General features: G+C 63.2%; 103 protein-coding genes, 3 tRNA genes and 1 pseudogene (1 of these 107 running past the window's edge). 37 read left to right on the top strand and 70 right to left on the bottom strand.

Going from position 1 to position 114404, the window contains the following annotated elements; all coding sequences use genetic code 11:
- Positions 1-801, top strand: the 3' portion of a protein-coding gene (locus tag IRZ56_RS10675; RefSeq protein WP_084854501.1) for a M48 family metalloprotease. The gene continues 636 nt to the left of window position 1, outside the view; 801 of the gene's 1437 nt are visible here — the last part of the coding sequence; the start codon falls outside the window, past its left edge; its stop codon occupies positions 799-801.
- Between the two features lie 98 nt (positions 802-899).
- Here the strand turns inward: IRZ56_RS10675 and nadA are convergent, their stop codons facing one another.
- Both nadA and IRZ56_RS10665 read right to left on the bottom strand, forming a co-directional pair.
- Positions 900-1958: a quinolinate synthase NadA gene (gene nadA / locus IRZ56_RS10670; RefSeq protein WP_196144911.1), complete on the bottom strand. Its 1059-nt coding sequence runs from the start codon at positions 1956-1958 to the stop codon at positions 900-902.
- Positions 1959-2267: 309 nt separating this feature from the next.
- Complete coding sequence (locus tag IRZ56_RS10665) at positions 2268-3776, bottom strand: YdgA family protein (RefSeq protein ID WP_196144910.1); 1509 nt, start codon at positions 3774-3776, stop codon at positions 2268-2270.
- 505 nt (positions 3777-4281) lie between these two features.
- On the opposite strand from IRZ56_RS10665, the gene IRZ56_RS10660 reads away from it, so the two are divergent.
- The 7 genes and pseudogenes from IRZ56_RS10660 to IRZ56_RS10635 all read left to right on the top strand — a co-directional run bounded on the left by IRZ56_RS10660 (position 4282) and on the right by IRZ56_RS10635 (position 14137).
- Entirely contained in the window at positions 4282-5634 is a 1353-nt protein-coding gene (locus IRZ56_RS10660) for an APC family permease (protein ID WP_196144909.1), read from the top strand.
- A 64-nt stretch (positions 5635-5698) separates the two neighbouring features.
- A pseudogene (locus IRZ56_RS23485) lies at positions 5699-6967 on the top strand (HAMP domain-containing protein); the annotation flags it as partial.
- 102 nt (positions 6968-7069) lie between these two features.
- Positions 7070-7825 (top strand): methyl-accepting chemotaxis protein, encoded by a 756-nt coding sequence (locus tag IRZ56_RS23480; protein ID WP_419183257.1) that lies wholly within the window; start codon positions 7070-7072, stop codon positions 7823-7825.
- A gap of 69 nt (positions 7826-7894) precedes the next feature.
- Positions 7895-8842 (top strand): cation diffusion facilitator family transporter, encoded by a 948-nt coding sequence (locus tag IRZ56_RS10650; protein ID WP_196144907.1) that lies wholly within the window; start codon positions 7895-7897, stop codon positions 8840-8842.
- A 120-nt stretch (positions 8843-8962) separates the two neighbouring features.
- The gene (locus IRZ56_RS10645; protein ID WP_196144906.1) at positions 8963-10732 is read left to right on the top strand and encodes a phosphoethanolamine transferase CptA; all 1770 of its coding nucleotides are present in this window, start codon (positions 8963-8965) and stop codon (positions 10730-10732) included.
- Between the two features lie 483 nt (positions 10733-11215).
- On the top strand, positions 11216-12766 hold the full coding sequence (locus IRZ56_RS10640; protein WP_196144905.1) for an amino acid permease: 1551 nt from the start codon (positions 11216-11218) through the stop codon (positions 12764-12766).
- A gap of 75 nt (positions 12767-12841) precedes the next feature.
- Positions 12842-14137, top strand: a complete 1296-nt coding sequence (locus IRZ56_RS10635; protein WP_196144904.1) for an NAD(P)/FAD-dependent oxidoreductase — start codon at positions 12842-12844, stop codon at positions 14135-14137.
- 195 nt (positions 14138-14332) lie between these two features.
- Here IRZ56_RS10635 and IRZ56_RS10630 read toward each other — a convergent pair.
- The 18 genes from IRZ56_RS10630 to IRZ56_RS10545 all read right to left on the bottom strand — a co-directional run bounded on the left by IRZ56_RS10630 (position 14333) and on the right by IRZ56_RS10545 (position 27968).
- Positions 14333-14408, bottom strand: a tRNA-Lys gene (locus tag IRZ56_RS10630).
- Between the two features lie 63 nt (positions 14409-14471).
- Positions 14472-15146 (bottom strand): 7-cyano-7-deazaguanine synthase QueC, encoded by a 675-nt coding sequence (gene queC, locus IRZ56_RS10625; protein ID WP_196144903.1) that lies wholly within the window; start codon positions 15144-15146, stop codon positions 14472-14474.
- A gap of 15 nt (positions 15147-15161) precedes the next feature.
- The gene (gene queE / locus IRZ56_RS10620; protein ID WP_196144902.1) at positions 15162-15809 is read right to left on the bottom strand and encodes a 7-carboxy-7-deazaguanine synthase QueE; all 648 of its coding nucleotides are present in this window, start codon (positions 15807-15809) and stop codon (positions 15162-15164) included.
- Positions 15810-15969: 160 nt separating this feature from the next.
- Positions 15970-16776: a tol-pal system protein YbgF gene (gene ybgF / locus IRZ56_RS10615; RefSeq protein ID WP_196144901.1), complete on the bottom strand. Its 807-nt coding sequence runs from the start codon at positions 16774-16776 to the stop codon at positions 15970-15972.
- 6 nt (positions 16777-16782) lie between these two features.
- Positions 16783-17283 carry a peptidoglycan-associated lipoprotein Pal gene (pal, locus tag IRZ56_RS10610; protein WP_084854489.1) on the bottom strand — a complete coding sequence of 167 codons (501 nt, stop codon included), beginning with the start codon at positions 17281-17283 and terminating at the stop codon, positions 16783-16785.
- 54 nt (positions 17284-17337) lie between these two features.
- On the bottom strand, positions 17338-18609 hold the full coding sequence (gene tolB, locus IRZ56_RS10605) for a Tol-Pal system beta propeller repeat protein TolB (RefSeq protein ID WP_230381166.1): 1272 nt from the start codon (positions 18607-18609) through the stop codon (positions 17338-17340).
- Positions 18610-18635: 26 nt separating this feature from the next.
- Positions 18636-19712, bottom strand: a complete 1077-nt coding sequence (gene tolA, locus IRZ56_RS10600) for a cell envelope integrity protein TolA (RefSeq protein ID WP_196144899.1) — start codon at positions 19710-19712, stop codon at positions 18636-18638.
- Entirely contained in the window at positions 19712-20164 is a 453-nt protein-coding gene (gene tolR, locus IRZ56_RS10595) for a protein TolR (RefSeq protein WP_084854486.1), read from the bottom strand. The genes tolA and tolR overlap by 1 nt, the downstream gene beginning before the upstream one ends.
- Positions 20165-20178: 14 nt before the next feature.
- A complete protein-coding gene (gene tolQ / locus IRZ56_RS10590; RefSeq protein ID WP_084854485.1) occupies positions 20179-20874 on the bottom strand; it encodes a protein TolQ in 696 nt (231 codons plus the stop codon).
- Positions 20875-20876: 2 nt separating this feature from the next.
- Positions 20877-21329, bottom strand: a complete 453-nt coding sequence (gene ybgC, locus IRZ56_RS10585) for a tol-pal system-associated acyl-CoA thioesterase (protein WP_196144898.1) — start codon at positions 21327-21329, stop codon at positions 20877-20879.
- 125 nt (positions 21330-21454) lie between these two features.
- On the bottom strand, positions 21455-22501 hold the full coding sequence (gene ruvB, locus IRZ56_RS10580) for a Holliday junction branch migration DNA helicase RuvB (RefSeq protein ID WP_196144897.1): 1047 nt from the start codon (positions 22499-22501) through the stop codon (positions 21455-21457).
- A complete protein-coding gene (ruvA, locus tag IRZ56_RS10575; RefSeq protein WP_084854482.1) occupies positions 22498-23115 on the bottom strand; it encodes a Holliday junction branch migration protein RuvA in 618 nt (205 codons plus the stop codon). The genes ruvB and ruvA overlap by 4 nt, the downstream gene beginning before the upstream one ends.
- Positions 23116-23224: 109 nt before the next feature.
- Entirely contained in the window at positions 23225-23749 is a 525-nt protein-coding gene (ruvC, locus tag IRZ56_RS10570; protein WP_084854481.1) for a crossover junction endodeoxyribonuclease RuvC, read from the bottom strand.
- Positions 23750-23938: 189 nt separating this feature from the next.
- Complete coding sequence (locus IRZ56_RS10565) at positions 23939-24691, bottom strand: YebC/PmpR family DNA-binding transcriptional regulator (RefSeq protein ID WP_196144896.1); 753 nt, start codon at positions 24689-24691, stop codon at positions 23939-23941.
- A gap of 108 nt (positions 24692-24799) precedes the next feature.
- Entirely contained in the window at positions 24800-26575 is a 1776-nt protein-coding gene (gene aspS, locus IRZ56_RS10560; RefSeq protein ID WP_196144895.1) for an aspartate--tRNA ligase, read from the bottom strand.
- 94 nt (positions 26576-26669) lie between these two features.
- Positions 26670-26891, bottom strand: a complete 222-nt coding sequence (locus IRZ56_RS10555; protein ID WP_196144894.1) for an FmdB family zinc ribbon protein — start codon at positions 26889-26891, stop codon at positions 26670-26672.
- Between the two features lie 93 nt (positions 26892-26984).
- Positions 26985-27311, bottom strand: coding sequence for a ribbon-helix-helix domain-containing protein (locus tag IRZ56_RS10550; protein WP_196144893.1), 327 nt, complete (start codon positions 27309-27311; stop codon positions 26985-26987).
- Between the two features lie 183 nt (positions 27312-27494).
- Positions 27495-27968 carry a Dps family protein gene (locus IRZ56_RS10545; protein WP_084854477.1) on the bottom strand — a complete coding sequence of 158 codons (474 nt, stop codon included), beginning with the start codon at positions 27966-27968 and terminating at the stop codon, positions 27495-27497.
- A gap of 264 nt (positions 27969-28232) precedes the next feature.
- Here IRZ56_RS10545 and IRZ56_RS23290 point away from each other — a divergent pair, with 264 nt between their 5' ends.
- Positions 28233-28826: a cold-shock protein gene (locus IRZ56_RS23290; RefSeq protein ID WP_196144892.1), complete on the top strand. Its 594-nt coding sequence runs from the start codon at positions 28233-28235 to the stop codon at positions 28824-28826.
- A 48-nt stretch (positions 28827-28874) separates the two neighbouring features.
- On the opposite strand, the gene IRZ56_RS10535 is transcribed toward IRZ56_RS23290, so the two are convergent.
- Together IRZ56_RS10535 and IRZ56_RS10530 are read right to left on the bottom strand one after the other, a co-directional pair.
- The gene (locus tag IRZ56_RS10535) at positions 28875-29081 is read right to left on the bottom strand and encodes a SlyX family protein (RefSeq protein WP_196144891.1); all 207 of its coding nucleotides are present in this window, start codon (positions 29079-29081) and stop codon (positions 28875-28877) included.
- A 3-nt stretch (positions 29082-29084) separates the two neighbouring features.
- Positions 29085-29504, bottom strand: coding sequence for an HIT family protein (locus IRZ56_RS10530; protein WP_196144890.1), 420 nt, complete (start codon positions 29502-29504; stop codon positions 29085-29087).
- Positions 29505-30211: 707 nt separating this feature from the next.
- On the opposite strand from IRZ56_RS10530, the gene IRZ56_RS10525 reads away from it, so the two are divergent.
- The 3 genes from IRZ56_RS10525 to IRZ56_RS10515 all read left to right on the top strand — a co-directional run bounded on the left by IRZ56_RS10525 (position 30212) and on the right by IRZ56_RS10515 (position 34369).
- A complete protein-coding gene (locus tag IRZ56_RS10525; protein WP_196144889.1) occupies positions 30212-31528 on the top strand; it encodes an OprD family porin in 1317 nt (438 codons plus the stop codon).
- Positions 31529-31688: 160 nt separating this feature from the next.
- The gene (locus tag IRZ56_RS10520) at positions 31689-33404 is read left to right on the top strand and encodes a proline--tRNA ligase (RefSeq protein ID WP_196144888.1); all 1716 of its coding nucleotides are present in this window, start codon (positions 31689-31691) and stop codon (positions 33402-33404) included.
- Between the two features lie 11 nt (positions 33405-33415).
- Entirely contained in the window at positions 33416-34369 is a 954-nt protein-coding gene (locus tag IRZ56_RS10515; protein WP_196144887.1) for a hypothetical protein, read from the top strand.
- A gap of 104 nt (positions 34370-34473) precedes the next feature.
- Here IRZ56_RS10515 and dinB read toward each other — a convergent pair whose 3' ends face one another.
- Positions 34474-35529 carry a DNA polymerase IV gene (gene dinB / locus IRZ56_RS10510; RefSeq protein ID WP_196144929.1) on the bottom strand — a complete coding sequence of 352 codons (1056 nt, stop codon included), beginning with the start codon at positions 35527-35529 and terminating at the stop codon, positions 34474-34476.
- A 218-nt stretch (positions 35530-35747) separates the two neighbouring features.
- Between dinB and IRZ56_RS10505 the strand changes: the two genes are divergently transcribed.
- The 4 genes from IRZ56_RS10505 (at position 35748) to IRZ56_RS10490 (ending at position 40377) form a co-directional block, all read left to right on the top strand.
- Positions 35748-35824, top strand: a tRNA-Met gene (locus IRZ56_RS10505).
- 121 nt (positions 35825-35945) lie between these two features.
- Positions 35946-36022 (top strand) — tRNA-Met (locus tag IRZ56_RS10500).
- 420 nt (positions 36023-36442) lie between these two features.
- On the top strand, positions 36443-39085 hold the full coding sequence (gene mprF, locus IRZ56_RS10495) for a bifunctional lysylphosphatidylglycerol flippase/synthetase MprF (RefSeq protein WP_196144886.1): 2643 nt from the start codon (positions 36443-36445) through the stop codon (positions 39083-39085).
- A complete protein-coding gene (locus tag IRZ56_RS10490; protein WP_196144885.1) occupies positions 39085-40377 on the top strand; it encodes a virulence factor family protein in 1293 nt (430 codons plus the stop codon). The genes mprF and IRZ56_RS10490 overlap by 1 nt, the downstream gene beginning before the upstream one ends.
- Positions 40378-40508: 131 nt before the next feature.
- Here the strand turns inward: IRZ56_RS10490 and IRZ56_RS10485 are convergent, their stop codons facing one another.
- A complete protein-coding gene (locus tag IRZ56_RS10485) occupies positions 40509-42407 on the bottom strand; it encodes a potassium transporter Kup (RefSeq protein WP_196144884.1) in 1899 nt (632 codons plus the stop codon).
- A gap of 237 nt (positions 42408-42644) precedes the next feature.
- Here IRZ56_RS10485 and rimO point away from each other — a divergent pair, with 237 nt between their 5' ends.
- The 5 genes from rimO (at position 42645) to tsaA (ending at position 46675) form a co-directional block, all read left to right on the top strand.
- Positions 42645-43976, top strand: coding sequence for a 30S ribosomal protein S12 methylthiotransferase RimO (gene rimO / locus IRZ56_RS10480; protein ID WP_196144883.1), 1332 nt, complete (start codon positions 42645-42647; stop codon positions 43974-43976).
- Between the two features lie 194 nt (positions 43977-44170).
- Positions 44171-44629, top strand: coding sequence for a GNAT family N-acetyltransferase (locus IRZ56_RS10475; protein ID WP_196144882.1), 459 nt, complete (start codon positions 44171-44173; stop codon positions 44627-44629).
- 122 nt (positions 44630-44751) lie between these two features.
- Positions 44752-45462, top strand: coding sequence for an rRNA pseudouridine synthase (locus IRZ56_RS10470; protein WP_196144881.1), 711 nt, complete (start codon positions 44752-44754; stop codon positions 45460-45462).
- A 49-nt stretch (positions 45463-45511) separates the two neighbouring features.
- Positions 45512-45973, top strand: coding sequence for a DUF1456 family protein (locus tag IRZ56_RS10465; protein WP_196144880.1), 462 nt, complete (start codon positions 45512-45514; stop codon positions 45971-45973).
- A gap of 6 nt (positions 45974-45979) precedes the next feature.
- Positions 45980-46675: a tRNA (N6-threonylcarbamoyladenosine(37)-N6)-methyltransferase TrmO gene (gene tsaA / locus IRZ56_RS10460; RefSeq protein WP_196144879.1), complete on the top strand. Its 696-nt coding sequence runs from the start codon at positions 45980-45982 to the stop codon at positions 46673-46675.
- Between the two features lie 260 nt (positions 46676-46935).
- Here tsaA and fpr read toward each other — a convergent pair whose 3' ends face one another.
- The gene (fpr, locus tag IRZ56_RS10455) at positions 46936-47715 is read right to left on the bottom strand and encodes a ferredoxin--NADP reductase (RefSeq protein ID WP_196144878.1); all 780 of its coding nucleotides are present in this window, start codon (positions 47713-47715) and stop codon (positions 46936-46938) included.
- Between the two features lie 120 nt (positions 47716-47835).
- Between fpr and IRZ56_RS10450 the strand changes: the two genes are divergently transcribed.
- Entirely contained in the window at positions 47836-48762 is a 927-nt protein-coding gene (locus IRZ56_RS10450; RefSeq protein ID WP_196144877.1) for a LysR family transcriptional regulator, read from the top strand.
- On the opposite strand, the gene IRZ56_RS10445 is transcribed toward IRZ56_RS10450, so the two are convergent.
- From IRZ56_RS10445 to IRZ56_RS10435, 3 genes are all read right to left on the bottom strand, one after another.
- Complete coding sequence (locus IRZ56_RS10445; RefSeq protein ID WP_084854460.1) at positions 48763-49125, bottom strand: diacylglycerol kinase; 363 nt, start codon at positions 49123-49125, stop codon at positions 48763-48765.
- A 73-nt stretch (positions 49126-49198) separates the two neighbouring features.
- Positions 49199-49849 carry a response regulator transcription factor ErdR gene (gene erdR, locus IRZ56_RS10440; protein WP_084854459.1) on the bottom strand — a complete coding sequence of 217 codons (651 nt, stop codon included), beginning with the start codon at positions 49847-49849 and terminating at the stop codon, positions 49199-49201.
- A 256-nt stretch (positions 49850-50105) separates the two neighbouring features.
- On the bottom strand, positions 50106-50816 hold the full coding sequence (locus IRZ56_RS10435) for a tRNA-uridine aminocarboxypropyltransferase (protein ID WP_196144876.1): 711 nt from the start codon (positions 50814-50816) through the stop codon (positions 50106-50108).
- A 219-nt stretch (positions 50817-51035) separates the two neighbouring features.
- Between IRZ56_RS10435 and IRZ56_RS10430 the strand changes: the two genes are divergently transcribed.
- A complete protein-coding gene (locus IRZ56_RS10430) occupies positions 51036-51458 on the top strand; it encodes a quorum-sensing-regulated virulence factor family protein (RefSeq protein WP_196144875.1) in 423 nt (140 codons plus the stop codon).
- On the opposite strand, the gene IRZ56_RS10425 is transcribed toward IRZ56_RS10430, so the two are convergent.
- On the bottom strand, positions 51459-51665 hold the full coding sequence (locus tag IRZ56_RS10425; protein WP_196144874.1) for a hypothetical protein: 207 nt from the start codon (positions 51663-51665) through the stop codon (positions 51459-51461).
- 402 nt (positions 51666-52067) lie between these two features.
- On the opposite strand from IRZ56_RS10425, the gene IRZ56_RS10420 reads away from it, so the two are divergent.
- Positions 52068-53186 carry an LOG family protein gene (locus IRZ56_RS10420; protein WP_196144873.1) on the top strand — a complete coding sequence of 373 codons (1119 nt, stop codon included), beginning with the start codon at positions 52068-52070 and terminating at the stop codon, positions 53184-53186.
- Between the two features lie 193 nt (positions 53187-53379).
- On the opposite strand, the gene recX is transcribed toward IRZ56_RS10420, so the two are convergent.
- The 7 genes from recX to IRZ56_RS10385 form a co-directional block, all read right to left on the bottom strand.
- The gene (gene recX, locus IRZ56_RS10415; protein ID WP_196144872.1) at positions 53380-53847 is read right to left on the bottom strand and encodes a recombination regulator RecX; all 468 of its coding nucleotides are present in this window, start codon (positions 53845-53847) and stop codon (positions 53380-53382) included.
- Positions 53848-53855: 8 nt separating this feature from the next.
- Entirely contained in the window at positions 53856-54923 is a 1068-nt protein-coding gene (recA, locus tag IRZ56_RS10410; protein ID WP_023381942.1) for a recombinase RecA, read from the bottom strand.
- Between the two features lie 106 nt (positions 54924-55029).
- The gene (locus tag IRZ56_RS10405; protein ID WP_196144871.1) at positions 55030-55512 is read right to left on the bottom strand and encodes a CinA family protein; all 483 of its coding nucleotides are present in this window, start codon (positions 55510-55512) and stop codon (positions 55030-55032) included.
- Positions 55513-55630: 118 nt separating this feature from the next.
- Positions 55631-56179: a hypothetical protein gene (locus tag IRZ56_RS10400; RefSeq protein WP_196144870.1), complete on the bottom strand. Its 549-nt coding sequence runs from the start codon at positions 56177-56179 to the stop codon at positions 55631-55633.
- A gap of 41 nt (positions 56180-56220) precedes the next feature.
- Positions 56221-57015 (bottom strand): hypothetical protein, encoded by a 795-nt coding sequence (locus IRZ56_RS10395; RefSeq protein ID WP_196144869.1) that lies wholly within the window; start codon positions 57013-57015, stop codon positions 56221-56223.
- 188 nt (positions 57016-57203) lie between these two features.
- A complete protein-coding gene (locus IRZ56_RS10390; RefSeq protein WP_196144868.1) occupies positions 57204-57536 on the bottom strand; it encodes a phage holin family protein in 333 nt (110 codons plus the stop codon).
- Between the two features lie 236 nt (positions 57537-57772).
- Positions 57773-58519: an XRE family transcriptional regulator gene (locus IRZ56_RS10385; protein WP_196144867.1), complete on the bottom strand. Its 747-nt coding sequence runs from the start codon at positions 58517-58519 to the stop codon at positions 57773-57775.
- Between the two features lie 149 nt (positions 58520-58668).
- On the opposite strand from IRZ56_RS10385, the gene IRZ56_RS10380 reads away from it, so the two are divergent.
- Complete coding sequence (locus IRZ56_RS10380) at positions 58669-59565, top strand: LysR substrate-binding domain-containing protein (RefSeq protein WP_196144866.1); 897 nt, start codon at positions 58669-58671, stop codon at positions 59563-59565.
- A gap of 1 nt (position 59566) precedes the next feature.
- On the opposite strand, the gene IRZ56_RS10375 is transcribed toward IRZ56_RS10380, so the two are convergent.
- A complete protein-coding gene (locus tag IRZ56_RS10375; RefSeq protein WP_196144865.1) occupies positions 59567-60952 on the bottom strand; it encodes an amino acid permease in 1386 nt (461 codons plus the stop codon).
- Positions 60953-61187: 235 nt separating this feature from the next.
- On the opposite strand from IRZ56_RS10375, the gene IRZ56_RS10370 reads away from it, so the two are divergent.
- The 3 genes from IRZ56_RS10370 to fdxA all read left to right on the top strand — a co-directional run bounded on the left by IRZ56_RS10370 (position 61188) and on the right by fdxA (position 65169).
- Positions 61188-61988: a phytanoyl-CoA dioxygenase family protein gene (locus IRZ56_RS10370; protein WP_196144864.1), complete on the top strand. Its 801-nt coding sequence runs from the start codon at positions 61188-61190 to the stop codon at positions 61986-61988.
- 145 nt (positions 61989-62133) lie between these two features.
- Positions 62134-64704, top strand: coding sequence for a DNA mismatch repair protein MutS (mutS, locus tag IRZ56_RS10365; RefSeq protein ID WP_196144863.1), 2571 nt, complete (start codon positions 62134-62136; stop codon positions 64702-64704).
- Positions 64705-64845: 141 nt separating this feature from the next.
- Entirely contained in the window at positions 64846-65169 is a 324-nt protein-coding gene (gene fdxA / locus IRZ56_RS10360) for a ferredoxin FdxA (protein WP_054891051.1), read from the top strand.
- 651 nt (positions 65170-65820) lie between these two features.
- Here fdxA and rpoS read toward each other — a convergent pair.
- From rpoS to IRZ56_RS10320, 8 genes are all read right to left on the bottom strand, one after another.
- Positions 65821-66828, bottom strand: a complete 1008-nt coding sequence (gene rpoS / locus IRZ56_RS10355; RefSeq protein ID WP_196144862.1) for an RNA polymerase sigma factor RpoS — start codon at positions 66826-66828, stop codon at positions 65821-65823.
- Between the two features lie 108 nt (positions 66829-66936).
- Positions 66937-67791: a peptidoglycan DD-metalloendopeptidase family protein gene (locus IRZ56_RS10350; protein WP_196144861.1), complete on the bottom strand. Its 855-nt coding sequence runs from the start codon at positions 67789-67791 to the stop codon at positions 66937-66939.
- 184 nt (positions 67792-67975) lie between these two features.
- Entirely contained in the window at positions 67976-68614 is a 639-nt protein-coding gene (locus IRZ56_RS10345; protein ID WP_196144928.1) for a protein-L-isoaspartate(D-aspartate) O-methyltransferase, read from the bottom strand.
- A 38-nt stretch (positions 68615-68652) separates the two neighbouring features.
- Positions 68653-69402 (bottom strand): 5'/3'-nucleotidase SurE, encoded by a 750-nt coding sequence (gene surE / locus IRZ56_RS10340; protein ID WP_084854406.1) that lies wholly within the window; start codon positions 69400-69402, stop codon positions 68653-68655.
- Positions 69390-70448 carry a tRNA pseudouridine(13) synthase TruD gene (gene truD / locus IRZ56_RS10335; RefSeq protein WP_196144860.1) on the bottom strand — a complete coding sequence of 353 codons (1059 nt, stop codon included), beginning with the start codon at positions 70446-70448 and terminating at the stop codon, positions 69390-69392. Before truD ends, surE begins: the two co-directional genes overlap by 13 nt.
- Complete coding sequence (gene ispF / locus IRZ56_RS10330) at positions 70445-70918, bottom strand: 2-C-methyl-D-erythritol 2,4-cyclodiphosphate synthase (RefSeq protein ID WP_196144859.1); 474 nt, start codon at positions 70916-70918, stop codon at positions 70445-70447. Before ispF ends, truD begins: the two co-directional genes overlap by 4 nt.
- A gap of 156 nt (positions 70919-71074) precedes the next feature.
- A complete protein-coding gene (gene fghA, locus IRZ56_RS10325) occupies positions 71075-71929 on the bottom strand; it encodes an S-formylglutathione hydrolase (RefSeq protein WP_196144858.1) in 855 nt (284 codons plus the stop codon).
- An 8-nt stretch (positions 71930-71937) separates the two neighbouring features.
- On the bottom strand, positions 71938-73050 hold the full coding sequence (locus tag IRZ56_RS10320; protein ID WP_016712915.1) for an S-(hydroxymethyl)glutathione dehydrogenase/class III alcohol dehydrogenase: 1113 nt from the start codon (positions 73048-73050) through the stop codon (positions 71938-71940).
- A 108-nt stretch (positions 73051-73158) separates the two neighbouring features.
- Between IRZ56_RS10320 and IRZ56_RS10315 the strand changes: the two genes are divergently transcribed.
- Positions 73159-74055 carry a LysR substrate-binding domain-containing protein gene (locus tag IRZ56_RS10315; RefSeq protein WP_196144857.1) on the top strand — a complete coding sequence of 299 codons (897 nt, stop codon included), beginning with the start codon at positions 73159-73161 and terminating at the stop codon, positions 74053-74055.
- Positions 74056-74173: 118 nt separating this feature from the next.
- On the opposite strand, the gene ispD is transcribed toward IRZ56_RS10315, so the two are convergent.
- From ispD to rpsB, 23 genes are all read right to left on the bottom strand, one after another.
- Positions 74174-74881 carry a 2-C-methyl-D-erythritol 4-phosphate cytidylyltransferase gene (ispD, locus tag IRZ56_RS10310; RefSeq protein ID WP_196144856.1) on the bottom strand — a complete coding sequence of 236 codons (708 nt, stop codon included), beginning with the start codon at positions 74879-74881 and terminating at the stop codon, positions 74174-74176.
- The gene (ftsB, locus tag IRZ56_RS10305) at positions 74878-75159 is read right to left on the bottom strand and encodes a cell division protein FtsB (protein WP_043208829.1); all 282 of its coding nucleotides are present in this window, start codon (positions 75157-75159) and stop codon (positions 74878-74880) included. The genes ispD and ftsB overlap by 4 nt, the downstream gene beginning before the upstream one ends.
- A 157-nt stretch (positions 75160-75316) precedes the next feature.
- Positions 75317-76606 (bottom strand): phosphopyruvate hydratase, encoded by a 1290-nt coding sequence (gene eno / locus IRZ56_RS10300; protein WP_196144855.1) that lies wholly within the window; start codon positions 76604-76606, stop codon positions 75317-75319.
- Positions 76607-76758: 152 nt separating this feature from the next.
- On the bottom strand, positions 76759-77604 hold the full coding sequence (gene kdsA, locus IRZ56_RS10295) for a 3-deoxy-8-phosphooctulonate synthase (protein WP_196144854.1): 846 nt from the start codon (positions 77602-77604) through the stop codon (positions 76759-76761).
- Positions 77605-77607: 3 nt separating this feature from the next.
- A complete protein-coding gene (locus IRZ56_RS10290) occupies positions 77608-79236 on the bottom strand; it encodes a CTP synthase (RefSeq protein WP_196144853.1) in 1629 nt (542 codons plus the stop codon).
- A 269-nt stretch (positions 79237-79505) separates the two neighbouring features.
- Positions 79506-80789 (bottom strand): tRNA lysidine(34) synthetase TilS, encoded by a 1284-nt coding sequence (gene tilS / locus IRZ56_RS10285; protein ID WP_196144852.1) that lies wholly within the window; start codon positions 80787-80789, stop codon positions 79506-79508.
- Between the two features lie 153 nt (positions 80790-80942).
- The gene (locus IRZ56_RS10280) at positions 80943-81890 is read right to left on the bottom strand and encodes an acetyl-CoA carboxylase carboxyltransferase subunit alpha (protein ID WP_196144851.1); all 948 of its coding nucleotides are present in this window, start codon (positions 81888-81890) and stop codon (positions 80943-80945) included.
- Positions 81891-81995: 105 nt separating this feature from the next.
- Complete coding sequence (dnaE, locus tag IRZ56_RS10275) at positions 81996-85520, bottom strand: DNA polymerase III subunit alpha (protein WP_196144850.1); 3525 nt, start codon at positions 85518-85520, stop codon at positions 81996-81998.
- 160 nt (positions 85521-85680) lie between these two features.
- Entirely contained in the window at positions 85681-86304 is a 624-nt protein-coding gene (rnhB, locus tag IRZ56_RS10270; protein WP_196144849.1) for a ribonuclease HII, read from the bottom strand.
- A gap of 1 nt (position 86305) precedes the next feature.
- Positions 86306-87433 (bottom strand): lipid-A-disaccharide synthase, encoded by a 1128-nt coding sequence (gene lpxB / locus IRZ56_RS10265; protein WP_196144848.1) that lies wholly within the window; start codon positions 87431-87433, stop codon positions 86306-86308.
- Position 87434: 1 nt separating this feature from the next.
- On the bottom strand, positions 87435-88211 hold the full coding sequence (lpxA, locus tag IRZ56_RS10260) for an acyl-ACP--UDP-N-acetylglucosamine O-acyltransferase (RefSeq protein ID WP_196144847.1): 777 nt from the start codon (positions 88209-88211) through the stop codon (positions 87435-87437).
- Entirely contained in the window at positions 88208-88648 is a 441-nt protein-coding gene (gene fabZ / locus IRZ56_RS10255; protein WP_003252314.1) for a 3-hydroxyacyl-ACP dehydratase FabZ, read from the bottom strand. Before fabZ ends, lpxA begins: the two co-directional genes overlap by 4 nt.
- Positions 88649-88761: 113 nt before the next feature.
- Complete coding sequence (gene lpxD / locus IRZ56_RS10250) at positions 88762-89817, bottom strand: UDP-3-O-(3-hydroxymyristoyl)glucosamine N-acyltransferase (RefSeq protein WP_196144846.1); 1056 nt, start codon at positions 89815-89817, stop codon at positions 88762-88764.
- A gap of 1 nt (position 89818) precedes the next feature.
- Positions 89819-90322, bottom strand: a complete 504-nt coding sequence (locus IRZ56_RS10245) for an OmpH family outer membrane protein (protein WP_043208855.1) — start codon at positions 90320-90322, stop codon at positions 89819-89821.
- A gap of 44 nt (positions 90323-90366) precedes the next feature.
- Complete coding sequence (gene bamA, locus IRZ56_RS10240) at positions 90367-92718, bottom strand: outer membrane protein assembly factor BamA (RefSeq protein WP_196144845.1); 2352 nt, start codon at positions 92716-92718, stop codon at positions 90367-90369.
- Between the two features lie 79 nt (positions 92719-92797).
- The gene (rseP, locus tag IRZ56_RS10235) at positions 92798-94150 is read right to left on the bottom strand and encodes an RIP metalloprotease RseP (protein ID WP_196144844.1); all 1353 of its coding nucleotides are present in this window, start codon (positions 94148-94150) and stop codon (positions 92798-92800) included.
- A 46-nt stretch (positions 94151-94196) separates the two neighbouring features.
- The gene (gene ispC, locus IRZ56_RS10230; protein ID WP_196144843.1) at positions 94197-95387 is read right to left on the bottom strand and encodes a 1-deoxy-D-xylulose-5-phosphate reductoisomerase; all 1191 of its coding nucleotides are present in this window, start codon (positions 95385-95387) and stop codon (positions 94197-94199) included.
- Positions 95384-96199, bottom strand: a complete 816-nt coding sequence (locus IRZ56_RS10225) for a phosphatidate cytidylyltransferase (RefSeq protein ID WP_196144842.1) — start codon at positions 96197-96199, stop codon at positions 95384-95386. Before IRZ56_RS10225 ends, ispC begins: the two co-directional genes overlap by 4 nt.
- Positions 96199-96954 carry a polyprenyl diphosphate synthase gene (uppS, locus tag IRZ56_RS10220; RefSeq protein WP_196144841.1) on the bottom strand — a complete coding sequence of 252 codons (756 nt, stop codon included), beginning with the start codon at positions 96952-96954 and terminating at the stop codon, positions 96199-96201. Before uppS ends, IRZ56_RS10225 begins: the two co-directional genes overlap by 1 nt.
- Positions 96955-96970: 16 nt before the next feature.
- On the bottom strand, positions 96971-97528 hold the full coding sequence (gene frr, locus IRZ56_RS10215) for a ribosome recycling factor (RefSeq protein ID WP_196144840.1): 558 nt from the start codon (positions 97526-97528) through the stop codon (positions 96971-96973).
- Positions 97525-98268, bottom strand: coding sequence for a UMP kinase (pyrH, locus tag IRZ56_RS10210; protein WP_084854362.1), 744 nt, complete (start codon positions 98266-98268; stop codon positions 97525-97527). Before pyrH ends, frr begins: the two co-directional genes overlap by 4 nt.
- 180 nt (positions 98269-98448) lie before the next feature.
- Positions 98449-99312, bottom strand: a complete 864-nt coding sequence (gene tsf / locus IRZ56_RS10205) for a translation elongation factor Ts (RefSeq protein WP_196144839.1) — start codon at positions 99310-99312, stop codon at positions 98449-98451.
- Positions 99313-99497: 185 nt separating this feature from the next.
- On the bottom strand, positions 99498-100235 hold the full coding sequence (gene rpsB, locus IRZ56_RS10200; RefSeq protein WP_196144838.1) for a 30S ribosomal protein S2: 738 nt from the start codon (positions 100233-100235) through the stop codon (positions 99498-99500).
- Positions 100236-100582: 347 nt separating this feature from the next.
- Here rpsB and map point away from each other — a divergent pair, with 347 nt between their 5' ends.
- From map to dapC, 3 genes are read left to right on the top strand one after another with little or no spacing between them, the layout of a single operon-like run.
- Complete coding sequence (gene map / locus IRZ56_RS10195) at positions 100583-101365, top strand: type I methionyl aminopeptidase (RefSeq protein ID WP_196144837.1); 783 nt, start codon at positions 100583-100585, stop codon at positions 101363-101365.
- A gap of 36 nt (positions 101366-101401) precedes the next feature.
- Positions 101402-104104, top strand: a complete 2703-nt coding sequence (locus IRZ56_RS10190; RefSeq protein WP_196144836.1) for a [protein-PII] uridylyltransferase — start codon at positions 101402-101404, stop codon at positions 104102-104104.
- Positions 104105-104126: 22 nt separating this feature from the next.
- On the top strand, positions 104127-105323 hold the full coding sequence (gene dapC / locus IRZ56_RS10185; protein WP_196144835.1) for a succinyldiaminopimelate transaminase: 1197 nt from the start codon (positions 104127-104129) through the stop codon (positions 105321-105323).
- 157 nt (positions 105324-105480) lie between these two features.
- Here dapC and IRZ56_RS10180 read toward each other — a convergent pair whose 3' ends face one another.
- On the bottom strand, positions 105481-107127 hold the full coding sequence (locus IRZ56_RS10180; protein ID WP_196144834.1) for a Na+/H+ antiporter: 1647 nt from the start codon (positions 107125-107127) through the stop codon (positions 105481-105483).
- A gap of 353 nt (positions 107128-107480) precedes the next feature.
- Here IRZ56_RS10180 and IRZ56_RS10175 point away from each other — a divergent pair, with 353 nt between their 5' ends.
- The 4 genes from IRZ56_RS10175 (at position 107481) to IRZ56_RS10160 (ending at position 110595) form a co-directional block, all read left to right on the top strand.
- Complete coding sequence (locus IRZ56_RS10175; protein ID WP_196144927.1) at positions 107481-107828, top strand: ArsC family reductase; 348 nt, start codon at positions 107481-107483, stop codon at positions 107826-107828.
- A gap of 41 nt (positions 107829-107869) precedes the next feature.
- Positions 107870-108904 (top strand): 2,3,4,5-tetrahydropyridine-2,6-dicarboxylate N-succinyltransferase, encoded by a 1035-nt coding sequence (gene dapD, locus IRZ56_RS10170; protein WP_084854346.1) that lies wholly within the window; start codon positions 107870-107872, stop codon positions 108902-108904.
- Positions 108905-108982: 78 nt separating this feature from the next.
- A complete protein-coding gene (locus IRZ56_RS10165) occupies positions 108983-110188 on the top strand; it encodes a cysteine desulfurase (RefSeq protein WP_196144833.1) in 1206 nt (401 codons plus the stop codon).
- Positions 110185-110595, top strand: a complete 411-nt coding sequence (locus tag IRZ56_RS10160) for a SufE family protein (protein ID WP_196144832.1) — start codon at positions 110185-110187, stop codon at positions 110593-110595. The genes IRZ56_RS10165 and IRZ56_RS10160 overlap by 4 nt, the downstream gene beginning before the upstream one ends.
- Positions 110596-110679: 84 nt before the next feature.
- Here the strand turns inward: IRZ56_RS10160 and tcdA are convergent, their stop codons facing one another.
- Complete coding sequence (gene tcdA / locus IRZ56_RS10155) at positions 110680-111489, bottom strand: tRNA cyclic N6-threonylcarbamoyladenosine(37) synthase TcdA (RefSeq protein WP_196144831.1); 810 nt, start codon at positions 111487-111489, stop codon at positions 110680-110682.
- 229 nt (positions 111490-111718) lie between these two features.
- Here tcdA and IRZ56_RS10150 point away from each other — a divergent pair, with 229 nt between their 5' ends.
- Entirely contained in the window at positions 111719-114310 is a 2592-nt protein-coding gene (locus IRZ56_RS10150; protein ID WP_196144830.1) for a glycosyltransferase, read from the top strand.
- Positions 114311-114404: the final 94 nt, after the last annotated feature.

The raw sequence follows: 114404 nt of genomic DNA, 5'->3' as shown, positions 1-114404 counted from the left end.
AACATGCCCACCATGTTCGAGCGCCTGGCCCGCCAGTACCGCTACGACGCAAAGCCTCCGGAATTCCTGCTCACTCACCCGGTCACCGAGTCGCGTATCGCCGACACCCGCAACCGTGCCGAACAGGCGCCCAAGGGCGGCGTTGAGGACAGCGCGCGCTACCAGCTGATCCGCGCCCGCGTCGCCTTGATCTACGAAGGCACGCCGGGCCTTGCCGCCAAGCGCTTCCGCGCCCAGCTCGACGAAGACCCGAAACTCGATGCCGCACGCTATGGCCTGGCCATCGCGCAGATCAAGGGCGGCCAGCTCAACGAAGCGCGGGCCAACCTGCAGCCGTTGCTGGCCAAGGCGCCGAACGACATCACCTACAACCTGGCCCAGGTCGACCTGGACATCACCAACAACCGCCTGGCCGATGCCCAACAACGTGTCGAGCGCCTGCGTGCGCTATACCCGAGCAACTATCCGCTGCAGCAGGTCCGCGCCGACCTGCTGATCAAGCAGAACCGCCCGGCCGAAGCCGAGAAGGTGCTGGACGACCTGATCAAGCGCCGCCCCTACGACCCGGACGTGTGGTACGACGTGGCCGAAGTGCGCGGGTTGTCGGGCAACACCATCGGTCTGCATCGGGCCCGCGCCGAGTACTTCACCCTGGTGGGCGATTTCGACCAGGCCATCCAACAGTTGGACTACGCCAAGCGCCGTGCGGGCAGCAATTTCCCGCTGGCGTCGCAGATCGACCAGCGCCAGCGGGAGATCCTGGAGCAGCAACGGATGGTCAAGGAAATGATGGGGCGCTAGGTTGGCGCGCAAGGCCGCTCCCACAAGGGATTCGCGCTCCCCTGTAGGAGCGGCCTTGTGCCGCGAAAGGGCTGCAAAGCAGCCCCGCTGATATCAGCTCAAGCGTTACCGGACAGCTTCAACCGCGCAGCCTGGGTGAAGTCCAGCATCCGGTTCAACGGTTTGATCGCCTTGGGCACCAACGCCGGGTCGACGAAAATCTCGTTGCTGCCCTTGCGCAGGCAGTCAAGGGTGCGCTCGAGGGTGTTCATCGCCATCCACGGGCAGTGCGCACAACTGCGGCACGCCGCGCCGTTGCCGGCGGTGGGGGCCTCGACGAACGCTTTGTCCGGGCACAGCTGCTGCATCTTGTAGAAGATGCCGCGATCGGTGGCGACGATGAAAGTCTTGTTCGGCAGGGTCTGGGCGGCCTTGATCAGCTGGCTGGTGGAACCCACCGCGTCGGCCAGCTCGATCACCGACTCCGGCGACTCCGGATGGACCAGAATCGCCGCATCGGGGTACAGCGCCTTCATGTCGGCCAACTGGCGCGACTTGAACTCCTCGTGGACGATGCAGGCCCCGTCCCACAGCAGCATGTCGGCGCCGGTCTGCTTCTGGATATACCGCCCCAGGTGCTGGTCCGGCCCCCAGATGATGGTCTCGCCGTTGTCCATCAGGCTCTCGACGATTTCCAGGGCGCAGCTGGAGGTGACGACCCAGTCGGCCCGCGCCTTCACTGCCGCCGAGGTATTGGCGTAGACCACCACGGTGCGCTCGGGGTGCTGGTCGCAGAACGCCGAGAATTCCTCCACCGGGCAACCCAGGTCGAGGGAGCAGGTGGCTTCCAGCGTCGGCATCAGCACGCGCTTTTCCGGCGTGAGGATCTTCGCGGTCTCGCCCATGAAGCGCACACCGGCCACCACGACCGTACTGGCGGGGTGGTTCTTGCCGAAGCGGGCCATTTCCAGGGAGTCGGATACGCAGCCACCGGTCTCCTCGGCCAGCGCCTGGATCACCGGGTCGCAGTAGTAGTGGGCGACCAGAACGGCGTTCTGGGCCTTGAGCTCGGCCGCGATGGCCGCACGGTATTCGGCCTCCTGCTGCGGCGTCAGCGGGTTGGGCTGCTTGGCGTCAAGATGGGCTTGAACCAACAGGCGTTCGGAAATCTGGGTCATGATCACGGGACCTGCGGGCGCTTATGCGCGTCACTCGAGTGTATCACCCGGCCCTGGCAGGTCGGCTAAAGGTGCCGGATGGCCGGCCTGGCCATCGCGGCCCACCTGCGGGCACGGCGTATTATCGGAGGCCGAAGGCTACAGACAATCGAGGCAATGCAAAAGGGCTTTTTGTGGCTCCGGGGTTGGCACCGGAGCCCGGCGGCGGCCTGCCCCGGCCCTATCGCGGGGCAAGCCCGCTGCTACACAGGCCACCGTGAACTTGCGGGAGGGCGAATCATCCCCCCGCAAGGCCTCGTACGATGGGCTTCAGCCTTGCGGCGACAGTGCCGCCAGATGGGCGTTCAGGAGCATGGCGAATTCTTCTACGGTCATCTTGCGGCCATTGAAGTCGACCATGCCATCGGCGTAATCCAGGCGAGTGATCACGTTGTCGCCCTCCACCGTAGCCATGCCACTCTGCAGCGCCATCATGCCGACCATCTCCCCAGCCTGGCTGGACTGCTGGGCGATGGCCTGGGCGTCGGTCTGCCCGTCGAGCAGTGCCTGCAACGTAGCCAGGTCCCCGACCATCGGCTTGGAGACAGACAGCTTGCCCTCCAGGCGGGTGACGATCTGCTTGCCCAGCTGGTCAGCCGGCAAATCGAAGGACGCTGGGCTGGCCAGGTCGACCGCCAGGTTGAAGCGGCTCTCGCCATTGGCGGTCTTGAACGACAGGTTTTCCAGGGCCAGTTGCGGCTTGGCGGCGAGCATCTTCTGCACGTCGGCCTGGACTTTGGCCTGCTCCTCGGGGCTCAGGTCGAGCGAGGGCAACTGTTCACCTTGCGCGGCAGCCTGTTGGATTTCCGGCATGCGGGTCTGGTACCAGGCGAGCAGCGCCTGCATGGCCGGGATGTCCAGGGACTTCATGCTCCAGACCATCTGCCCGCTGCCCACCGCACGCCCGGCATAGGTGATGTCGGCGACCTTGTATTCCAACCGGCCGGAGAGCTTGTCCCCACCGTCGGCGTCGTAGCGGTTGTTCTGCTCCAGCCCCTTGAGCACCAGGACATCCTGCTTGTCACCCAGGGTGACCTGGGTCTCGGCCAACGCCATGTCGAAGGTGCCGACGTACACCATGTCATGGCCGGTGCCCTTGAGATCGCCGGTGACCTTGAAGCCATTGAGCAAGAACTTGACCGGGGCCTGATCGGCACCGACCAGGTTCATTTCCAGGCGCTCGGCCTTGCCATCGATGCGCACCGCCTTGCCCTCGCGGTCACCCCGCAGCAGCACACGCATGCCGGAGAAGTCCAGGTTGCTGCCATCATCCTGGCTGAGCTTGAGCGGCGCCAGGCGGATGTCGCTGGACAGGCTGCCGTCGTAGCCCAGGCTCACCTGGCCGGTTACCGGCGACTGGTCGCCCGCCGCTGCGAACCAGGAGGCAGTGAAGTCATCCTTGTCCAGTTGGCTGTTGCTGGTGGCCATGACCGGCGCCAGGTTCAGGCGCTTGACCCGCGACCAGGGGAACGGGCCATGTTCGATCTGGTCGGTCACGCCCAAGTCGAAGTTGAGCGGCTCGCCTTCGCCGAGCCAGACATTCTGGGCCTTGAGGCGGTAGTGGGCGGTACTGGTGAAGAAGTGCTGCTCCAGCGAGACCAGTTCAATGGTCATGCTGCCGCCGGTGCCGGCCATGGCCTTTTTCAATTCCTCGTTGCCCTGGGCGACGGAACGCTCGAGCTCCGCGGGCAGCTGCTTGCCGGTGTACCAGGCGCCGGCGGTGGTGGCGAGGGCGATGGCAACGGCCAGGCCGGAAAGAATGCCTACTGATTTCTTCATGAATAGAACCGATTGCTGTCCATATGGGCGGATGCGCAGCGGGCGACGCCACGCGGGAGGCGAAGATTATCACTGCTGGCAAGCTGATGCCTGACCCGCGACGCTCGAAACCATGGATCGTAAATTTTTACGAACACAAAAATCGATATAGGCCTTGATAAACCCTATAAAAAGACAAGAAGCACCTAAAAATCACGATAAATCTTCATCAAAGTTACATCTTGTCACGTTTCACTTGACACAAACTCGCCCTTCGTTTTTTATTTTTCACACCCGCCCAGCGCCTACAAACGAAGAAGAACTGCGCCGATGCTCATGACACCTGTCCGCCCTAGCCCCCACGCGCCGTCTTCGACGCCCAGGCCCTGCCAACTCTGATACAGGCGCTCGTCGCGCCCCGATCCGCTCCTACAACAAAAGGTGAACAACATGGAGCCCACCCGCTCGCCCTTGCCGTGCCTGCCGTACACCGTGCCCGTCGTCCAGCCCCTGGAGCGCCGCCCGCATGCAGCCTGACCACAGCGCCAACGGCAACGTCCAGTTCCGCAAGTCCCTGCGCTTGTGGCAGGTGGTCATCATCGGCCTTGCCTACCTGACGCCGATGACCGTGTTCGACACCTTCGGCATCGTCTCTGGCATCACCGCCGGGCATGTGCCCAGCGCCTATATCCTGGCGCTGCTGGGCATCCTCTTCACCGCGGTGAGCTATGGCACCTTGGTGCGCCGCTTCCCGCAGTCCGGCTCGGCCTACACCTACACTCAGCGCGCCATGAATCCGCACATGGGCTTTCTGGTGGGCTGGGCCTCGTTGCTGGACTACCTGCTGCTACCGATGATCAACGCGCTGCTGGCCAAGCTGTACCTCTCGGCCATGTTCCCGGAAGTGCCGCAATGGATCTGGGTAGCAGGCTTCGTCACCTTGATCAGCCTGATCAACATGCGCAGCATCAACTGGGTGGCAAGCTTCAACGGCCTGTTCGTCGCCGTGCAGGTGGTGATCATGGCGGTGTTCGCCTACCTGTGCATACGCGGCCTGAACCAAGGTGAAGGCCTGGGCACCAGCTGGACCCTGGCGCCGTTCGCCGACGACCAGACCCAGCTCAACACTCTGATCGCCGGCGCGACCGTGCTGTGCTTCTCGTTCCTGGGCTTCGACGCGGTCACCACGCTTTCGGAGGAGACCCGCCAGCCGGAAAAGGTCATCCCCCGCGCGATCTTCCTGGTCGCCCTGATTGGCGGCGCGATGTTCATCTTCATCTCGTTCTACATCCAGGCCTACTTCCCAACCATGGCGCGCTTCCACGACCAGGAAGCCGCCCTGCCGGAAATCGCCCTGTATGTCGGCGGCAAGCTGTTCCAGTCGATCTTCCTGGTGTGCACCGTCATCAACACCATCGCCTCGGGGCTGGCGTCGCAGACCAGCGTCTCACGCCTGCTGTACGTGATGGGTCGCGACAATGTGATCCCTCAAGGCCTGTTCGCCCGCCTGCACCCACGCTACAAGACGCCGGTGCTGAACATCGCCGTGGTCGGCCTGATCGCACTGTCGGCGATCTTCTTCGACCTGGTGACCGCCACTTCGATCATCAACTTCGGCGCACTGGTGGCCTTCAGCTTCGTCAACCTCTCGGTGATCAGCCATTGCTACCTGCGCGAAGGCCTGAACAAAGGCCTGGCGAACAAAATCAAATACCTGGTACTGCCCACCATCGGCTTTTGCATCATTGCCAGGCTCTGGCTGAACCTGGATGTGCACTCGTTGCTGTTCGGCGGCGTCTGGGCGCTGGGGGGCGTGCTATACCTTGCCTGGTTGACCAAGGCGTTCCGGGTAGCGCCACCGAGCTACATAGCCGAATGAGACTGCCTGCCGACAACGCCCGCGCCTGACGCGGGCGTTGTCCTTGACGAGAAGGAAAGCTCCCATGTTCCTGCGCCGCCTCTCCATCCAGTGGAAAATCACCCTCCTCGCCGGCCTGTGCCTGCTGGCCATCGTCGCGTTGCTGGTCGCCACCTCCCTGACCCAGGCCAGACGCAGCGCGACCGACGTCTTCCAGGCCAATACCGAGTTGCTCGACCACAGCGCCCGCCTACGCCTGCAGGCCCATGCCGAAACCCAGGCCCTGCGCATCCAGCGCTATTTCATGGACGCCTACCAGTACGGCAATGGTTTCGCCCGCCTGGTGCAGGTGCTCAGGACCCGCGGCGGCGACGACCTGCGCACCGAATTGAACGCTCAAGCCCGCGCAGCCCTGGCCGGCAACCGCGACCTGATCGGTCTGTACCTGGTATTCCAACCCAACGCACTGGACCAGCAGGATGCCCGCTTCATTGGTCAGGATGCCCAGGGCAGCAACGACAGCGGACGCTATTCGCTGTACTGGTCGCAGCCCAGCCCCGGCACGCTGGAGTCGGAGACGATGCCCGAATCGATGCTGGCCGACACCCGTACCGCGGCCAACGGCTCGCCCTACAACCGCTGGCTGACCTGCCCGCTGGAAACCGCCAAACCCTGCGTGCTCGACCCGTATTTCGACGAGGTCAACGGCCGCCAGGTATTGATGACCAGCATCGCCCTGCCGCTGCTGGACAACGGCCAGGTGGTCGGCGTGGTCGGCCTGGACATCGGCCTGGACAACCTGCAGCAACTGAGCCTGGCGGGCCGCCAGGAGCTGTTCGACGGCCAGGGCCAGGTCAGCATCGTCAGCCCTGCAGGCCTTCTGGCCGGCCATAGCCAGGATAACGCACAGTTGAGCAAGACGGTGACCCAGGCCTACGGCGAACAGGCGCGTGAGCTGGCGGCGTCGATGGCCGCCGGCCAGCCGGTGGAACAGCTTGAAAACGGCCTGATGCGCATCTCCCGCCCATTCGCGCCGATTCCCGATGCAACGCCCTGGCACGTGCTGCTGGAACTGCCGGAAGCCGTCCTGCAGGCACCTGCGGTGGCGCTCAATCAACGCCTGGACGCACGCAACCAGGCCGCCAACCTCACCAGCCTGCTGGTCGGCCTCGCGGCCGCGGTGCTCGGCCTGCTGCTGGTGTGGCTGACCGCCCGCGGCGTAACCCGGCCGATCCTCGCCGTGGCCGAACGCCTGCGCGACATCGCCAGCGGTGAAGGCGACCTGACCCGACGCCTGGATTACACCCGCGAGGACGAACTGGGCCAGTTGAGCGGCTGGTTCAACCGCTTTCTCGACAAGCTCCAGCCGGTGATCGCCCAGGTCAAGGGCTCGCTCCAGCAGGCCCGGGGCACGGCCGACCAGTCCGCCGCCATCGCCAGCCAGACCAGCGGCGGCATGCAGCAACAGCAGCGGGAAATCGAACAGGTGGCCACCGCCGCCAATGAGATGAGCGCCACCGCCCAAGACGTCGCCCGCAACGCATCCCAGGCGGCCCAAGCCGCGCGCGGCGCCGACCAGGCCACCCATGAAGGTCTGGAACTGGTGGCCGTGACCCGCCAGGCCATCGACCGGCTGGTGGCGGACATGGATGCCGCCATGGAGCAGGCACGCGCCCTGGCCGGACGCAGCGAGCAGATCGGCACGGTACTCGAGGTGATTCGCACCATCGCCGAACAGACCAACCTGCTGGCGCTGAACGCCGCCATCGAAGCCGCCCGCGCGGGCGAGGCCGGTCGCGGCTTCGCCGTGGTCGCCGACGAGGTGCGCGGCCTGGCTCAACGCACGCAGGTCTCGGTGGAGGAAATCCGCCAGGTGATCGAAGGCCTGCAGCAAGGCACCCACGATGTGGTCGGCGCCATGCACGAAGGTCAGCGCCAGGCCCGCGACAGCGCCACGCGCATGGAACAGGCCCTGCCGGCCCTGCAGCGGATCGGCGAAGCGGTGGCGGTGATCAGCGACATGAACTTGCAGATCGCCTCGGCGGCCGAGGAGCAGAGCGCGGTGGCCGAGGAGGTCAACCGCAACGTCGCCGGCATCCGCGATGTGACCGAGTCGCTGTCGGGCCAGGCCGACGAGTCGGCGCGGATCAGCCAGGCGCTGAACCGCCTTGCCAACCAGCAACAGGCCTTGATGGAACAGTTCAAGGTATAGCCGCCCTCCCCCTGAGCGGGCTTGGCCCGCGCCCACAGGGGGCCGGTGAAATCAGACATGGAGCCCATGATGGGAAAACCGTTTTTCGACCTGACGAGTGAACAGGGCGTGCTGCGCACGTCCATCGCCGTCACTTTGTTCATCGCTGTGATCGGCATTGCCTTCGGCCTGGCGTCAGGCTCGTTCTCGATCGTCTTCGACGGCGTCTACTCACTGGTGGACGCCAGCATGAGCGGGCTGTCGCTGGTGGTGGTCAAGCTGATCACCTCCCACGCCCATGCCGAGCGCATGTCGCGCAAGCTGCGCGAGCGCTTCACCATGGGCTTCTGGCACCTGGAGCCGATGGTCCTGGCGCTCAACGGCATCCTGCTGACCGGCGTGGCCGCCTACGCCCTGATCAACGCCATCAGCAGCCTGCTCGAAGGCGGCCGCGACCTGGAGTTCGGCGTGGCCTTGGTGTATGCCGCGGTCACCGTCGTCGCCTGCCTGGCCATCGCCATCGCCGAGGCCCGCGCCAACCGCACGCTCGGCTCGGACTTCGTGCGCATGGACGTCAAGGGCTGGGTGATGTCGGCCAGCATCACCGCCGCCTTGCTGGTCGCCTTCTGCTTCGGCTATCTGGTGCAAGGCACCGAGTGGGCCTGGCTTTCACCCTACATCGACCCGGCCGTGCTGGCCTTGGTGTGTCTGGTAATCATCCCGCTGCCGATGTCGGTGGTGCGCCAGGCGCTGGCGGACATGTTCCTGGTGACCCCGAGCGACCTCAAGCAGCACGTCGATGACGTGGCCCAGGCTTTCGTCGGGCGGCACGGCCTGCAGTCGTACCGCGCCTACGTAGCCAAGGTCGGTCGCTCGCGGGAGATCGAGCTGTACTTCATCGTGCCGACCACCATGGCCGCCCGCACCATCGCCGAGTGGGACGCCCTGCGCGACGAGATCGGCGAAGCCATCGGCGGCGAAGGGCCGGACCGCTGGCTCACGGTGGTATTCACCGGCGATCCGGAATGGGCCGAATAAGCGCCAGACCACTGCTTTTTCCATGAACGATTGACGTTATTTTCACAGCCGCTCCATTAGCGTCGCAGCCTTCCCGGCAGCCGGCACACCCGGCTGCCATCAAGGTTCGACGAGGCGCACGTGGCAAGCACTACCCCAACAACACGAAAAGGCATCGACTGGGCCGGCCTGGGCTGGCTCCTGCTGTTCTTCTGGTATTTCTCAGGCGTCACCCAGGCGCTGCTGATGTTCAGCGGCACCACCGGGTTTTCCGGCTTCCGTGACTCGCTTTTCCTCAGCACCCTCTGGTTCGCCCCGGTTCTGCTGCTGCCGCGCTACACCCGCACCCTCAGCGCGGTGATCGGTGTGGTGCTCTGGGCCGCCTCGCTGGTGGGCCTGAGCTACTTCGGCATCTACCGCCAGGAGTTCTCGCAGAGCGTGATCTTCGTGATGTTCGAGTCGAACACTGCCGAAGCCGGGGAATATTTCAGCCAGTACTTCAGTGTCGGGCTGTGCCTGGCGCTGGCGCTCTATACCGTGGTGGCGGTACTGCTGTGGAAGCGCGTGCGCCCGGTCACCCTGCCCCTGCGCAGCCGGGCGCCGCTGGTGATCCTGCTGCTGGCGGCGAACCTGGTCTACCCCTTCTATAAACAGATGGTGACCCAGCAGCGCAACTTCGCCGATGCCCTGGAAAAGGTCCAGCTACGCATGGAGCCTGCGGTGCCCTGGCAATTGCTGGTCGGCTACCAGCAATACCGCCAGCAGTTGGACAATATGCAGAAGCTGCTGGAGCAGAACGCCTCGCTGCCGCCGCTGCAGGGCCTGAAGGACAGCAGCGGCGATGCGCCGCGCACCCTGGTGCTGGTATTGGGCGAGTCGACCACGCGCGAACACATGCACCTGTACGGCTACGGTCGGCCGACCACACCCAACCTCGACGCCCTGGCCAGCGCAGACAAGCAACTGACGGTATTCCGCAACGTGGTGTCGCCGCGGCCCTACACCATCGAGGTGATGCAGCAGATCCTGACCTTCGGTGACCAGAAGAACCCGGACCGCTTCCTGACCGACCCTTCGCTGATCAACCTGATGAAACAGGCAGGCTACAAGACCTTCTGGATCACCAACCAGCAGACGATGACCAAGCGCAACACCATGCTCACCACCTTCTCGCAGCAGACGGATGCGCCGGTCTACCTGAACAACCAGCGCAACCAGAACGCCAGCCAGTACGACGAAGTGGTGCTGGCGCCATTCGAAAAAGCGCTGCAGGACCCCGCACAGAAGAAGTTCATCATCGTCCACCTGCTGGGCACCCACATGGACTACCGCTACCGCTATCCGGATGCGTACGAGCGCTTCAAGGACAGCCAGGGCGTGCCTGCCGGCTTGACCCCCAGCCAAGTGGAAACCTACAACTTCTACGACAATGCGGTGCTGTACAACGACCATGTAGTCTCCAGCCTGATCCAGCGCTACTCGGCGTCGACGCCCAATGGGTTCCTGCTGTACCTCTCCGACCATGGTGAAGACGTCTACAGCTCCGGCGACCATGACCGCCTGGGCCGCAACGAGAACGCGCCGACCCGGCCGATGTACACCATCCCATTCCTGTTATGGACCTCGCCAAGTTGGCAAGCCGACCACCCTCGCGACCTGCAAGCGATGACCGACCGGCCCTATAGCAGCTCGCACCTGATCCATACCCTCTCGGACCTCGCCGGGCTCAGCTATGACTGTTTCGAGCCGGCCAAGAGCTTGGTGAGCCCACAGTTCATGGTGGCGCCGCGCTGGATCGGCGACCCGTACCGCAAGGACGGCCTGCGCGAGTTCGACCAGCTGCCGCAAGACAACCCCGTGCACGAACAGAAAACCGCCATCACCAGCCGCGCCCAGCCCCACGAAGGCTGACCTCTCCCCCCGGCCCGCCCATCCTGAGCGGGCTTGCCCCGCGATCGGGCTGCAACGCAGCCCTCTCTATGCCTCCCTCTCCCCACAGTATCCCATCTCATAAGATGAATTTTTTTCCTGTCATTTTGATAGATTCAATCGTCAAAACGCACAAATCGACACAGGCAAATTACATTTTGACGCTATGCGACCCGCAAAAGGCGCTCTAAACCGGCATTTCGCCATATGACCAATCAGTCACCCTAAAACCTGCCAGAACCCAACTTCATTCCAAAACAGAATGATTTAGTGCCTAAAGGTCGTTTGTTGGTCAGCACTTCGCAGGCCGATACTGACCCCGGTCAATGAAATCGCCCGCCATTCGTGGCGAGCGAATTCTTGAACCTTGGGCCGTACAGCCTGGCCCGCGCGAAGCACGACGCGCCAGCCAGGGCAAAACAAGAACAAAAAACTCAAACTGAACGCAGGTCAAATAGGTTGCCCATGACCCATTCCAATGAACACGCACGTTCGACCACCGCGGACAAGCCCGCGGGCCATCTGAAACGCACCCTCAACAGCCGCCACCTGAACATGATCGCCATCGGCGGCTCGATTGGCACCGGCCTGTTCGTGTCTTCCGGCGCCACCATCGCCCAGTCAGGCCCCGGCGGCGCCCTGCTCTCCTTCGCGATCATCGGCCTGATGGTGTACTTCCTGATGACCAGCCTGGGCGAATTGGCTGCCTGCATGCCGGTCAGCGGCTCGTTCTCCACCTACGCCTCGCGGTACGTGGATGAAAGCTTCGGCTTCGCCCTGGGCTGGAATTACTGGTACTCCTGGGCGGTGACCATCGCCGTGGACCTGGTCGCCGTGCAGATCATCATGGCCTACTGGTTCCCGGACACACCTGGGGTGCTCTGGAGCGCGGTGTTCCTGGGCCTGTTGTTCGCCCTGAACGTCGCCTCGGTGCGCTTCTTCGGCGAGACGGAGTTCTGGTTCGCGCTGATCAAGGTGATCACCATCATCGCCTTCATCATCATGGGCGTGCTGATGCTGATGGGCATCGTCGAGGGTGGCCAGGATGGCGGTGCGCACCTGTGGCAGATCGGCGACGCACCGATCGCCGGCGGCCTGCCTGCGCTGATCGGCGTGGCCATGATCGTCGGCTTCTCGTTCCAGGGCACCGAATTCGTCGGCATCGCCGCCGGGGAAACCGAGAACCCCGGGCGCAACATTCCCAAGGCGGTGCGCCAGATCTTCTGGCGCATCCTGCTGTTCTACGTCTGCACCATCATCGTGATCGGTCTGCTGATCCCCTACACCGACCCACGCCTGCTCAAGGACGGCCTTTCGGACATCACCATCAGCCCCTTCACGCTGATCTTCCAGAAGGCCGACATGCTGGCCGCCGCGGCCATCATGAATGCCGTGATCCTGACCTCGGTGCTCTCGGCCGGTAACTCCGGGATGTACGCCTCCTCGCGCATGCTCTACAGCCTGGCCGTGGAGCGCAAGGCGCCCGCACTGTTCGCCAAGGTCACCCGCTCGGGCACACCGGTGTGGGCCTTGCTGGCGACCTCGGTGGTGGCCGGCCTGTGCCTGCTGAGCTTCCTGTTCAGCCCCGGCAAGCTCTACCTGTGGCTGCTCAACACCTCCGGCATGCTGGGCTTCATCGCCTGGCTGGGCATCGCCATCAGCCATTACCGCTTCCGTCGCGGCTACAAACTGGCGGGCCATAGCCTGGACAAGCTGCCCTATGTCTCGAAGTTCTTCCCGTTCGGGCCGTTCTTCGCCTTCGCCCTGTGCATGGTGGTGATGCTGGGCCAGAACTATCAGGCGTTCATCGGCGATCGCATCGACTGGATGGGTGCCACCGCGACCTATATCGGCCTGGTGCTGTTCGTGGTGATGTGGCTTGGCCACAAAGTGATCACCCGCTCGCGCATCGTTCGCTACCGGGACATGGATTTCAGCGTTATCGAGGTTCGCCGCCGACAAGCGCGCACCAGCACCGAAAACGACGCCAGCGGCCTGGCGATCACCAGCCCATAAACGTCCGCCTGACCTTCCTTTGTTCACAGCGCCGGGCAACCCTCGGCCCGGCGCCACTACCGCATGGACCGAGCGATGAGCACCGACTTCCTTCAATCTTTCTACGAAGCCACCGTCGATCGGGTTGCGTACCCGGCCCACACCGGCCGCACCGATACCCGCGTCTGCATCCTGGGAGGTGGGCTGGCAGGCCTGTCGACCGCTCTGGGCCTCGCCGAGCGTGGCATCACCGACGTGGTGGTGCTGGAGTCGCACCGGGTGGGGCATGGTGCATCCGGGCGCAACGGCGGTTTCGTCTTCGGCGGCTATAGCCTGGGCAACGGCGACCTGCTCGACACTCTGGGTGCACAAGAAGCGCGGCGCCTGTACCAGCTGACGCTCGACGCGGTCGAGCTGATCCGCAGCCGAGCCCGTCACTACAGCATCGACTGCGACCTGGTGGACAAAGGTGTGATCCTGGCCAACTGGTTCAATGACCCGTCGCGCCTGGAGAAACCCCGCCAGCTGATGAAAGAAGCCTACGGCGTCGAGTGGGAATACATCGCGCCTGGCGAGCTGAAGGAAATGCTCAAGACCGATCGCTATTACGGCGGGCTGCTCGAACGCAATGCCTTCCACTTTCATCCGCTCAAATACGTCTGCGGCGTGGCCCGAGCCCTTACCGAGCTCGGCGCGCGCCTGTTCGAACAATCCCCCGTACTGGCCATCGAAAAACGCGCCGGCAAATATGTCGTGCAAACCGAGGGCGGCGAAATCCACGCCGAAGAGGTTGTGTTCTCCGGCGGCGGCTACGCCCGTGGCGTCTATCGCCCGGTGGAACGCGCGGTGCTGCCCATCGCCACCTATGTGGTCGCCACCGAGCCTCTGGGTGAGCGACTGAAGGACGCGATCGCCTGCGAGTCGGCGATCTACGACACCCGCTTCGCCTTCGACTACTACCGCCCGCTCAAGGACAGCCGCATCCTCTGGGGCGGGCGCATTTCCATCCTCGATCGCGGCCCCGAAGCCATCGCCAAGCTGCTCAAGGCCGACCTGGCCACGGTCTACCCCCAGCTCGAGGACGTGGACATCGACTTTTCCTGGGGTGGCCTGATGAGCTACGGGCGCCATCAGATGGCGCAGATCGGCCAGGACGACAACGGCATCTGGCATGCGGTAGGCTTCGGCGGCCACGGCATGGCGCCCACCACGGTGGCGGGCGAGGTGCTGGCCGACGCCATCGCGCGCAGGTTACCCGTACCGGCAGGCTTCGGGCAGTTCGGCCTCACACGCACCTTTGGCGTCGCCGGTTTGCTGGCGGCGCAGGCGACTTATACCGCGTACCAGGCGATCGATGCGTTCGATGCACGGCGGCTGAACAAGGCCGGCTGAGGCAGGGTTCGTCGGACGATGGAATCGCGGATGGGTTTGTGAGGATGGCGATGCGACGGTCCGGGTGGGCAGTTCAGAATGGCAAGGGCTTCGCCCTTGATCGCGGGGCGAGCCCGCCTCTACAGAAGGCAGGGTGACAGGCTCAGATGCTGTGAAAATGAAAAAGCCCGCCTTGAAAGGCGGGCTCTTCGTATATGGTGGGTCGTGTAGGATTCGAACCTACGACCAATTGGTTAAAAGCCAACTGCTCTACCAACTGAGCTAACGACCCGTTGGATGGCGCGTATAATACTGATTTCTAACGGGAAATCAACACCCCATCGCAACTTTTTTTTTAAAAATATCGCGTCGGGTCCTCGACACCCGCCGCCTTGAAGCCCTCGGCGCGCAGGCGGCAGCTGTCGCACTTTCCACAGGCACGGCCGTCGTCGTCAGCCTGGTAGCACGATACCGTCAGGCTGTAGTCCACGCCACGGGCCATACCCGCCTGAACGATCTGCGCCTTGCTCAGGTTCTGCAGCGGGGCCTGGATCCGGAAGCCCTGCCCTTCCACGCCCGCCTTGGTGGCCAGGTTGGCCATGCGTTCGAACGCCTCGACGAATTCGGGGCGGCAATCCGGATAGCCCGAGTAATCCACGGCGTTCACACCGATGAAGATGTCCCGCGCCTCCAACACTTCCGCCCACCCCAGGGCCAGGGACAGGAAGACAGTGTTACGGGCTGGCACGTAGGTGACCGGAATGCCTTCACCCGGCGCCTCGGGCACATCGATGCTGGTATCGGTCAGGGCCGAGCCACCGATGCCGTCGAGGTTCAGGCCGATCACCTTGTGTTCGACCACACCCAGGTCCCGGGCTACCCGCGCTGCGGCGTTCAGCTCGGCGCGGTGGCGCTGGCCGTAATCGAAACTCATGGTGTAGCAGCTGTAGCCTTCGGCCTTGGCCATGGCGACCACGGTGGCCGAGTCCAGGCCGCCGGACAGCAGGATTACCGCGCGTTTCTCACTCATCTCATACTCCTCGTTTCAGCGTCCTGGCTCGTCGTTCCACAGCAGTTTGTGCAACTGCAGTTGGAAACGCACGGGCAGGTTGTCGGCGACGATCCAATCGGCCAGGTCGGTGGCATTCACCTGGTGGTGGCTGGGCGAAAACAGCACTTCGCCCGCGCGCTCGGCCAGGTTGTACTGGATCAGTTTCGAGACCGCCCAGTCGTAGTCCTCGCGGGAACAGATCACGAACTTGACCTGGTCGTTACGGGTCAGCAGTTCGATGTTCTCGTAACGGTTACGGTGCGACTCCTCCGAGCCCGGGGTCTTGAGGTCGACCACGCGGCTTACGCGGGTATCGACGCGGGCGATATCCAGGGCACCGCTGGTTTCCAGGGACACCTCGTAGCCGGCATCGCACAGGCGCTGCAGCAGTGGCAACACGTTGGGCTGGGCCAAGGGTTCGCCCCCGGTCACGCAGACATAGCGCGGCCGGAAGCCCGCCACCTGCTCGAGGATATCGTCAAGGGTACGAAGGGTACCGCCGCTGAAGGCGTAGGCACTGTCACAGTACTGGCAGCGCAAGGGGCAGCCGGTGAGACGCACGAATACGGTAGGCAGCCCCGCCGTTCGTGTTTCACCCTGCAACGAGTAAAAGACTTCGGTGATGCGTAATGTGTCTTGCATGGTCGCCACGGGCGTGACAGCTAAACAGGCTGTCCGCCTCCGTCAGGCACTGGCACGGACTCGACATAGCGTTATCCGCAACAGCGTGTTTACGAAAAAAGGGCCAAGATTCTAACGAAAAAACCCGCGACAAGCGCGGGTTTCTTTCGTCAGGCGATATTCAGAGCTTTTGCAAGTCGCGCTGGGCCAGTTGCGCGGCGGAGGTGCCGGGGTACTGGGTGATGACCTGCTGCAGGATGCCCTTGACCTTGTCGGTGTGGCCCATGCGGCGCTCGACGTCCGCCAGTTTATACAGCGAATCAGGCACCTTGCTGTGCTTGGGATACAGCTGGCCGACCTTGGCGAAGGCCTGGCTGGCACCTTGCAGGTCGCCCTTAGCCAGGTTCACCTCGCCAAGCCAGTACTGGGCGTTGCCGGCGTACTGGCTGTTGGGGTACTTGCGCAGGAAGGCGGCGAAGGCCTGGCTGGCCTTGTCGAAGTCCTTCTGCTTGATCAGGTCGAAAGCGGCGTCGTAATAGAGCTTCTCTTTCGCCGGATCACCGGGTTCGCTGCTGGCAGCCGGCTGTTGGGCAGCGGCGCCAGCGGCAGCACCGGCGGCGGCATTGGCGGCACCACCGGTGGAAGAATTCTCGGGAGCCTGGGCAGGCGCGGCACCACTGTTGATGCGGCTGTCCAGATCCTTGTAACGCTCCAGGCTTTCCTGCTTCATGCGGGCCACATCGTTCTGCAGCTCTTCGATGATGCCCTGCTGGCGGGAAATCTGGTCCTGCATCTGCTGCAGCTGCATGAACAGCTGGCCCTGTGCAGAGGCAGGGGTCGAAGCCCCTGCCCCGGCATAGGCGCCGCTCGTGCCATAACCCGCAGGCGGATAGCCGCTTGCGTTGTCATCTACTACGGGAACCTCAGCCCAGGCCGCAAGCGGCAGGCTGAGTGCGAGGACGGTTACAGCACGACGGCACATACGCATAGGAACTTACTTACGCAGTTCTACGCGACGGTTCTGAGCCCAGGACTGCTCGTCGCCACCAGTGGCAACTGGACGCTCTTCGCCGTAGGAAACCAGTTCCAGCTGAGCAGGGGAAACGCCCTGCAGAACCAGGTAGCGCTGAACGGCCTTGGCACGACGCTCGCCCAGAGCCATGTTGTACTCGCGAGTACCGCGCTCGTCGGTGTGGCCTTCCAGGACAACGCGGTTGCCGTTGGCTTTCAGGTCCTTGGCATGAACGTCCAGGGCGCGCATGGCTTCTGGCTTCAGGTCCGAGCTGTCGTATTCGAAGTAGAAGGTGGTGATTGCGCGCAGGGCGGCTTCTTCGCTCAGGCTGCCGTCAACAGCGCCGGTGTTGGCACCGTAGCCAGCGTTCGGGTCAACAGCGGCGCCTTCGCCAGCGTTGTCACCGCCCTTGGAGGAGCAACCTACAGCTACGGCCATGGCCAGAGCCAGCGCAGCGAATTTACCAAACTTCAGCATTTCCATCGTGAAACTCCTAATGAAACCCCAGTGTGTTAAGCAAATAGTGTTACGCCGCAATCAGTTCAGGTAAGGGGACCAGGACGGTTCTCTGACTTCGCCTTGCGCGGTAGGAAGCGGGAGCCTCACGCGTCCGTTGAGAGAGACGAGCATCAAGACTCCCCGGCCCTGCTGGCGGGTGGCGTAGATTAGCATGGTGCCGTTTGGCGCAACAGTGGGAGACTCATCAAGACTGGTGTCCGAAAGAATCTTTACACTTCCGCGCTCCAGGTCCTGGGCGGCCACCTTGAAGTTGGTGAAGCCCTGTTGGCGATGGATCATCACCAGGGTCTTCTCATCGGCGGACAGTTTCGGGTTGGCGTTGTAGTTACCCACGAAGGTCACGCGCTCGGCGCCACCACCATTGACGGAGGTCTTGTAGACCTGCGGCTTGCCGCCACGGTCGGAGGTGAAGTACAGGGTGTTGCCATCCTTGCCCCAGAACGGCTCGGTGTTGATGCCAGGGCCGGCGGTGACGCGGCTGATCTGGCGCGAGCCCATGTTCATCACGTAGATGTCCGGGTTGCCGTCCTTGGACAGCACGAAGGCCAGGCGCGAACCATCCGGCGACCAGGCCGGAGCACCGTTGAGGCCTTCGAAGTTGGTGACCTGCTCACGGCGACCGGTGTCGATGTGCTGGACGAAGATACGCGGGCGCTTCTGCTCGAACGAGACATAGGCGATGCGCTTGCCGTCCGGCGCGAAGCGCGGCGACAGGATCGGCTCGCGGGACTGCAGCAGGGTCACGGCGCGGGCACCGTCGTAGTCCGAGCGCTGCAGGGTGTAGCGGGTGTTGTTGGCAGAGAAGCGCTCGGCGGTCACGTACAGCATACGGGTGGAGAATGCACCCTTGATGCCGGTGAGCTTCTCGAACGATTGGTCGGCGATGTAGTGCGCCATGTCGCGCAGCTGGTCGACGCCGCCGGCGACGCTGCCGGTCAGCACTTGCTGCTCGGTGGCGACGTTGAACAGGGCGTACTGCACCTGCAGGCGACCGCCGGCCGGCACGATGCTGCCGACCATCACGTACTGGGCGCCCAAGGCCTTCCAGTCGCGGAAGATCACTTCGCTGGCCTGGCTCGGCTGGCTGATCATGTTCTGCCGTGGGATGGGCGAGTAGTAACCGGAGTTGCGCAGGTCATTGCCGATGATCTCGGCCATGTCTTCCGGCAGCACGCTGCCACCCTGCAGGCCGAACGGCACCACCGCGATCGGGGTCGCCCGGTCGCTGCCGCTGGTGACCAGGATGTTCTTTTCCTCTGCCACGGCCATACCTGCCACGCAGCAGAGCATGACCAGCAGTCCTTTCAGACGTTTAATCACAACGCAAGATCCTCAGGTGTAAATGTCATCTTGAATGAACGATACGGATTGAACTCGTTCGGCTTCAAGCCCTGCATTTCGGTCAAACGACCAATGTTCTTCACCGCTGCCACCGCCGAGGCGTCGAACGGGCCGTCGCCGCTGGAGCGCGCCACGCTGACATTGGTGATGGTGCCATCGGGCAACATGTTGATCTGCAGGACTACCGTCATGCCCCTGCGTGCGGACGGCGGACGTGCCCAACCTTCGGCTGCCCGCATGCGAATCAGGTCGTCGAAATCGCCGGCCACTTCATCGCCACGCTCATCGGCCAGGGCCTGCTGCCGCTCGGTGGTGTCGGACAACAGCTCGGCCAGGGCCTGGGCTTTCTTGTCCTCCGCTGCCTTGCGGGCCGCTTCCTGGGCCTTTTTCTTCTGGGCATCCGCTGCCGCCTTTTTCTTGGCGTCTTCGGCTGCCTTCTTCTTGGCCTGCTCGGCCGCCGCTTTCTTCTTGGCGTCCTCGGCTGCTTTCTTCTTGGCGTCCTCGGCGGCTTTTTTCTTCGCCTCCTCGGCTGCCTTCTTCTTGGCTTCTTCCTCGGCCTGCTTCTTCGCCTCCTGCTCGGCCTTCTTCTTGGCGATGTCAGCCTGCTGCTTCTCGGCGGCCTTCTTCGCCTCCTCGGCTTTCTTGGCCTCGGCGGCCTTCTTGGCTTCGGCGGCCTTGGCAGCCTCTTCGGCCTTCTTCGCCTCGGCAGCCTCGCGGGCCTCTTCGGCCTTTTGAGCGGCGTCGGCTTTCTTTTGTTCCGCGGCCTTGATGGCTTCCTGCTCGACCTTCTTCTGTTCCAGTTGCTCGACCTCGGTCTGGCGCGAAGCGGTTTTCTTCGCTTCCCCGGCGATCTTCTGGTTGGTCTGGGTGGTCGCCTGGCTCTTGGATTTGAGCTGGTAGAGCGTGGCCTGGACGATTGGCTTGGACGGCGGCAGCTCAGGCGTCATGGCGAAGCTGACGAACAGCATCGCGAATACCAGCACATGCAGGCCGATGGCCCAGACACTGGGCCAGAAGTAGCTTTCCGAGGCGGATGGCTCTCGCTGTTGCATCAGGGCGCCTCGGTAATCAGGCCAACGTTACCGACACCGGCCTTCTGCAACCCACCCATGGCGCCCATGACCGCGCCGTAGTCGACGGCCTTGTCGCCGCGGATGAAGACCTGGGTCTGCTTGCCCTGGTCACGACCGGCGGCAATGATCTTGGTCACCGCGTCGGTCATTTCCGGCAAGGTCATGGCCTTGTCCATCTGCTTGTCGGTGTCGACCTCGCTGCCGAGGTTCCAATAGTAGGTCTTGTCGGCCTTGATCGAGATGGTCAGGATCTGAACGTTGTTGTCCTGGGGCAAGGCTTCGCTGGAAACCTTGGGCAGGTCGACCTTCACGCCCTGGTTGAGCATGGGAGCGGTCACCATGAAGATGACCAGCAGCACCAGCATCACGTCGATGTAGGGCACCACGTTCATCTCGGCGACCGGCTTGCGTTTGTGGCGAACTCGGGCCATGGGCTTCTACCTGATCACTCTTCGCTGGTGTGTACTTTGCGGTGCAGGATCGCCTGGAACTCGTCGGCGAACGTGTAGTAACGGCCGATCAGCACTTCGCTGCGGGCCGAGAAGCGGTTGTAGGCGATGACGGCCGGGATCGCGGCGAACAGGCCGATCGCGGTGGCGATCAGCGCCTCGGCGATACCCGGGGCCACGGTGGCCAGGGTCGCCTGCTGGGCAGAGGCCAGGCCGCGGAAGGAGTTCATGATGCCCCAGACGGTACCGAACAGGCCGATGTACGGGCTGGTGGAACCGACAGTGGCCAGGAACGGCAGGCTCTGCTCGAGCTTCTCTTCCTCGCGGGAGATGGCCACGCGCATGGCACGGCCCACGCCTTCCATGACCGCGTCCGGGTCGACGCCCGGCTGCTGGCGCAGGCGCGAAAACTCCTTGAAGCCAGCGCGGAACACCTGCTCGACACCGGAGTCCGGGTCTGGGTTGCTGCCTGCCTGGCGGTACAGCTTGGACAGGTCGATGCCCGACCAGAAGCGCTCCTCGAAGGCATCCAGCGCACGACGACCGGCGCGCAGCATAGTGCTGCGCTGGAAGATCATGATCCATGAGGTGACCGAGGCTGCCACCAGGGTCAGCATCACCAGCTGCACCACGATGCTGGCATTGCTGACCAGACTCCACATGGAGGTATGGTCGACGACGTTAGCTTCCACGCTTATTCTCCTGCATTCGATTGAGTACCCGTGCCGTCCGCCAGGAAGGCGTCGCGCAGCTCTTGGGGTATGGCCCGGGGTTTGAAAGTGTCGGCGCGCACGGCGGCCACCAGGAACTGCCCCTCGCAGAGCAGCGTTTCATCCTTTTCCCGCCAGACCTGCTGCACGAAGCGCAGGCTGGCGCGATTCAATTCAAGTACTTGCGCGCTCACCCGCAACGCGTCGTCCAGCCGCGCCGGCGCGTGGTAGCGCGCTTCGCTGGAATGGACCACGAACAGCAGGTTCTGGCCTGCCAGCTCGGCCTGGGAAAACCCCAGGTGCCGCAGCCGCTCGGTGCGTGCACGCTCCATGAATTTAAGGTAATTGACGTAATACACCACGCCACCTGCGTCGGTGTCTTCGTAATAGACGCGACAGCGGTGGGCGAACGGTTCCAGGCCTTTTTGCGCGCGCATACTCTAGTGCTTACTCCTCAGCTTGCCAATCCGCCCCGGCAACTGTTTTTGCATCGATAATGTCTTATTGCCAGCGCCACAGGGGCGTGCCAGCGGTAGGACCACGAAAACCCCGATTCGATCTGTCATTCATCGTCGGGATCGGAAAATTCGCCACCTTCGGCAAAGCGGCCGGGAATGTTCAGGCCGAAATGCAGGTAGGCATGGCGGGTGACCACACGCCCGCGTGGCGTGCGCATGATATAGCCTTGCTGGATCAGGTACGGCTCGAGCACATCCTCGATGGTATGGCGCTCCTCGCTGATGGCCGCCGCCAGGTTGTCGACCCCCACCGGGCCGCCGTCGAACTTCTCGATCATGGTCAACAGCAGGCGGCGGTCGGAATGGTCGAAACCACGCTCGTCGACATCCAGCAGGTTCAGCGCCATGTCTGCCACTGCCTTGGTGATCTCGCCCTTGCCGCGCACCTCGGCATAGTCGCGCACCCGGCGCAGCAGGCGGTTGGCGATCCGCGGGGTACCGCGGGCACGGCGGGCGATCTCGTAGGCGCCTTCGTCCTCGATCGCAAGGCCCAGGATATTGGCCGAACGGCTGACGATGGTGGCCAGGTCCCGGTTGCTGTAGAACTCCAGGCGCTGGACGATGCCGAAGCGATCGCGCAGCGGGTTGGTCAGCATGCCGGCACGGGTAGTGGCGCCGACCAGGGTGAAGGGCGGCAGGTCCAGCTTGATCGAGCGGGCCGCCGGCCCTTCGCCGATCATGATGTCCAGCTGGAAATCTTCCATCGCTGGATAGAGCACTTCCTCGACCACCGGGGACAAGCGGTGAATCTCGTCGATGAACAATACGTCATGGGGCTCGAGGTTGGTCAGCATGGCCGCCAGGTCGCCCGGGCGCTCCAGGATCGGGCCTGAAGTGCTCTTGACCGACACGCCCATTTCCTGGGCGATGATATTGGCCAGAGTGGTCTTGCCAAGGCCCGGCGGGCCGAAGATCAAGGTGTGATCCAGGGACTCGTTGCGCCCACGGGCCGCCTGGATGAACAGCGCCATCTGCTCGCGCACCACCGGTTGGCCGATGTATTCCTCCAGGCGCAGCGGGCGGATCGCACGGTCCTGGATTTCTTCGCGGTCGCGCCCGCTGGCGGCGATCAGTCGGTCGGCTTCGATCACTTGGTAATCATCCCTTTGAGGCTACGGCGGATCAGCTCCTCGCTGCTCAGGCCAGCCTTGTCCTTGATCGCCGATACCGCCTTGCTCGCCTCCTGGGGCTTGTAGCCCAGAGAGACCAAGGCGCTGACCGCATCGGCTTCGGCCGTTGAGGCACTGCTGACCGGCAGCGGGCCATCGGACACCAGCGTGAACATGGCAGGCGAGGTTTCCCAAGCCTTGAAGCGGTCCTTGAGCTCGACCAGCAGGCGCTCGGCGGTCTTCTTGCCGACCCCCGGCACACGCACCAGGGCCGATGTATCCTGGGCCTGCACGCAGCGCACCAGCTCGTCCACTTCAAGCCCCGACATCAGCGCCAGGGCCAGCTTCGGCCCTACTCCGTTCAGCCGGATCAGTTCGCGGAACAGCTCGCGCTCGCGCTTTTCGGCGAAACCATAGAGCAGGTGCGCGTCTTCACGCACCACCAGATGGGTATGCACGGTCACCGGCTCGCCGACCTTGGGCAGGCGGTACAGGGTGGTCATCGGCACTTCCAGCTCGTAGCCGACGCCGTTGACGTCGATAATCAGGTGAGGCGGCTGTTTTTCCGCCAGGGTGCCGCGCAAACGTCCAATCACGTTCCGATCCTTCCTCTCGGGGAGCCGGTCGAAGACCGCTCAACCCTATCAGCAAATGCAACGGGTGAATGTTTCACCCGGACAAAATTTGTATCTGCGCATGAAGCGCTCAAAGACGCAAGCGCCCACCTCTTCGCCGCGCCGTGGCCAGGCCATGGGGCACCAGGCTCGAACGGGTATGGGCATGGCACAGGGCGATGGCCAAGGCATCGGAGGCGTCGACCTGCGGCTTTTGCGTGAGCTTGAGCAGGTGCATGACCATCAGCATCACCTGCTCCTTGTTGGCACCACCGGTGCCTGCCACAGCCTGCTTGACCTGGCTGGCGCTGTACTCGGCGATCTCCAGGCCCGCCTCGGCAGCGGCGACGATAGCCGCGCCTCGCGCCTGGCCAAGCTTGAGGGCCGAGTCGGCATTGCGCGCCATGAACACCCGCTCGATGCCCATGGTCACAGGCCCGTGTTGGCGGATGATTTCGCTGACACCGCGAAACACGATCTGCAGGCGCTCATGCAACTCGCCGCTACCGGTGCGGATACAGCCAGACGCCACATATTCGCAGCCACGGGCGGTCTGGCGCACCACGCCGAAACCGGTGATGCGCGAGCCGGGGTCGATACCAAGAATCAGAGTCATAACGCCTGCAATAGATAAAGAATACGACGCGCGCGGCCCCTGAGGCTGCTTTGCAGCCCTTTCGCGGCACAAGGCCGCTCCTACAGACATCGCGCCGACCTTGAAGAACGTCGCTGTATCTGTAGGAGCGGCCTTGTGCCTCGAAAGGGCCGTAGGCTCAACGAGCCATGCCAGGATAAACCAGATACCTTAGCCGAGTTTTTCCATGATCTCGTCGGAGATCTCGGCATTGGAGTAGACGTTCTGCACGTCATCCAGGTCCTCGAGCATGTCGATCAGCTTGAGCACCTTCTCGGCCCCTTCCTGATCCAGCTCGGCACTGGTGGTAGGCTGCATCACGATCTCGGCGTCCGAAGCCTTGAAACCGGCTTCCTCCAAGGCGTTGCGCACCGCATAGAAGCTGTTGAACGAGGTGAAGACATCGAAGGAGCCGTCATCGTTGCTCACCACGTCGTCGGCATCGGCTTCCATGGCCGCTTCCATCAGGGCTTCTTCGTCCACACCCAGGTCGGCGGCGAAGCTGATTTGCCCCTTGCGTTCGAACAGGTAGGCCACCGAGCCGTCGGTGCCCAGGTTGCCGCCGCACTTGGAGAAGGCATGGCGCACGGCAGCCGCGGTACGGTTGCGGTTGTCGGTCATGGCCTCGACCATGATCGCCACGCCACCGGGGCCGTAGCCTTCGTAGCTGAGCTCTTCGACGTTGTCGCTTTCATTGGTACCGGCACCACGGGCCACGGCGCGGTCGATGATGTCGCGGCTCATGTTGGCGCCCAGGGCCTTGTCCAATGCCAGGCGCAGGCGTGGGTTGGAGGCCGGGTCAGCACCGCCCTGCTTAGCGGCGACGGTCAGCTCGCGGATCCACTTGGTGAAGATCTTGCCTCTCTTGGCATCCTGGCGTTCTTTGCGGTGCTTGATGTTTGCCCACTTCGAATGACCAGCCATAACGTCTCCAAATCCTTCAAACAGAAACAGGTTCCGCCCCGAAGGGCGGAACGCGAGAAAACAGCGCCGAAGCGCGTGGGCGCCTCCACCGGGAAGCGCCCGGGCCGATTATTCGACCTTGGTCTGCTCGCGCAGACGGATGTGCAGCTCGCGCAGGGCCTTGGCGTCCACCAGGCCAGGGGCCTGGGTCATGACGCACGCGGCGCTCTGGGTTTTCGGGAAGGCGATCACTTCACGGATCGACTGGGCGCCGGTCATCAGCATGACCAGGCGGTCCAGGCCGAAGGCCAGGCCACCATGGGGCGGCGCGCCGAACTTCAGGGCATCGAGCAGGAAGCCGAACTTCTCCTGCTGCTCTTCGGCACCGATGCCCAGCAGGCGGAATACGGCCTGTTGCATTTCCTTGCGGTGGATACGGATCGAACCGCCACCGAGCTCGGTGCCGTTGAGAACCATGTCGTAGGCACGGGACAGAGCGCCGGCCGGGTTGGCCTCGAGCTCTTCCGGGGTGCACTTGGGCGCGGTGAACGGGTGGTGCAGCGCGCTGAAGCTGCCGTCGTCGTTCTCTTCGAACATCGGGAAGTCGACGACCCACATCGGGGCCCACTCGCAGGTCAGCAACTCGAAGTCGTGGCCCAGGCGGATACGCAGCGCGCCCAGGGCTTCGCTGACGATCTTGGCCTTGTCGGCACCGAAGAACACGATGTCGCCATCGACCGCACCCACGCGATCGAGGATCACGTTGAGGTTGGCCTCGGGGATGTTCTTGACGATCGGCGATTGCAGGCCTTCGACGCCCTTGGCGCGCTCGTTGACCTTGATGTACGCCAGGCCCTTGGCACCGTAGATGCCGACGAACTTGGTGTACTCGTCGATGCGGCTGCGCGGCATGCTGGCGCCGCCTGGCAGGCGCAGGGCGGTGACGCGGCACTTCGGATCGTTGGCAGGGCCGGCAAAGACCTTGAAGTCGACATCCTTGAGCTGGTCGGCGACGTCGACCAGTTCCAGCGGGATACGCAGGTCAGGCTTGTCGGAGCCGTAGCGGCGCATGGCCTCTTCGTAAGTCATGTGCGGGAATTCGCCGAACTCAAGATCCAGGACTTCCTTGAACAGCTTGCGGATCATGCCTTCGGTCAGGCCCATGATCTCGGACTCGTCGAGGAAGCTGGTCTCGATGTCGATCTGGGTGAATTCCGGCTGGCGGTCGGCACGCAGGTCTTCGTCACGGAAGCACTTGGCGATCTGGTAGTAGCGGTCGAAGCCGGCGACCATCAACAGCTGCTTGAACAGCTGTGGCGATTGCGGCAGGGCGAAAAAGCTGCCAGCGTGGGTGCGGCTCGGCACCAGGTAGTCGCGGGCGCCTTCCGGGGTGGCGCGAGTCAGGATCGGCGTCTCGACGTCGAGGAAGCCGTTCTCGTCCAGGTAGCGGCGGATGCTGCTGGTGATGCGCGAACGCAGGCGCAGCTTGTCGGCCATCTCCGGACGACGCAGGTCGATGAAGCGGTAGCGCAGGCGGGTTTCCTCGCCCACGTCAGAGTATTCGTTGAGCGGGAACGGCGGGGTTTCGGCCTCGTTGAGGACGGTCAGCTCGTAGCCCAGCACTTCAATGGCGCCCGAAGCCATGTTCGGGTTGACCGCGCCTTCCGGACGCAGGCGCACCTTGCCGGTGATCTGCACGACGTACTCGCTGCGCACGCGGTCGGCGTTGGCGAAAGTCTCGGCGCGATCCGGGTCGAAGACGACCTGGGCCATGCCTTCGCGGTCACGGATGTCGAGGAAGATCACCCCGCCGTGGTCGCGGCGACGATGGACCCAGCCGCAAAGGGTGACTTCCTGGCCGTCCAGGCGCTCGTTCAGTTGGCCGCAATAATGGCTGCGCATCATGATGGTGGTTTCGCTTCTCGTGATTCGTGTATTCGGTGGAGGTCTGGCCGCCCTGAGGGGCTAATACTGCAAGACCCGGTCGCTGCAATTCAACTCAGTCGGCCTTGTCGCCGCCTGCCAGATTCTTTTTCGCCCCGGTCTTGAAATCGGTCTCGTACCAGCCGTTACCGCTCAGGCGGAAACCGGGTACCGACAACAGCTTCTTCAGCGCCGGCTCTTGGCACGCCGGGCAATCGGTCAGCGGCGCGGCGCTGATCTTCTGCAACACTTCCATCCGGTGGTCGCAGGATGCACATTGATAGTCATAAAGGGGCATGGGTGTCTCTCTTCAACCACAACGCTGACTGCCGGGGGCAGTAAAAAGCGGGATTATATATGGTTAAGGACAGCCGTGCAGCCCGCCTGGCGATCAGCGCATGCTGGGCGGATCGAGCAGCCAGGCCACGCAGATCACCCGGATCAACCCGCTGAAGTTGCGCACCCCGCCATGACGCAGGTGCACTTCCCGGTCCACATAGGACAGCACCGCGCTTACCGTACACTGGTTGGCCTCGGCGATCCGCTCCAGGATCCGCCAGTAGACCACCTCCAGGCGCAGGCAGGTAGCAAAGCCGTTGAGCCGGACCGAGCGCGAGACCGGCCGGACCTGCATCATGTCGAAATCCGTCCCGAACGGGTCGATGCACTGCTTGCCTGGCCATTTCCCCTGGCAAGCGCTGCGCTTGCCTTGTTGCATCCTTATATCCACCGAACCGCTCCATTGCCTGGGAAGACACCCAAGTGCCTGCGCACGAGGGACAGGCCCAATAAAGCGCCGAAGGCGCCTGGAGAGCAGTGGCAAAACCTTCCTCAAGGAAACGAAAAGGCCTGGTTCCTGTGCAGGAACCAGGCCTTGCGAACGCCTGTCGCCAGCAGGCGATCAGTTGCCGTCGAGCAGCACGCGCAACATCCAGGCGGTTTTTTCATGCACCTGCATGCGCTGGGTCAGCAGGTCGGCCGTCGGTTCGTCGCTGACCTTGTCGACCACCGGGAATATGCTGCGCGCGGTGCGCACCACCGCTTCCTGGCCTTGGACGAGCTGGCGGATCATCTCGTCGGCCGGTGGCACGCCCTCTTCTTCCTTGATCGAGGAGTGACGTGCATAGAAGGCATAGGAGCCAGGAGCCGGGAAGCCCAGGGCGCGGATACGCTCGGCGATCGAGTCGACCGCCAGGGCCAGCTCGTTGTATTGCTCCTCGAACATCAGGTGTAGCGTACGAAACGATGGGCCGGTGACGTTCCAATGGAAATTGTGGGTTTTCAGATACAGCACGTAGGTATCCGACAGCAGGCGAGAAAGCCCATCGACGATGGACTTGCGGTCTTCTTCGCTGATACCGATATCGATTGCCATGGATCTCTCCTTCTCACAAGGCTTGGTCATCAAGCGGGCATCACAAACTGTATCAGACCCACCCGTTCCTGCCCGTGATCCAGGGCAATCCATCCCTCGCGGTTTGAGAACCCCCTGCCTTTGCTGTTAAATAGGCACCGTGCCACCCGTGCGGACTGTCATTGCCGGGTGCATAGGCTGCCAACCGTGTGATCGCGCCTTACACCTGCGCACCACCCTGGCAGCTCTTCCTGTGATCGGCCTTATCAATGTGAGCCCACTCAAATGTTCAAGATCGTCCATCTGGTGACGGGCGTGGCGGCTTTGCTGCTATCGCTCATACCCAGCCTCAAAACCGAAGCAACGCCGTTCCTCCAACAACCCGAAGCCGTCTACCTGGCCTTGCTCGGCCTGCTCAACCTGCTCTTGGCACCGGCCCTGCCGCACTACTACAAAGGCCTGCGCCAGCAACTGCAATACCTGGCCTGCGCCCTGCTGGTGCTGGCCGTGATCTTGCAGACCATTACCCTGCTGGCCCGCCCGGAGCTGGGCGACCTGCCGGCCCTGCTCTGCGCCGCCGTCGCTGTCGCCCTGCACCTGGGCGCAGGCTTCGCCCGCAGCATCGGCAAGCCCCGCGCCAGCCAGGGCGTCGCCCAGGATGGCGGCAAGCGTGATACTGGCACGGTCAAGTGGTTCAACACCTCCAAGGGTTTCGGCTTCATTTCCCGCGACTCGGGTGACGATATCTTCGTACACTTTCGCGCCATTCGTGGCGAAGGGCATCGTGTGCTGGTCGAAGGCCAGCGCGTGGAGTTCTCGGTGATGCACCGCGACAAGGGCCTGCAGGCCGAAGACGTGGTCGCGGTCTCCCGCCGCTGACCCTGGGCGGTGATGGCGTAGCGGCTTGCCCGCCACGCCATTGCCGCTTCAATAATGAGGCGGCGGCGCCTCTTCTCCCTCACTGCCGTACTGCCCCACCATCTCCTCGTAGCGCTTGATCAACTCGGCCACCTGCAATTGCAGGCGCTCGATCACCCGGGCCTGCTCGACCACCACGTCGTTAAGCGCCTGGATGGTGTCATCCTGAAACGCCTGGCGGCTTTCAAGCTCGACGACTCTCGACTCCAGCGACATGGTTCAGACCTCCTTGAAGTCATCGTTCAATACCGCACGCAGGCGCTGGCGGATCGCCTCGACCTGCTCCGAGGTATAGTCAGCCGCAGGATGGCGCCCCCACACCGGCGCCGGCCAGGCGGCATCGTCGCGGCGGCGAACGATGACATGCATGTGCAGCTGGCTGACCACATTGCCCAGGGTGGCCACGTTCATCTTGTCGGCCGCGAAGCACCCCTTGAGGGTTTCGGCCAGGTAGGTGGTTTCCTTCCAGAGCTGCTGTTGATCGGCCTCGCTCAACTCGAACAGCTCGCTGACCTCGGCGCGCCGCGGCACCAATATGAACCAGGGGTAATTGGCATCCTTGCTCAGCAGCAGGCGGCACAGCGGCAGATCTCCCAACACCAGGGAATCCTGTTGCAGACGCGAATCCAGGACAAACACGGCAAACCTCCTCAAGACAAAACAGCCCAGCGGGCAATGCGGGCCAATAACGCAAGGATACCCTGCTTCAGCACCCAGACAGGAGCACTGTCGTGCCCACCTCGGTAACACTGCGCTACTTTTCGCACCAAAAAGAGGCCCGCCCGCGCGATACGCCCCACTGCTTTCTACCCGGATTAACAAATGGCGGTAACACATTGACTTCAATGACAGGTTTTATTGCGGGCACTGGCCGCCACTCTTGGCACACCATCAGACATGCCTCGCTCCGTGTTTGCGGAGGTTTTCTCGCTTGGTCCGCAGCGGATGTGAAAATTTCATGAAGCGTTCGTGATTTTGAGCACGCTTGTTGCATTCCCTGTCATTCAAGTCGGCACGATGCCTGCAACCGGCAGGTACGCGACAAATAACAACAGCGGCATGGATATCCAGGGAGTTTCTCTTCGTCCATTTATGTTTGTTACATATTTGTTACGAAAGTGATAACGGCGCTGGCGTTGTACGCCCCTGAAAAGGGCGTGATTTGCGACACGGATCTCACTAAAAGCGACATTGTGAAAAAATTATAAAAAGGTTGTTTTTTCCGATATCGCAAAGAACAGTCAGCGTGATATACATTTTCGCCGACATAAAAAGAAAGCGCTGCCCCTATAACTAAAAAACCTGGGCGCAGCGGTACTCTTCCTAAACCAAAGGAGCAAATCACGATGCGCGTGATGAAGTGGAGCATGATCGCCCTGGCCGTCGCGGCAGGGACCTCGCAGCTGGCCCTGGCCTCTTCGCAGGATGAATCCAAAGGTTTCATCGAGGACAGCCAGCTGAATGTCAAGACCCGTATGCTGTATTTCAGCCGTGACTTCCGTAACAATGACCGGGATCCCGTTACCGGTGACCGTCAGAGCCGCGTGGAAGAGACCGGCCTAGGTTTCGTGGGCACCTTCGAGTCCGGATTCACCCAGGGCACCGTAGGTGTGGGTGTGGATGCGATTGGACTTCTGGGTGTCAAATTGGACAGCGGTCGCGGCCGCGCTGGCACAGGCTTGTTCCCAATCGGAGAAGATGGCCGCGCGCAAGATGACTACTCTGAAGCCCATGGTGCCGTCAAACTGCGCATCTCCGACACCGTTCTGAAGTATGGCGGACAATTCACCGCCTTGCCGGTCTTCGCTACCGACGACAGTCGTCTGCTACCGGAAGTCGCCGAAGGCTTCCTGTTGACCAGCAACGAAATCGAAGGCCTCGAACTGAATGCCGGCCATTTCACACGCCTCAACGCTCAGGCCCAGACTTATAAGGACAGCATCGGCGGCCGCGACAGCGACACCGGCATCAAGAACCCTGGCCTGACAGAAGCCAACATCGTTGGCGGTACTTATGCCTTTAGCGATAACCTGAGCACCAGCCTCTACTACTCCAAGGTAGAAGACTACTGGCGCAAGTACTACGCCAACGTAAACTGGGCTCTGCCAATCTCCGACAAGCAAGGCTTGGTGTTCGACTTCAACATCTATGACACCAAGAGCGATGGCGACCGTGCTCGCGCCTTCGATGGCGACAAACTCGACAACCGTGCGTTCAGCCTTTCGGGCGCTTACAACATTGGCGCACACACCTTCACCTTGGCTTACCAGAAAGTGACCGGTGACGGCGACTACGCCTACGGTATCGACGGTGGCGGCACCATCTTCCTGGCCAACTCCGTTGCCCGTTCCGACTTCAACGCCGAAGACGAGAAGTCCTGGCAGGCTCGCTACGACCTGAACTTCGCCGAGTACGGCATCCCAGGCCTGACCTTCATGACCCGCTACGTGCGCGGTACCGACGCCAACGTCGCCGGCACCAGCAACGGCAAGGAATGGGAACGCGACATCGACATCAAGTACGTGCTGCAGGAAGGCCCGGCGAAAGACCTGAGCTTCCGCGTACGCCAGGCTACCTACCGCTCCTCCGATGGCGTCTACTACGGCTCCCCATCTCTGGACGAACTGCGCCTGATCGTCGAGTACCCGCTGAGCATCCTGTAAGCCCACCGGCTTGCACTGCCCCGCACTGGAAAAGCCCGGCGATCGCCGGGCTTTTTCTTGGCTGACAAGCGCCCCGCCCTGGGGCATCCTGTACGCCTTCGCTTCGCCCCCGTACAATGCGGGGTCATTTCAACGTCTTAGGCAATCGACACGGCTCACCATGCGCACCAGTCAATATTTGCTCGCCACCCAGAAAGAAACCCCTGCCGACGCAGTGGTCATCAGCCATCAGCTCATGCTGCGCGCCGGCATGATCCGCAAGCTGGCCTCCGGCCTGTACACCTGGCTGCCGATGGGCCTGCGGGTGATGCGCAAGGTCGAAGCAGTGGTCCGCGAGGAAATGAACGCCGCCGGCGCACTGGAAGTGCTGATGCCAAGCATCCAGCCTGCCGAGCTTTGGCAGGAATCCGGCCGCTGGGAACAGTACGGCCCAGAGCTGCTGCGCCTGAAAGACCGCCACGACCGCGAGTTCTGCGTTGGCCCGACCCACGAGGAGGTCATCACCGACCTCGCGCGCAACGAGCTGTCCAGCTATAAACAGCTGCCGCTGAACATGTACCAGATTCAGACCAAGTTCCGTGACGAGATCCGTCCGCGCTTCGGCCTGATGCGCGGCCGCGAATTCATCATGAAGGACGCCTACTCCTTCCATGCCGACCAGGCTTCCCTGCAGGAAACCTACGACCGCATGCACCAGGCATACACCAATATCTTCACCCGCCTGGGCCTGGACTTCCGTCCGGTGCAGGCCGACACCGGCTCCATCGGTGGCAGCTACTCCCATGAATTCCACGTCCTGGCCGAGTCCGGCGAAGACGATGTGATCTTCAGCGACAGCTCCGACTACGCCGCCAACATCGAGAAGGCCGAAGCCATCCCGCGTGAAACCGTGCGCCCGGCCCCCACCGAGGAGCTGCGCCTGGTCGATACGCCCGATGCCAAGACCATCGCGCAACTGGTCGAAAACTACGGCCTGCCGATCGAGAAGACCGTCAAGACCCTCATCGTACGTGGCGCCGAGGAAGGCAAGCTGGTCGCCCTGGTGGTCCGTGGCGACCATGAGCTGAACGAGATCAAGGCAGCCAAGCTGGAACAGGTCGCCGACCCGCTGGTCATGGCCACCGACGCCGACCTGCGCGCCGCCATCGGTGCCGGTGCCGGCTCCCTCGGCCCGATGAACCTGCCGCTGGAATGCATCATCGACCGATCCGTGGCCCTGATGAGCGACTTCGGCATCGGCGCCAACATCGACGACAAGCACTACTTCGGCGTCAACTGGGAACGCGACCTGCCGGTCCCACAGGTGGCCGACCTGCGCAACGTGGTCGAAGGCGACCCGAGCCCAGACGGCCAGGGAACCCTGGTGATCAAGCGCGGCATCGAGGTTGGCCACATCTTCCAGCTCGGCACCAAGTACAGCGAGGCGCTCAAATGCCAGGTGCTGGGCGAGAACGGCAAGCCGGTGACCCTGGCCATGGGTTGCTATGGCATCGGCGTATCCCGCGTGGTCGCCGCTGCCATCGAGCAGAGCTATGACGACAAGGGCATCATCTGGAACGACGCCCTGGCACCGTTCCAGATCGCCCTGGTACCGCTGCGCTACGAAACCGACGCCGTTCGCGAAGCCACCGACAAGCTGTACGCCGAACTGACCGCCGCCGGCTACGAAGTGCTGCTGGACGACCGCGACAAGAAGACCAGCCCCGGCATCAAGTTCGCCGACATGGAGCTGATCGGCATTCCGCACCGCATCGTGGTCAGCGACCGCGGCCTGGCCGAAGGCAACCTGGAATACAAGCACCGCACCGAGCAGGAGGCCCAGACCTTGCCGCTCAACGAGGTGCTGACCTTCCTGCAAGCCCGCATTCGCCGCTGATACGAGTAGCCATGTCCAAGCGAAGTACCTTTGCCCTGGGGGGCGCCGCACTGTGCGGCGCCCTGCTCGTCAGCGGCTGCGCCAACCAGATGTCCCAGCGCAGCGAGCATGAGGAGCGCGCCGAGCGCAAGCTGCTCGAACATACCCTGCAGATCGACGTGGGCGAGCCCAAGGTCATGGAGCTTCCCCAGCGGCGCGTGCGGGTTCATGAACAGAAGCGCTTCGAAGTCACAGAGTTCGAAGTCACTCGCCGGTACGACCGCTACACGCCGTACCAACCCTGGCGGGAGATCTACGAGATCCCCCTGGGCGCGGTGGCGGTGGTCGCCGGCATCGGCGCCAATGTGGTCAATGTGTTCGCCCTGGGCAACCTGCCACAAAGCGTTACCCATGACTGGCTCGGCTACGGCCTGGCCGGGCTCAACCCGTTCATGAACGTGCCGTCCAACGGCCGCGCCCAGCAGAACCTGGCAGGTATCAGCGAGGTGCAGAAGGACAAGCGCGAGGAATACACCAGCCTGCCCTGGAGCGAACGCTTGGTCGAGGTCAAGGCCGGCAAGCTGACCCATGAGCTCACCACCGACCACAACGGTGTGTTGCGCCTGAACCTGCTGGACAGCCCGTTCTCCGAGCAGAACCTCAACCACGTCGGCACCCTGCACCTGCACGTGGCCGACGAGGACAATGGGGCGCGGGCCGACGCCAGCTTGCTGGTCAGCAGCGCCCTGCGCGGTAAGCTACAGGAAGCCCATGAACTGATCTTCGATGACCTCGAGGATGATGAGGTGGGGCAATGGGTCCACCGGGTCAAGCGCTTGTCTGAACTGGGGCTGGAAGAGGAAGCCAGCGAACTGGAGCAGAGCCTGATCGAGCTGACCCGCAACGATCCTGAGCTGCAGCAGGAGTTCCTGCATGCGTTGACCAAGGATGCCGGGCGACTGGTGGCTGATCCGGGCGTGCAGTAACCCCGGTTGGAATCGAGGTGCCGCACGACCTGTAGGAGCGGCCTTGTGCCGCGAAAGGGCTGCGCAGCAGCCCCACTGCAGCCGACACCACCATTACGCCATCTTTACCTCGGAAAAAGCTCCAACTGCTCGTGAGCTCCACGCAAATCCCGCAAACGCACCCCTACGCCCAAGAGCCGCACCGGCTTTCCACCCCTGGCAAACGCCTGGCTCAACAACTGCCGATAGCTTTCCAAGTCCCGCCCGGCGCCGGCCTGCTCCAGCGTGGTCTGGCTGAAATCATGGAACTTGACCTTGACGAACGGTTTGTCGGGCTGATAGCTGCTGTCCATCCTCGCGATTCGCTCGTTCAGGCTGCCCAGCAGTTCAGGCAGTTTGGCCAGGCAGCTCGCCAAATCCGGCAGATCGGTGTCGTAGGTGTTTTCCACGCTGACCGACTGGCGCCGGCTGTCGTTATGCACACTGCGTTCATCGATACCACGCGCCAAGCCCCACAACCGTTCGCCAAAACTGCCGAACTCACGCACCAGCGCCAGCCGTGACCAGTCACGCAGCTCCAGGCAGGTATCGATACCCAGCCGCGCCAGTTTATCTGCGGTGACCTTGCCCACTCCATGCAGCCTGGCGACCGGCAACGCGGCCACGAAGGCCTCGACTTCAGGTGGGGTGATGACGAACAGGCCATTGGGCTTGCGCCAGTCGCTGGCAATCTTGGCCAGGAACTTGTTCGGCGCCACGCCGGCCGACACGGTGATGTGCAAGGTCTTGGCGACCCGCCTGCGAATATCCTCGGCAATGCGCGTGGCACTGCCGGCGTACCACTGGCTGTCACTGACATCCAGGTAGGCCTCGTCCAGCGACAGCGGCTCGATCAGGTCGGTGTAGTCGCGAAAGATCGCATGGATCTCCCGGGAGGCTTCGCGGTAGGCCTCGAAACGCGGCTTGACGATCAACAGGTCCGGACACAGTTTCAAGGCGTGCCGCGACGACATGGCCGAGCGCACCCCATAGGCACGCGCCTCATAATTGCAGGTGGCAATGACGCCACGCTGCTCCGGCGCCCCACCCACCGCCATGGGGCGACCGGCTAGCCGCGGGTCGTCGCGCATCTCGATCGCGGCATAGAAACAATCGCAGTCGATATGGATGATCTTGCGCAAGGACATGGATGACCGTCAGCACTGTAAATTCATACAGATACTACTCCATGGGACCAAACGGAGACAGCAGGCTTCCAGCAAAACCGACAAATTCCTTGCAAGCCCCGCCATGACTGAGCTGCAGCCACGCCATCAACGCTAAGGGATTGAACAAAAAAGGATTTTTCAAAATAAGCCTTGACATGGGGCAGGATTTCCGTAGAATTCGATCTCACAGGCGCGGGATGGAGCAGCCTGGTAGCTCGTCGGGCTCATAACCCGAAGGTCGTCGGTTCAAATCCGGCTCCCGCAACCAGATTCAGAGAAAGGCCACTGTCGATACAGTGGCCTTTTTTCTTGCCCTGAAAAAAATCGACGGAAAATCAAAGAGTAATGCTTGACAGCCACTCAGGAATCCGTAGAATGCGCCCCACTGACGCGGGATGGAGCAGCCTGGTAGCTCGTCGGGCTCATAACCCGAAGGTCGTCGGTTCAAATCCGGCTCCCGCAACCATATTCGTCAGAACAAACCCCGCCTGTGCAAACAGGCGGGGTTTGTTGTTTTCACCCCTCTTGAAAATTCCCCTCCCCTGAGCTCGCAGGTTTGCGGCTGCTATGCAGCCGATCGCGGCACAAGGCCGCTCCTACAGGGGCTGTGCACCGCCGGATCTGTACGAGCGGGCTCGCCCCGCGATCGGCTGCGCAGCAGTCGTAAAACCAGCTACATCGAGACAGCAGGCAAAACGGATGTTGCCGATCTGCGGCTGCGTTGCAGCCAAAGGCGGCCAAGCCACACCTTCGGATGAACTATCTTTAACCCTGCCAAAGCGCTGAAAGCGCGCCGGCCAGGAGTAAAATCTGGATACGTTTTCCGAAGGGACTTTCACTTGGCCGCACCTCTCCTCGACCTCGCGCTACCTGCCCGGGGTCATCCATGAATGTTCACGACGCCGAAACTCCGGCGCCTCTTGCCACTGCGCTGCCCAATGCCGCCCGCCGCCTGCCCTGGCTGGAATGGCTGAGCCGGTACCGCCAGCCACTTGGCCTGGCTTTGACCTTGTTGCTGTTCAGCCTGGCCCTGGTCGCCTGTCGCCACCTACTGAGCGAGCTGGACATCCATGCCCTGCACGACGCCATGCTCAGCGTGCCGGGCCCTTCCCTGGCAGGGGCATTGCTGGCCACCGCGCTGGGGTTCATGGCCTTGCTAGGCTATGAATGGTCAGCCAGCCGCTACGCTGCGGTGCAACTGCCCGCGCGTACCCTCGCGCTCGGAGGGTTCAGCGCCTTCGCCATTGGCAATGCCGTCGGCCTGTCGATCCTCTCGGGCGGTTCGGTGCGCTATCGCCTATATGCTCGCCATGGCCTGGGCGCTGCGGAAATCGCCCGCATGACGGTGTTCGCCAGCCTGTCGCTGGGTTGCGCCCTGCCGCCCCTGGCGGCACTGGCGACACTCGCTGACCTGCCGGCCGCCGCCGCCGCGCTACGCCTCCCGGCCTCCGTGCTGGCCGGTATCGCTTTGGCAGTGCTGGCAATGGCCACTGTACTGGTGGTCGGCCTCTATCGCAGGCGCCTGCCCGAACAGCCCTTGGCCGATAACGTGCTGGTAAGGTTCGGGCGACGTACCTTGCGCCTGCCCGACCTGCGCCTCGCGGCCCTGCAACTGCTGGTCACAGCCCTGGATGTCATCGCAGCAGCCACCGTGCTTTACCTGCTGCTGCCGGAAGCGCCGCCGTTCGGCGCCTTTGTCCTGGTCTACCTGCTGGCCCTGGCAGCAGGCGTGCTCAGCCATGTGCCGGGTGGCGTCGGGGTGTTCGAGGCCGTGCTGCTTGCAGCGTTCGCCGAGCAACTGGGCGCCGCACCGCTGGCCGCCGCCCTGCTGCTGTACCGCCTCATCTATGTGGTACTGCCCTTGCTGGTGGCCTGCGTAGTGTTGCTGGTCAGCGAAGCGCGGCGCCTGCTGTTCGCCCGCCAGGCGATCAATGCGGCGGCTGGGCTTGCTGCGCCGGTGCTGGCGATCCTGGTGTTCCTCTCAGGCGTCGTGCTGCTGTTTTCCGGTGCCACGCCCGAGATCGACACGCGCCTGGAGCACATGGGCTTCCTTATCCCTCATCGCCTGATCGACGCCTCGCATTTCGGGGCCAGCCTGGTCGGCGTGCTATGTCTGCTCTTGGCCCAGGGCCTGAGACGCCGGTTGTCGGCGGCCTGGCTGCTGACCACTGTGCTGTTGCTGGTGGGCGCCGTGTTGTCGTTGCTCAAGGGCTTCGACTGGGAGGAGGCTTGCGTACTGAGCGTCACCGCAGCGCTGCTGGCCTTGTTCCGCCGCTCCTTCTACCGGCCCAGCCGCCTGCTGGAACTGCCGTTCTCACCGGTCTACCTGGTGGCCAGTGTCTGCGTGCTCGGTGCCTCGCTGTGGTTGCTGCTGTTCGCCTACCAGGACGTGCCCTATAGCCATGAGCTGTGGTGGCAGTTCACCCTGGACGCCGACGCCCCGCGAGGCCTGCGCGCGGCCATGGGCAGCGCCGTGCTGTTGCTGATTGTCGCCCTCACCTGGCTGCTGCGCACCGCGCGCCCGGTCATCCACCTGCCCAGCGAAGACGAGCTGCAACGCGCCAAGCGCATCCTGCAAGGCTCCGACCAGCCCGATGGCGGCCTCGCCCTGACCGGCGACAAGGCCTTGCTGTTCCACCCCAACGACAAGGCCTTTCTCATGTACGCCCGCCGGGGCCGCAGCCTGGTCGCCCTGTACGACCCGATCGGCCCCGCCGAGGCGCGTGCCGAGATGATCTGGCAGTTCCGCGACCTGTGCGACCTGCACCATGCCCGGCCGGTGTTCTACCAGGTGCGTGCGCAGAACCTGCCGTATTACATGGACATCGGCCTGACCGCGCTCAAGCTCGGCGAGGAAGCCCGGGTCGACCTGCAGCGCTTCGACCTGCAAGCCCAGGGCAAGGAGATGAAAGACCTGCGCTACACTTGGAACCGAGGCGGGCGCGATGGCCTGGCCCTGGAGATCCATGAACCCGGCCAGGCACCGCTGGCGGCGCTCAAGGAAATTTCCGACGCCTGGCTCGGCGGCAAGAATGTACGCGAGAAAGGCTTTTCCCTCGGCCGCTTCAGCCAGGACTACCTACAGCATTTTCGCATCGCCCTGATCCGTTTCCAGGGGCGCCCGGTGGCCTTCGCCAACCTCTTGGAAACCCATGGCCACGAGCTGGCCAGCCTGGACCTGATGCGTGCCCACCCCGAGGCGCCCAAGCTGACCATGGAGTTTTTGATGATCGGCCTGATCCAGCACTACAAAAGCCAGGGCTATGCCCACTTCAGCCTGGGCATGGTGCCGCTTTCCGGCCTGCAGCCGCGGCGCGGTGCGCCCCTGACCCAGCGCCTGGGCTCGATGGTGTTCCAGCGCGGCGAGCAGCTCTACAACTTCCAGGGGTTGCGGCGCTTCAAGGACAAGTTCCAACCGGACTGGGAACCCCGCTACATGGCCGTGCCGGCCGGGCTCGACCCGCTGGTGGCACTGGCCGATACCGCCGCCCTGATCGCAGGCGGCCTGACTGGTTTGGTGAAACGTTGATGACCCGACGCTATTGGCTGTATGCATGCAGCGCACTTTTCCTGGCTTTGCTGGTGGGGGCCGCGACGTTCTGGCTATGGACCCGCCCCGCTCCGCAGGCCCACCTGGAACACCTGGCCCTGGCCGACGGCAGCGCCCTGCTGCGTGCCACACCCGGCGTGCACGCCCGCGCCCATGTCGCCATCGCCGTCCCGGCGGGGCAGGCGTTGAGCGACAAGCAACTGCTGGACTTGAGCCAGGCGGGCGAGGCGCAACTGGTGCAGGTCATCCTGCCGCCAAGCGATTGCTCCCGGCAGCAACAGGTACTGGACGAGGCCATGAAGGCCTTGTCCGCACCACCGAGCCTGGTCGCCGGTATCGGCCCGGGTGCCGCCCAGGCCTGGCGTTGGCTCGCCGGCCAAGACGATGACAAGGCCCGCGCCATCTCCGTGGATTTCACCCTGGAACAGCCCGGCTGCCAGCCCTTGCCCAAGGCCGCCGCCCATGGTCACTGGAGCGTGGCCTGGAACGATAACCCCGACGATGCCAGCGCAGCGTTCGTGCGCGACCAGGCCAACGCCGACACCAGCATCAGCGACTATGACATCCACCTGCCGCAGGTGCTCAAGGCGCAACTGACCCAGGCCCTGGTGGGCAAGGATGGCAATGCCCTGAGCATCCCGGTGGTCGAGGTCCCGGCCGGCCAAACCACCGACACGGTCACCCTGTTCCTCTCAGGCGACGGCGGCTGGCGTGACTTGGACCGCGACGTGGCCGGGGAAATGGCCAAGCTCGGCTATCCGGTGGTCGGTATCGACACCCTGCGCTACTACTGGCAGCACAAGAGCCCGGAACAGAGCGCCGCGGACCTTTCAGAGCTGATGCAGCACTATCGCCAGAAATGGGGAACCAAACGCTTCGTGCTCACGGGCTATTCCTTCGGCGCCGATGTACTGCCGGCGATCTACAACCGCTTGCCGGATGAGGACAAACAACGGGTCGATGCGGTGATCCTGCTGGCGTTCGCTCGCAGTGGCAGTTTCGAGATCGAGGTCGAGGGCTGGCTGGGCAAGGAAGGCCAAGAAGCGCCAACCGGGCCGGAGATGGCCAGGCTGCCGGCTTCGAAGGTGATTTGCGTGTATGGCGTCGAGGAGACCGACGAGAGTGGTTGCACGGACAAGACTGCGGTCGGGGAGCATCTGAAGTTGCCGGGCGGCCACCACTTCGATGAGAACTACCCGGCCCTGGCCAAGCGCCTGATCGGTGAGATCGAGACCCGCCAGGGCAAGGCCAACGTAGCTGAGCAGAACTGAAGACCTTGCGGGGGCTGCTTCGCAGCCCTTTCGCGGCGCGAGGCCGCTCCTACAGGACCACGTCGGTCGCCATCGCGAATCTGTAGGAGCGGCCTTGTGCCGCGAAAGGGCCGCGCAGCGGCCCCGGTCATTCAAATCTCGACCTGAGTCCCCAGCTCGATCACCCGGTTCAACGGCAGGTTGAAGAACCGCAGGTTGCCATTGGCATTCTTGAGCAGGAAGGCGAACAGGTTGCCACGCCACCGCGCCATGCCCTCGAGCCGTGAAGCGATCACCGTCTCGCGGCTGAGGAAATAGGTGGTGCGCATCGGGCTGAAATCCAGCGCATCCAGATGACACAAGCGCAGTGCCGCGGGTACGTCCGGCTCATCCATGAAGCCGAAGTGCAGCAGCACCCGGAAAAATCCGTCGCCATAGGCCTCCACCTCGAAGCGCTCATGCTCCGGCACCCGCGGGCGGTCTTCGCTGACCACCGTCAGCAGCACCACCTGGCTGTGCAGCACCTGGTTGTGCAACATATTGTGCAGTAACGCATGGGGCACGGCGTCCGAGCGCGCGGTCAGAAATACCGCGGTACCCTCCACCCGGTGCGGCGGCTGCATGCGGATGCTGCTGATGAACAGCGGCAGCGGCAAGGCCACATCATCTATACGCTCCACGAGAATCTGCTTGCCACGCTTCCAAGTGCTCATCAGCACGAACAAGACGATCGCCGCCAGCACCGGAAAAGCACCGCCCTGCAGAACCTTGGGCAGGTTGGCAGCGAAGAACAGCCCGTCAACCAGCAAGAACCCCAGCAGCACCGGCACCGCCAGCACGGGCGGCCACTTCCACAACAGCAGCATCACCACCGACACCAGCAACGTGGTCATCAGCATGGTTCCGGTCACCGCCACACCATAGGCCGCCGCCAAGGCGCTGGAAGATTCGAAGCCGATCACCAACAGCACCACACCAACCATCAAGGCCCAGTTCACCGCACCGATGTAGATCTGCCCCTGTTCGTCACTGGAGGTGTGCTGGATCTGCATGCGCGGCACATAGCCCAACTGGATGGCCTGGCGGGTCAAGGAGAAGGCGCCGGAAATCACCGCCTGGGATGCGATCACCGTGGCCAGCGTGGCCAGGCCCACCAAGGGAAGCAAGGCCCAGCTCGGCGCCAGCAGGTAGAACGGGTTGCGTGCCGCAGCCGGGTCCTGCAGCAGCATGGCGCCCTGGCCGAAGTAATTGAGCACCAGCGCCGGCAGCACCAGAGCGAACCATGCCCGGGCGATAGGCTTGCGGCCGAAGTGGCCCATGTCCGCATACAGCGCCTCGGCCCCGGTCAGCGCCAATACCACTGCCCCCAGGATCGCCACGCCCATGCCCGGGTGGACGATGAAGAAACGCACCGCCCAGCCCGGGTTGAGCGCCTTGAGCACCTCGGGACTTTGCAAGATGCCATGCACGCCCAGCGCCGCCAGCACCAGGAACCAGGCGACCATCACCGGCCCGAACAGGATGCCGATCTTCGCCGTGCCGTGCTTTTGCACCAGGAACAAGGCCACCAGGATCACCACGGCGATAGGCACCACCCAGTGCTCGATGCCATCGAAGGCCAGCCCCATGCCTTCCACCGCGGACAACACCGACACCGCCGGGGTGATCATGCTGTCACCGTAGAACAGCGAGGCACCGATCAACCCGCAGCCGACCATGACCATGCGCAGCTTCGGATAAGGGGCCACGGCGCGTCTGGCCAGGGCGGTCAGCGCCATAGTGCCTCCCTCGCCCTGGTTGTCGGCACGCAGGATGAAAATCACGTATTTGACCGACACCACCCACACCAACGACCAAAAGATCAGCGCCAGGATCCCCAGCACACCATCATGGTTGACCGTGACGCCATACCCGCCGGTGAACACTTCCTTGAGGGTATACAAAGGGCTGGTGCCAATGTCGCCATACACCACCCCTACCGCCGCCACCAGCAGGCTCAGCGGCCGGGCCGCTCCCTGCCCACCTTCGGCGTGACTGCTTGCCTGAACCATGGACCACTCCCGCAGACGGCCTCGCAGGCCGATAGAAACCACGCCCGCGCATGGCATCGCGCATACCCAGGTACGATGGCGCGAAGCATAGCCCAGCGTTCGTCGCTTTTCTGCTGGTCAAGCGCCCCTCTGCTCGCTAGAATTGCGCACTTTTTGATCAGAGGCGCCAAAAACGCCCGTCAGGATCGCCCCCTTCAATTCCGGCCGGGCGAGCCGTATTCAATACCGAGGTTAGTCATGTCCACCACTCCCGCCACGCCGAAGGTCGGCTTTGTTTCCCTGGGCTGCCCGAAAGCTCTGGTCGATTCCGAGCGCATCCTGACCCAGCTGCGCATGGAAGGCTACGAAGTCGTGCCCACCTACGAGGATGCCGACGTGGTGGTGGTCAACACCTGCGGCTTCATCGACAGTGCCAAGGCCGAGTCGCTGGAAGTGATCGGCGAGGCGATCAAGGAAAACGGCAAGGTCATCGTTACCGGTTGCATGGGCGTCGAGGAAGGCAACATCCGCGACGTGCATCCGAGCGTGCTGTCGGTCAGCGGCCCGCAGCAGTACGAGCAGGTGGTCAACGCCGTGCATGAGGTGGTGCCTCCACGCCAGGATCACAACCCGCTGATCGACCTGGTACCGCCCCAGGGCGTCAAGCTGACTCCCCGTCACTATGCCTACCTGAAGATTTCCGAAGGCTGCAACCACAGCTGCAGCTTCTGCATCATCCCATCCATGCGCGGCAAGCTGGTCAGCCGCCCGGTGGGCGAGGTGCTGAGCGAGGCCGAGCGCCTGGTCAAGGCCGGGGTCAAGGAGATCCTGGTGATTTCCCAGGACACCAGCGCCTATGGCGTGGACGTCAAGTACAAGACCGACTTCTGGAATGGCCGCCCGGTCAAGACCCGCATGCTCGAGCTGTGCGAGGCCCTGAGCAGCCTGGGCGCCTGGGTGCGCCTGCACTACGTATACCCCTACCCGAACGTGGACGACGTGATCCCGCTGATGGCCGCCGGCAAGATCCTGCCGTACCTGGACATCCCTTTCCAGCACGCCAGCCCCAAGGTCCTCAAGGCCATGAAGCGCCCGGCCTTCGAAGACCGTACCCTGGCTCGCATCAAGCGCTGGCGCGAGCAGTGCCCGGAGCTGGTGATCCGTTCGACCTTCATCGTCGGCTTCCCAGGCGAGACCGAGGAAGACTTCCAGTACCTGCTCGACTGGCTGACCGAAGCCCAGCTCGACCGCGTCGGCTGCTTCCAGTATTCGCCTGTCGAAGGCGCCCCGGCCAACGACATGGGCCTGGAAGAGGTACCGGACGACGTCAAGCAAGCGCGTTGGGACCGCTTCATGGCGCACCAACAGGCGATCAGCGCCGCACGCCTGCAGCTGCGTATCGGCAAGGAAATCGACGTACTGATCGACGAAGTCGAGGAGCAAGGCTCGGTCGGCCGCAGCTTCTTCGACGCGCCGGAAATCGACGGTAGCGTGTTCATCGATGGCGACCACGGCTTCAAGCCGGGCGACAAGGTTCGCTGCCGCATCGTCGATGCCGACGAGTACGACATGTGGGCCGAGCCTATCTGAGGATCCAGGGCCGCTACGCGCCCATCACGGAGCAAGGAAAGGTTTGCATGATCCTGTAGGAGCGGCCTTGTACCGCGATGGGCTGCGCAGCAGCCCCAAGTGCAGCCAGTAACGCTTAACTGACTGCATCTGGGCCACTGGCAGGGTATTTTTTTACATCTATGTTTTCCTCTATGCCCCAGGAGGAAAGCCCAATGTCATCGGCCCTGACGCTACAGACCCCGCACGTGAGCGACTACCCGGAACTGGTCCGGATCTGGGAGGCGTCGGTACGCGCCACCCATGACTTCCTGCCGGACGCCTACATCGTGCTGCTGCGCGAATACGTGCTGCGCCAGTACCTCGACGCCGTCATGCTGGTCTGCTGCAAGGACGCCGCCAAGCGCATCCTAGGCTTCGCCGGCGTGGCCAACGGGCGGCTGGACATGTTGTTCGTGGCGCCCGAGTTCATCGGCCTGGGCGTTGGCAAACGCCTGCTGCGCTATGCGGTCGACGAGCTGAACGCCGAGCGCCTGGACGTCAATGAACAGAACCCCAAGGCCCTGGGCTTCTACCTGCACGAAGGCTTCGAAATCTGTGGCCGCTCGGAAACCGATGGCCTGGGGCAGCCCTACCCGCTGCTGCACATGAGGCTGGTTCGTACGAAATCCTGAGATTTGAGCGAAGGATGCCGTACTCCTCCCCTGAAATGGCGTGAATGGCATAGATTCCCAGCCCCAATGTCGCCTGGGCAGGTACAATGTCGGCTTCCCCTGCCCTTATGCGAATCGCCTTCATGTCTGAACCCGTGCGCCTGTCCAAACGCCTCATCGAGCAACTCGGCTGCTCCCGCCGGGAGGCCGAGCTGTATATCGAGGGCGGCTGGGTCACGGTGGATGGCGTGGTGGTCGAACAGCCCCAGTACAAGGTCGCAGCCGAGCAGGTCGCCCTGCTGCCCGGTGCCCGTGCCGAGCAGTTGCCGCCGGTCACCCTGCTGCTCAACCAACTGGCCGGCCAGGACGCCGAGGCGGGCCGGGTCAGCATGACCATGGCCACCCTCAGCGAAGCTCACCCGCCTGCGGTGCGCCCGTTGCACGGGCATTTCGCCCGCCTGTCCTGCATCGCCCCCCTGAAACCCGGCGCCAGCGGGCTGCAGCTCTATACCCAAGACTGGCGGGTGACGCGCAAGGTCGAGGCCGACCTGCATCGCCTGGAGCAGGAATACATCGTCCAGGTCGAAGGCCACGCGCCAGCCGAAGCCTTGCAACGCCTGGCCCGAGGTATCACCCGCAGCGGTCAGGAGCTGCCCAGGGCCAAGGCCAGCTGGCAGAACGAAAGCCACCTGCGCCTGGTCTTGAAAAAGCCGCTTCCCGGGCAAATCAATGCCCTGTGCGCGAGCCTCGGCCTGAAGGTGCTGGGCATGCGCCGCATCCGCCTAGGCGGCGTGTCCATGGGCAAGCTGCCCACCGGCCAATGGCGTTACCTGGCTGTCAACGAACGTTTCTAGCATTACCGCCACGCCATGGTCTGCGTGGCGCTTGAACAGGATCTGTCACATGAACCACAACGATGTCCTGCGTAGCCTGCGCTACATGCTCAAGGTGAACGACGCCAAGATGGCGGAGATCATCGGGCTGTCCGGCCTCGAGGTACACCCGCTGGTATTGGCCACCTACCTGAAGAAAGAGGACGAAGCCGGCTTCGTGCGCTGCCCCGAACGGGTCATGGCACATTTTCTCGATGGCCTGGTGATCTACCGCCGCGGCCGTGACGACAGCCGTGCACCGCAACCGATCGAAGTGCCGGTGAGCAACAACACCATCCTCAAGAAACTGCGCGTAGCCTTCGAGCTCAAGGAAGAAGACCTGCACGTGATTCTCAAGTCGGTGAACTTCCCGGTGTCCAAGCCGGAACTGAGCGCCCTGTTCCGCAAGGTCGGGCATGACAATTACCGCCCTTGCGGCGACCAGCTGCTGCGCAACTTCCTCAAGGGCCTGACCCTGCGTGTGCGTGGCTGAGTGATCATGCAACATACGGTTTCACCGGTCGGCATCGTCCGTTCCTGCTTCAAGGAAAAGTTCGCCATCCCGCGCCAGCCACGGCTGGCACCGGCGGCCCGTGGCATCCTGGAGCTGCTGCCGCCCTTCGACCAGGGCGATGCGGTGGCCGGCCTCGAGCAGGTCAGCCATGTGTGGCTGCTGTTCCTGTTCCACCAGGCCCTGGAAGACAAGCCCCGGCTGAAGGTCCGCCCACCTCGCCTGGGCGGCAACAAGAGCATGGGCGTGTTCGCCACCCGCGCCACCCACAGGCCCAACGGTATCGGCCAGTCGGTGGTACGCCTGGAAGGCGTAGAGCCGGGGCGCCTGCTGCTGTCGGGCATCGACCTGCTCGACGGTACGCCGGTGCTGGATATCAAGCCCTATGTGCCATATGCCGACAGTATCGAGGACGCCACCAACCAGATGGCCAGCGACGCGCCCGAGGCCATCGCCGTGGCCTGGAGTGAACATGCCCTGCCCCAGGCCCATGCGCATGCCCTGCGTTTGCGGGAACCGCTGGTGGAGCTGATCGAGCAGTGCTTGGCACAGGACCCACGGCCGGCCTACCAAGTGCCGCCGGCCGGGCGGGTGTATGGGGTGAAGTTCTGGGATGTACAGGTGCGCTGGCACTACCCGCAGCCTGATGAGATCCGCGTGTTGGAGGTAGTACAAGACCTTTGACTGGTGGCGCTGCCGATGGCTTGTCCTGCGATTGGGCCGGCAATATACCCCATAAAACAAAAACGCAGGCCTGGCCTTAATGCCTGTCAGTTAAGGACGCGGAGCGCTACACGCCCATCGCCGGCAAGCCGGCCCCCACAACCTTGAGGACAGCACTATCCCTGTGGGAGCCGGCTTGCCGGCGATGGGCTGCGTAGCAGCCCCAAGGCTTAACGGACTGGCATCAGGCCAGGCCTGCGTTTTTTATTGCAGTGTGCTGCTTACTTCTCGACGAAGGCACGCTCGATCAGGTAATCGCCTGGCTCGCGCATGCGCGGGGAGATCTTCAGGCCGAAGCTGTCCAGAACCTCGGCGGTCTCGTCGAGCATGCTCGGGCTGCCGCAGATCATGGCGCGGTCGTCCTGTGGGTTGATTGGCGGCAGGCCGATGTCGCTGAACAGCTTGCCGCTGCGCATCAGGTCGGTCAGGCGGCCTTGGTTCTCGAACGGCTCACGGGTCACGGTCGGGTAGTAGATCAGCTTTTCACGTACCGCATCGCCGAAGAACTCGTTCTGCGGCAGGTGCTCGGTGATGAACTCGCGGTAGGCCACTTCGTTGACGTAGCGTACCCCGTGAACCAGGATCACCTTCTCGAAGCGCTCGTAGGTTTCTGGGTCCTGGATCACGCTCATGAATGGCGCCAGGCCAGTGCCGGTGCTGAGCAGGTACAGGTGCTTGCCTGGGTTCAGGTCGTCCAGGACCAGCGTGCCGGTAGGCTTCTTGCTGATGATGATCTCATCGCCTTCCTTCAGGTGCTGCAGTTGGGAGGTCAGCGGGCCATCCGGCACCTTGATGCTGAAGAACTCCAGGTGCTCTTCCCAGTTCGGCGAGGCGATCGAGTAGGCGCGCATGAGCGGACGGCCGTTGTCCTGCTGCAGGCCGATCATCACGAACTGACCGTTCTCGAAGCGCAGGCCCGGGTCACGGGTGCACTTGAAGCTGAACAGGGTGTCGTTCCAGTGGTGCACACTGAGGACACGTTCGTGGTTCATGTTGCTCATCTATGGGGCTCCTGAAGAAAGACGCAGCGCGGACGAAGCGCACTATTGCGCGATATTTTAGGGGCAGCGACAATATCTGTTAAATGGATTATCAAGATATGTCTTATCGGTTATATAGATATGCGATTCACACTTCGTCAGCTACAAGTTTTTGTCGCCGTCGCTCAGCACCAGAGTGTGTCGCGGGCGGCGAGCGTCCTGGCGTTGTCGCAGTCGGCAGCCAGTACCTCGATCACTGAACTGGAGCGTCAATCCAGCTGCCAGCTGTTCGACCGCGCCGGCAAACGGTTGAGCCTCAATGCCCTGGGCCACCAATTGTTGCCTCAGGCCGTGGCCCTGCTCGACCAGGCCAAGGAAATCGAAGACCTGCTCAATGGCAAGACCGGCTTCGGCTCGTTGGCGGTCGGTGCCACCCTGACCATCGGCAACTACCTGGCCACCCTGCTCATCGGCAGCTTCATGCAGGGCCACCCGGAAAGCCAGGTCAAGCTCCATGTGCAGAACACCGTCCATATCGTGCAGCAGGTGGCCCACTATGAAATTGACCTGGGTCTAATCGAAGGCGACTGCAGCCACCCGGACATCGAGGTGCAGCCGTGGGTGGAGGATGAACTGGTGGTGTTCTGTGCGCCCCAGCACCCCTTGGCCAAGGTCGGCCGAGCGGATGTGGAGACGCTGTCCCACGAAGCCTGGATCCTGCGCGAACAGGGCTCCGGCACCCGCCTGACCTTCGACCAGGCCATGCGCCACCATCGCGCCAACCTGAACATCCGCCTGGAGCTGGAACACACCGAGGCGATCAAGCGGGCCGTGGAGTCGGGCCTGGGTATCGGCTGCATCTCGCGCCTGGCCCTGCGTGACGCGTTCCGCCGTGGCAGCCTGGTGCCGGTGGAAACCCCGCAACTGGACCTTTCCCGACAGTTCTACTTCATCTGGCACAAGCAGAAGTACCAAACCTCTGCCATGCGCGAATTCCTCGAACTGTGCCGCAGCTTCACCGCCGGTGTCAGCCGCAGCGATGAGATCGTCCTGCCGCCGATCGCCTGATCAGAGCAGGATCACGCCCCACACCAGCGCCACCATGGTCATGGCGACCAGCTGGGCAGCGCTGCCCATGTCCTTGGCGTTCTTCGACAAGGGGTGGCGCTCCAGGGAGATACGGTCGATAGCTGCCTCGACCGCCGAATTGAGCAGCTCGACGATCAAGCCCAGCAGGCACACGGCGATGAGGATCGCCCGCTCCACGCGGGTGACCGGCAGCCAGAACGCCAGGGGAATCAGCACCAGGTTGGCGATCACCAACTGACGGAACGCGGCCTCGCCTTTGAAGGCGGCACGCAGGCCGTCCAGCGAGTAGCCGGCGGCGTTGAAGATACGTTTGAGGCCGGTCTGGCCCTTGAATGGCGACATGGGAGTCACTTCACCGGTAAAGGGCCGGCAGATTAGTCCAACCCGAGTCAAAAAAGCGTGAATGGACGGGGACTTAGCTGCTCGCAACCGATTCCAGTTGTTGCAGCAGCAAGGCCGCCTGGGTGCGGGTACGCACACCGAGCTTGCGGAAGATCGCCGTCACGTGGGCTTTGATGGTCGCCTCCGAGACATTCAGCTCATAGGCGATCTGCTTGTTCAGCAAGCCTTCGCAGACCATCGTCAATACCCGGAACTGCTGCGGTGTGAGGCTCGCCAGGCCTTCGCTGGCGGCTTTGGCTTCGGCCGAGACATCGACCTTCTCGAACGCCTGAGGCGGCCACCAGACCTCGCCGTCGAGCACCTTCTGCACCGCATCCTGGATGACGTCCAGGTTGCTGGACTTGGGAATGAAGCCACTGGCGCCAAACTCGCGGGACTTGACCACCACGGCCGCTTCTTCCTGGGCCGACACCATCACCACCGGGATCTGCGGGTACTGCCCACGCAGCAGGACCAGGCCGGAGAAACCATAGGCACCGGGCATGTTCAGGTCCAGCAGGACCAGGTCCCAGTCGGCCTTTTCGGTCAGGCGGGTTTCCAGTTCGGCGATGCTCGCCACCTCGACAAGCCGCACATCGGGCCCCAGGCCGAGGGTAACGGCCTGGCGCAGGGCGCTGCGAAACAGCGGGTGGTCATCGGCAATCAGGATTTCGTATGTGGCCATCGATCTATGGATCCTGTTCTGTGCCAGGCGCTAGGGGTGGGAGAAGCACCTGGCAGACAACTCAAGGCGCGAACGGCAGGGCCGCCGGCCGGTAAGGCACGGCGAAGTCCGGGGTAACAGCATCTTCGTCGTGCCCGAATCGGCGCCAAGAATGCCGAGCACGGCCCGGGGGGTCAAGCCAATCGCCCGGTCGCACCCGCCCTCCTGGCTGCCAGCCCGGACATTATGAACCAATCCGGCGCACCTGCCCCTTGGACTATAGGAAGGTATGCAAGCGCTGGTGGGCATCATCTTGCAAGTCCAGCGGCAGATGCCGCTTGGCACTGAGGTAATGCAGGCTGAAGACGTCCAGGTAGGCGTCCAGGGCGCGGGAAGCCTGCAGGTCGCCGGCCAACTCCAGGCACATGGCGGCAACCTCGGCCGTGCAAAAATGATCGTCACGCTTGGAACGCCGCAGGCGATAGCGCGACATCTGTTCGGCCTGCAGGCTCAGCACCGGGAAGCGGTCAAGGTACGGACTCTTGCGGAACATCTTGCGTGCTTCGGTCCAAGTCGCGTCAAGCAGGATGAACAGCGGCCGCTTGCCAGGCTCGCGCACCACTTCGCTGACCACCCGCTGCGGCGCCACGAACTCGCCCGGGAAGACGATATAGGGCTGCCACTGGGGATCGTCGAGCAACGCCAAAAGGCGCGGGTCGACTTCGGTACGCTGCCAGCCGAAGGCTGCGGTGTCTTCGACCAGGTCGGCAATCAGCCAGCCGGTGTTGGTCGGCTTCAGCGGCTCGGTATCGTGCATCACCAGGCACACCCCGGCGTCGGCCTGCACCTTGGGCTTCAGGGCACACAGGCAATGGCTGGCGATCACCCGGCAATCCGGGCAGCGCACCGCGCGCGAGCCACGGGCGATGAAAGGTTTGTTGCTGCGGGCCAGACGCTCGGCGCGCAGGCGCGCTACCGCGTGGCTCATGGCTGCAAGCCTCTGGAAGGATAAGGAACGGACACTGCGACAACTCGGCGGGAAACGAGCCGCCAGTCTACCAGAGGCTGCGTCATTTGCCGTGCAGGCGGCCGGACGCCTCCTTTATAATCGCGCTTTTGCGACCTGGGATCCCCATCGATACGGGGGCCACGGAACGCCGCTCGCCGGCGCAGGTCAAAGTGCCAGTCATCGAACCAGGAGAGATTCATGCTGCGTTTTACCATCCCGGCCTTGAGCCTGTTGCTTGCCCTGCCCCTGGCGGCCCAGGCAGCCTCCAAGCAGGAATACGAGCTCAACCAGATGCTGGAGAAGGTCGCCAAGGAAAGCAGCGTCGGCACCCCCCGCGCCATCAACGAAGACATCCTCGACCAGGGCTATACCGTCGAGAAAGGCAAGGCACTGGTCAACCACCTGAGCGTACGCGAGAGCCATGCCGAGCGGATGCGCGCCAATCCGGAGCAAGTGCGCAGCCAGCTGGGCGACAGCGTTTGCCGTAACAACGGCTACCGCCAGCTGATGTCCAAAGGCGCGGTGCTGGTATACCGGTTCACCGTGTACAAGACCAACCAGCCGATCATGGACCAGGCGTTCAATAACGCCAGTTGCGTAGCAGGCAACAAGAAGAAGTAATCAGGCCACCCGGTCGTTGTCGTTGGCGCGCCGCTGCTCTTCGTCGGCGCGCAGCTCTGCCAGCAGGGCTTGGAGGTAGCGCGACCGTCGCTCGCCGTCGCCCAACCTGCGCAAGCACTCCGCTTCAAGGCTCAGGTGATTGGCCTGGGCTGCCTGCTCCAGCAGCAGGTACAGCTGCCTGTCCACCTCGATCACCAACCGATGCATGCCGAACCTCCTGCATCGAGACGCTGCGCCTCCAGTTAACCAGAGCTTCGCAAGGCTTGGATCCGATCCGACGAGTGGAAATGCTGCTCGTTCTGGTTTGCCTGTTTGCGCGCCCTTCGCCCGGCCTGGGTCATCCGAAGCAGCACGATCGCGCACCAGGGTCTAGATTGATAGCAACCCCCGTGTATTTCCGGCAAACCGAGGAGAATGCCGAGGGCACGGTATTTGCGGTCCAAAACAGAACGACAACGTGATGGATTTACCACTGCACCACGGCCTTGAAGGCCTACTGCAACGCCCGGCGTGCATACTCGGGCTACAGCAGCCAGCGACACACGCAGTGTCGCGGCCGGGATACGCCATCGGCCCGGTCAGAGGTTCTGCTGCAGAAGGAGACGTTGAATGCCTTACCAACCGAACGAACTCTTGTTCAATCACTTCAGGGACAACGGTATCGACCTGAGCAAGATTGAAGAACAGCTGCAACTGGTTGCTCCCGACAGCCCCAACCTGCCGCTTTACCGCGACATGATGTTGACCATCCTGCGCATGGCCCACGACGACACCAACCGCTGGAACGCCAAGATCACCCTGCAGGCCCTGCGTGAACTCGATCATTCCTTCCGCATCCTGGAACGCTACAAAGGGCGGCGTAAGGTCACCGTGTTCGGCTCGGCACGCACGCCGCTGGAACATCCCATGTATGCGTTGGCTCGGGAGCTGGGGGCAACCCTGGCTCGCTCGGACCTGATGGTCATCACCGGTGCCGGCGGCGGCATCATGGCAGCCGCCCATGAAGGCGCCGGCACTGAACACAGCCTGGGTTTCAATATCACGCTACCCTTCGAGCAGCACGCCAACGCCACGGTGGATGGCACGGAAAAACTGCTGCCGTTCCACTTTTTCTTCATCCGCAAGTTGTTCTTCGTCAAGGAAGCCGACGCGCTGGTCTTGTGCCCAGGCGGCTTCGGTACGCTCGATGAAGCGCTGGAAGTACTCACCTTGATCCAGACCGGCAAGAGCCCGCTGGTGCCGGTGGTGCTGCTGGACTCGCCCGGCGGTAGCTTCTGGCGCGACGCCCTGGCATTCATCAGCCGGCAACTGGAAGAAAACCGCTACATCCTGCCCAGCGACCTGAAACTGCTACGCCTGGTGCACAGCGCCGACGAAGCCGTCGAGGAGATCAACCAGTTCTACAGTAACTATCACTCAAGCCGCTGGCTGAAAAACCAGTTCGTCATCCGCATGCACCACCCGTTGAGCGACGCGGCGCTCTATGACATCCAGGAGGGGTTCGCCGACCTGCGCCTGAGCGGCAAATACCATCAACAGCCCGACAGCGGGCTTGAGCACGAGGTTGGCAATTTTAGCCACCTCACCCGGTTGACCTTCGCCTTCAACGGTCGCGACCAAGGCCGCCTGCGCGAACTGGTGGATTTCATCAACCTGCCGGAAAACTGGGCCAAACCACAGCCAATGCATACGACCCAACGGGCGCGGGAGGCCTTGAAAGTCGATTGAAGGAGCAATTGCATTGCGGGGTATGTCCCGACCCGATCACCAAGCCGCTCCACTGTTTGCCCGCAGGCCTTAGGAGCGGGCTTGCCCCGCGATCAAGGGCGAAGCCCTATCCAAATAGCCGCGAACATGGACAGCTCAACACAAACCGCTACAGCGCATTCACCACAGGGCACGGCATCCTGTATGGGAATGCTTAGTCGTCCAGATCCCGACCATTGAGCAGGCGGCCGATCAGATCCATGGGGAAACCACGATAAGCCAGGAATCGGGTTTGCTGGGCACGACTACGGGGATCATGGGGGCGTTGCCCGGCGAACTTGCGTTGCCAGACGTCCTGCAACCGGGCCGCCCAGTCTACCCCGCTGTCACGCAGGGCCTGGTCGATATCACCACGGTTCAGACCGCGCTGGCCAAGCTCTTCGCGAATACGCGCGGGGCCATAGCCGGCATTGGAACGGTAGGAAATGAAACTCTCGAGATAACGGGCTTCACTGAGCAGCCCTTCTTCGGCAAGCCGGTCGAGCGCAGGCTCGATCAACTCATCCGGTGCGCCGCGCTGACGCAACTTGCGCGTCAGCTCGACACGACCGTGCTCGCGGCGTGCGAGCAGGTCCATGGCTGTCCGCCGGACGGCGACGGGGGTGTCGAGTACGACGGACATAGGGCCAATCAATAACCGGCGTCGGCGTCAGCCATGTCGTCGGCATCGGCTTCGGCAGCAGCGGCCTTGCCTGCGGCAGCGACGGCACCGGCGTTGAGCAGCTTCTCGCGGATCTGCTTCTCGATCTCGGCGCCCACGGCTGGGTTTTCTTGCAGGAACTTGGCGGCGTTCGCCTTGCCCTGGCCGATCTTGTTGCCCTGGTAGCTGTACCAGGCACCGGACTTCTCCACCAGACCTTGGGAAACACCCAGGTCGATGATTTCGCCGTTGCGGTAGATACCCTTGCCGTAGAGGATTTGGAACTCAGCCTGGCGGAACGGTGGCGAGACCTTGTTCTTGACGATCTTGACGCGGGTTTCGCTGCCCACGACTTCGTCGCCTTCCTTGACCGCGCCGGTACGACGGATGTCCAGGCGCACGGAGGCGTAGAACTTCAGGGCGTTACCGCCGGTGGTGGTTTCCGGGCTGCCGAACATCACGCCGATCTTCATACGGATCTGGTTGATGAAGATGACCAGGCAGTTGGCGTTCTTGATGTTACCGGTGATTTTACGCAGCGCCTGGGACATCAGACGAGCCTGCAGGCCAACGTGCATGTCGCCCATCTCGCCTTCGATCTCGGCCTTGGGCACCAGGGCGGCCACGGAGTCGACGATGATCACGTCGACGGCGTTGGAGCGCACCAGCATGTCGGTGATTTCCAGCGCCTGCTCACCGGTGTCCGGCTGGGAAACCAGCAGGTCGTCGACATTGACGCCCAGCTTACCGGCATATTCCGGGTCGAGGGCGTGCTCGGCGTCGACGAAGGCGCAGGTGGCGCCGTTCTTCTGGGCTTCGGCGATGACCGACAGGGTCAGCGTGGTCTTACCCGAGGATTCCGGACCGTAGATCTCGACGATACGGCCTTTTGGCAGGCCGCCGATGCCCAGGGCGATGTCCAGGCCCAGGGAACCGGTGGAGATGGCTGGAATGGCCTGGCGCTCGTGATCGCCCATGCGCATGACTGCGCCCTTGCCGAACTGGCGTTCGATTTGACCCAGGGCCGCAGCCAAGGCGCGCTTCTTGTTGTCGTCCATTGAAATCCTCACGTGATCGACTGGCGGCCCTGGGGCCGGGAATACCTGTATAAGTAGCCAGTATTATTCCACAGGGATACGATTCCGCAAACCCCCGCCAGGCGATTTACTCCGCACCAAGCTGTAACAAGCCGTCTAACGCGGCGATCACCGTCTGTCGGCGCACCGCTTCGCGGTCGCCGTCGAAGTGCCGGCGCTCGCTGGTCACATGGACACCATCGGCCCAGGCCAGCCATACGGTACCCACCGGCTTGGCCGGTGAACCACCGTCTGGCCCGGCCACGCCACTGACCGCCACGGCAAAACGTGCGCCACTGGCGGCCTGGGCTCCACGGACCATGGCCTCGACCACTTCCTGGCTGACGGCGCCGACTTCGGCGAACAGCGCTTCGGGTACACCCAGCTGGCGGGTCTTCTGCAGATTGGAATACGTCACGTAGCCGGCCTCGAACCAGGCCGAGCTCCCGGGAATGCGGGTAATGGCCTCGGCGATACCCCCTCCGGTGCAGGACTCGGCAGTGGTCACCTGGGCATTGAAACGCCGCAAGTGCTCACCCAGGCGGGTGGAGAGAACGGTGATCGGGTCCATGGTGCGCTCCTTGAAGACTGCTCGTCACCCTAGCACAGACGCCGCGAACGAGGAGCGGCCCCCATCAATGCGGCGCCCTGCAGGTTCCTACACACAAATAGGAACGAATCCAGTTAAATCAAGATCGTCCCAAAAGCACCCGGCGATGTTTCCATGCAATCAAGAGTGCAACAAAAATAAACCCCATGGCGGCAAGGGTACAAAGCACCACAGCCTGCCAAATCGATTCGTTATTCCAAGCCACGACCTGTTGATTGAAGTTGTCGTCGAATAGCACCTTCCCTTCTGGGCTCACTAACGCTCGAAGCACAGTCTCTTGCTCACCCACTTCAATTGTCATACGCAGCCTTGAACCTATTCGCAGTTTTTCTCGCTCATAAACGCCGGCATCCAAAAAAGCCGATTGGACCTGCCTCCCCTTCCGATCAATATAGGAGACACCAAATCTGAGCACCGAACGATTATATTCCCACGGAGAAGCATAGCCATTAATCCATGCCTCTACAGTGACCAAATTTTTCGCATCCGGCGGCGTATAGGTTCTAAGGCCGCTATGGTAAAGTGCCGCTATCGCTAAAAGGGTTACCCCTACCAGCAAGACATTCAAGACCTGCACCTTAGGGGGTTGTGTTTTAAGCAGTGCGGCAAATTGAGCAATCGACGACATTTAATACCTGAGCACGTTCGTGGCTATGACCCGACGGACATTCAATGGTAGCGATCGATACCAAAAGCGCCCTGCGGGCTGACAATTTCGATAGGCCCAATATCGATTCGCCATCCCGGTGGCTCCGGGAGCGGAAAAATCATAGGCCCCGAATGTCCGTTCTCAATGTAGCCTCCAGTAGACCCTATAGTGCCGCTATAAAGATGCCGGCTTTTTCCTACAAGTGTAACAACACGTGTACTTGGATCCCACTGGTTAACTGCGATACGGTTCCCATAGAGAGAGTCGATCTGCGCTAGCGATACAAGCTTCAAGTCAGGGGCCACCCAATAAGTGGGGTACGCCGACTTCGGATTGGCACGAAAATGCCTTTCCCATAATGGTTTCAGCAGGGTAGCATACAACTTCGTCGCTACATCTGATAAAACAATGCCCGCTACGTTAGCACCTATGCCCATCGCAACGAACGGGAGAGATGCTTGAGCGGCGCCAGTCAGCAATATCACACTCCCTACGACACCCGCCACATTCCCGACCAAACTAAGAATATCGCCAGTTTCAAAAGATTTATCCGTACGATATTGAGCAGTTATTTTCAGAAACACCGTCGTCGCCGCAAGCGTATTCGTTTTGATATTGAGAAACGGAGTAAACCCAGCGGTCAACTTCACGATCGAGATTACACCCGCCACCGCCGCTCCTGTCTGGGCGCTTTGATTGACGAGGGCGAACCCCTTCTTATCACTATTGTACTGGTCAATCAGTGAAGTACCGGCCGCTGCCGCGCCCACGGGTTTATCGACATACCCCAAAATAATTTCAACCGTCCTGGCCATGCGCCTTACTCCTTGATCAACGTTTTGAACGCCACGCTCATGCGCAATCTGTTGCAACTCGTCGCTGGCGCTCTCGCGCCATGGGGAATTTCGCCATCGAACACCACGACTCGCCTTGGCTTAGGTTGGACGGCCCTGAGGATCGTTTCCTTGTCGTCACCGTAGAACATCAATTCGCCGCCCCAGCATTACCGATCCTGGGAAACATCCTTCAATCCCAGCCGCCTGGCTGCCCAGCGCTCGTAAAATCCGATCGCGATGTCGGCGCCCGACAGCGCGGTCATGCACCCCAAGGCACAAGCACTCCAGATCGAGATACCGCTGGCATACGACAACATGACTGTCGAAACACCACAGACCATGCACGCCCCGGATCGCAACGCCAGCCGTCGCATCAAGGACCAGCCTCGAGCACCGGCCTTGTCGGCCCGCCACATCTCGCCACAGAGCCCGCCCACCAACGCCAGAACGATCACCAGCCAGAACGGCACCTCCAGCAACATCTGTTGCTCGTTCATCACTGCCCCGCCTCCTATATGAATTCCAAAGGCCTCCATCACCGCCACTCCGTAACTCATTCAGCGGCTTCGGAGACAAAATATGCATCAATGCATAGACGGTCAATGCATTTCATCATGCTTTTGTGCATAAGGAATCTGCTGTTATGCATGCAAGCCATGCACGACACGGCTTGTAGGGATTTTCCACAGGCGAAAAAAAACCCGCCGAAGCGGGTTTTTTCCTCACAGATGCCCCATCAGCGAGCGTACATGCCCCACCAGAACACATGGCCGAGCAGGCTGATCTGTTCTTCCTGCATCTGCTGGAAGCTGTAGTCCTCGTCAGGGTGCTCGTCGCGGTTGAAGCTGCGCAGGCGGATGCCGGTGGGCAGGCGATAGACCTGCTTCACCCGCAGTTGGCCGTTGTGGTTGATGGCATAGAGGTCGCCATCGATGATGTCGCCGATGGAGCACTTGCCGGTGTTGACGCCCACCGTGGCACCGTCGCGCAGCACCGGCAACATGCTGTTGCCACGTACCGTCACGCATTTGGCCTGGTCGAACTGCACGCCATTGTGGCGCAGGCTGCGCTTGCCGAAACGCAGGCGCGCGCGTTCGCTTTCTTCGATGACGAATCGTCCTGATCCTGCTGCCAACTCGACCTCTCGAAGAAAGGGAACGGAAACCTCGTCGTCCTCGACCGGGGTTTCGTCGTCCCACAGGCTGATGTCGCTCAGCTCCGCATGGCCACGGGCCGCTTGCACCGACTCGCGCAGTTCACGGGGCTCGCCCAGCTCGGCACGGCCTCGCAGTTGGTCGGTGCTCACGCCAAAATAATCGGCGATCTTCGACACGTGTTTGTCGGACGGGTCGACGATCTTCTCGCTGAGAATGCGCGACAAGGTGGATTGGGGAACGCCCGTGCGCCGGTGCAGCTCCGTCGGGGACAGGCCGTGGCGATCGAGCAGTGCTCTGAGTACGGAGGCTACGTTGCGTTTTTGCATACCGTGCATCATGGATGTGCTGCAACGCAAATGCAATCCATGCACGTCATCTTCTCCTGCCGTTCCCCACGAGCGGGCAATTCCTTGTAGGCTCATAGGCCCGGTGGCACGGGATGATTTGGCCTGCCAATAGAAGGACAAGAACAACAATGATCGGCTTTACCTTCCGCCAGCTCGAATACTTCGTGGCCACCGCCGAACAGGGCAGCGTCAGCGCCGCGGCACGGGCCAAGCACATCTCCCAGCCTTCGGTGTCGCTGGCGATCTCCCAGCTCGAGGCGATCCTGGGCGAGAAGCTGTTCCTGCGCCAGGCCAGCCGTGGCCTGGAATTGAGCCCGGCCGGGCGCCAGCTGCTCGAACAGGCGCGGGAGATACTGGCCATGGCGGCAGGCATCGGCACGGCAGGGGATGAACCGGAAGTGCTGCGCGGCAACCTGAGCCTGATCTGTTTCCAGGACCTGGGCCCCTGGTACGCGCCGCGCCTGCTCAGCGGCTTTCGCCAGCGTCACCCGGAAGTCGCCATCACCCTGTTCGAGACCGATCTGGCGGGCGTCAACCGACGCCTGAACGATGGCAAGGCGGAACTGGCACTGACCTATGACGTGGGCCTGGACCCGCAGATCGAGCGACGTGTGCTGGCGCAGGTAGCGCCCTATGCCCTGTTGCCGGTGGATCACCCTCTGGCGCGCCAGGAACAGGTCTCGCTGGCTGAGCTTGCCGAGGAGTGCCTGATCCTCGAAGACATTGCCCGCACCCGCGAATACTTCCTGTCGCTGTTCTGGGCCCACGACCTGCAGCCGCGCGCCCAGCAACTGACCCAGACCTTCGAGATGCAGCGCGGGCTGGTGGCCCATGGCTATGGCGTGGCGCTGTCATGTACCCGCCCCGCCGGCGACCAGAGCTACGATGGCCGGCCACTGGCTTGCCGGCCCCTGCGCGAAGCGGTCAGCCCGCAGTCGGTGGTGCTGGCGCAATCCAGCGCCATGCGCCCCTCGCCTGCGGCCCAGGCATTCCTGCGCTGGGCCAGCGAGCTGTTTTCCGTCTGAATCAGGCGCTGACCGGCGCCGGGCGCGGCTGGCGCGCCCCCCACAGCCAGTAGCCCACCGACAGCAGCGCCAACCAGCCAAGGCCCACGTACATCGCCGTGCGGCTGTCTGGGAACCAGCCCAGCACCCCGAAGACGAACAGCATGAACACGATGGCCAAGGCTGGCCCCACCGGCCACAGTGGCACTGGGAAGTCCAGCGCGGCGATTTCCTCGCGGCTCATGCCACGACGCATGGCCACCTGGGAAAGCAGGATCATCAGCCACACCCAGACGATCGAGAAGGTCACCACGGCGGCCAGGATCAGGAACAGGTTCTCCGGCGCCAGGTAGTTGAGCACCACGCCCAGCAGCAGGGCAACGCCCATCACCACCACGGTCATCCACGGCACGCCGAAACGCGACAGACGCGAGAACCCCGAAGGAGCCTGGCCGTTCTGGGCCATGCCGTACATCATGCGCCCGGCGCTGAAGATATCGCTGTTGATCGCCGAAACCGCCGCCGAGATCACCACGATATTGAGCAGGGTCGCCGCCGAGCCGATGCCCAGGCCACTGAAGATCTGCACGAACGGGCTACCCTGGCTGCCGATGTTGGTCCAAGGATAGAGGGCCATCAGCACGACCAAGGTCAGCACGTAGAACAGCAGGATGCGCAGCGGCACCGAATTGATCGCCTTGGGCAGCACACGCTTGGGGTCCTTGGCTTCGCCGGCGGTGATACCGATCATCTCGACGCCGCCGAAGGCGAACATCACCACCGTGAAGGAGGCGATCATCCCGCCGACGCCGTTGGGGAAGAACCCGCCGTGGCTCCACAGGTTGGACAGCCCGGTGACGGTCTCGGCGCCATTGCCCAGCTGGATGCCGAACAGCAGCACCGCGCCGCCTGCCAGGATCATCGCAATGATCGCAGTGACCTTGAGCAGCGACAGCCAGAACTCCATTTCACCGAACACCTTGACGCTGCACAGGTTCAGCGCGCCGATGAAGCAGACGATGCCCAGCACCCAGATCCAGCGCGGGGTATCGGGGAACCACAGGCCCATGTAGACGCCGAAGGCGGTGACGTCCGCCAGGCACACCACCAGCATGGAAAACGCATAGCTCCAACCGGTGAGAAACCCCAGGTAGCGCCCCAGGTACTGGCTGGTGTACTGCCCGAACGAGCCGGACACCGGGTTGCGCACGGCCATCTCGCCGAGGGCGCGCATCATCATGTAGATGGCCGCACCGCCGATCAGGTAGGCCAACAGCACCGATGGCCCGGCCAGCTTGATCGCCGACGCCGAGCCATAGAACAGCCCCGTGCCGATCGCCGAGCCCAGCGCCATGAAGCGGATATGCCGGGTACTCAGGCCCCGTCGCAGGTTGTTGTGGTCGTTCATCCCAGGGACTCCTCGTTGTTCTTGTTCTTGGCCGGCAGTCGCGCTGCCGTGGAAGGGTTCACGCAAGGCCCGGAAACCGCAGGGCGCAGGGCTATTAACCGGCCAATCGAAAGGCAAGACAACAAGGCGGGGCATACAGAATAGCTATAGTGACGAATAGGAATTCTGTGATTTACCCGGCCCTCGCCGGCATCCGATGCTGGTGCCACGACAACAACAATGAGAGGGCTGCCCCATGAATCCCCACATCGAAGACTATCAGCGCGACGGCGCAGTGATCCTGCGTGGCGTGTTCAAGGACTGGATCGAACGCCTGCGCGAAGGCTTCGAGCAGAACCTGGCCGAACCCAGCGCCTTCGCCATCGAGAACGTCGGCTCCGGCGAGGGCGGGCGGTTCTTCGAGGACTACTGCAATTGGCAGCGCATCCCCGCATTCACCGACTTCGTGCTCAACTCGCCTGCCGCCGGCCTGGCTGGCGAACTGATGGGCGCCCAGCAGGTGCAGGTGTTCCACGACCACATCCTGGTCAAGGAGCCCGGCACCGCCAAGCCCACTCCCTGGCACCAGGACTTGCCCTACTATTGCGTCGAGGGCCTGCAGACCGCCAGCTACTGGATCCCCCTGGACCCGGTCACCCGCCACAACACCCTGAGCGTGGTGCTTGGCTCGCACCGCTGGCCCAAGCCGGTTCGCCCCAAGCGCTGGGCCAGCAACCAGGACTTCTACGGCGCCACCGACGCCGACGGCCAGAACCTGTACATGGACATGCCGGACGTAGAGAACGGCGAATACCAGATCCTGTCGCCGGAACTGGAGCCAGGCGACGCCATCGTCTTCGACTTCCGCACCGTGCACGGCGCAGCCGGCAACACCGGCACCGGCAGGCGCCGCGCCTTCTCCACCCGCTTTCTAGGCGACGACGTGCGCTACGTGCAACGCCCCGGTCGCACATCGCCGCCCTTCCCCGGCATCAACCTGCGCGACGGCGAGCGCATGCGCGAAGACTGGTTCCCGGTGGTCTGGCAACGCAACTGAACGCCCCTGCCCCGCGCCCAGCTGCGCGGGGCAGGGCCGCTGCGGCGACCAACGAAGTGGCCTGGGCGCCTGTGCCCGGCAGGCAAGAACCTGTAGACTTGGGCGTTTCGCATTTTGTCTGAGACGCACAGCTTCAAGGCCTTGAATGTCTGACCTTTCCGCACACACACCAATGATGCAGCAGTACTGGAAGCTGAAGAACCAGCACCCAGACCAGCTGATGTTCTACCGCATGGGCGATTTCTACGAGATCTTCTACGAAGACGCGAAGAAAGCCGCCAAACTGCTGGATATCACCCTGACCGCCCGTGGCCAGTCCGCCGGCCAGTCGATCCCCATGTGCGGGATCCCCTTCCATTCGGTGGAAGGTTACCTGGCCAAGCTGGTCAAGCTGGGCGAGTCGGTGGTGATCTGCGAGCAGATCGGCGACCCGGCCACCAGCAAGGGGCCGGTGGAGCGCCAGGTGGTGCGGATCATCACCCCCGGCACGGTCAGCGACGAAGCCCTGCTCGACGAGCGCCGCGACAACTTGATCGCCGCGCTGCTGGGCGATGAGCGTCTGTTCGGCCTGGCGGTGCTGGATATCACCAGCGGCAATTTCACCGTCCAGGAAATCAAGGGCTGGGAAAACCTGCTGGCCGAGCTCGAGCGCATCAACCCGGTGGAACTGTTGATCCCCGACGACTGGCCCCAGGGCCTGCCGGCGGAGAAGCGCCCGGGGTGCCGCCGCCGCGCGCCGTGGGATTTCGACCGCGACTCGGCACGCAAGAGCCTGTGCCAGCAGTTCGCGACTCAGGACCTCAAGGGCTTTGGCTGCGACAAGCTGACCCTGGCCATCGGCGCCGCCGGCTGCCTGCTGACCTACGCCAAGGAAACCCAGCGCACCACCCTGCCGCACCTGCGCAGCCTGCGCCATGAGCGCATGGACGACACGGTGATCCTGGACGGCGCCAGCCGTCGCAACCTGGAACTGGACGTCAACCTAGCCGGTGGCCACGACAACACCCTGCAATCGGTCATCGACCGTTGCCAGACCGCCATGGCCAGCCGCCTGCTGACCCGCTGGCTGAACCGCCCGCTGCGCGACCTGAAAGTGCTCAAGGCACGCCAGGACTCGATCCGCTGCCTGCTCGATGGCTACCGCTTCGAAAAGCTGCAACCGCAGCTCAAGGAAATCGGCGATATCGAGCGCATCCTGGCCCGTATCGGCCTGCGCAACGCCCGCCCGCGTGACCTTGCCCGCCTGCGCGATGCCCTGGGCGCCCTGCCCGAGCTGCAGAACGCCATGGCCGAGCTCGAAGCTCCGCACCTGGCACGCCTGGCGGCGATCACCGGTACCTACCCGGAACTGGCCAGCCTGCTGGAGCGGGCGATCATCGACAACCCGCCGGCGGTGATCCGCGACGGCGGCGTACTCAAGGCCGGCTACGACAGCGAGCTGGACGAGCTGCTGGCCATGAGCGAGAACGCCGGCCAGTTCCTCATCGACCTGGAAGCCCGGGAAAAAGCCCGCACGGGCCTGGCCAACCTCAAAGTCGGCTACAACCGTGTACACGGCTACTACATCGAGCTACCCACCAAACAGGCCGAGCAGGCGCCGGGCGACTACATCCGCCGGCAGACCCTCAAGGGTGCCGAGCGCTTCATTACCCCCGAGCTCAAGGCCTTCGAGGACAAGGCGTTGTCGGCAAAGAGCCGCGCCCTGGCTCGCGAGAAGATGCTCTACGACGCCTTGCTCGAGACTCTGATCGGCCACCTGGCGCCGCTGCAGGACAGCGCAGCCGCCCTGGCCGAGCTGGATGTGCTGAGCAACCTGGCCGAGCGCGCCCTGAACCTGGACCTCAACTGCCCGACCTTCGTCGACGAGCCTTGCCTGCGCATCGACCAAGGCCGTCATCCGGTGGTCGAGCAGGTGCTGACCACGCCGTTCGTGGCCAACGACCTGGCGCTGGACAACAACACGCGGATGTTGATCATCACCGGCCCGAACATGGGCGGTAAGTCCACCTACATGCGCCAGACCGCACTGATCGTGCTGATGGCGCATATCGGCAGCTTCGTCCCTGCAGCGCGCTGCGAATTGTCGCTGGTCGATCGTATCTTCACCCGTATCGGCTCGAGCGACGACTTGGCCGGCGGGCGCTCGACCTTCATGGTCGAGATGAGCGAAACCGCCAACATCCTGCACAACGCCACCGACCGCAGCCTGGTGCTGATGGATGAAGTCGGTCGCGGTACCAGTACCTTCGACGGCCTGTCGCTGGCCTGGGCCGCCGCCGAGCGTCTGGCCCAGCTGCGCGCCTACACGCTGTTCGCCACGCACTACTTCGAGCTGACCGTGCTGCCGGAGAGCGAGCCGCTGGTAGCCAACGTGCATTTGAACGCCACTGAACACAACGAACGCATCGTCTTCCTGCACCATGTACTGCCCGGCCCTGCCAGCCAGAGCTACGGCCTGGCCGTGGCGCAACTGGCTGGCGTGCCGGCGCCGGTGATCCAACGTGCTCGCGAGCACCTGGGCCGCCTGGAAACCGCCAGCCTGCCCCATGAGCAACCGGTCAGGGTCGCCAAGGGCGAGCCGCAAGTGCCGCACCAGAGCGACCTGTTCGCCAGCCTGCCCCACCCAGCCATCGAGAAGCTGGGCAAGCTGGACCTGGACGACATGACGCCACGCCAAGCTATCGAAACGCTATATCAACTGAAAAACCTGTTATAACGGCGCCCACAACAAGCTGGTAGAATCCGCCGCGGTTTGCCGGTGCTGCAGGTTATTAGCCTGGCCTGCAGCCAACTGCCTGTAAACCGCGCGGCCCGTTAGAGGAAGGGCCGCCGCCGTCGCCTGAGGAGAGAACTAGAAATGACCTTCGTCGTCACCGACAACTGCATCAAATGCAAATACACCGACTGCGTGGAAGTCTGTCCGGTGGACTGCTTCTACGAAGGCCCGAACTTCCTGGTGATTCACCCGGACGAGTGCATCGACTGCGCCCTGTGTGAGCCGGAATGCCCAGCCCAAGCCATCTTCTCGGAAGACGAAGTGCCTGCGGGCATGGAGAACTTCCTCGAGCTGAACGCAGAACTGGCGGAGATCTGGCCGAACATCACCGAGCGCAAGGACCCGCTGCCTGACGCCGAAGAGTGGGATGGTAAGCCTGGCAAGATTGCGGATCTGGAACGCTAAGCGTCCGAACCTGAAGAAGGCCCGAAAGGGCCTTTTTTATTGCCTGCGAATCACGTGGCAGGCCTCACCCTTATAGGAGCGGCCTTGTGCCGCGATCGGCTGCGTAGCAGCCGTAAAATCAGCGACCTCGATACACCAGGTAAATCGTGCGCGCAGGCTTGAACGCCTGCTGCGCAGCCGATCGCGGCACAAGGCCGCTCCTACAAGGTGGCGTGGGGCATTCGACTTTTCTACAGGCAAAAAAAGGGGCGGTTTGACCCGCCCACATTTTTTCCGTAGTCCCTGCTTGTCCCAATCATCGTCCTGATGAATCGCGTCTTGCGATGTCCCTGACCTTCATCCTTGAAAGCCTGTGTCAGTCCGTCGACACAGTTCGAATACTAGCCATTCCAGTTTGGCGAGCAAGCGTCAAACCTCTCAAAACAATTCAGTGGACACACATTTTCACATCCAAAAAAGTCTTAACTATCATAAAGTTAGGATTATCGATGGGATGGAAACGACAATGATTTACTGATCCCTACAGGAAATTCCTACACAACAAGTAAGTAAACGCTTACAAGCAATGCCACAACGGTAGCGGAATAAACATGGGTGCTCACAAACAAAAACGCCCCGAGGTCGTCGGGGCGTTTGTCGAAGCAGCTGCGCTTACTGGAACAGGGACTCGCTGGAGAGCCCATTCTTCTCGAGGATCTCGCGCAGGCGCTTGAGCCCCTCGACCTGGATCTGCCGCACCCGCTCACGGGTCAGTCCGATTTCCAGGCCAACATCCTCCAAGGTGCTGCTCTCATGCCCGCGTAGCCCGAAGCGGCGTACCACCACTTCGCGCTGCTTGTCGGTCAGCTCGCCCAGCCACTGGTCGATGCTCTGGGAAAGGTCATCATCCTGCAGCAACTCGCAAGGGTCGGTAGGGCGATCGTCCGTCAGGGTGTCCAGCAGGGTCTTGTCGGAGTCTGGACCGAGCGAGACGTCCACCGAGGAAACCCGTTCGTTGAGCCCAAGCATGCGCTTGACCTCCGCGACCGGTTTTTCCAACAGGTTGGCGATTTCTTCCGGAGAAGGCTCGTGGTCGAGCTTTTGGGTCAGCTCCCGTGCGGCGCGCAGGTAGACGTTGAGTTCCTTCACCACGTGGATCGGCAGGCGAATGGTGCGGGTCTGGTTCATGATCGCCCGCTCGATGGTCTGGCGGATCCACCAAGTGGCGTAGGTCGAGAAGCGGAAACCACGCTCCGGGTCGAATTTCTCCACTGCGCGGATCAACCCCAAGTTGCCCTCCTCGATCAAGTCGAGCAGCGACAGGCCACGGTTGACGTAACGACGAGCGATCTTGACCACCAAGCGCAAGTTGCTCTCGATCATGCGCTTGCGACCGGCCGGGTCCCCTTTCTGCGACAGGCGCGCATAGTGCACTTCCTCTTCGGGAGAAAGCAGCGGGGAGAAACCGATCTCGTTGAGATACAGCTGGGTGGCATCGAGCGCCCGGCTGTAATCGATGTATTTGTGTTGCTTGAGCGATGAGCCTTGTTTAGCCCTGGTCCGAACCGAAGGTACAGCAGGTTCGTCTGACACCACATCCGTTTCCAAAACGATGCCCGTCTCCATCAGAAGGAGGTCATCGTCGATGTCAAACTCCGGCACTTCTTTGCTGAGAGCCATTGTTATAGTCCTTTGCTGAGTTCGAACTCAGGCTCGAGCGGCACCTGTTTCCCTGGCAGCGCTGGAGCCTGTCCCCTCTACGTCAGCGGGAACAGGCCGGGGCAAAGATCAACGACGTGGCAGGAACTGGAGCGGATCGACGGGTTTGCCCTGACGGCGAATCTCGAAATGCAGCTTCACCCGATCAGTGCCCGTTGACCCCATTTCAGCGATCGTCTGCCCTGCCTTGACCTGCTGTCCCTCCCGAACCAAAAGCCTGCGGTTATGACCGTAGGCACTGACGTAGGTATCGCTGTGCTTGATGATGATCAGCTCGCCGTAGCCCCTCAAGCCACTCCCGGCGTACACCACTGAACCACCAGACGCAGCAAAAACAGGCTGTCCCAAATTACCGGCGATATCAATGCCTTTATTCAAACTACCGTTTGAAGCGAATTTTCCAATCAGGACGCCATTGGCCGGCCAGGTCCATCCACCCACCGAGCGCTCTGCAGCAGGCACCTGGGTAACCACAGGTGCCGGCGTCGCGGGGGCCGACGTGGCAGGCCGATTGTTCGCAGGCGGCGTGGCCGGGGTGCCCACCGGGCGGCGAGTAACGGTGGTCCTGCTGGACGAGGAAGGGCTCGAGACCACTCGTGTCGTGCCAGTTGAACCACTGCTGAAGCGGATGGCCTGGCCGGGGCGAATGGTATAGGGCGCGGCGATGTTGTTGCGCGCGGCCAGCTCCTTGTAGTCCCAGCCGTAGCGGAAGGCGATGGAGTACAGGGTGTCGCCGGGCTTGACCACATATTGCCCGGACGTCACGGTGGGGCGCTTGGGCACCGTATTGTTGCGATCGACCACGCGCGCATTGTTGGAACTGGTGCTGGAGCAACCAGCCAGCGATGTGGCCATGGCCAGGGCAATCACCAGTAGCCTGAAAAACGACTGATCCTTGCGTTGCCGCATGATTGTGTGCCCCACCCGCGCTCCCCTCATGGTGCCGAAACGATATGACGATACGAAATGCAATATTGTTGCAATTATAAACGAGCCGACACGCCTTGGGGTGCCGGCTCAGGTGCCACGACAAGACTGGCGAAACCCCGCACGATAGACAGGGGCGCGGCAGAAGAATTCGTCGATGCCGTAAATATTCCGTGCGCCCTCAGGCCAGCGGGCCGTTGAGCAGTGGCACGAAGCGCACGTTACCCAGCACCCGACGGGAGAACCCATGTTCCTCGCGCACGATCAGCATCAATTGCTGCGCTTCGCCGGCAGGCCCTACCGGGATCACCATGCGCCCCCCGGGCGCCAGCTGGTCCAGCAGCGCCTGGGGCACTTCCGGGGCCACGGCAGTGACGATGATGCCGTTGTAAGGGGCGAGCGCCGGCCACCCTTCGCAGCCGTCCCCCCAACGGAACACCACGTTGCGCAGGTTGAGCTCGACCAGGCGCTCCTTGGCCCTGTCCTGCAGGACCTTGATCCGCTCCACCGAGAACACCCGCTCCACCAACTGCGCCAGGACCGCCGTCTGGTAGCCCGAGCCGGTACCGATCTCCAGGACCTTGTCCAGCGGCCCGGCCTCGAGCAGCAGCTCGCTCATGTGGGCGACCATGAACGGCTGGGAGATGGTCTGGTTGTGCCCGATCGGCAGTGCCGTGTCTTCGTAGGCCCGGTGCGCCAGGGCCTCGTCGACGAACAGGTGGCGCGGGGTACGTCGGATGACCTCGAGCACCTGCGTGTTCGAGACGCCTTCCTCGTACAAGCGCTGGATCAGCCGCTCCCGGGTCCGCTGGGAAGTCATGCCGATACCGCGGCGCAGCATATCGTCCTGTTCACGCATCAGAGCAGGCCCTCCAGCCAACCGTCGAGACGTTCGAAGGCATCATTGAAGGTGCGGTCCAGCTGCAGCGGGGTGATCGACACATAGCCCTGCATCACCGCATGGAAGTCGGTACCCGGCCCACCGTCCTCGGCATCGCCGGCCACGGCGATCCAATAGCCTTCTTTGCCCCGTGGGTTGACCACCTTGGTCGGCGCGGCGGCGCGCGCGCGGTGGCCGAGGCGGGTCAGCTGAATGCCCCGGATATGCTCGAGCGGGAGGTTGGGGATATTGACGTTGAGCACCGTGCGCGGCGGCAGCTCCAGGCGTGACTGGGCCTCCACCAGGCGCCGCGCGATATAGGCGGCGGTGGGTAGGTTGTCCGGCTGGCGCGACAGCAACGAGAAGGCAAGCGAGGTGCCGCCCAGGAAGCGCCCCTCCAGTGCCGCAGCGACGGTACCGGAATACAGCACGTCGTCCCCCAGGTTGGCGCCCAGGTTGATGCCGGACACGACCATGTCAGGCGTTTCCGGCAACAGGCCGTTGAGCCCCAGGTGCACGCAGTCGGTCGGCGTGCCGTTGAGGCTGATGAAGCCATTGGCCAGGGTCTGCGGGTGCAGTGGCCGGTCCAGCGTCAGCGAACTGCTGGCGCCGCTCTTGTCTTGATCCGGGGCAATCACCACGCACTCGGCGTGATCCACCAGCGCAGCATGCAGCGCGGCGAGGCCGGGTGCGGTAACACCGTCGTCATTCGAAATCAGAATACGCATGGGCTGTCCGTCTGCCCTGCCGGCACCAGATCGACGAGCTCGCGCACCACCACGGTGGCGAAGCATCCGGCCGGAAGGACGAATTCCAGTTGCAGGATATCAGGCTCGGGATAATGCCACGTCAGCTCGCCAATAGGGAGCCGCAGGATACGCCGTTCGTGACTCATGCCCGCTTGCGCCAGCCACTGGCACAGCGCCACGTGCTGTTCGCCGACGCCTGATTCCAGCGTGAATACTGGGCCGCAGGCCGGCGTAGGGCCTTCGCCCCACAACGGGCCAGTAGGATGCAAGTCGAGAATCGACAAACGAGGATCAGAAATTTCCTTGTCGCCAGCAGGAAAAAAGCTACGACTGTCCGTGAAGGCCAACAGGTCCCCGACCTGCGCCTTGTTCCAGGTACCCTCGGCGACCCTGGCAGCCAGTACCTGGTTGAACAGGTAGCTGCGCCCGGCCGACAACAGCCGCGAACGAACATTGCGCTGCTCGGGCAATACCTTGCGGGCCGCCCAGTCCTGCGCATCATGCACATTGCCGCCGGCATGGCCGAAACGCTGGCTGCCAAAGTAGTTCGGCACGCCCTGGGTTTTCAGCAGGGCCAGGCGCGCGTCGAGGGCGTCATGGTCGGCACGCAGGGCGGTAAGACGCAAGGTGAAGCCATTGGCCGAATGGGCGCCGCGCTGCAGCTTGCGCTGGTGTCGCACCTGCTTGAGCACGCTCAGGTTGGCGTCTTCAGCGCGCGACAGATCGGGGTCGGCCTTGCCCGGCAGGTGCAGGCTGAACCATTGGCGGGTCAGGGCCTGACGATCCTTGAGCCCTGCATAGCTGATGGCACGCACCGGCACGCCTGCAGCACGGGCCAGGCGACGGGCGGCCTCTTCGGTGTTCAGGTCACGCTTCTCGACCCATAGCCAGAGGTGCTCGCCTTGACCGGAAAGTGGAATGTCCAGTACTTCATCGACCTGGAAATCTTCGGCGACGGCTTTCAATACAGCCTGGCCGAGGGGCTCGCCCGACGCCCTCGGGCCTAACAGTTCCAGTTCGGTCATGCCGGCAGCAACAGGGCGACCGCATGCACGGCGATGCCCTCCTCGCGGCCAGTGAAGCCCAGCTTCTCGGTGGTGGTCGCTTTGACGTTGACCTGGTCGAGCCCGATCTGCAGGTCTTCGGCGACCCGCTGGCGCATGGCCTCGATGTGCGGCGCCATCTTCGGTGCCTGGGCCACGATGGTGGCGTCGACGTTGCCGACCTTCCAGCCCTTGGCCTGGACGATACCGACCACGTGGCGCAACAGCACGCGGCTGTCGGCACCCTTGAACTGGGGGTCGGTATCGGGGAAATGCTTGCCGATGTCACCCAGCGCCGCGGCGCCGAGCAAGGCATCGCTCAGGGCGTGCAGCAGCACGTCACCATCGGAATGGGCCAACAGGCCGTATTTGTGGGGGATACGCACCCCGCCCAGGGTAATGAAATCACCGTCGCAGAAACGGTGCACATCGTAGCCGTGGCCAATACGCATAGGAAAAAGCCCTGATTGAGTCAGGGCGGGATTCTACCTGCTTTAGCTGACATTGGGGCTGGAGGTGATCGCCACGACATTTTTTGCGCCTGCGAGATCGAGCGCCGCGCGGGCGGCGCGCGATCTCGCAGGCGCTGAAAATGCTACATTAAATCCTCACACCCGCCCCAGCGCCACCGCGTGATGACGCAGGTGCTCATCGATGAAGCTGGCGATGAAGTAGTAGCTGTGGTCATAGCCCGGTTGCAGGCGCAAGGTCAGCTCATGGCCGCCCTTGCGTGCTGCCTGCTCCAAGGCTTCGGGCTTGAGCTGCTTCTCCAGGAAGTCATCCCGATCGCCCTGGTCCACCAACAGCGGCGGGCACTGCCCGACAGGCGTCTCGGCGAGCAGCACGCTGGCATCCCACTCGCGCCAGCGCGCACGGTCGTCACCCAGGTAACGGGAAAACGCCTTTTCGCCCCACGGGCAATCCATCGGGTTGCTGATCGGCGAGAATGCCGACACCGAGCGGTACCGGCCCGGGTTGCGCAAGGCACAGACCAGCGCACCGTGGCCACCCATGGAGTGCCCGCTGATGCTGCGCTGATCGGAGGCCGGGAAGTGGGCCTCCACCAAGGCGGGCAGTTCATCCACCACATAGTCATGCATGCGGTAGTGCTGGGCCCAGGGCTGCTGGGTGGCGTTGAGGTAGAACCCGGCGCCCAGGCCGAAGTCCCAGGCGCCATCCGGGTCGCCCGGTACCTGCTCGCCGCGCGGGCTGGTGTCCGGGGCGACGATGATCAGGCCAAGCTCGGCGGCCAGGCGCTGGGCGCCGGCCTTCTGCATGAAGTTTTCGTCGGTGCAGGTCAGGCCGCTGAGCCAGTACAGTACCGGCAGCTTTTCACCCTGCTCGGCCTGCGGTGGCAGGTACACGGCGAACACCATGTCGCAGCCCAGCACCTTGGAGTGGTGCCGGTAGCGCTTGTGCCAGCCGCCGAAGCTCTTCTGGCAAGAGATGTTTTCCAGGCTCATGACGGACCTCAGAAGTGGATCACGCTGCGGATGCTCTTGCCTTCATGCATCAGGTCGAAGGCTTTGTTGATGTCCTCCAGGCCCATGGTGTGGGTGATGAAGGTGTCCAGCGGAATCTCGCCCTTCTCGGACATTTCCACGTAGCTTGGCAGTTCGCTGCGGCCGCGTACGCCACCGAAGGCCGAGCCGCGCCATACACGGCCGGTGACCAGTTGGAACGGACGGGTGGCGATTTCCTGGCCGGCACCGGCCACACCGATGATCACCGACTCGCCCCAGCCCTTGTGGCAGCATTCCAGCGCGGCGCGCATCAGTTGCACGTTGCCGATGCACTCGAAGGAGAAGTCCACGCCACCGTCGGTGAGGTCGACGATCACTTCCTGGATCGGGCGATCGTAGTCTTTCGGGTTGATGCAGTCGGTGGCGCCCAGTTGGCGAGCGATCTCGAACTTGGCCGGGTTGATGTCGATGGCGATGATGCGCGAGGCCTTGGCCTTCACCGCGCCGATCACGGCAGACAGGCCGATGCCGCCCAGGCCGAAGATAGCCACGGTGTCACCCGGCTTGACCTTGGCGGTGTTGAGCACCGCACCGATACCGGTGGTGACGCCACACCCGAGCAGGCACACCTTCTCCAGCGGTGCTTCCTTCTGGATCTTGGCCACGGAGATTTCAGGCAGCACGGTGTACTCGGAGAAGGTCGAGGTGCCCATGTAGTGGAACAGCTGCTGGCCCTTGTACGAGAAGCGGGTGGTGCCGTCGGGCATCAGGCCCTTGCCCTGGGTGGCGCGGATGGCCTGGCACAGGTTGGTCTTGCCCGAGAGGCAGAACTTGCACTTGCCGCACTCTGGGGTGTACAGCGGGATCACGTGGTCGCCCACGGCCACCGAGGTCACGCCCTCGCCTACCGCTTCGACGATAGCGCCACCTTCATGGCCGAGGATCGACGGGAAGATGCCTTCCGGGTCGGCGCCGGACAGGGTGTAGGCGTCGGTGTGGCAAACACCGCTGGCGACCACGCGCAGCAGCACCTCACCGGCCTTGGGCATGGCCACGTCGACTTCGACGATTTCCAGGGGTTTCTTGGCCTCGAAGGCAACGGCAGCGCGGGACTTGATCATCAAAGGTCTCCAGATAAGGGGATCGATTCTGTCCGGCAGTGTAATTCACCGGCTTTTGATGAATAATCAGGCAAAAGTAAAAACATTATTGCCGCACAGGGATAATCAATGAGCAGTCGCTGGGAAGGTATCGACGAATTCGTCGCGGTGGCCGAAACCGGCCAGTTCACCGCTGCCGCCGAACGCCTGGGTGTTTCCTCCTCCCACATCAGCCGACAGATCGCCCGCCTCGAAGAGCGCCTGCAGACGCCGCTGCTGTACCGCAGCACCCGCCGGGTGACCCTCAGCGAAGCCGGGCAGACCTTCCTGCAGCATTGCCAACGCCTGCAGGATGGCCGCGAAGAAGCACTACGCGCCATGGGCGACCTGGCCAGCGAGCCCAAGGGGCTGCTGCGCATGACCTGCGCGGTGGCCTACGGCGAACGCTTCATCGTGCCCCTGGTGACTCGTTTCATGACGTTGTACCCGCAGCTCAGGGTGGAGGTGGAACTGAGCAATCGCACATTGGACCTGGTGCATGAAGGCATGGACCTGGCGATACGCCTCGGACGCTTGCAGGACTCTCGCCTGGTCGCCACCCGTCTGGCCCCGCGGCGCATGTACCTGTGCGCATCACCCGCCTACCTGGAGCGTTACGGCCGACCACATAGCCTGTCGGAACTGGCGCGGCACAACTGTCTGGTCGGCAGCTCGGATGTGTGGATGTTGCAGCAGGACGGGCGGGAACTGAGCCAGCGCGTGCAGGGCAACTGGCGGTGCAACAGCGGGCAGGCCGTGCTGGATGCGGCGTTGCTGGGGATGGGGTTGTGCCAGCTGCCGGACTATTACGTGCTCGAGCATCTACACAGTGGCGCGCTGGTGTCGTTGCTGGAGGCGCACCAGCCGCCGAACACGGCTGTGTGGGCGCTGTACCCACAGCAGCGGCATTTGTCGCCTAAGGTGCGGCGCTTGGTGGATTACCTGAAGAAAGAGTTGGCGGGGTTGCCGGAGTACCGGTTGGCCTGATGGTTCGCTGGAGCCGCTGCGCGGCCCTTTCGCGGCACCAGGCCGCTTCTACAGGAGTTTCACGTTCGCCTGTAGCAGCGGCCTGCCGCGAAAGGACCGCACAGCGGTCCCAACAACTTCAGCGCCTACCCACCCAGCGCTGGCGCAACCATTCCAGATCTTCAGGCCGAGTGACCTTGATATTGTCACTACGCCCCTCGATCAACCGCGGCGCCTGCCCCGACCACTCGATGGCAGACGCTTCGTCGGTGACCAGCACATCCGATACCAGGCATTCCGCCAGGGCCCGGTGCAATGCGCCGAGGCGGAACATCTGCGGCGTGTAGGCCTGCCAGATCGTGCTGCGGTCCACCGTGGCGCTGACTCGCCCGTGGGCATCGGCGCGCTTGAGGGTGTCGCGCGCCGGCACCGCAAGCAGGCCGCCGACAGGGTCATCGGCCAATTCCGACAGCAACCGATCCAGGTCGCTGCGCGCCAGGTTCGGCCGTGCTGCGTCATGTACCAACACCCAATCATCGTCAGCCGCGCCCTGGGCGTGCAGCAGCAACAAGGCATTGAGCACCGAGTCGGCACGCTCACGGCCACCGGCAGCCCGCTGGATGCGCGGGTCGCTGGCGCAACGCAGGCCAGGCCAGTACGGGTCATCGGCGGCAATGCTGACCACCACGCCCTTGAGCGTGGGGTGGTCGAGGAAACAGTCGAGGCTGTGCTCGAGGAGGGTCTGCCCGCCCAACTGCAGGTACTGCTTGGGACGATCGGCAGCCATGCGGGCGCCAATGCCCGCGGCAGGAATCACGGCCCAGAAGGCCGGTAGCATCTGTGTCATTTTTGCGGCAACTGGTAGAGGGTTTCGCCCTCCTTGACCATCCCCAGTTCATGACGAGCCCGCTCTTCCACGGTCTCCATACCTTTTTTCAACTCCAGGACTTCGGCATCCAGCACACGGTTACGCTCGAGCAGCCGCTCGTTTTCCGCATGCTGTTCGGCGATCTGCTGCTTGAGCTCGGCCACTTGCGCCAGGCTGCCATTGCCCACCCAGAGGCGATACTGCAGGCCACCGAGCAGCAGGAGCAGGACGAGAAACAACCAATAGGGACTGCGCATCAAAGTATCCAGAGGTAAAAGGCCGCCGCTGCGGGCTTCCGATAGCACGAAGCCTGGCCGAGGCCAGGCTTCGTCGACAGAAACCCGTAAGAAGCGTCTGGCAGTTCAGTACGAACGTTCAGACGGCCTCGGCTGCTGCCTTTTTACCATCTCTTGCTCAGCCGCGAAACTCGGCACGGCCGCGGTACACCGCCTTGGCACCCAGCTGCTCTTCGATACGCAGCAGCTGGTTGTACTTGGAGACGCGGTCGGAACGGCACAGCGAACCGGTCTTGATCTGGCCGGCAGCGGTACCCACGGCCAGGTCGGCGATGGTGGAATCTTCGGTTTCACCGGAACGGTGCGAGATCACTGCGGTATAGCCAGCAGCCTTGGCCATCTGGATGGCTTCCAGGGTCTCAGTCAGCGAGCCGATCTGGTTGAACTTGATCAGGATCGAGTTACCGATGCCCTTCTCGATGCCTTCCTTGAGAATCTTGGTGTTGGTCACGAACAGGTCGTCACCGACCAGCTGGACCTTGGCGCCGATCTTGTCGGTAAGGATCTTCCAGCCCGCCCAGTCGGACTCGTCCAAGCCATCTTCGATCGAGATGATCGGGAAGCGCTCGGTCAGGCCCTTCAGGTACTCGGCGAAACCTTCGGCGTCGAACGACTTGCCTTCACCGGACAGGTTGTACTTGCCGCCTTCATAGAACTCGGAAGCCGCGCAATCCAGCGCCAGGGTCACGTCGGTGCCCAGCTTGTAGCCGGCCTTCTCGACGGCCTCGGCGATGGCGCCCAGGGCGTCTTCGTTGGAGGCCAGGTTCGGGGCGAAGCCACCTTCGTCACCCACGGCGGTGTTCAGGCCACGAGCCTTGAGCACACCTTTGAGGTGATGGAAGATCTCGGTGCCCATGCGCAGGGCGTCGGAGAAGGTCTTGGCGCCAACCGGCTGGACCATGAACTCCTGGATGTCGACGTTGTTGTCGGCGTGCTCGCCGCCGTTGATGATGTTCATCATCGGCACCGGCATGGAGTACTGGCCCGGGGTGCCGTTGAGGTTGGCGATGTGTGCGTACAGCGGCAGGTCCTGGTCCTGGGCGGCGGCCTTGGCAGCAGCCAGGGAGACAGCCAGGATGGCGTTAGCGCCCAGCTTGGCCTTGTTCTCGGTACCGTCCAGTTCGATCATGGCACGGTCCAGGGCCTTCTGGTCTGCTGGGTCCTTGCCCAGCAGCAGGTCGCGGATCGGGCCGTTGATGTTGGCGACGGCCTTCAGCACGCCCTTGCCCAGGTAACGGCTCTTGTCGCCATCACGCAGCTCCAGCGCTTCGCGCGAGCCAGTGGAAGCACCCGACGGCGCGCAAGCGCTGCCGATGATGCCGTTGTCGAGCAGTACATCGGCTTCCACGGTGGGGTTGCCACGCGAATCGAGAACTTCACGACCTTTGATGTCGACGATCTTTGCCATTGTTGTAAGCACTCCAGAATTGACGAAAACAACGCAGCTTTGGGAATTCTTGCCGTTCACCAGGCGACATGGCACGGGCAGGCCTGGCGAAGGGAGCCCCTGACCGAAAGGTCAGGGGTGGAACGGGCGGTACTTTACCCGAGAAATGAGCTTTACGCGGTTTCTACCGTCGGAAAACTTTTCACCAGGTCATCCAGCTGCTTGAGCTGGCTGAGGAACGGTTCCAGCTTGTCCAGGCGCAAGGCGCATGGGCCGTCGCACTTGGCGTTGTCCGGGTCCGGGTGGGCTTCCAGGAACAGCCCGGCCAGGCCTTGGCTCATGCCGGCCTTGGCCAGGTCGGTAACCTGGGCGCGGCGACCGCCGGCCGAGTCGGAGCGACCGCCCGGCATCTGCAATGAGTGGGTCACGTCGAAGAACACCGGGTACTCGAACTGCTTCATGATGCCGAAGCCGAGCATATCCACCACCAGGTTGTTGTAGCCGAAGCTCGAACCGCGCTCGCAGAGGATCAACTGGTCGTTGCCGGCCTCGACGCACTTGGCGAGGATGTGTTTCATCTCGTGAGGCGCGAGGAACTGCGCCTTCTTGATGTTGATCACCGCGCCAGTCTTGGCCATCGCCACCACCAGGTCGGTCTGGCGCGACAGGAAGGCCGGCAGCTGGATGATGTCGCACACTTTCGCGACCGGTTCGCACTGGTAGGGCTCGTGCACGTCGGTGATCACCGGCACGTTGAAGGTACGCTTGATCTCCTCGAAGATCTTCAGCCCTTCTTCCATGCCTGGGCCACGGTACGAGGTAACCGACGAACGGTTGGCCTTGTCGAAGCTGGCCTTGAACACATACGGGATACCGAGCTTCTCGGTCACCCGCACGTACTCTTCGCAGACCTTCAGAGCCAGGTCACGGGACTCCAGGACGTTCATGCCGCCGAACAGGACGAACGGCTTGTCGTTGGCGATCTCGATGTTACCGACGCGAATGATCTTCTGGGTCATGGATCAGGCCTTATTCTTCTGCGCCAGGGCCGCCTTGACGAAACCACTGAACAGCGGGTGGCCGTCACGCGGGGTCGAGGTGAACTCGGGGTGGAACTGGCACGCCACGAACCATGGGTGGTCCTTGGACTCGACCACTTCCACCAGGGCGCCGTCGCCTGAACGACCGGACACCACCAGGCCAGCCTCGACCATCTGCGGCAGCAGGGTGTTGTTGACTTCGTAGCGGTGACGGTGGCGCTCGACGATCACGTCCTTGCCGTAGCAGTCGTGGACGTTCGAGTTGCCCATCAGCTGGCACTCCTGCGCGCCCAGGCGCATGGTGCCGCCCAGGTCCGAGGCTTCGGTGCGGGTCTCGACGGCACCGGTGGCATCGGCCCACTCGGTGATCAGGCCCACGACCGGGTGGCCGCTGTTGCGGTCGAATTCGGTGGAGTTGGCGTCTTTCCAGCCCATCACGTTACGGGCGAACTCGATCACCGCAACCTGCATGCCCAGGCAGATACCCAGGTAAGGGACCTTGTTCTCGCGGGCGTATTGCACCGCGGTGATCTTGCCTTCCACACCACGCAGGCCGAAACCGCCCGGGACCAGGATGGCATCGGCGCCTTCGAGCAGGCTGGTGCCCTGGTTCTCGATGTCTTCGGAATCGATGTAGCGCAGGTTGACCTTGGTGCGGTTCTGGATACCAGCGTGGCTCATCGCCTCGATCAGCGACTTGTATGCATCCAGCAGCTCCATGTACTTGCCGACCATGGCGATGGTGACTTCATGCTCAGGGTTGAGCTTGGCGTCCACCACCTGGTCCCACTCGGACAGGTCGGCGCTGTTGCACTGCAGGCCAAAGCGCTCGACGACGAAATCGTCCAGGCCCTGGGCATGCAGCACACCCGGGATCTTGTAGATGGTGTCGACGTCTTCCAGGGAGATCACCGCGCGCTCTTCGACGTTGGTGAACAGCGCGATCTTGCGGCGCGACGAGGCGTCGACCGGGTGGTCGGAACGGCAGATCAGCACGTCTGGCTGCAGGCCGATGGAGCGCAGCTCCTTGACCGAGTGCTGGGTCGGCTTGGTCTTGGTCTCGCCCGCAGTGGCGATGTACGGAACCAGGGTCAGGTGCATCAGCATGGCGCGCTTGGAGCCCACTTCGACGCGCAGCTGACGGATGGCCTCGAGGAACGGCTGCGACTCGATGTCACCGACGGTACCGCCGATTTCCACCAGGGCCACATCGGCATCGCCGGCGCCCTTGATGATGCGACGCTTGATCTCGTCGGTGATGTGCGGGATCACCTGGATGGTCGCGCCCAGGTAGTCACCACGGCGCTCCTTGCGCAGCACGTGCTCGTAGATACGGCCGGTGGTGAAGTTGTTGTTCTGGGTCATGGTCGTGCGGATGAACCGCTCGTAGTGGCCCAGGTCAAGGTCGGTCTCGGCGCCATCGTGGGTGACGAACACCTCACCGTGCTGGAACGGGCTCATGGTGCCGGGGTCGACGTTGATGTACGGGTCCAGCTTGAGCATGGTGACCTTGAGCCCCCGCGCCTCCAGGATGGCCGCCAAGGAAGCCGAGGCAATGCCTTTCCCCAATGAAGAAACAACACCGCCCGTGACGAATATGTAGCGCGTCATGAAAAACCCTAGAAGTCTGCGTTAAAGCGGCCAGCGCCGCCGGAGAAAGCGAAGGAAGGCCGAAGCCCCCGATCACCTGCGTCTATCACAGTGCATCTCGAAAAACTGCCGCGTCTGTACAAACCAGGGGTATCCCCGGCATGGAGCTCGCTCGTCATTTTAAGAATCAGCCCAGCAAAAAACTGCTTGGTAATCGGCAACTCCTGTGTTTTCGATGAACCCACAGAAGCTGTATCAAGAAGGGAGGGTAGTCTACCCGAATGTACCCTTCAGCTCAAACCTTGCACGCTCGTCGGTGGCTGCCAGTGAAACTGCGGGCCGCCCTGCCCTGCCAGCGGCAGATTGGCCACCGCCAGCACCTGCTCGCCCAGCAGCAGCAACGGCAGGCGTGGCCGCACGAAATGCGGCACCTGCCACTCATTGAGCAGGCGCTTGAGGTCGCGCCGGCCACGGCCGGGCACATCGAGGACCTCGCCTCCTTGACGGTAGCCGACCTGCAACCCAGCGGGCCAGGCGCCGCCCTGCACATACACACACCCGTTGCCGGGTAACGCCAAGGGCGAACCCGGGTCCACCCAGGCCAGCTTGCCAGCGACCGATTCGAGCCACTGCCCGCTCAACCACCAGATACGCCCATGGCTTCGCTGCAGCACGCCGTCGCCGAGGTGCCAAATTGGCTGGGCATCGATGGCCGCGTCGCGCAGGTCCTCCCAACCGGCCCAGTGACGGCTGTCCGGCAGCCGGGTACGGTTGCTCAGCCAGTATTGCAGGGCATTGCGCTGGCGTGCGGGTGACAATGCCTTGAGGCTTTCCAAATCCAGGGAATCCAGGCCCAGCCACGGTAGTGGCGCGCCGCGTGCGGCTGGCGCCAGGTCGCTGCAGGCCAACTCGTCCAGCAGGCCCAGGGCCTCGCCCAGGTGCTCGGCACTGCGTGCCAGGTTGCCGGCTGCCTGGGGCCAGCGTTGACCCAACAAGGGGAAGACCTCGCGACGCAGGTAGTTGCGGGCGAAGACGGTGTCGGCATTGGAAGGGTCCTCGACCCAGGCAAGCCCGGCTGCCTTGGCATGGGCCAGCAATTGCCCCCGCGCCACCGCCAGCAACGGCCTGGCCAAGGTGCCCTGCCCCAGCGCGCGTGCCGCTGGCATCGCTGCCAGGCCGCGCAGCCCGGCGCCGCGCAACAGACGAAAGAGCAGGGTTTCGGCCTGGTCCTCGCGGTGCTGGCCGGTGAACAGCACGTCGCCCGGCCCGAGCAACTGGCTGAACGCGGCATAGCGAGCGTCCCGGGCAGCCTGCTCGAGACTGGCGCCGGGGGCGACCTGCACATGGATCACCTGCAGCTCGATACCCAGGCCATCGCAAACTGACTGGCAATGCGCTGGCCAGCCATCGGCGGCGGCCTGCAAGCCATGGTGGATGTGCACGGCCCGCAGCGGTGGTGCGTCATGGGCACGGACGTAGTCGGCCAGCAGGTGCAGGAGGACGGTGGAATCGAGGCCACCGGAGAAGGCGACGTGCCAGGCGGAGGCGTCTAGCCAGGGGGTGAGGTTGATCATTAGGGCCTCACTTGGCGGGTGATGGCCGGGGATGCTTCGCCCCCTTTCGCGGCACAAGGCCGCTCCTACAGGTATCGCAGCATCGGTAGGAGCGCAAAACCTGTAGGAGCGGCCTTGTGCCGCGAAAGGGCCGCAAGGCGGCCCCAGGGTCTATCAGACGCCGTAGCTCATCAGGCGCTCGTAACGGCGCGCCAGCAGGGCATCGGTGTCGAACTTGCCCAGCATGTCCAACTGCTCGACCAGGTCGGCGCGGATGCTTTCGGACATCTTCGCCGGGTCGCGGTGGGCGCCGCCCAGGGGCTCACTGATGACCTTGTCGACGATATTCAAGCTCTTCAAGCGCTCTGCGGTGATGCCCATGGCCTCGGCAGCGTCCGCCGCCTTGTCGGCGGTCTTCCACAGGATCGAGGCGCAGCCTTCCGGCGAGATCACCGAGTAAGTGGAGTACTGCAGCATGTTCAGCTGGTCGCACACACCGATGGCCAGCGCGCCGCCGGAACCACCCTCACCGATGACGGTGGCGATGATCGGCGTCTTCAGGCGTGCCATCACACGCAGGTTCCAGGCGATGGCTTCGCTCTGGTTGCGCTCTTCGGCGTCGATGCCCGGGTAGGCGCCTGGGGTGTCGATGAAGGTGAGGATCGGCATCTTGAAGCGCTCGGCCATTTCCATCAGGCGGCAAGCCTTGCGATAGCCTTCCGGACGCGGCATGCCGAAGTTGCGGCGGACTTTCTCGCGCACTTCACGGCCCTTCTGGTGACCGATGACCATGACCGGCTTGCCGTCCAGGCGCGCGGTACCACCGACGATCGCGGCGTCGTCGGCGAAATGACGGTCGCCGTGCAGCTCTTCGAACTCGGTGAAGATGTGGTCGATGTAGTCCAGGGTATAGGGACGACGCGGATGACGGGCCAGGCGGGCGATCTGCCAGCTGGTCAGGTTGCCGAAGATGCTTTCGGTCAGGGTATTGCTCTTGTCTTGCAGACGGGCAATTTCATCGCTGATGTTCAGCGAATTGTCGTTGCCCACCAGGCGCAGCCCTTCGATCTTGGCTTGCAGGTCGGCAATCGGCTGTTCGAAGTCGAGGAAATTCGGGTTCATAGGCATCCGTCTTGGGTCTACGGCCAGGCGGCCGGCCGGTTGATCCGTTTGGCGCCCTACCTTAAGGGATCAGGCGCATTCAGGTCGAGAGTAAAATTCGTCGGTTCAGCGGTATTGCAGGAAGACGTTCTCACGTCCGAACTGGTCACGCAGCGCTTGAATCAGGCCATCGGCCGGGTCGATCGACCATTCGTCGCCGAACTGCAACATGGCCCGGGCATCGCTGCCGGTATATTCCAGGGTGATCGGGCAGCCGCCGCGGTGCTTGGTGATCAGCTCGCCGAGCCAGGCCAGACGGTCGCCTTTGAGTGCCTCATGGGCGACTTTCAGGCGTAGGCTCTCGGCCAGCTTGGTCCGAGCGTCCTCCATGGTCATCACGGTCTTGACCCGCAGGCGCAGGCCACCGGAGAAGTCGTCGTTGCTGACCTCCCCTTCCACCACCACCATCGCGTCGGTCTGCAGCAGGGCCTGGGCCGCCATGAAGGCATCGGCGAACAGCGAAGCCTCGATCCGCCCGGATCGGTCATCGAGAGTGACGAAGCCCATCTTGTCGCCCTTCTTGTTCTTCATCACTCGCAGGGCAATGATCATCCCGGCCACGGTCTGGGTATCGCGGGACGGTTTGAGGTCGACGATGCGCTGGCGGGCGAAGCGGCGGATTTCGGTCTCGTATTCGTCGATCGGGTGGCCGGTCAGGTACAGGCCCAAGGTGTCCTTCTCGCCCCGCAGGCGCTCCTTGAGGGTCAGCTCGCGCACCTTGCGGTGGTTCGCATAGACGTCCGAATCCTCCTCGACGAACAGCCCGCCGAACAGGTCGATGTGGCCGCTGTCGGCGGTACGAGCCGTCTGCTCGGCGGCCTTGATCGCCTCTTCCAGGGCCGAGAGCAGCACCGCGCGGTTGCGGTCGATATTGGCCTGGTAGGCTTTGATCTCGTCATGGAAGTAAGGGCCCAGGCGGTCCAGGGCACCACTGCGGATCAGGGCGTCGAGGGTGCGCTTGTTGATGCGTTTCAAGTCCACGCGCTCGCAGAAGTCGAACAGGTCCTTGAACGGCCCACCCTCGGCACGCGCCTCGACGATGGCCTCCACCGGGCCTTCACCGACGCCCTTGATCGCGCCCAGGCCGTAGACGATGCGGCCATCGTTGTTGACGGTGAACTTGAAGTCGGAGAAGTTCACGTCCGGCGCATCGAGGCGCAGCTTCATGTTGCGCACTTCCTCGACCAGCACGACCACCTTGTCGGTGTTGTGCATATCCGCCGAGAGCACCGCAGCCATGAACGGCGCCGGGTGGTGGGTCTTGAGCCAGGCGGTCTGGTAGGAGACCAGGCCGTAGGCGGCCGAGTGGGATTTGTTGAAGCCGTAGCCGGCGAACTTTTCCACCAGGTCGAAGATGTTGCCGGCCAGGTCCGCGTCGATGCCATTGTTCGCGCAGCCTTCGATGAAGCCACCGCGCTGCTTGGCCATCTCCTCGGGCTTCTTCTTGCCCATGGCCCGGCGCAGCATGTCGGCGCCGCCGAGGGTGTAGCCGGCCATGACCTGGGCGATCTGCATCACCTGTTCCTGGTACAGAATGATGCCGTAGGTCGGCGCCAACACCGGCTTCAGGCCGTCATACTGGTAGTCCGGGTGCGGGTAGGCCAGCTCCGCGCGGCCATGCTTGCGGTTGATGAAGTCGTCCACCATGCCCGACTGCAGCGGGCCCGGGCGGAACAGCGCCACCAGTGCGATCAGGTCTTCCAGGCAGTCGGGCTTGAGCTTCTTGATCAGCTCCTTCATGCCACGCGATTCGAGCTGGAACACCGCCGTGGTCTCGGCCTTCTGCAACAGCTCGTAGGTCTTGCGGTCGTCCAGCGGAATGAAGTCGATGTTGACGTCGGGCAGGTTCTTCTTTTTCTGCTCGCGGTTGATGATCTCCATCGCCCACTTGATGATGGTCAGCGTACGCAGGCCGAGGAAGTCGAACTTCACCAGGCCCGCGGCCTCGACGTCGTCCTTGTCGAATTGGGTCACCAGGCCGCCGCCTTCTTCGTCACAGGCGATCGGCGAGAAGTCGGTGAGCTTGGTCGGGGCGATCACCACGCCACCGGCGTGCTTGCCGGTACCGCGGGTGACACCTTCGAGCTTGAGGGCCATGTCCCAGATCTCGCGGGCGTCCTCGTCGCCCTTGAGGAAGTCGCGCAGAATCTCTTCCTGCTCGTAGGCTTTCTCCAGAGTCATGCCCACTTCGAATGGGATCATCTTCGACAGGCGGTCGGCCAGGCCATAGGACTTGCCCTGCACCCGCGCCACATCACGCACCACCGCCTTGGCGGCCATGGTACCGAAGGTGATGATCTGGCTCACCGCGTTGCGCCCGTAGGCTTCGGCCACGTAGTCGATCACCCGGTCGCGGCCATCCATACAGAAGTCGACGTCGAAGTCGGGCATGGAAATACGTTCAGGGTTGAGGAAGCGCTCGAACAGCAGGTCGTAGGCCAGCGGGTCGAGGTCGGTGATCTTCAGTACGTAGGCCACCAGCGAACCGGCACCCGAACCCCGGCCCGGGCCCACCGGCACTCCGTTGTTCTTGGCCCACTTGATGAAGTCCATCACGATCAGGAAGTAACCGGGGAAGCCCATCTGGATGATGATGTCCAGTTCGAACTTCAGGCGGTCCAGGTAGACCTGGCGCTTTTCTTCATAATTGGGCGTGGTCTCCTTGGGCCAGAGCACCGCCAGGCGCTCTTCCAGGCCTTCATAGGAGACATGACGCAGATAGTCGTCGATGCCCATGCCGTTGGGTGTCGGGAAATCGGGAAGGAAGTACTTGCCCAGCTGCACGGTGATGTTGCAGCGTTTGGCGATTTCCACGGTGTTGGCGATGGCGTCCGGCAGGTCGCTGAACAGCTCGGCCATTTCCTCGGCGCTCTTGAGGTACTGCTGGTCGCTGTACATGCGCGGGCGGCGAGGGTCGTCGAGGGTCCAGCCTTCACCGATGCACACGCGCGTCTCATGGGCGTCGAAGTCGGACTGTTTGATGAAGCGCACATCGTTGGTCGCCACCAGCGGCGCACCGACCTTGTCGGCCAGGGCCACGGCGGCGTGCAGGTATTCTTCGTCTCCGGCACGATTGGTGCGCTGCACCTCGACATAGAATCGATCCGGAAGCATCTGCATCCAGTCACGCAACAGGGCCTCGGCCTCTTCGGCCTTGCCAGCCAGCAGGGCCATGCCGATATCCCCTTCCTTGGCCGCCGACAAGCCGATCAGGCCTTCGCTGGCCGGGGCGATCCATTCGCGCTGGATGATCACCAGACCATTGCGCTGGCCGTCGGTCCAGCCGCGGGAGATCAGTTCGGTGAGGTTGCGGTAGCCCTTGGGGTTCATCGCCAGGAAGCAGATGCGCGATAGCGGTGCATCGGGGTCGCTGCCTGCCAGCCACAGGTCGGCGCCACAGATCGGCTTGATACCGGCGCCCATGGCGGTCTTGTAGAACTTCACCAGCGAGCACATGTTGCTCTGGTCGGTGATCGCCACCGCCGGCATGTTCATCCCCGCCAATGCCTTGGCCAGCGGCTTGATCCGCACCAGGCCGTCGACCAGCGAGAATTCGGAGTGCACGCGAAGGTGAACGAAGGAGACCGACATGGATGATCCTGTAGCAGTGCTAAACGACAAGGGCGGGATTGTAGCGTAAATGCAGGGGGAATTTGGGGCTGCTGTGCAACCCAATCGCGGGTACAAGCCCGCTCCTACAGGGGGGGGCCGGGAGGGTGATATCCCACAGAGACCAAGCGGCCCCGATGGATCAGATCAGAGAATCGGTAATGCCTTCACGTGCTTCCCACGCGGCGCGTACCGGCGCGAACGAGCGCCGGTGAATCGGCGTCGGCCCCAACCGCGCCAGGGCCTCCAGGTGCACCGGCGTCGGGTAGCCCTTGTGCCCGCCGATGCCATAGCCCGGGTAGATCAGCTCGAACGCGCTCATCTCTCGGTCACGGGTAACCTTGGCCAGGATGGACGCAGCGGCGATCGCCGGCACCTGGGCATCGCCCTGCACCACCGGCGCAGCCGGCACTGCGAGCTTCGGGCAACGGTTACCGTCGATCAATGCAAGCTTGGGCGTGATGCTCAAACCCTCCACCGCACGCTGCATGGCCAGCATGGTGGCCTGCAGGATGTTCAGGCTATCGATTTCTTCTACCGTGGCGCGCGCGATGAAAAAGCTCAGGGCTTTCTCGCAGATTTCGTCGAACAGCGCCTCGCGCTTGGCCTCGGTGAGCTTCTTCGAGTCGTTCAGGCCCAGGATCGGACGCTGCGGATCGAGGATCACCGCCGCGGTCACGACATCGCCACACAGCGGCCCACGGCCCACTTCGTCGACACCGGCAACCAGTTCCTCGACCAGATTGAAGTCCAGCCCCATCTGCATGCTATCGCTCTCCTAGCAAGGCCAACACCGCGTCAGCCGCCTGGTTGGAGGCGTCACGACGCAAGGTGCGGTGAATCTGGTCGAAGCTGTCGGTCTGCTGTGTGCCGTCGGTGAGCAGCGGCGCCAGGGTCTGGGCCAGGGCATCGCTGGTGGCGGCGTCCTGCAGCAGCTCGGGCACCAACAGGCGCTGGGCCAGAAGGTTGGGCAGCGATACGTACGGGCTCTTGACCATGCGTTTGAGGATCCAGTACGTCAACGGTGCCAGGCGGTAGGCAACGACCATGGGCCGCTTGTACAACAACGCTTCCAGGGTGGCCGTGCCTGAGGCGATGAGCACCGCGTCGCACGCGGCGAGGGCCTCGTGGGAGCGGCCGTCGAGCAAGGTCAGCGGCAGGTCGCGGCCCTGCAGCATCTGCTCGAGCTGCGCGCGCCGGGACGGGTTGGCGCACGGCGAGACGAAACGCACCCCAGGCACCCGCTCGCGCAAGCGCTGGGCGGCATCGAGGAACAACGCCCCCAGGCGCTCGACCTCACCCCCGCGGCTACCCGGCATGAGGGCGACCAGCGGCCCCTCGCCCAGCCCGAGGGCGACGCGAGCGGCTTGGCGATCAGCTTCGAGCGGGATGGTATCGGCCAGCGGATGGCCGACGAAACGCACCGGCACGCCCTTCTCTTCGTAGAACTTCGCCTCGAAGGGAAGCAGGGTCAGCATCAGGTCGCAGCCTTCGCGAATTTTCAGCACACGCTTCTGCCGCCACGCCCAGACCGACGGGCTGACATAGTGCACGGTCTTGATCCCGGCCTGGCGCAGCTTCAGTTCGATCGTAAGGTTGAAGTCCGGAGCGTCGATACCGATGAACACATCCGGCTTTTCGGCGATGAGTGTCTGGATCAGCTCCTTGCGGCGCTTGAGCAGCTCGCGCAGGCGCCCCAGCACTTCCACCAGCCCCATGACCGCGAGGCGCTCCATGGGGAAATAGGACACCAGGCCTTCGGCCTCCATCAAAGGGCCGCCGACACCGATGAAACGCACATCGGGGTGGCGCGCCTTGAGGGCTCGCATCAGGCCGGAACCGAGGATATCGCCGCTGGCCTCACCGGCGACCAACGCCACGCACAGCTGGGCCATGTCAGCGGGTGATGCCGCGAGCGGAACTTTGGATCGACTGGCGGAACAGCTCGACCTCGGGGAACTGCGTTGCCAGCTCGTCCAGCTCGTTGAGCGCGTCTTCCACGGTCAGGCCATGGCGATAGACGATCTTGTAGGCGCGGCGCAGAGCGTGGATGACTTCATCGCTGAATCCCCGGCGGCGCATGCCTTCGAAGTTCATGCTACGGGCCTCGGCCGGGCTGCCGAATACCGTGACGAAGGCCGGTACGTCTTTGCCGATCGCCGTGCCCATGCCGGAAAAAGCGTGGGCGCCAATATGGCAGTACTGGTGCACCAGGGTGTAGCCGGACAGGATCGCCCAGTCGCCTACATGGACATGGCCAGCCAGCGCAGTATTGTTGACCAGAATGCAATGATTGCCGATGACGCTGTCATGCCCGATATGGGCATAGGCCATGATCAGGTTATGGTCGCCAAGGGTGGTTTCCGCACGGTCCTGGACGGTGCCACGGTGGATGGTGACCCCTTCGCGAATCACATTGTGGTCGCCGATCACCAGGCGCGTGGGCTCACCCTTGTACTTGAGGTCAGGGGTGTCTTCACCGATGGAAGAAAACTGGTAGATGCGGTTGTGCTTGCCGATCCGGGTCGGCCCCTTGAGCACCACGTGAGGGCCGATGACGGTGCCCTCGCCGATCTCCACGCCAGGCCCTACGATCGACCAGGGGCCCACCTCGACACCGTCGGCCAACTTGGCCGAGGGGTCGATGATCGCCCGAGGGTCAATCGAACTCATAGGGAGCGTTCCGCGCAGGTGATCTCGGCCGAGCAGACCGGCTTGCCGTCGACCAGGGCACGGCATTCGAACTTCCAGATCATGCTCTTGCGGCTGAGGAACTTGGCTTCCAAGACCAGCTGGTCACCCGGCAGCACAGGCTGGCGGAAGCGCAGCTTGTCGGAGCCGACGAAGTAGTAGAGGGTGCCGTCGGCTGGCTTGGCATCGAGCATCTTGAAACCGAGAATCCCGGCCGCCTGGGCCATGGCCTCGATGATCAGCACGCCCGGCATGATTGGATGCGCCGGGAAATGGCCGTTGAAGAACGGCTCATTGATGCTGACATTCTTGTAGGCACGAATGCTCTGGGCCTCGAAGTCCAGATCCGTTACGCGGTCCACCAGCAGGAACGGGTAACGGTGAGGCAGGTATTCGCGAATCTCGTTGATGTCCATCATTTCGGGGGGAAGCCTGTAATAAGAATAGGGAGCGCAGGTGCTGACCACACGCTCCTTTTGCAATCCAAAGAGGAGCCAGCTAGCGACTGTTCACTCTTGCTCAGGGAATGGTATCAGCCTTCTGATGCCAGCTGGCCACCTGAGGTCACGGTGTCGACACGTTTTTCCAGCTGTTGGAGACGCTTGGACATCTCGTCCAACTGGCGGATACGCGCGGCGCTCTTGCGCCATTCGGCCAGCGGCTGCATGGCCGTGCCGGATGAGTAGCCACCCGGCTCCGTGATGGAACGGGTCACCATGGTCATGCCGGAAACGAATACGTTGTCGCAGACATCGATATGACCGACCATGCCCACACCGCCCGCGATCATGCAGTGCTTGCCGATGCGGGTGCTGCCGGAAATCCCGACGCACGCGGCCATGGCCGTGTGGTCACCGACCTGCACGTTATGGGCGATCTGGATCTGGTTGTCGAGCTTGACGCCGTTGCCGATGCGCGTGTCCGACAACGCGCCGCGGTCCACGGCGGTGTTCACGCCGATCTCCACGTCGTCGCCGATGGTCACGCCACCGATCTGGGCGATCTTGTTCCAGACACCCTTCTCGTTGGCAAAGCCGAAACCTTCGCCGCCGATCACCGCGCCGGACTGGATGACCACGCGCTTGCCGATGGTCACGTCGTGGTACAGCGTCACCCGCGGTGCCAGCCAACCGCCCTCACCGATCACGCAACGGGCACCGATGAAGCAGTGGGCACCGATGGAGACATTGGCCGCTACCTGCGCACCGCTCTCGATCACCGCGAACGGGCCGATGCTGGCGCTGGGGTCCACCTGGGCGTCCGGGGCCACCACGGCGCTGGGATGGATTCCCGCCACAGCCTTGGGTTTGGGGTCGAACAGGTGGGAAATCCGGGCGTAGGCCAGATATGGGTCAGGCACGATCAGCGCGTTGCCGGCGAAGCCTTCGGCGTCCTCGGCCTTGAGCAGCACGGCGCCAGCCTTGGAATCGTCCAGGTACTTGCGATACTGCTTGTTGGCCAGGAAACTCAATTGCCCGGCGCTGGCTTCCTGAAGGGTTGCCAGGCCGGTGATCTGCAGCGACTCGGGGCCCTTGAGGGTCGCCCCGAGGGCCTCGGCCAGCTGGCCGAGCGTCATGGTCACGGTCATATCAACGGGCTTGGTTCATGCGCTCGATGACTTGACGGGTGATGTCGTACTGCGGCTTGACATCGATTACCGCGCCGCGCTCGAGCACCAGGTCATAGCCACCCTTCTTGATCACTTCCTCGACAGCACCGTCGAGCTTGGGCTTGAGTTGCTTGAGCATGTCACGGTCGGCAACGGCCTTGGCTTCGTTCAGCTCCTTGGACTGGAACTGGAAGTCACGGGCCTTCTGCTTGAATTCGAGCTCCAGGCGCTCGCGCTCCTGCTGCTGCATCTTGTCACCGCCTTTGATCAGGCGGTCCTGGATGCCTTTGGCGCTGCTTTCCAGGTTCTTCAGCTTGGTCAGCTGCGGGCCGAACTTCTTCTCGGCATCGACGGCGTACTTCTTAGCCGCGTCAGACTCGAGCAGTGCCATCTGATAGTTCAGCACGGCAACCTTCATTTCGGCGAAAGCCGGGGTGGCGACCAGCGCCGCGGCCATCACGGCCAGTTGAGTCAACTTACGCACGATGCACTCCTGGATAAACCGTTGTCGTTGAGCGAGGGCCGACCTTAGAAGGTCTGGCCCAGAGAGAATTGGAACACCTGGGTATCGGCGTCGTCCGGCTTCTTCACCGGCATCGCCAGGCTGAAGCTCAGCGGGCCCAGCGCGGTGATCCAGGTGACGCCCAGGCCGACGGAGCTGGCCATGCCCGAGAAGCCGACTTTCTCGCAATCAGGTTTGTTGCCGCAATTGGTGTCGAACACGTTACCCACGTCCCAGAACACGGACGTACGCAGGGAACGCTGGTCCTTGACGAACGGCAGCGGGAACAGCAGTTCTACACCACCCTGCACGAGGACGTTGCCACCGAACGGCAGCGGATCCTGATCCGGGTCCTTGATGGTGCCCGGCTTGGTGCCGTCGCTCGGGGTACTGCGCGGGCCCAGGCTGCTGTCCTTGAAGCCGCGGACCGAGTTGAAGCCACCGGCGAAGTAGTTCTCGTAGAACGGCAAGCCATCGGTGGAACCGAAACCATCACCATAGCCCAACTCGGTATGCAGGCGCAGGGTGTAGTCGTTGTTGATCGGCTTGAACAGCTGGCCACGGTAGTCGAGCTTGAAGAACGACAGGTCGCTGCCCGGGGTGGTGACTTCGGCGGTCAGGCTCTGGGAGTGACCACGGGTCGCCAACACACCCTTGTTCAGGGTGGACTCGGACCAGCCGGCCGACGCCTTGAAGTTCAGGAAGCTGTCGTCGCCTTCCCTGTCCAGGAAGTCGAAGATTTCGTCGACGGTGTATTTGCCAGTCTTGATCTTGTCCTGCTGGACGTTGAAGCCGAAGGTCAGGCGCGAGGTCTCGCTGATCGGGTAGCCGACGCTGACACCGGCACCCAGGCTGTCCACCGCATAGCTCGCCACGTCGACATCGAGATCGTCGTAGTCGGTGCTGCGGTAGAAGGCGTTGTAGCCCAGGCTGACGCCATCGGCGGTCCAGTAGGGGTCGACGAAGCCGAAGTTGTAGCGGGTCTGGTATTCCGAACGGGTCAGGCCGACGGACACCTTGTTACCGGTACCCAGGAAGTTGCTTTGGCTGATCGAGCCACCGAGGATCAGGCCTGCGCTCTGGGCGAAACCGACGCTGGCGGTGATGGAGCCGGACGCCTGCTCTTCGACACTATAGTTGACGTCGACCTGGTCGTCGGTGCCTGGCACCGGCGGGGTCTCGACGTTGACTTCCTTGAAGAAGCCCAGACGCTCGAGGCGGGTCTTGGATTGGTCGATCAGGTAGGTCGAAGCCCAGCCACCTTCCATCTGGCGCATTTCACGGCGCAGCACTTCGTCTTCGGTCTTGGTGTTGCCGCGGTAGTTGATGCGGTTGACGTAGGCACGCTTGCCCGGATCGACGACGAACATGATATCGACGGTGTGGTCTTCATCGTTCGGCTGCGGCACGCCGTTGACGTTGGCGAAGGTATAGCCTTCGTTGCCCAGGCGACGGGTGATCAGGTCGGAAGTGGTGGTCATCACCTTGCGCGAGAACACCTGGCCCGGCTGCACCAGCAGCAGCGACTTGACCTGGTCTTCAGGCACTTTCAGGTCGCCGGAGAGCTTCACGTCACGGACGGTGTACTTCTCGCCTTCATTGATGTTGACGGTGATGTAGACGTGCTTCTTGTCAGGGGTGATGGAGACCTGGGTCGAGGCGATGTCCATGTTGATGTAGCCGCGGTCCAGGTAGTAGGAACGCAGGCGCTCCAAGTCACCGGAGAGCTTCTCGCGGGCGTACTTGTCGTCGTTCTTGAAGAAGGACAGCCAGTTGGTGGTCTTGAGCTCGAAGAGCTGGGCCAGCTCGTCATCGTCGAAGACGTTGTTGCCGACGATGTTGATGTGCTGAATCGCGGCGACGGTGCCTTCGTTGATCTTGATCTTCAGGCCAACGCGGTTGCGCGGCTGCGGCACCACCTCGGCGTCGACCTCGGCCGAGTAGCGGCCCTGAGCCACGTACTGGCGCTGCAGTTCGTTACGCACGCCCTCAAGGGTGGCGCGCTGGAAGATCTCGCCTTCGGCCAGGCCCGATTGCTTCAGGCCCTTCATCAGGTCTTCGGTGCTGATCGCCTTATTGCCTTCGATCTCGATGCTCGACACCGACGGGCGCTCGACCACGTTGATGATCAGGACATTGCCGTCGCGGCTCAGCTGGATGTCCTGGAAGAAGCCGGTCTTGAACAGCGAACGGGTGGACTCCACCAGGCGCCGATCGTCGGCCTGGTCGCCCACGTTCAGAGGCAGGGCACCGAACACGCTGCCAGCGGAAACCCGCTGCAGGCCGTTGACACGAATATCGGAGATGGTGAAGGACTCGGCGTGAACTTCAGCGATCATCAGTGCGGAGAGGACCGCAGTTAGCAGCAGACGTTTCATGAAGTCCTTTTATTCCAACTGGCAATAAACAACCCGCCGCGATGTGGCGGCAGGTTCGTTCGCAATTGAGCGAAGCTTTTTATAGTCGACCCAGATCGTTGATCAGGGCGAGCAACATCACCCCAATGACCAAACTGATACCGATCTGGACCCCCCAACCTTGCACCCGATCCGAAAGCGGACGACCGCGCGCCCACTCGATCAGGTAGAACAGCAAATGCCCCCCATCCAATACGGGGATGGGCAGCAGGTTAAGAACCCCCAGGCTTATGCTCAGGTAGGCCAGGAAATTCAGGAAATCCCCCACGCCCGACTGGGCTGAAGCGCCCGCCACTTTAGCAATGGTTATCGGTCCACTCAAGTTTTTTACCGAGAGCTCCCCGAACAGCATTTTCTTCAGCGATTCGAGGGTCAGGACGCTCATGTTCCAGGTCCTCGACAGGCTCTGGGCAACAGCATCCAGCGGCCCGTAGCTGACTTCGCGGACCATGTCGGCGGGCCATTCGGCGCCCTTGACGCCTGCCCCCAGGTACCCACCGGAGGCCTGCCCTTCACCGCGCCGAGCCAAGGTCACCGGGACCTCCAGCTGGGCACCGTCGCGCTCGACGCGAAGCTGCACCTTGGCCTCGGGGCGGGCGCGAACACTGTCGACCACCTGCTGCCAATCGTTCAGGGCGACGCCATCGAGGCTCAGCAGCCGATCGCCGGTCTTGAGCCCGGCAGCGGCGGCCGGGCCCTTCGGGTCGATCTCGGCCAGCACCGGCGCAATGGCCGGGCGCCACGGGCGCAAGCCCAGGGACTGGATCGGGTCCGGTTCGTCCACGCCTTTGAGCCAGTGGCTCAAGGTGATTTCATACTGGCGCTCCACCGTACCACCCTGGTCGAGCACACCGACCTTGAGGGTGCCGCTTTCGCCGAGACGACGCACCAACTGCAGGTTGACCGCCGACCAGCCATTGGTCGGCTCGCCATCGATGGACACCACTTCCTGACCGGCGGCCAGGCCGGCGGAAGCCGCCAGGCTACCCGACTCGACCGCACCGATTACCGGGCGCACCTGCTGAGTGCCGAGCATGGCCAGGACCCAGAAGAACAACAAGGCGAGGAGGAAGTTGGCCACGGGGCCGGCCGCGACGATGGCGATACGCTGGCGCACCGGCTTGCGATTGAAAGACTGCTCGACCAACGCAGGCGGCACTTCACCTTCGCGCTCGTCGAGCATCTTGACGTAGCCACCCAGGGGGATGGCCGCCACCACGAACTCAGTGCCGTGGCGGTCGTGCCAGCGCAGCAACGGCGTGCCAAAGCCCACGGAGAAGCGCAGCACCTTGACGCCACAGCGTCGAGCCACCCAGAAGTGGCCGAATTCGTGGAAGGTGACCAGCACACCCAGGGCTACCAGGGTGCCGACTATCATGTAGAGCGCTGTCATACCTGTCTCCGAATGACGTTCAGCCCATCCCTGGAACTACCAGACATCAGTAACCGTGACGCCTCAACCACTCCCGGGACAGCTCCCGGGCCCGCTGGTCCGCGGCGAATACTGCCTCCAGCGAAGGCAACGGTACCACGGGTTCCTGGTCGAGCACCTGTTCGATCATACCCGCGATCTCTGGGAAGCGGATACGCCGCTGGAGAAATGCCTCCACGGCCACTTCGTTGGCCGCATTGAGCACGGCCGGCGCGCTGTTGCCCGCTTCGGCCGCCTGGCGCGCCAGGCGCAGGCAGGGAAAACGCTGCTCGTCGGGGGCCTGGAAGTCCAGGCGTGCGATGGCGAACAGGTCCAGCGGCGCGACACCGGAGTCGATGCGCTCCGGCCAGGCCAGGGCATTGGCGATCGGTGTGCGCATGTCGGGGTTGCCCAGCTGCGCGAGCACCGAGCCATCGACATAGTCGACCAGCGAATGAATGACACTTTGCGGGTGGACCACCACCTCGACCTTGGCCGGCGCCGCATCGAACAGCCAACAGGCTTCGATGAGCTCCAGGCCTTTGTTCATCATGCTCGCCGAGTCGACCGAGATCTTGCGCCCCATGGACCAGTTGGGGTGGGCACACGCCTGCTCCGGCGTGACATCGGCCAACGCTGCGGCCGGTGTCTCACGGAACGGCCCGCCCGAGGCGGTCAGTAGGATGCGGCGCACGCCGACCTGGGCCAGCCCGCGGGCATGATCGGTAGGCAGGCACTGGAAGATCGCGTTGTGCTCGCTGTCGATCGGCAGCAATACGGCGCCACTGCGCCGCACGGCGTCCATGAACAGCGCGCCGGACATCACCAGCGCTTCCTTGTTGGCGAGCAATACCTTCTTGCCCGCCTCCACGGCCGCCAGGGTCGGACACAGGCCTGCGGCACCGACGATGGCAGCCATCACCGCGTCCACCTCCGGCGCCGAGGCGACCTGGCACAGCCCGGCCTCCCCTTCCAGCACTTCGGTGGTGGAACCGGCACCCACCAGGCCGTCACGCAAGCGCGCGGCAGCCTCGGCGCCGGGCACCACGGCATAGGCCGGGCGGTGCCGTACGCACAGGGCGAGCAACTCATCGAGACGGGAATAGCCGCTCAGGGCAAACACCTGGTAGCGCTCTGGGTGGCGGGCGATGACATCCAGGGTACTCAGGCCGATGGAGCCGGTGGCACCCAGCACCGTAATACGTTGCGGCTGGCTCACATCACACCCCATTCGGCAGCCCAGAGCAGTACGGCGAACATCGGGATCGCCGCGGTCAGGCTGTCGATACGGTCGAGCACGCCACCATGGCCGGGCAGCAGGTTGCTGCTGTCCTTGATGCCTTCGCGGCGCTTGAACATGCTCTCGGTCAGGTCACCGATCACCGAGGACATCACCACGACCACTGCACCCAGCAGGCCGAGCAGCACATCACCGATGCTCCAGTCGCGGGCCAGGCCCACGCCCAGGGTGATCAGCAGGCTCACCGCCATGCCGCCATAGACGCCTTCCCAGCTCTTGCCGGGGCTGACCTGCGGCGCCAGCTTGCGCTTGCCGAAGGCCCGGCCGGAGAAGTAAGCACCGATGTCGGCGGCCCACACCAGCACCATGACAGCCAGGATCAGCCAGTTGCCCAGCGGCCAGTGCTTGAGCAGCACCAGGCCCTGCCAGGCCGGCAGCAGCACCAACAGCCCGATCAGCAGGCGACAGGCGGCGCTGTTCCACAGCTCGCTGCTGCGCGGGTAGGTAAGCACCAGCCAGGTGGCCAGCCCCCACCAGATCACCGAAGCACCGAGCACCCAGGGCGCCAGGTCCGGCATCAGGTAAAGCAGCATCAGCGCCCCGGCGACCACCGCCGCATAGGCCAGGCGCAACGGCTGGGCGACGAGCCCGGCCAGGCGCGCCCACTCCCAGGCGCCGAGCGTGACGACCAGGCCGATGAACAAGGCGAAGTCCCCACCGTTGAGCAGGAAGAAGCCGCCCAGCGCGACCGGCAACAGGATCAGCGCGGTAATGATGCGTTGTTTAAGCATTAAGCACGAGCTCCAGCCTCGACCTGCTCGCTGGTCTTACCGAAGCGGCGCTGGCGCGAAGCGAAATCGGCCAGGGCGGTACGCATGGCCTCGTGTTTGAAGTCCGGCCAGTACAGGTCGGAGAAGTACAGCTCGGCATAGGCCAGCTGCCACAGCAGGAAGTTGCTGATGCGATGCTCGCCCCCAGTGCGAATGCACAGGTCGGGCAGCGGCAGGTCGCCTGTGGCCAGGCAGGTTTGCAACAGGCCCGGGGTGATGTCCTCGGGACGCAGGTGGCCGGATTGGACTTCACGTGCCAGGCGTTGCGCTGCCTGGGCGATGTCCCACTGGCCACCGTAGTTGGCGGCGATCTGCAGGATGAAACGGTCGTTGCCGGCGGTCAGGGCCTCGGCTTCGCGCATGGCAGCCTGCAGCTCGGGATGGAAACGCGAACGGTCGCCGATGATGCGCAGGCTGATCTTGTTCTCGTTGAGGCGCTTGGCCTCGCGGCGCAGGGCCGTGAAGAACAGTTCCATCAGCGCACCGACCTCATCGGCCGGCCGCTGCCAGTTTTCGCTGGAGAAGGCGAACAGGGTCAGCACCTCGACCCCGGCCTCAGCGCAGACTTCGATCACCGCACGGACCGCATCGACGCCGGCCTTGTGCCCGGCGACGCCGGGCAGCAGGCGTCGCTTGGCCCAGCGGTTGTTGCCATCCATGATGATCGCGACATGACGCGGCACCGAAGGCGATGCCGCTGGCTTGGTCTTTTCCATGAAAGAAACCCTGGCCTCAGACGGCCATCAGGTCCTTTTCCTTGGCCTTGAACGCAGCGTCGATCTCAGCGACGAACTTGTCGGTCAGCTTCTGGATCTCGTCCGCTGCACGACGCTCTTCGTCTTCGCTGATTTCCTTGTCCTTGGTCAGCTTCTTGAGGTCGGCCAGTGCATCGCGACGCACGTTGCGCACGGCTACCTTGGCATCCTCGGCGACGCCGCTGGCCTGCTTGGTGTAGCCCTTGCGGGTTTCCTCGGTCAGGGCCGGCATCGGCACACGGATGGTGGTGCCTGCGCTGGACGGGTTCAGGCCCAGGTCGGAGGTCAGGATGGCCTTCTCGATGGCGGCGCTGAGGTTCTTGTCGTGGGCGACGATCTTCAGGGTACGGGCGTCCTCGACGGTGACCGCAGCCACCTGGTTCAGTGGCATCTCGCTACCCCAGGCCGGGACCTTGACGCTGTCCAGGATGCTTGGGTGGGCGCGACCGGTACGGATCGCCGCCAGGTTGCGAGCCAGAGCCTCGATGGACTTGCCCATGCGCTCCTGCGCGTCTTTCTTGATGTCGTTGATCATGCTTGGCCTTCCTCGATCAAAGTACCTTCAGCGCCACCCACCACGATGTTCAGCAGGGCGCCAGGCTTGTTCATGTTGAATACCCGCAATGGCATCTTGTGGTCGCGGCACAGGCAAATTGCGGTCAGGTCCATGACACCGAGCTTGCGATCCAGGACCTCGTCGTAGGTCAGGTGATCGAACTTCTCGGCGTGCGGGTCCTTGAATGGATCGGCAGTGTACACACCGTCTACCTTGGTCGCCTTCAGCACGACGTCAGCATCGATTTCGATGGCGCGCAGGCAGGCTGCGGAGTCGGTGGTGAAGAACGGGTTGCCGGTGCCGGCGGAGAAAATTACCACATCCCCGGAGTTGAGGTGACGAATAGCTTTGCGGCGATCGTAATGGTCGGTGACGCCAACCATGGAAATGGCCGACATGACCAGGGCCGGGATGTTCGAACGCTCCAGGGCGTCACGCATGGCCAGGGCGTTCATCACGGTGGCCAGCATCCCCATATGGTCGCCGGTGACGCGGTCCATGCCGGCTGCGCTGAGCGCGGCGCCGCGGAACAGGTTACCGCCGCCGATCACCAGGCCAACTTGGACGCCGATGCCGACCAACTGGCCGACTTCCAGGGCCATGCGATCCAGTACCTTCGGGTCGATCCCGAACTCTTCCGAGCCCATCAGGGCCTCGCCGCTAAGTTTGAGCAAAATGCGTTTATAGCGGGGTTGGCGACCACTCACCTGCTGGGCCATTGCGAGTTTCTCCTGGGGCGTGCTTTTAGAAAATTCGTGCGGGCTGTTTGCAGCCTGCTAACTGTAGCGTGGCGCTGCTTCAGCGCCAGCGGATGCGCGAGGGATAAACCCGCATCCGTTTTGACAAAGAGGCTGCGCGCGTGAGCGGGCAGCCTCTTTGGGGCGACAGACGGGGCTGTCTTACTGCTTGGCGGCAGCTACCTGGGCGGCAACTTCTTCAGCGAAGTTGTCGACCGGCTTCTCGATGCCTTCGCCGACCTTGAAGTAGGTGAAGGAAACGATTTCAGCACCGGCTTTCTTGGCCAGTTCGCCAACCTTGACTTCCGGGTTCATGACGAACGCCTGCTCTTTCAGCGAGGCTTCGGCTTTGAACTTGGTGATACGACCGTTGATCATGTTCTCAACGATGTTTTCCGGCTTGCCGGCGATCTTGTCGGCGTTCAGTTGCAGGAAGACGTTCTTCTCACGCTCGATGGCCTCGGCGGAGATTTCCGACGAATCCAGGAACTCTGGGTTCGAAGCTGCAACGTGCATGGCGATGTTCTTGGCCAGCTCGACGTCGCCGCCCTTCAGGACGACAGCAGCGCCGATCTTGTTGCCGTGCAGGTAGGCGCCGACGACGTCACCTTCAACGCGGACCAGGCGACGGATGTTGACGTTTTCGCCGCACTTGGCGACCAGGGCTTCACGAGCGGCTTCACGCGAAGCGATCAGCGGAGCGGCGTCGGTCAGCTTCTGGGCGAAGGCTTCTTCGATGCTTTCAGCAACGAAGTTCTTGAAGTCGTCTTGCAGGGCCAGGAAGTCGGTCTGCGAGTTCACTTCCAGCAGGACAGCGGACTTGCCGTCGGTCTTGACTGCGATGGCGCCTTCGGCGGCAACGTTGCCAGCCTTCTTGGCGGCCTTGATGGCGCCGGAGGCACGCATGTCATCAATGGCTTTCTCGATGTCGCCGCCGGCCTTTTCCAGGGCCTTCTTGCAGTCCATCATGCCTTCGCCGGTACGCTCGCGCAGTTCTTTGACCAGCGCTGCAGTAATTGCTGCCATTTCAAAATCCTCTTGGAAAGTTTTTCAACCATTCCACCCGCTCGTCACGGGCGTTCAATTCTGCAAATCCACTGCTGTCACTTCAGCAGCCCCATGATGCGCGGACGTGCTGACAGCAGGATTTCAAGGTGGCAAAAAGGGGGCCTAGCCCCCTTTTTGCGTGCCAAGTAGACGCCGGGCGTCAATTACTCGGCAGCAGGTGCAGCCGCTTCTTCAGCGTAGACTTCGGTGCCGCCGGCAACGTTGTTGCGGCCGCGGATGACGGCGTCAGCCATCGAAGTCATGTACAGCTCGATGGCGCGGATGGCGTCGTCGTTGCCTGGGATGACGTAGTCAACGCCTTCCGGGCTGCTGTTGGTATCGACAACGCCGATGACCGGGATGCCCAGCTTGTTGGCTTCGGTGATAGCGATGCGCTCGTGCTCGACGTCGATGACGAACAGTGCGTCAGGCAGGCCACCCATGTCCTTGATACCGCCCAGGCTGCGATCCAGTTTTTCCAGGTCGCGGCTGCGCATCAGGGCTTCTTTCTTGGTCAGCTTGGCGAAGGTGCCGTCTTCGGCCTGGGTTTCCAGGTCGCGCAGACGCTTGATCGAAGCACGGATGGTCTTGTAGTTGGTCAGCATGCCGCCCAACCAGCGGTGGTCAACGTATGGCGAACCGCAACGAGCTGCTTGCTCGGCGACGATCTTGCCAGCGGAACGCTTGGTGCCGACGAACAGGATCTTGTTCTTGCCCTGGGCCAGGCGCTCGACGAACGACAGAGCGTCGTTGAACATCGGCAGGGTTTTTTCCAGGTTGATGATGTGGATCTTGTTGCGCGCGCCGAAAATGAACTTGCCCATTTTCGGGTTCCAGTAACGGGTCTGGTGGCCGAAGTGCACACCGGCCTTCAGCATATCGCGCATGTTGACTTGGGACATGATAGTTCCTTGATAAGTCGGGTTGGGCCTCCACGTATCCCAATGACCAACCCACAGGCTCGCGAGCTTGGGGCACCCAGGTCATCGTGTCGACACGTGTGTGGGTTAAGGCTTCCGGGGACCTCCCCCGAAAGCGGCGCATTTTATACCACAGACCACGGGCGAACGGAACCCGGGTGATGCCTCGTCCGTCAGCGATTTTTGCAGCCTGCAGGCAATCGCGCCAGAATTGCCTACTGACTAGACAGCAGAACCTGCGCCTTTATCCCCACAGATTGACGCCCCGCTCTGCTAGAATCCGGCCTTTCCCGTTTGTTCGCGCCCTCGGGGCGCCGTAGAGAGCCTGTATGACCGTCACCATCAAGACCGCAGAAGACATCGAGAAGATGCGCATCGCCGGCCGCCTGGCCGCCGAAGTCCTCGAGATGATCGAAGAACACGTCAAGCCCGGTGTCACCACCGAGGAGCTCGACCGCCTCTGCCACGACTATATCGTCAACGTCCAGCAGGCCATCCCGGCGCCGCTCAACTACAAAGGCTTCCCCAAGTCGATCTGCACCTCGATCAACCATGTGGTCTGCCACGGCATCCCTAACGAGAAGCCGCTCAAGGATGGCGACACCATCAACATCGACGTCACCGTGATCAAGGACGGCTATCACGGCGATACCAGCCGCATGTTCCACGTCGGCACCGTCGCGCCTTGGGCCGAGCGCCTGTCCAAGGTCACCCAGGAATGCATGTACAAGGCCATCGAACTGGTCAAGCCTGGCTGCCGCCTGGGCGATATCGGCGAGGTGATCCAGAAGCACGCCGAGAAGAACGGCTTCTCGGTGGTGCGCGAATTCTGTGGCCATGGCATCGGCAAGGTGTTCCATGAAGAGCCGCAGGTACTGCACTACGGCCGCGCCGGCACTGGCATGGAACTCAAGGAAGGCATGACCTTCACCATCGAACCGATGATCAACCAGGGCAAGGCCGACACCAAGGTGCTGGGCGACGGCTGGACCGCCATCACCAAGGACCGCAAGCTTTCCGCCCAGTGGGAGCACACCATCCTGGTGACCGCCACCGGCTACGAGATCTTCACCCTGCGCAAGGACGACACCCTGCCGCGCACCTCGGCCTGACCCGTCCCAGGGCCAACAATACAGGAACGCGACTCGATGCCCCAGGTGGATCCCGAGCTGTTCGACCGTGGCCAGTTCCAGGCGGAACTGGCGCTCAAGGCAAGCCCCATCGCTGCCTTCAAGAAAGCCATCCGCCAGGCCGGCGCGGTGCTCGACCGGCGCTTTCGCGAAGACGGCGAGATCCGCCCGCTCATCGAGGACCGCGCCTGGTTCGTCGACAACATTCTGCAACAGGCCTGGAACCAATTCGACTGGCGCGACCAGGCCGGCATCGCCCTGGTCGCCGTCGGCGGCTATGGCCGTGGCGAGCTGCACCCCTGGTCGGACATCGACCTGCTGATCCTGCTCGACAGCGCCGAACACGAGCAGTACCGCGACGCCATCGAACGCTTCCTTACCTTGCTGTGGGACATCGGCCTGGAAGTGGGCCAGAGCGTTCGCACCGTCGAAGAGTGCGCCGAACAGGCCAAGGCCGACCTGACGGTGATCACCAACCTGATGGAAAGCCGCACCATCGCTGGCCCCGAAGCCTTGCGCCAGCGTATGCTGGAGGTCACCAGCACCGAACATATGTGGCCGAGCAAGGAGTTCTTCCTAGCCAAGCGCGCCGAACTCAAGGCCCGCCACCACAAGTACAACGACACCGAGTACAACCTCGAGCCCAACGTCAAAGGCTCCCCGGGCGGCCTGCGCGACATCCAGACCGTGCTCTGGGTGGCTCGTCGCCAGTACGGCACCCTGAACCTCCATGCCCTGGCCGACGAAGGCTTCCTGCTGGAGAGCGAGAACGAGCTGCTGGCCTCCTCCCAGGCCTTCCTGTGGCGGGTGCGCTATGCCCTGCACATGCTTGCCGGGCGTGCCGAGGACCGTCTGCTGTTCGACCACCAGCGCAGCATCGCCGCATTGCTCGGCTACAGCGACGAGAACCCCAAACGCGCCATCGAACAGTTCATGACCCAGTACTACCGGGTGGTGATGAGCATCAGCCAGCTGTGCGACCTGATCATCCAGCATTTCGAAGAGGTGATCCTCGCCGACGACGACAGCAGCACCACCCAGCCGCTGAATGCGCGCTTCCGGCTGCATGACGGCTATATCGAGGCGGCCAACCCGGCCGTGTTCAAGCGCACCCCGTTCGCCATGCTGGAAATCTTCGTGCTGATGGCCCAGCACCCGGAGATCAAGGGCGTGCGGGCCGACACCGTGCGCCAGTTGCGCGAACACCGCCACCTGATCAACGACAAGTTCCGCAACGATATCCGCAACACCAGCCTGTTCATCGAACTGTTCAAATGCGAGATCGGCATTCACCGCAACCTGCGGCGGATGAACCGCTACGGCATCCTCGGGCGCTACCTGCCGGAGTTCGGCCTGATCGTTGGGCAGATGCAGCACGACCTGTTCCACATCTATACGGTCGATGCCCATACCCTCAACCTGATCAAGCACCTGCGCAAGCTGCAGTACACGCCGGTCTCGGAGAAATTCCCGCTCGCCAGCAAGCTCATGGGGCGCCTGCCCAAACCCGAGCTGATCTACCTGGCCGGCCTCTACCATGACATCGGCAAGGGCCGCCACGGCGACCACTCCGAGCTGGGCGCGGTGGATGCGCAGGCCTTCTGCGAACGCCACCAACTGCCGGCATGGGACAGCCGGCTGATCGTCTGGTTGGTGCAGAACCACCTGGTGATGTCCACCACCGCCCAGCGCAAGGATCTTTCCGACCCGCAGGTGATCAACGACTTCGCCCTGCACGTGGGCGACGAAACCCGCCTGGACTACCTCTACGTGCTGACCGTGGCCGACATCAACGCCACCAACCCCAGCCTGTGGAACTCCTGGCGCGCCAGCCTGCTGCGCCAGCTCTATACCGAGACCAAGCGCGCCCTGCGCCGGGGCCTCGAGAACCCGCTGGACCGCGAGGAGCAGATCCGCCAGACGCAGACCGCGGCGCTGGACATCCTGGTGCGCGAAGGCACCGACCCGGACGACGTGGAGCAGCTGTGGGCCCAACTGGGCGACGATTACTTCCTCAAGCACACCGCCGCCGACGTTGCCTGGCATAGCGACGCGATCCTCCAGCAGCCGGCCGATGGCGGCCCGTTGGTGCTGATCAAGGAAACCACTCAGCGCGAGTTCGAGGGCGGCACGCAGATCTTCATCTACGCCCCCGACCAGCACGACTTCTTCGCCGTGACCGTGGCCGCGATGTCCCAGCTCAACCTGAACATCCATGACGCGCGGATCATCACCTCCAGCAGCCAGTTCACCCTCGACACCTATATCGTCCTGGACAACGACGGCGGCTCGATCGGTGACAACCCGCAGCGGGTCAAGCAGATCCGCGACGGCCTGACCGAGGCCCTGCGCACCCCCGAGGACTACCCCACCATCATCCAGCGTCGGGTGCCGCGCCAGCTCAAGCACTTCACCTTCGCCCCGCAGGTGACCATCCACAACGATGCCCAGCGACCGGTGACCATTCTGGAGATCACCGCCCCCGACCGCCCCGGCCTGCTGGCACGGATCGGGCGCATCTTCCTGGAGTTCGACCTGTCGCTGCAGAACGCCAAGATCGCCACCCTAGGCGAACGGGTGGAAGACGTATTCTTCATCACTGACGCCGACAACCAACCGCTGTCGGACCCGCAACTGTGCCTGCGCTTGCAGGAGGCGATCATCAAGCAGCTGCAGGCCGGCCAGGCCAGCGACACCAGCACTCCCCGCGTGACCTTCTAACGATTGACGAGACCTTGCGCCGATGAACCATGCCCTGACCCAGCTTCAGCCCTACCCGTTCGAGAAACTCCGTGCCCTGCTGGGCAGCGTGAAGCCTGCGGCGGACAAACGCGCCATCGCCCTGTCGATCGGCGAGCCGAAGCATGAATCGCCGGCGTTCGTCGCCAAGGCCATGGCCGACAATCTCGACAAGCTGGCGGTGTACCCGAGCACCATCGGCCTGCCCGCCTTGCGCCAGGCCATCGGCCAATGGTGCGAGCGCCGCTTCGGCGTACCGGCCGGCTGGCTCGATGCCGACCGCCACATCCTCCCGGTCAACGGCACCCGCGAGGCGCTGTTCGCCTTCACCCAGGCTGTGATCAACCGCGCCGACGACGGCCTGGTGGTCAGCCCCAACCCGTTCTACCAGATCTACGAAGGCGCGGCCCTGCTCGCCGGCGCCACCCCGCATTACCTGCCATGCCTGGAAAGCAATGGCTTCAACCCCGATTTCGACGCCGTACCGGCCGAGGTATGGCAGCGTTGCCAGATCCTGTTCCTCTGCTCGCCAGGCAACCCGACTGGCGCCCTGGTGCCGATGGACACCCTGAAGAAGCTGATCGCCCTGGCCGACGAGCATGATTTCGTGATCGCCGCCGACGAGTGCTACAGCGAGCTGTACTTCGATGAAGATGCGCCACCACCTGGCCTGCTGAGCGCCTGTGCCGAGCTTGGCCGCAGTGACTTCAAGCGTTGCGTGGTGTTCCACAGCCTGTCCAAACGCTCCAACCTGCCGGGCCTACGCTCGGGCTTCGTCGCCGGCGATGCCTCGATCATCAAGCCGTTCCTGCTTTACCGCACCTACCACGGCTGTGCTATGCCGGTGCAAACCCAGCTGGCCAGCATCGCGGCCTGGCAGGACGAGGCCCATGTCCGCGAAAACCGCGACCAGTACCGGGCCAAGTACGACGCGGTGCTGGCGATTCTCCAGCCGGTGATGGACGTGCAGCGCCCGGATGGCAGCTTCTACCTATGGGCCAAAGTGCCGGGCTGCGATGCCAATTTCACCCGCGACCTGTTCGAAGCCCAGCATGTGACCGTGGTACCTGGTTCGTACCTGTCGCGTGAAGTCGATGGCGTGAACCCAGGCGCGGGCCGGGTGCGCATGGCGCTGGTCGCGCCGCTGGCCGAGTGCATCGAGGCGGCGGAGCGGATTCGCGAGTTCCTGCAGAACCGTTGATTGGCCTTGGGGCGCTTTGCGCCCCACTTCCCGGAAAAAACCGCTCCATTTGATTTTGCAAGATTCTGTGGGAGCGGGCTTGCCCGCGATTGGGCCAGACCCGATATCACCGTCGCCCTTGATCGCGGGACAAGCCCCACCGGGTTTACCCGCAGCGCTACCTGACCTGCCCCAGGTTCGCCTCGCTCATGTCCAGTTCCCCCAGCACCTGGCGCACCACTTCATCACCCACCAGATGCTTGCGGTGCAACTCGTACAGCTCCAACCGCTGCGCCCGCAACGCACGCACCCGTAGCCGCCGCTCCAGCAAGTCCATTTGCTCGGCCAGGGCCCGAGCTTCGGCGGTGTCGTTGTAACTGTTCAGCTCATCGCGGTATTCGGCCATCAAACGCGCCTTGAGCTCCACCGCCAGGGTTGCCTGGGCTGCATCCTGAGGGGCATTGGCATCGACCACTTCCTCAGCCTCCAAGGCATGGATCGCCGCCTCGGCTGTACGTCGCCAGGCATCCTGCACCTCTTGGCGCAAGCGCTCGTCCGGGCTCTTGGTCACGCCGCGCAGCAACAGGGGCAAGGCGATGCAGGCACTGATCAAGGACAACAAGATCACACCGGCGGCAATGAAGATCAGCAAGTCACGCTCCGGGAAGGCCTTGCCCGCGCCCATCAGCAGCGGCACCGACATCACGCCCGCCAGGGTCACCGCTCCACGCACGCCACCGAGTGTCAGCAACAGGCAGGACCGGGTGGTGGGCACCAGCACCAGCTCCGGCTTGCCGCGCCAGCGACGCACCACGCCGATCGCGCGCCAGATGCTCTGCACCCAGACGAAGCGCAGCGCTACCAGCGCCACGAAGATCGCCAGCACATCCAGGCAGCGCCAGGCCAGCGACGGCCAAACCGCCATTTCATCGCTGACCACAGCCTTGATGATGTCCGGCAATTGCAGGCCCAGCAGCAGGAAGATCAGGCCATTGAAGGCGAACTCCAGCAGCGACCAGACGCTGCGGTTGAGCAGGCGCGTGCTGGTCTGGCGCGGCAGCAGGTCGAGCCAGCTCTGCATCATGCCGGCCGCCACCGCCGAAAGAATGCCGGAGACACCCAGGCGTTCGGCCAGCACATAGGCGGCGAACGGCAGCAGCAACATGAACACCACATGGGTGGCCGGATCGTCCCAGCCACGGGCGATCATCCAGGCCCGCAGGCGACCGATCAGCCAGCTCAGGGCCACGCCGACCGCCAGGCCACCGAGGGCGACGATGAGGAAGGTGAAGCTGGCTTCGGTCAGCGAGAACACCCCGGTGATCGCTGCGGCCAACGCGAACTTGAACGTGACCAGGCCCGAAGCATCGTTCATCAGCGCCTCGCCCTGAAGCATGTGCATCAAAGGGGTGGGCAGGCGATCCTGGGTGATGGCCGACACCGCCACGGCGTCGGTGGGCGACAGCACAGCCGCCAGGGCGAAGGCGACCGGCAAGGGGATGCTCGGCAGGATCCAGTGGATGAAGTAACCCGCGCCCACCACAGTGAACAGCACCAACCCCACCGCCAGCGCCACCACCGGCCCGCGCAGGCGCCACAGCTCGCGCTTGGGCATACGCCAACCATCGGCGAACAGCAGCGGGGGCAGGAACAAGAACAGAAACAGCTCCGGGTCCAGCGCCACATGCAAGCCCAGGGTCGGCCAGGCCAGCAGCGCGCCGGCGGCGATCTGTACCAGCGGCAACGGCAGCGGCACCACCCGCCCGACCAGTTTCGACACGCTTACCAGCGTCAGCAGGATGAGGACGGTATAGGCTGACTGCATCGGCAAAGCTTCCTGTGTAATCCGAATAAAGCGACAACGGGGCGAATCCTCGCCATTGAAACACTATGTTAGCGGCGGACAGGGAAACGAGGCCGCTGCACGATAGTCGCAGGGGAAGAGTGAATATGTAACATGATGATACGTTAGGAGACAGGGTGCCTGGTTTCGAGGTTGCGCCAAGACGAACACCGCGTGCCGCCGCGATGCCGCCCAAGCGCCGCGCGATCTACCCTGCACCGAAAACCTCAAGCCCGTGTACACCCGTGGCGCTCCAGGGTTGGTTCCCGCATAATCCCGCGACTGACAATCGAAAACGGAGAAATTGGGGCGGCCTTCGAACCCCAATGCACACGATGACCTACACGCTCTACGGCATCAAAGCCTGCGACACCATGAAAAAGGCACGTACCTGGCTCGAAGACCAGGCCATTGCCTACGAATTCCACGACTACAAAACCCAAGGCATCGACCGCGACAGCCTCAACCGCTGGTGTGACGAGCACGGCTGGGAAGTGGTCCTCAATCGCGCCGGCACCACCTTCCGCAAGCTGGACGACGCCAGCAAGGCCGACCTCGACCAGGCCAAGGCCGTCGAGCTGATGCTGGCCCAGCCGTCGATGATCAAGCGCCCGGTACTCGACCTTGGCAGTCGCACCCTGGTCGGCTTCAAGCCCGACCTGTACGCCGCGGCACTGGCCTGAACCGCCTTCGCTTCAACCCCTTATTCGCATGAGGTAATCGCATGTCCACTACCCTGTTCAGCCTGGCCTTCGGCGTCGGCACCCAGAACCGCCAGGGCGCCTGGCTGGAAGTCTTCTACGCACAGCCGCTGGTCGCCCCGAGCGCCGAGCTGGTCGCTGCCATCGCCCCGATCCTCGGTTACGAAGGGGGCAACCAGGCCATCGCCTTCAGCAATGCCCAGGCAGCCCAACTGGCCGAAGCGCTCAAGGCCGTGGACGCTGGCCAGGCCGCGCTGCTGACCCGCCTGGCCGAAAGCCACAAGCCGCTGGTCGCCACCTTGCTGGCCGAAGACGGCGCCCTGACCTCCACCCCGGAGGCCTACTTGAAGCTGCACCTGCTGTCCCACCGCCTGGTCAAGCCGCACGGCGTGAGCCTGGCAGGTATCTTCCCGCTGCTGCCGAACGTCGCCTGGACCAACCAAGGCGCGGTGGACCTGAGCGAGCTGGCTGAGCTGCAGCTCGAAGCACGCCTGAAGGGCGAGCTGCTGGAAGTGTTCTCGGTGGACAAGTTCCCGAAGATGACCGACTACGTGGTCCCGGCCGGCGTGCGTATCGCCGACACCGCCCGTGTGCGCCTGGGCGCCTACATCGGCGAAGGCACCACCATCATGCACGAAGGCTTCGTCAACTTTAACGCCGGCACCGAAGGCCCGGGCATGATCGAAGGCCGTGTGTCGGCAGGCGTGTTCGTCGGCAAGGGTTCGGACCTGGGCGGCGGCTGCTCGACCATGGGCACCTTGTCCGGCGGCGGCAACATCGTCATCAAGGTCGGCGAAGGCTGCCTGATCGGCGCCAACGCCGGTATCGGCATCCCGCTGGGCGATCGCAACACCGTGGAAGCGGGCCTGTACATCACGGCCGGCACCAAGGTGAACCTGCTGGACGAGAACAACCAGCTGGTCAAGGTAGTCAAGGCCCGTGACCTGGCCGGCCAGACCGACCTGCTGTTCCGCCGCAACTCGCTGAACGGCGCGGTGGAGTGCAAGACCCACAAGTCGGCCATCGAGCTGAACGAGGCACTGCACGCCCACAACTGAGAACCATGACAGGTTCGAAGTGATAAGATCGGGTCTGGCCTAGCACCAGGCCCGATTTTCATTTCAGGTCCCGTGATCATGTTCCAGCCCTCCCCCTGGCGTGCCGATTTTCCCGCGATCGCCGCCCTGCAACGGCAGCACCAGACCTACCTGGACAGCGCCGCCACCACCCAGAAGCCCCAGGCCCTGCTCGACGCCCTGAGCCATTACTACCGCCACGGCGCAGCCAATGTACACCGCGCCCAGCACCTGCCCGGCGCCATGGCCACCCAGGCCTTCGAAACCAGCCGTGACAAGGTCGCCGCCTGGCTCAACGCCGGCGACGCGCGCCAGGTCGTCTTCACCCATGGCGCCACGTCGGCATTGAACCTGCTGGCCTATGGCCTGGAATACCGCTTCGAGGCCGGCGATGAAATCGCCATCAGCGCCCTGGAGCACCATGCCAACCTGTTGCCATGGCAGGAACTGGCCCGGCGCCGCAACCTGCGCCTGGTGGTGTTGCCGCTGGATGAACACGGCCACATCGACCTGAACCAAGCCTTGCAGTTGATTGGCCCCCGTACACGGTTGCTGGCGGTAAGCCAGCTGTCCAATGTGCTGGGCACCTGGCAACCACTGCCAGCGTTGCTCGCCCATGCCCAGGCCCAGGGCGCACTGACCGTGGTCGACGGTGCCCAGGGCATCGTCCATGGTCGCCACGACATGCAACAGCTGGGCTGCGATTTCTACGTGTTCTCCAGCCACAAGCTGTACGGCCCCGAGGGCGTCGGCGTGCTGTATGGCCGCCCGGGCGCATTGGAGCAACTGCGCCACTGGCAGTTCGGTGGCGAGATGGTGCAACTGGCCGACCACCACAGCGCCAGCTATCGCCCCGCACCGCTGGGCTTCGAAGCCGGCACGCCACCGATCGCCGGAGTCATCGGCCTGGGCGCGACCCTTGGCTACCTCGCCAGCCTTGACACCACCGCTGTCGCCAATCATGAAGCCAGCCTGCACCAGCATCTGCTGCGTGGCCTTGCCGACCGCGACGGCATCCGCATTCTTGGTACGCCGCAAGCGGCCCTGGCCAGCTTCGTGGTGGAAGGCGTGCACAACGCCGATCTTGCCCACGTGCTGACCGAGCAAGGCATCGCCGTGCGTGCAGGGCATCACTGCGCCATGCCGCTGCTCAGGGGCTTGGGGCTCGAAGGCGCGATTCGGGTCTCGTTGGCCTTGTACAACGACAGCGACGACCTGGCGCGCTTTTTCGATGCCCTCGACCAAGGCCTGGAGCTGTTGCGATGAGCCTGACGGCAGAAGCCAGCCAGGCGCTGGAGAGCTTCGAGCAGGCGCGTGGCTGGGAGCAGCGGGCGCGACTGCTGATGCAGTGGGGCGATCGACTGGAGCCATTGGCCGACGCGCAGAAGTGCGAAGCCAACCGCGTGCATGGCTGCGAAAGCCTGGTATGGCTGGTGGCCGAGAACGACCAGGGGCAGTGGCATTTCAAGGCCAGCAGCGATGCCCGCCTGTTGCGAGGACTGCTGGCCCTGCTGTTGGTGCGGGTGCAAGGGTTGCCGAGCGCGGAACTGGCCCTGGTGGACCTGCGCGGCTGGTTCACCCAGCTGGGGCTGGAGCGGCAGTTATCGCCGTCGCGCAGCAATGGCTTGCATGCGGTGTTGCAACGGATGGCGGAACTGGCCTCCAACCACTGACGAACGCTCCCACAGAGGTGCCCTGTTCTTTGCACGACAGCGCACTCGAAGGGCGGGATAACCCTGTAGGAGCGAGCAGGCCGCTTACTCTGGCCTGACCCGCTCCGAAGGCCGCCGCGCCCCTGCCACCAGTTTCTCCACCGCCTTGCTGGCCGCGACCATGCCGAAGGTCGCGGTCACCATCATCACCGCGCCAAAGCCACCGGAGCAGTCCAGGCGCACGCCCTCGCCCACGAAGCTCTTCTGCAGGCAGACGCTGCCATCGCCCTTGGGATAACGCAGCTGTTCGCTGGAAAACACGCAGGGCACGCCATAATTGCGCGACACATTGCGCGAGAAGTTGTAGTCGCGCCGCAGGGTCGAACGCACCCGCGAAGCCAGCGGATCGTTGAAGGTCTTGTTGAGGTCGCCGACCTGCACCTGGGTCGGGTCGATCTGCCCGCCGGCGCCACCGGTGGTGACGATGGCGATCTTGCGCCGGCGGCACCAGGCGATCAGGGCGGCCTTGGCCATCACGCTGTCGATGCAATCGATGACGCAGTCGAGCTGCTCGGTGATGTACTCGACCATGGTGTCGCGGGTGACGAAATCGGCCACCGCATGCACGGTGCACGCCGGGTTGATCGCCCGCAGGCGCTCGGCCATCACCTCGACCTTCGGCCGCCCCACCTGGCCCTCCAGGGCATGAGCCTGGCGGTTGGTATTGCTCACGCACACATCGTCGAGGTCGAACAGGGTGATCTCGCCCACGCCACTGCGGGCCATGGCCTCGGCCGCCCAGGAACCGACGCCGCCGATGCCGACGATCGCCACATGGGCCTGGCGCAGGCGCTCCAGGCCCTGCTCACCATACAGCCGGGCAACGCCGGCGAAGCGTGGATCTTCTGTGCTCATGCTCACCCCCTGAAAAAACGGCGCGCATTATATGCCAACAGGCCGGCCCTGGGGCCGCCATACCGCCCTTGTTAGTAAAGACCCTACAAACCCTGCTTTAATACCCCATCAAGCAAAGCGTCCTGGGCGATAGCCGAGCGGCTTCAGAACTTCATCGTGCGCGGGCAATCCAATCATTGCTTGCCCTGGCAAGGCCCGCCCCGCTCCCCCTTCGGAAACTGAAACACCTATGTCATCACGCAAATTCGGTCTCAACCTGGTGGTGGTCCTGGCCATCGCCGCGCTGTTCACTGGCTTCTGGGCGCTGATCAACCGCCCGGTGTCCGCCCCTGCCTGGCCGGAGCAGATCTCCGGCTTCTCCTATTCGCCATTTCGCCTCGGCCAAAGCCCGCAGAAAGGCCAATACCCCAGCGATGAAGAAATGCTCCAGGACCTGGAGCAGATGAGCAAGCTGACCGATAGCATCCGCATCTATACGGTCGAGGGCACCCAGGCGGACATCCCCCGCCTGGCCGAGGAGCTGGGCCTGCGCGTCACCCTGGGCATCTGGATCAGCCCGGACCTGGAACGCAACGAGCGTGAAATCGCCAAGGCCATCGAACTGGCCAATACCTCGCGCAGCGTGGTTCGGGTCGTGGTGGGCAACGAAGCGCTGTTCCGCGAGGAGATCACGCCCGAGGCGCTGATCGACTACCTGGATCGGGTGCGGGCTGCGGTGAAGGTCCCGGTCACCACCAGTGAACAGTGGCATATCTGGAAGGAAAACCCGGAGCTGGCCAAGCATGTCGACCTGATCGCCGCGCACATCCTGCCGTACTGGGAATTCGTGCCGATGAAGGACTCGCTGCAGTTCGTCCTCGACCGCGCCCGCGAACTCAAGCAGCAGTTCCCGCGCAAGCCGCTGCTGCTCTCGGAAGTCGGCTGGCCCAGCAACGGGCGCATGCGCGGCGGTGCCGACGCCACCCAGGCCGATCAGGCCATCTACCTGCGCACGCTGGTCAACACCCTCAACCGTCGCGGCTACAACTATTTCGTCATCGAGGCCTACGACCAACCTTGGAAGGCCAGCGACGAAGGTTCCGTCGGTGCTTACTGGGGCGTGTTCAACGCGGCACGCCAGCAGAAATTCAATTTCGAAGGCCCCGTGGTCGCCATTCCGCAATGGCGCGCCCTGGCCGTGGCCTCGGTGGTGCTGGCGCTGATCGCCCTGACAGTGCTGCTGATCGACGGCTCGGCCTTGCGTCAGCGTGGCCGAACCTTCCTCACCTTCATCACCTTCCTGTGCGGGTCGGTGCTGGTGTGGATCGCCTATGACTACAGCCAGCAATACAGCACCTGGTTCAGCGTGACCGTGGGCGTGCTGCTGGCCCTGGGCGCCCTGGGCGTGTTCATCGTGCTGTTGACCGAGGCCCATGAACTGGCCGAAGCGGTGTGGATCCACAAGCGGCGTAGGGAATTCCTGCCGGTGCAGGCGGACACAGCCTACCGGCCCAAGGTCTCGATCCACGTGCCCTGCTACAACGAGCCGCCCGAGATGGTGAAACAGACCCTCGACGCCCTGGCGGCCCTCGACTACCCGGACTATGAAGTGCTGGTGATCGACAACAACACCAAGGACCCGGCCGTATGGGAACCGCTCAAGGCCCACTGCGAACTGCTGGGCGAACGCTTCCGCTTCTTCCACGTCGCGCCGCTGGCCGGCTTCAAGGGTGGCGCGCTGAACTACCTGATCCCGCACACGGCCGAAGACGCCGAAGTGATCGCGGTGATCGACTCGGACTACTGCGTCGACCGCAACTGGCTCAAGCACATGGTCCCGCACTTCGCCGACCCGAAGATCGCCGTGGTGCAGTCGCCCCAGGACTACCGCGACCAGCATGAGAGCGCCTTCAAGAAGCTGTGCTACAGCGAGTACAAAGGCTTCTTCCACATCGGCATGGTCACCCGCAACGACCGCGACGCGATCATCCAGCACGGCACCATGACCATGACCCGCCGCTCGGTGCTGCAGGAGCTGGGCTGGGCCGAATGGTGCATCTGCGAGGACGCCGAGCTGGGTCTGCGGGTGTTCGAGAAAGGGTTATCGGCCGCCTACGCGCACAACAGCTATGGCAAGGGCCTGATGCCGGACACCTTCATCGACTTCAAGAAGCAGCGCTTCCGCTGGGCCTACGGCGCCATCCAGATCATCAAGCACCACGCCGCCGCCTTGCTGCGCGGCAAGGGCAGCGAGCTGACCCGCGGCCAGCGCTACCACTTCCTGGCCGGCTGGCTGCCCTGGATCGCCGATGGTATGAACATCTTCTTCACCGTCGGCGCACTGCTGTGGTCGGCCGCGATGATCATCGTGCCACAACGGGTCGACCCGCCGCTGATGATCTTCGCCATTCCGCCGCTGGCGCTGTTCTTCTTCAAGGTCGGCAAGATCATCTTCCTGTACCGCCGCGCCGTGGGCGTGGACCTCAAGGACGCCTTCGCCGCCGCCTTGGCGGGGCTGGCCTTGTCGCATACCATCGCCAAGGCGGTGCTGTACGGGTTCTTCACCAGCAGCATGCCGTTCTTCCGCACGCCCAAGAATGCCGACAGCCATGGCTTGCTGGTGGCGATTTCCGAAGCCCGGGAGGAACTGTTCATCATGCTCATGCTGTGGGGCGCGGCGCTGGGCATTTATCTGGTGCAAGGCCTGCCTGGCGCGGACATGCGCTTCTGGGTGGCGATGCTGCTGGTGCAGTCGCTGCCTTATGTGGCGGCGTTGGTGATGGCGTTCCTGTCTTCGCTGCCCAAGCCGGTGGAAAAAGCGGCCGAGCCGCAGCAGGCTTGAAACTATCAGGGCTGCTTTGCAGCCCAGTCGCCGGCAAGCCGGCTCCCACAGGTACAGCGCAAGTCTCAGGGGCTGCGATGCACCTGTGGGAGCC

This window comes from Pseudomonas guariconensis, from assembly GCF_015680235.1.
In the GTDB taxonomy this organism is placed as follows: Bacteria; Pseudomonadota; Gammaproteobacteria; order Pseudomonadales; family Pseudomonadaceae; genus Aquipseudomonas; species Aquipseudomonas guariconensis_A.
Note: the sequence above shows the minus strand (reverse complement) of the source record. Positions and strands in the feature narration are given on the sequence as shown.

Bases quoted from the DNA above. Each gene is read 5' to 3' on its own strand.
- ftsB (WP_043208829.1), bottom strand. From the start codon at position 75,159: ATGCGCAGTCCCTATTGGTTGTTTCTCGTCCTGCTCCTGCTGCTCGGT.
- IRZ56_RS10640 (WP_196144905.1), top strand. From the start codon at position 11,216: ATGACCCATTCCAATGAACACGCACGTTCGACCACCGCGGACAAGCCC.
- IRZ56_RS10190 (WP_196144836.1), top strand. From the start codon at position 101,402: ATGCCCCAGGTGGATCCCGAGCTGTTCGACCGTGGCCAGTTCCAGGCG.
- erdR (WP_084854459.1), bottom strand. From the start codon at position 49,849: ATGGCCACATACGAAATCCTGATTGCCGATGACCACCCGCTGTTTCGC.
- tsf (WP_196144839.1), bottom strand. From the start codon at position 99,312: ATGGCAGCAATTACTGCAGCGCTGGTCAAAGAACTGCGCGAGCGTACC.
- fghA (WP_196144858.1), bottom strand. From the start codon at position 71,929: ATGAGCCTGGAAAACATCTCTTGCCAGAAGAGCTTCGGCGGCTGGCAC.
- queE (WP_196144902.1), bottom strand. From the start codon at position 15,809: ATGCAAGACACATTACGCATCACCGAAGTCTTTTACTCGTTGCAGGGT.
- fdxA (WP_054891051.1), top strand. From the start codon at position 64,846: ATGACCTTCGTCGTCACCGACAACTGCATCAAATGCAAATACACCGAC.
- IRZ56_RS10290 (WP_196144853.1), bottom strand. From the start codon at position 79,236: ATGACGCGCTACATATTCGTCACGGGCGGTGTTGTTTCTTCATTGGGG.
- IRZ56_RS23480 (WP_419183257.1), top strand. From the start codon at position 7,070: ATGCAGCAACAGCAGCGGGAAATCGAACAGGTGGCCACCGCCGCCAAT.
- IRZ56_RS10385 (WP_196144867.1), bottom strand. From the start codon at position 58,519: ATGCAAAAACGCAACGTAGCCTCCGTACTCAGAGCACTGCTCGATCGC.
- IRZ56_RS10535 (WP_196144891.1), bottom strand. From the start codon at position 29,081: ATGTCGCTGGAGTCGAGAGTCGTCGAGCTTGAAAGCCGCCAGGCGTTT.
- tsaA (WP_196144879.1), top strand. From the start codon at position 45,980: ATGCAACATACGGTTTCACCGGTCGGCATCGTCCGTTCCTGCTTCAAG.
- IRZ56_RS10430 (WP_196144875.1), top strand. From the start codon at position 51,036: ATGCTGCGTTTTACCATCCCGGCCTTGAGCCTGTTGCTTGCCCTGCCC.
- IRZ56_RS10550 (WP_196144893.1), bottom strand. From the start codon at position 27,311: ATGCAACAAGGCAAGCGCAGCGCTTGCCAGGGGAAATGGCCAGGCAAG.
- IRZ56_RS10545 (WP_084854477.1), bottom strand. From the start codon at position 27,968: ATGGCAATCGATATCGGTATCAGCGAAGAAGACCGCAAGTCCATCGTC.
- IRZ56_RS10425 (WP_196144874.1), bottom strand. From the start codon at position 51,665: ATGCATCGGTTGGTGATCGAGGTGGACAGGCAGCTGTACCTGCTGCTG.
- IRZ56_RS10160 (WP_196144832.1), top strand. From the start codon at position 110,185: ATGAGCCTGACGGCAGAAGCCAGCCAGGCGCTGGAGAGCTTCGAGCAG.
- rseP (WP_196144844.1), bottom strand. From the start codon at position 94,150: ATGACAGCGCTCTACATGATAGTCGGCACCCTGGTAGCCCTGGGTGTG.
- pyrH (WP_084854362.1), bottom strand. From the start codon at position 98,268: ATGGCCCAGCAGGTGAGTGGTCGCCAACCCCGCTATAAACGCATTTTG.
- IRZ56_RS10315 (WP_196144857.1), top strand. From the start codon at position 73,159: ATGAGCAGTCGCTGGGAAGGTATCGACGAATTCGTCGCGGTGGCCGAA.
- IRZ56_RS10225 (WP_196144842.1), bottom strand. From the start codon at position 96,199: ATGCTTAAACAACGCATCATTACCGCGCTGATCCTGTTGCCGGTCGCG.
- IRZ56_RS23290 (WP_196144892.1), top strand. From the start codon at position 28,233: ATGTTCAAGATCGTCCATCTGGTGACGGGCGTGGCGGCTTTGCTGCTA.
- kdsA (WP_196144854.1), bottom strand. From the start codon at position 77,604: ATGACCCAGAAGATCATTCGCGTCGGTAACATCGAGATCGCCAACGAC.
- surE (WP_084854406.1), bottom strand. From the start codon at position 69,402: ATGCGTATTCTGATTTCGAATGACGACGGTGTTACCGCACCCGGCCTC.
- tcdA (WP_196144831.1), bottom strand. From the start codon at position 111,489: ATGAGCACAGAAGATCCACGCTTCGCCGGCGTTGCCCGGCTGTATGGT.
- rimO (WP_196144883.1), top strand. From the start codon at position 42,645: ATGTCCACCACTCCCGCCACGCCGAAGGTCGGCTTTGTTTCCCTGGGC.
- IRZ56_RS10370 (WP_196144864.1), top strand. From the start codon at position 61,188: ATGAATCCCCACATCGAAGACTATCAGCGCGACGGCGCAGTGATCCTG.
- recA (WP_023381942.1), bottom strand. From the start codon at position 54,923: ATGGACGACAACAAGAAGCGCGCCTTGGCTGCGGCCCTGGGTCAAATC.
- IRZ56_RS10470 (WP_196144881.1), top strand. From the start codon at position 44,752: ATGTCTGAACCCGTGCGCCTGTCCAAACGCCTCATCGAGCAACTCGGC.
- ispF (WP_196144859.1), bottom strand. From the start codon at position 70,918: ATGCGTATTGGCCACGGCTACGATGTGCACCGTTTCTGCGACGGTGAT.
- IRZ56_RS10635 (WP_196144904.1), top strand. From the start codon at position 12,842: ATGAGCACCGACTTCCTTCAATCTTTCTACGAAGCCACCGTCGATCGG.
- IRZ56_RS10280 (WP_196144851.1), bottom strand. From the start codon at position 81,890: ATGAACCCGAATTTCCTCGACTTCGAACAGCCGATTGCCGACCTGCAA.
- lpxA (WP_196144847.1), bottom strand. From the start codon at position 88,211: ATGAGTTCGATTGACCCTCGGGCGATCATCGACCCCTCGGCCAAGTTG.
- IRZ56_RS10555 (WP_196144894.1), bottom strand. From the start codon at position 26,891: ATGCCCCTTTATGACTATCAATGTGCATCCTGCGACCACCGGATGGAA.
- IRZ56_RS10165 (WP_196144833.1), top strand. From the start codon at position 108,983: ATGTTCCAGCCCTCCCCCTGGCGTGCCGATTTTCCCGCGATCGCCGCC.
- bamA (WP_196144845.1), bottom strand. From the start codon at position 92,718: ATGAAACGTCTGCTGCTAACTGCGGTCCTCTCCGCACTGATGATCGCT.
- tolB (WP_230381166.1), bottom strand. From the start codon at position 18,609: ATGCTCTGCTGCGTGGCAGGTATGGCCGTGGCAGAGGAAAAGAACATC.
- lpxB (WP_196144848.1), bottom strand. From the start codon at position 87,433: ATGGCCCAGCTGTGCGTGGCGTTGGTCGCCGGTGAGGCCAGCGGCGAT.
- map (WP_196144837.1), top strand. From the start codon at position 100,583: ATGACCGTCACCATCAAGACCGCAGAAGACATCGAGAAGATGCGCATC.
- IRZ56_RS10405 (WP_196144871.1), bottom strand. From the start codon at position 55,512: ATGGACCCGATCACCGTTCTCTCCACCCGCCTGGGTGAGCACTTGCGG.
- ispD (WP_196144856.1), bottom strand. From the start codon at position 74,881: ATGACACAGATGCTACCGGCCTTCTGGGCCGTGATTCCTGCCGCGGGC.
- IRZ56_RS10465 (WP_196144880.1), top strand. From the start codon at position 45,512: ATGAACCACAACGATGTCCTGCGTAGCCTGCGCTACATGCTCAAGGTG.
- IRZ56_RS10345 (WP_196144928.1), bottom strand. From the start codon at position 68,614: ATGACTTCCCAGCGGACCCGGGAGCGGCTGATCCAGCGCTTGTACGAG.
- IRZ56_RS10475 (WP_196144882.1), top strand. From the start codon at position 44,171: ATGTCATCGGCCCTGACGCTACAGACCCCGCACGTGAGCGACTACCCG.
- IRZ56_RS10525 (WP_196144889.1), top strand. From the start codon at position 30,212: ATGCGCGTGATGAAGTGGAGCATGATCGCCCTGGCCGTCGCGGCAGGG.
- recX (WP_196144872.1), bottom strand. From the start codon at position 53,847: ATGTCCGTCGTACTCGACACCCCCGTCGCCGTCCGGCGGACAGCCATG.
- queC (WP_196144903.1), bottom strand. From the start codon at position 15,146: ATGAGTGAGAAACGCGCGGTAATCCTGCTGTCCGGCGGCCTGGACTCG.
- IRZ56_RS10515 (WP_196144887.1), top strand. From the start codon at position 33,416: ATGTCCAAGCGAAGTACCTTTGCCCTGGGGGGCGCCGCACTGTGCGGC.
- pal (WP_084854489.1), bottom strand. From the start codon at position 17,283: ATGGAAATGCTGAAGTTTGGTAAATTCGCTGCGCTGGCTCTGGCCATG.
- fabZ (WP_003252314.1), bottom strand. From the start codon at position 88,648: ATGATGGACATCAACGAGATTCGCGAATACCTGCCTCACCGTTACCCG.
- truD (WP_196144860.1), bottom strand. From the start codon at position 70,448: ATGACCGAACTGGAACTGTTAGGCCCGAGGGCGTCGGGCGAGCCCCTC.
- IRZ56_RS10400 (WP_196144870.1), bottom strand. From the start codon at position 56,179: ATGTCGTCGATTGCTCAATTTGCCGCACTGCTTAAAACACAACCCCCT.
- IRZ56_RS10565 (WP_196144896.1), bottom strand. From the start codon at position 24,691: ATGGCTGGTCATTCGAAGTGGGCAAACATCAAGCACCGCAAAGAACGC.
- IRZ56_RS10650 (WP_196144907.1), top strand. From the start codon at position 7,895: ATGGGAAAACCGTTTTTCGACCTGACGAGTGAACAGGGCGTGCTGCGC.
- tilS (WP_196144852.1), bottom strand. From the start codon at position 80,789: ATGATCAACCTCACCCCCTGGCTAGACGCCTCCGCCTGGCACGTCGCC.
- frr (WP_196144840.1), bottom strand. From the start codon at position 97,528: ATGATCAACGACATCAAGAAAGACGCGCAGGAGCGCATGGGCAAGTCC.
- IRZ56_RS10665 (WP_196144910.1), bottom strand. From the start codon at position 3,776: ATGAAGAAATCAGTAGGCATTCTTTCCGGCCTGGCCGTTGCCATCGCC.
- IRZ56_RS10420 (WP_196144873.1), top strand. From the start codon at position 52,068: ATGCCTTACCAACCGAACGAACTCTTGTTCAATCACTTCAGGGACAAC.
- aspS (WP_196144895.1), bottom strand. From the start codon at position 26,575: ATGATGCGCAGCCATTATTGCGGCCAACTGAACGAGCGCCTGGACGGC.
- rpoS (WP_196144862.1), bottom strand. From the start codon at position 66,828: ATGGCTCTCAGCAAAGAAGTGCCGGAGTTTGACATCGACGATGACCTC.
- nadA (WP_196144911.1), bottom strand. From the start codon at position 1,958: ATGACCCAGATTTCCGAACGCCTGTTGGTTCAAGCCCATCTTGACGCC.
- IRZ56_RS10175 (WP_196144927.1), top strand. From the start codon at position 107,481: ATGACCTACACGCTCTACGGCATCAAAGCCTGCGACACCATGAAAAAG.
- dnaE (WP_196144850.1), bottom strand. From the start codon at position 85,520: ATGTCGGTCTCCTTCGTTCACCTTCGCGTGCACTCCGAATTCTCGCTG.
- IRZ56_RS10520 (WP_196144888.1), top strand. From the start codon at position 31,689: ATGCGCACCAGTCAATATTTGCTCGCCACCCAGAAAGAAACCCCTGCC.
- lpxD (WP_196144846.1), bottom strand. From the start codon at position 89,817: ATGACCGTGACCATGACGCTCGGCCAGCTGGCCGAGGCCCTCGGGGCG.
- IRZ56_RS10485 (WP_196144884.1), bottom strand. From the start codon at position 42,407: ATGGTTCAGGCAAGCAGTCACGCCGAAGGTGGGCAGGGAGCGGCCCGG.
- IRZ56_RS10150 (WP_196144830.1), top strand. From the start codon at position 111,719: ATGTCATCACGCAAATTCGGTCTCAACCTGGTGGTGGTCCTGGCCATC.
- rnhB (WP_196144849.1), bottom strand. From the start codon at position 86,304: ATGCAGATGGGGCTGGACTTCAATCTGGTCGAGGAACTGGTTGCCGGT.
- fpr (WP_196144878.1), bottom strand. From the start codon at position 47,715: ATGAGCAACATGAACCACGAACGTGTCCTCAGTGTGCACCACTGGAAC.
- IRZ56_RS10380 (WP_196144866.1), top strand. From the start codon at position 58,669: ATGATCGGCTTTACCTTCCGCCAGCTCGAATACTTCGTGGCCACCGCC.
- mutS (WP_196144863.1), top strand. From the start codon at position 62,134: ATGTCTGACCTTTCCGCACACACACCAATGATGCAGCAGTACTGGAAG.
- uppS (WP_196144841.1), bottom strand. From the start codon at position 96,954: ATGGAAAAGACCAAGCCAGCGGCATCGCCTTCGGTGCCGCGTCATGTC.
- ruvC (WP_084854481.1), bottom strand. From the start codon at position 23,749: ATGACTCTGATTCTTGGTATCGACCCCGGCTCGCGCATCACCGGTTTC.
- IRZ56_RS10660 (WP_196144909.1), top strand. From the start codon at position 4,282: ATGCAGCCTGACCACAGCGCCAACGGCAACGTCCAGTTCCGCAAGTCC.
- IRZ56_RS10180 (WP_196144834.1), bottom strand. From the start codon at position 107,127: ATGCAGTCAGCCTATACCGTCCTCATCCTGCTGACGCTGGTAAGCGTG.
- IRZ56_RS10320 (WP_016712915.1), bottom strand. From the start codon at position 73,050: ATGATCAAGTCCCGCGCTGCCGTTGCCTTCGAGGCCAAGAAACCCCTG.
- ybgC (WP_196144898.1), bottom strand. From the start codon at position 21,329: ATGCGCGCGCAAAAAGGCCTGGAACCGTTCGCCCACCGCTGTCGCGTC.
- dapC (WP_196144835.1), top strand. From the start codon at position 104,127: ATGAACCATGCCCTGACCCAGCTTCAGCCCTACCCGTTCGAGAAACTC.
- IRZ56_RS10435 (WP_196144876.1), bottom strand. From the start codon at position 50,816: ATGAGCCACGCGGTAGCGCGCCTGCGCGCCGAGCGTCTGGCCCGCAGC.
- IRZ56_RS10450 (WP_196144877.1), top strand. From the start codon at position 47,836: ATGCGATTCACACTTCGTCAGCTACAAGTTTTTGTCGCCGTCGCTCAG.
- eno (WP_196144855.1), bottom strand. From the start codon at position 76,606: ATGGCAAAGATCGTCGACATCAAAGGTCGTGAAGTTCTCGATTCGCGT.
- tolR (WP_084854486.1), bottom strand. From the start codon at position 20,164: ATGGCCCGAGTTCGCCACAAACGCAAGCCGGTCGCCGAGATGAACGTG.
- IRZ56_RS10375 (WP_196144865.1), bottom strand. From the start codon at position 60,952: ATGAACGACCACAACAACCTGCGACGGGGCCTGAGTACCCGGCATATC.
- IRZ56_RS10490 (WP_196144885.1), top strand. From the start codon at position 39,085: ATGACCCGACGCTATTGGCTGTATGCATGCAGCGCACTTTTCCTGGCT.
- rpsB (WP_196144838.1), bottom strand. From the start codon at position 100,235: ATGTCCCAAGTCAACATGCGCGATATGCTGAAGGCCGGTGTGCACTTC.
- tolA (WP_196144899.1), bottom strand. From the start codon at position 19,712: ATGCAACAGCGAGAGCCATCCGCCTCGGAAAGCTACTTCTGGCCCAGT.
- mprF (WP_196144886.1), top strand. From the start codon at position 36,443: ATGAATGTTCACGACGCCGAAACTCCGGCGCCTCTTGCCACTGCGCTG.
- IRZ56_RS10395 (WP_196144869.1), bottom strand. From the start codon at position 57,015: ATGGCCAGGACGGTTGAAATTATTTTGGGGTATGTCGATAAACCCGTG.
- IRZ56_RS10445 (WP_084854460.1), bottom strand. From the start codon at position 49,125: ATGTCGCCATTCAAGGGCCAGACCGGCCTCAAACGTATCTTCAACGCC.
- dapD (WP_084854346.1), top strand. From the start codon at position 107,870: ATGTCCACTACCCTGTTCAGCCTGGCCTTCGGCGTCGGCACCCAGAAC.
- ybgF (WP_196144901.1), bottom strand. From the start codon at position 16,776: ATGCGTATGTGCCGTCGTGCTGTAACCGTCCTCGCACTCAGCCTGCCG.